Annotated in this window: 102 protein-coding genes (2 of these 102 cut by a window edge); 53 read left to right on the top strand and 49 right to left on the bottom strand. The window is 67.9% G+C overall.

Going from position 1 to position 114,169, the window contains the following annotated elements; translation table 11 throughout:
* The 4 genes in view from K9D25_RS00995 to K9D25_RS00980 are tightly spaced (at most 32 nt apart) and all read left to right on the top strand, a layout consistent with a single transcriptional unit that may run on beyond the window.
* Positions 1-1,076 carry the 3' portion of an aldehyde dehydrogenase family protein gene (locus K9D25_RS00995; protein ID WP_244378373.1) on the top strand. It extends 400 nt beyond the left edge of the window, so only the last 1,076 of its 1,476 coding nucleotides appear in the window; its start codon lies beyond the left edge, outside the window; its stop codon occupies positions 1,074-1,076.
* 4 nt (positions 1,077-1,080) lie between these two features.
* Positions 1,081-2,778 (top strand): GMC family oxidoreductase, encoded by a 1,698-nt coding sequence (locus tag K9D25_RS00990; protein ID WP_244378371.1) that lies wholly within the window; start codon positions 1,081-1,083, stop codon positions 2,776-2,778.
* A 14-nt stretch (positions 2,779-2,792) separates the two neighbouring features.
* Complete coding sequence (locus tag K9D25_RS00985; RefSeq protein WP_244378369.1) at positions 2,793-3,803, top strand: proline racemase family protein; 1,011 nt, start codon at positions 2,793-2,795, stop codon at positions 3,801-3,803.
* Positions 3,804-3,835: 32 nt separating this feature from the next.
* Positions 3,836-5,290, top strand: coding sequence for an NAD-dependent succinate-semialdehyde dehydrogenase (locus K9D25_RS00980; protein ID WP_244378368.1), 1,455 nt, complete (start codon positions 3,836-3,838; stop codon positions 5,288-5,290).
* Between the two features lie 46 nt (positions 5,291-5,336).
* Here K9D25_RS00980 and K9D25_RS00975 read toward each other — a convergent pair whose 3' ends face one another.
* The 8 genes from K9D25_RS00975 to K9D25_RS00940 all read right to left on the bottom strand — a co-directional run bounded on the left by K9D25_RS00975 (position 5,337) and on the right by K9D25_RS00940 (position 13,315).
* Positions 5,337-6,026 (bottom strand): YoaK family protein, encoded by a 690-nt coding sequence (locus K9D25_RS00975; protein ID WP_244378366.1) that lies wholly within the window; start codon positions 6,024-6,026, stop codon positions 5,337-5,339.
* Positions 6,027-6,142: 116 nt separating this feature from the next.
* The gene (locus K9D25_RS00970) at positions 6,143-7,246 is read right to left on the bottom strand and encodes an ABC transporter ATP-binding protein (RefSeq protein WP_244378364.1); all 1,104 of its coding nucleotides are present in this window, start codon (positions 7,244-7,246) and stop codon (positions 6,143-6,145) included.
* Between the two features lie 37 nt (positions 7,247-7,283).
* Positions 7,284-8,090 (bottom strand): ABC transporter permease, encoded by an 807-nt coding sequence (locus K9D25_RS00965; RefSeq protein WP_244378362.1) that lies wholly within the window; start codon positions 8,088-8,090, stop codon positions 7,284-7,286.
* A gap of 6 nt (positions 8,091-8,096) precedes the next feature.
* Positions 8,097-8,954, bottom strand: a complete 858-nt coding sequence (locus K9D25_RS00960; RefSeq protein ID WP_244378360.1) for an ABC transporter permease — start codon at positions 8,952-8,954, stop codon at positions 8,097-8,099.
* A 435-nt stretch (positions 8,955-9,389) separates the two neighbouring features.
* Positions 9,390-10,421 carry an ABC transporter substrate-binding protein gene (locus tag K9D25_RS00955; RefSeq protein ID WP_244378358.1) on the bottom strand — a complete coding sequence of 344 codons (1,032 nt, stop codon included), beginning with the start codon at positions 10,419-10,421 and terminating at the stop codon, positions 9,390-9,392.
* A 122-nt stretch (positions 10,422-10,543) separates the two neighbouring features.
* The gene (locus tag K9D25_RS00950) at positions 10,544-11,479 is read right to left on the bottom strand and encodes a 2-hydroxyacid dehydrogenase (RefSeq protein ID WP_244378356.1); all 936 of its coding nucleotides are present in this window, start codon (positions 11,477-11,479) and stop codon (positions 10,544-10,546) included.
* Positions 11,480-11,661: 182 nt separating this feature from the next.
* Positions 11,662-12,264 carry a HutD/Ves family protein gene (locus K9D25_RS00945; RefSeq protein ID WP_244378354.1) on the bottom strand — a complete coding sequence of 201 codons (603 nt, stop codon included), beginning with the start codon at positions 12,262-12,264 and terminating at the stop codon, positions 11,662-11,664.
* 106 nt (positions 12,265-12,370) lie between these two features.
* Positions 12,371-13,315: a LysR family transcriptional regulator gene (locus K9D25_RS00940; protein ID WP_244378352.1), complete on the bottom strand. Its 945-nt coding sequence runs from the start codon at positions 13,313-13,315 to the stop codon at positions 12,371-12,373.
* A gap of 89 nt (positions 13,316-13,404) precedes the next feature.
* Here K9D25_RS00940 and K9D25_RS00935 point away from each other — a divergent pair, with 89 nt between their 5' ends.
* The 7 genes from K9D25_RS00935 (at position 13,405) to K9D25_RS00905 (ending at position 18,253) form a co-directional block, all read left to right on the top strand.
* Positions 13,405-14,856: a 4-hydroxyphenylacetate 3-hydroxylase family protein gene (locus K9D25_RS00935; RefSeq protein ID WP_244378350.1), complete on the top strand. Its 1,452-nt coding sequence runs from the start codon at positions 13,405-13,407 to the stop codon at positions 14,854-14,856.
* A gap of 12 nt (positions 14,857-14,868) precedes the next feature.
* Positions 14,869-15,360, top strand: a complete 492-nt coding sequence (locus K9D25_RS00930; protein WP_244378349.1) for a flavin reductase family protein — start codon at positions 14,869-14,871, stop codon at positions 15,358-15,360.
* Positions 15,361-15,406: 46 nt separating this feature from the next.
* On the top strand, positions 15,407-15,829 hold the full coding sequence (locus K9D25_RS00925; RefSeq protein WP_244378347.1) for a RidA family protein: 423 nt from the start codon (positions 15,407-15,409) through the stop codon (positions 15,827-15,829).
* Positions 15,830-15,839: 10 nt separating this feature from the next.
* The gene (locus K9D25_RS00920; RefSeq protein WP_244378345.1) at positions 15,840-16,514 is read left to right on the top strand and encodes a DUF1028 domain-containing protein; all 675 of its coding nucleotides are present in this window, start codon (positions 15,840-15,842) and stop codon (positions 16,512-16,514) included.
* Positions 16,515-16,724: 210 nt separating this feature from the next.
* A complete protein-coding gene (locus tag K9D25_RS00915) occupies positions 16,725-17,150 on the top strand; it encodes a GlcG/HbpS family heme-binding protein (protein ID WP_244378343.1) in 426 nt (141 codons plus the stop codon).
* Positions 17,147-17,773 carry a glutathione S-transferase family protein gene (locus K9D25_RS00910; protein ID WP_244378341.1) on the top strand — a complete coding sequence of 209 codons (627 nt, stop codon included), beginning with the start codon at positions 17,147-17,149 and terminating at the stop codon, positions 17,771-17,773. Before K9D25_RS00915 ends, K9D25_RS00910 begins: the two co-directional genes overlap by 4 nt.
* 18 nt (positions 17,774-17,791) lie before the next feature.
* Entirely contained in the window at positions 17,792-18,253 is a 462-nt protein-coding gene (locus tag K9D25_RS00905; RefSeq protein WP_432207904.1) for a type II 3-dehydroquinate dehydratase, read from the top strand.
* Between the two features lie 24 nt (positions 18,254-18,277).
* On the opposite strand, the gene K9D25_RS00900 is transcribed toward K9D25_RS00905, so the two are convergent.
* Positions 18,278-19,309 (bottom strand): biotin-dependent carboxyltransferase family protein, encoded by a 1,032-nt coding sequence (locus K9D25_RS00900; RefSeq protein ID WP_244378337.1) that lies wholly within the window; start codon positions 19,307-19,309, stop codon positions 18,278-18,280.
* Positions 19,306-20,067 (bottom strand): 5-oxoprolinase subunit PxpB, encoded by a 762-nt coding sequence (gene pxpB, locus K9D25_RS00895; RefSeq protein WP_244378335.1) that lies wholly within the window; start codon positions 20,065-20,067, stop codon positions 19,306-19,308. Before pxpB ends, K9D25_RS00900 begins: the two co-directional genes overlap by 4 nt.
* Positions 20,068-20,149: 82 nt before the next feature.
* Between pxpB and K9D25_RS00890 the strand changes: the two genes are divergently transcribed.
* Positions 20,150-20,932: a LamB/YcsF family protein gene (locus K9D25_RS00890; RefSeq protein WP_244378333.1), complete on the top strand. Its 783-nt coding sequence runs from the start codon at positions 20,150-20,152 to the stop codon at positions 20,930-20,932.
* Positions 20,933-21,035: 103 nt separating this feature from the next.
* Here the strand turns inward: K9D25_RS00890 and K9D25_RS00885 are convergent, their stop codons facing one another.
* Both K9D25_RS00885 and K9D25_RS00880 read right to left on the bottom strand, forming a co-directional pair.
* On the bottom strand, positions 21,036-22,022 hold the full coding sequence (locus K9D25_RS00885) for a TerC family protein (protein ID WP_244378331.1): 987 nt from the start codon (positions 22,020-22,022) through the stop codon (positions 21,036-21,038).
* Positions 22,023-22,192: 170 nt separating this feature from the next.
* Positions 22,193-22,429 (bottom strand): hypothetical protein, encoded by a 237-nt coding sequence (locus K9D25_RS00880; protein ID WP_244378329.1) that lies wholly within the window; start codon positions 22,427-22,429, stop codon positions 22,193-22,195.
* A 94-nt stretch (positions 22,430-22,523) separates the two neighbouring features.
* On the opposite strand from K9D25_RS00880, the gene K9D25_RS00875 reads away from it, so the two are divergent.
* A complete protein-coding gene (locus K9D25_RS00875) occupies positions 22,524-23,444 on the top strand; it encodes a hydrogen peroxide-inducible genes activator (protein WP_244378328.1) in 921 nt (306 codons plus the stop codon).
* A 7-nt stretch (positions 23,445-23,451) separates the two neighbouring features.
* On the opposite strand, the gene K9D25_RS00870 is transcribed toward K9D25_RS00875, so the two are convergent.
* The 4 genes from K9D25_RS00870 to K9D25_RS00855 are packed head-to-tail and all read right to left on the bottom strand — an operon-like array spanning position 23,452 to position 26,970.
* Positions 23,452-24,291 (bottom strand): metal ABC transporter permease, encoded by an 840-nt coding sequence (locus tag K9D25_RS00870; protein WP_244378326.1) that lies wholly within the window; start codon positions 24,289-24,291, stop codon positions 23,452-23,454.
* Positions 24,288-25,154, bottom strand: a complete 867-nt coding sequence (locus tag K9D25_RS00865; RefSeq protein ID WP_279613769.1) for a metal ABC transporter permease — start codon at positions 25,152-25,154, stop codon at positions 24,288-24,290. Before K9D25_RS00865 ends, K9D25_RS00870 begins: the two co-directional genes overlap by 4 nt.
* Positions 25,151-26,038: a manganese/iron ABC transporter ATP-binding protein gene (locus K9D25_RS00860; RefSeq protein WP_244378325.1), complete on the bottom strand. Its 888-nt coding sequence runs from the start codon at positions 26,036-26,038 to the stop codon at positions 25,151-25,153. The genes K9D25_RS00865 and K9D25_RS00860 overlap by 4 nt, the downstream gene beginning before the upstream one ends.
* Positions 26,035-26,970, bottom strand: a complete 936-nt coding sequence (locus K9D25_RS00855) for a metal ABC transporter substrate-binding protein (RefSeq protein ID WP_244378324.1) — start codon at positions 26,968-26,970, stop codon at positions 26,035-26,037. Before K9D25_RS00855 ends, K9D25_RS00860 begins: the two co-directional genes overlap by 4 nt.
* 273 nt (positions 26,971-27,243) lie before the next feature.
* Here K9D25_RS00855 and K9D25_RS00850 point away from each other — a divergent pair, with 273 nt between their 5' ends.
* The 3 genes from K9D25_RS00850 to mdoH all read left to right on the top strand — a co-directional run bounded on the left by K9D25_RS00850 (position 27,244) and on the right by mdoH (position 31,348).
* Positions 27,244-27,498, top strand: a complete 255-nt coding sequence (locus tag K9D25_RS00850) for a DUF2188 domain-containing protein (protein WP_244378323.1) — start codon at positions 27,244-27,246, stop codon at positions 27,496-27,498.
* A gap of 170 nt (positions 27,499-27,668) precedes the next feature.
* Positions 27,669-29,198, top strand: a complete 1,530-nt coding sequence (locus K9D25_RS00845) for a glucan biosynthesis protein (RefSeq protein WP_244378322.1) — start codon at positions 27,669-27,671, stop codon at positions 29,196-29,198.
* A 20-nt stretch (positions 29,199-29,218) separates the two neighbouring features.
* Positions 29,219-31,348 (top strand): glucans biosynthesis glucosyltransferase MdoH, encoded by a 2,130-nt coding sequence (mdoH, locus tag K9D25_RS00840; protein WP_432207930.1) that lies wholly within the window; start codon positions 29,219-29,221, stop codon positions 31,346-31,348.
* Positions 31,349-31,355: 7 nt separating this feature from the next.
* On the opposite strand, the gene K9D25_RS00835 is transcribed toward mdoH, so the two are convergent.
* The 3 genes from K9D25_RS00835 to K9D25_RS00825 all read right to left on the bottom strand — a co-directional run bounded on the left by K9D25_RS00835 (position 31,356) and on the right by K9D25_RS00825 (position 32,681).
* A complete protein-coding gene (locus K9D25_RS00835) occupies positions 31,356-31,493 on the bottom strand; it encodes a hypothetical protein (protein WP_244378319.1) in 138 nt (45 codons plus the stop codon).
* Positions 31,494-31,556: 63 nt separating this feature from the next.
* Positions 31,557-31,799 (bottom strand): hypothetical protein, encoded by a 243-nt coding sequence (locus tag K9D25_RS00830; protein WP_244378317.1) that lies wholly within the window; start codon positions 31,797-31,799, stop codon positions 31,557-31,559.
* Positions 31,800-31,823: 24 nt separating this feature from the next.
* Entirely contained in the window at positions 31,824-32,681 is an 858-nt protein-coding gene (locus K9D25_RS00825; protein ID WP_244378316.1) for a glucose 1-dehydrogenase, read from the bottom strand.
* Between the two features lie 145 nt (positions 32,682-32,826).
* On the opposite strand from K9D25_RS00825, the gene K9D25_RS00820 reads away from it, so the two are divergent.
* From K9D25_RS00820 to K9D25_RS00800, 5 genes are all read left to right on the top strand, one after another.
* Positions 32,827-33,771, top strand: coding sequence for a DUF72 domain-containing protein (locus tag K9D25_RS00820; protein ID WP_244378315.1), 945 nt, complete (start codon positions 32,827-32,829; stop codon positions 33,769-33,771).
* A gap of 95 nt (positions 33,772-33,866) precedes the next feature.
* The gene (locus K9D25_RS00815) at positions 33,867-34,427 is read left to right on the top strand and encodes a type 1 glutamine amidotransferase domain-containing protein (RefSeq protein WP_244378314.1); all 561 of its coding nucleotides are present in this window, start codon (positions 33,867-33,869) and stop codon (positions 34,425-34,427) included.
* 129 nt (positions 34,428-34,556) lie between these two features.
* Complete coding sequence (locus K9D25_RS00810; RefSeq protein ID WP_244378313.1) at positions 34,557-35,444, top strand: Ku protein; 888 nt, start codon at positions 34,557-34,559, stop codon at positions 35,442-35,444.
* 5 nt (positions 35,445-35,449) lie between these two features.
* Positions 35,450-37,984: a DNA ligase D gene (gene ligD / locus K9D25_RS00805; protein ID WP_244378311.1), complete on the top strand. Its 2,535-nt coding sequence runs from the start codon at positions 35,450-35,452 to the stop codon at positions 37,982-37,984.
* Entirely contained in the window at positions 37,984-38,514 is a 531-nt protein-coding gene (locus K9D25_RS00800) for an MgtC/SapB family protein (RefSeq protein WP_244378309.1), read from the top strand. Before ligD ends, K9D25_RS00800 begins: the two co-directional genes overlap by 1 nt.
* A 3-nt stretch (positions 38,515-38,517) precedes the next feature.
* On the opposite strand, the gene K9D25_RS00795 is transcribed toward K9D25_RS00800, so the two are convergent.
* Positions 38,518-39,333, bottom strand: a complete 816-nt coding sequence (locus K9D25_RS00795; protein WP_244378308.1) for a Ku protein — start codon at positions 39,331-39,333, stop codon at positions 38,518-38,520.
* 132 nt (positions 39,334-39,465) lie between these two features.
* On the opposite strand from K9D25_RS00795, the gene K9D25_RS00790 reads away from it, so the two are divergent.
* The 7 genes from K9D25_RS00790 (at position 39,466) to K9D25_RS00760 (ending at position 45,117) form a co-directional block, all read left to right on the top strand.
* Positions 39,466-39,783 (top strand): hypothetical protein, encoded by a 318-nt coding sequence (locus K9D25_RS00790; protein WP_244378307.1) that lies wholly within the window; start codon positions 39,466-39,468, stop codon positions 39,781-39,783.
* Positions 39,784-39,957: 174 nt separating this feature from the next.
* Positions 39,958-42,087 carry a VTT domain-containing protein gene (locus K9D25_RS00785; RefSeq protein WP_244378305.1) on the top strand — a complete coding sequence of 710 codons (2,130 nt, stop codon included), beginning with the start codon at positions 39,958-39,960 and terminating at the stop codon, positions 42,085-42,087.
* The gene (locus K9D25_RS00780) at positions 42,084-42,878 is read left to right on the top strand and encodes an endonuclease/exonuclease/phosphatase family protein (RefSeq protein WP_244378303.1); all 795 of its coding nucleotides are present in this window, start codon (positions 42,084-42,086) and stop codon (positions 42,876-42,878) included. The genes K9D25_RS00785 and K9D25_RS00780 overlap by 4 nt, the downstream gene beginning before the upstream one ends.
* Positions 42,865-43,317 carry a DUF2934 domain-containing protein gene (locus K9D25_RS00775; protein ID WP_244378301.1) on the top strand — a complete coding sequence of 151 codons (453 nt, stop codon included), beginning with the start codon at positions 42,865-42,867 and terminating at the stop codon, positions 43,315-43,317. Before K9D25_RS00780 ends, K9D25_RS00775 begins: the two co-directional genes overlap by 14 nt.
* A 7-nt stretch (positions 43,318-43,324) precedes the next feature.
* Complete coding sequence (locus K9D25_RS00770; RefSeq protein ID WP_244378299.1) at positions 43,325-43,483, top strand: hypothetical protein; 159 nt, start codon at positions 43,325-43,327, stop codon at positions 43,481-43,483.
* Positions 43,480-43,686, top strand: coding sequence for a hypothetical protein (locus K9D25_RS00765; protein ID WP_244378297.1), 207 nt, complete (start codon positions 43,480-43,482; stop codon positions 43,684-43,686). Before K9D25_RS00770 ends, K9D25_RS00765 begins: the two co-directional genes overlap by 4 nt.
* Positions 43,687-43,755: 69 nt before the next feature.
* The gene (locus K9D25_RS00760; protein ID WP_244378296.1) at positions 43,756-45,117 is read left to right on the top strand and encodes an APC family permease; all 1,362 of its coding nucleotides are present in this window, start codon (positions 43,756-43,758) and stop codon (positions 45,115-45,117) included.
* 12 nt (positions 45,118-45,129) lie between these two features.
* Here the strand turns inward: K9D25_RS00760 and K9D25_RS00755 are convergent, their stop codons facing one another.
* The gene (locus K9D25_RS00755; protein ID WP_244378295.1) at positions 45,130-45,930 is read right to left on the bottom strand and encodes an alpha/beta fold hydrolase; all 801 of its coding nucleotides are present in this window, start codon (positions 45,928-45,930) and stop codon (positions 45,130-45,132) included.
* Between the two features lie 205 nt (positions 45,931-46,135).
* Here K9D25_RS00755 and K9D25_RS00750 point away from each other — a divergent pair, with 205 nt between their 5' ends.
* Positions 46,136-47,062 carry a glutaminase gene (locus K9D25_RS00750; RefSeq protein WP_244378293.1) on the top strand — a complete coding sequence of 309 codons (927 nt, stop codon included), beginning with the start codon at positions 46,136-46,138 and terminating at the stop codon, positions 47,060-47,062.
* Between the two features lie 118 nt (positions 47,063-47,180).
* Here the strand turns inward: K9D25_RS00750 and K9D25_RS00745 are convergent, their stop codons facing one another.
* Positions 47,181-47,366 carry a DUF2735 domain-containing protein gene (locus K9D25_RS00745; RefSeq protein WP_244378292.1) on the bottom strand — a complete coding sequence of 62 codons (186 nt, stop codon included), beginning with the start codon at positions 47,364-47,366 and terminating at the stop codon, positions 47,181-47,183.
* A 442-nt stretch (positions 47,367-47,808) separates the two neighbouring features.
* Here K9D25_RS00745 and K9D25_RS00740 point away from each other — a divergent pair, with 442 nt between their 5' ends.
* Positions 47,809-48,843 carry a glutamine synthetase beta-grasp domain-containing protein gene (locus K9D25_RS00740; protein WP_244378291.1) on the top strand — a complete coding sequence of 345 codons (1,035 nt, stop codon included), beginning with the start codon at positions 47,809-47,811 and terminating at the stop codon, positions 48,841-48,843.
* Between the two features lie 170 nt (positions 48,844-49,013).
* On the opposite strand, the gene K9D25_RS00735 is transcribed toward K9D25_RS00740, so the two are convergent.
* The 3 genes from K9D25_RS00735 to K9D25_RS00725 form a co-directional block, all read right to left on the bottom strand.
* On the bottom strand, positions 49,014-50,450 hold the full coding sequence (locus K9D25_RS00735) for a phospholipase D-like domain-containing protein (RefSeq protein ID WP_244378290.1): 1,437 nt from the start codon (positions 50,448-50,450) through the stop codon (positions 49,014-49,016).
* A 122-nt stretch (positions 50,451-50,572) separates the two neighbouring features.
* Entirely contained in the window at positions 50,573-53,002 is a 2,430-nt protein-coding gene (lon, locus tag K9D25_RS00730) for an endopeptidase La (RefSeq protein ID WP_244378288.1), read from the bottom strand.
* Positions 53,003-53,019: 17 nt separating this feature from the next.
* Entirely contained in the window at positions 53,020-53,439 is a 420-nt protein-coding gene (locus tag K9D25_RS00725) for an Hsp20/alpha crystallin family protein (protein WP_244378286.1), read from the bottom strand.
* Positions 53,440-53,503: 64 nt separating this feature from the next.
* Here K9D25_RS00725 and K9D25_RS00720 point away from each other — a divergent pair, with 64 nt between their 5' ends.
* Positions 53,504-54,550 (top strand): AEC family transporter, encoded by a 1,047-nt coding sequence (locus tag K9D25_RS00720; protein ID WP_244378284.1) that lies wholly within the window; start codon positions 53,504-53,506, stop codon positions 54,548-54,550.
* 18 nt (positions 54,551-54,568) lie between these two features.
* Here the strand turns inward: K9D25_RS00720 and K9D25_RS00715 are convergent, their stop codons facing one another.
* The gene (locus tag K9D25_RS00715) at positions 54,569-56,383 is read right to left on the bottom strand and encodes a heavy metal translocating P-type ATPase (RefSeq protein ID WP_432207929.1); all 1,815 of its coding nucleotides are present in this window, start codon (positions 56,381-56,383) and stop codon (positions 54,569-54,571) included.
* A gap of 405 nt (positions 56,384-56,788) precedes the next feature.
* Between K9D25_RS00715 and K9D25_RS00710 the strand changes: the two genes are divergently transcribed.
* Entirely contained in the window at positions 56,789-57,790 is a 1,002-nt protein-coding gene (locus tag K9D25_RS00710; RefSeq protein WP_244378283.1) for a DUF2778 domain-containing protein, read from the top strand.
* A gap of 206 nt (positions 57,791-57,996) precedes the next feature.
* On the opposite strand, the gene hisD is transcribed toward K9D25_RS00710, so the two are convergent.
* Positions 57,997-59,277 carry a histidinol dehydrogenase gene (gene hisD, locus K9D25_RS00705; RefSeq protein WP_244378281.1) on the bottom strand — a complete coding sequence of 427 codons (1,281 nt, stop codon included), beginning with the start codon at positions 59,275-59,277 and terminating at the stop codon, positions 57,997-57,999.
* Positions 59,278-59,399: 122 nt separating this feature from the next.
* Between hisD and K9D25_RS00700 the strand changes: the two genes are divergently transcribed.
* From K9D25_RS00700 to K9D25_RS00675, 6 genes are all read left to right on the top strand, one after another.
* Positions 59,400-59,948, top strand: a complete 549-nt coding sequence (locus tag K9D25_RS00700; RefSeq protein WP_244378279.1) for a cupin domain-containing protein — start codon at positions 59,400-59,402, stop codon at positions 59,946-59,948.
* A gap of 191 nt (positions 59,949-60,139) precedes the next feature.
* Positions 60,140-61,138 (top strand): ABC transporter substrate-binding protein, encoded by a 999-nt coding sequence (locus tag K9D25_RS00695; protein WP_244450758.1) that lies wholly within the window; start codon positions 60,140-60,142, stop codon positions 61,136-61,138.
* Between the two features lie 228 nt (positions 61,139-61,366).
* Complete coding sequence (locus K9D25_RS00690) at positions 61,367-62,452, top strand: ABC transporter ATP-binding protein (protein WP_244378278.1); 1,086 nt, start codon at positions 61,367-61,369, stop codon at positions 62,450-62,452.
* Positions 62,449-63,627: an ABC transporter permease gene (locus K9D25_RS00685; protein WP_244378277.1), complete on the top strand. Its 1,179-nt coding sequence runs from the start codon at positions 62,449-62,451 to the stop codon at positions 63,625-63,627. Before K9D25_RS00690 ends, K9D25_RS00685 begins: the two co-directional genes overlap by 4 nt.
* A gap of 2 nt (positions 63,628-63,629) precedes the next feature.
* Positions 63,630-64,448 (top strand): ABC transporter permease, encoded by an 819-nt coding sequence (locus tag K9D25_RS00680; RefSeq protein ID WP_244378275.1) that lies wholly within the window; start codon positions 63,630-63,632, stop codon positions 64,446-64,448.
* A gap of 244 nt (positions 64,449-64,692) precedes the next feature.
* A complete protein-coding gene (locus tag K9D25_RS00675) occupies positions 64,693-65,775 on the top strand; it encodes an alpha/beta fold hydrolase (protein ID WP_432207903.1) in 1,083 nt (360 codons plus the stop codon).
* A gap of 43 nt (positions 65,776-65,818) precedes the next feature.
* On the opposite strand, the gene K9D25_RS00670 is transcribed toward K9D25_RS00675, so the two are convergent.
* Positions 65,819-66,820, bottom strand: coding sequence for a LysR family transcriptional regulator (locus K9D25_RS00670; RefSeq protein ID WP_244378273.1), 1,002 nt, complete (start codon positions 66,818-66,820; stop codon positions 65,819-65,821).
* Between the two features lie 181 nt (positions 66,821-67,001).
* Between K9D25_RS00670 and K9D25_RS00665 the strand changes: the two genes are divergently transcribed.
* The 8 genes from K9D25_RS00665 to rpe all read left to right on the top strand — a co-directional run bounded on the left by K9D25_RS00665 (position 67,002) and on the right by rpe (position 76,296).
* A complete protein-coding gene (locus K9D25_RS00665; protein ID WP_244378270.1) occupies positions 67,002-68,027 on the top strand; it encodes a class 1 fructose-bisphosphatase in 1,026 nt (341 codons plus the stop codon).
* A 12-nt stretch (positions 68,028-68,039) separates the two neighbouring features.
* The gene (locus K9D25_RS00660) at positions 68,040-68,915 is read left to right on the top strand and encodes a phosphoribulokinase (protein WP_244378269.1); all 876 of its coding nucleotides are present in this window, start codon (positions 68,040-68,042) and stop codon (positions 68,913-68,915) included.
* Between the two features lie 14 nt (positions 68,916-68,929).
* The gene (gene tkt, locus K9D25_RS00655) at positions 68,930-70,951 is read left to right on the top strand and encodes a transketolase (RefSeq protein WP_244378267.1); all 2,022 of its coding nucleotides are present in this window, start codon (positions 68,930-68,932) and stop codon (positions 70,949-70,951) included.
* Between the two features lie 16 nt (positions 70,952-70,967).
* Positions 70,968-72,053 (top strand): class II fructose-bisphosphate aldolase, encoded by a 1,086-nt coding sequence (fba, locus tag K9D25_RS00650; protein WP_244378266.1) that lies wholly within the window; start codon positions 70,968-70,970, stop codon positions 72,051-72,053.
* Between the two features lie 80 nt (positions 72,054-72,133).
* Positions 72,134-73,603, top strand: coding sequence for a form I ribulose bisphosphate carboxylase large subunit (locus tag K9D25_RS00645; protein ID WP_244378264.1), 1,470 nt, complete (start codon positions 72,134-72,136; stop codon positions 73,601-73,603).
* A gap of 186 nt (positions 73,604-73,789) precedes the next feature.
* On the top strand, positions 73,790-74,209 hold the full coding sequence (locus K9D25_RS00640; RefSeq protein ID WP_244378262.1) for a ribulose bisphosphate carboxylase small subunit: 420 nt from the start codon (positions 73,790-73,792) through the stop codon (positions 74,207-74,209).
* 260 nt (positions 74,210-74,469) lie between these two features.
* Entirely contained in the window at positions 74,470-75,414 is a 945-nt protein-coding gene (cbbX, locus tag K9D25_RS00635; RefSeq protein ID WP_244378261.1) for a CbbX protein, read from the top strand.
* 201 nt (positions 75,415-75,615) lie between these two features.
* Positions 75,616-76,296 (top strand): ribulose-phosphate 3-epimerase, encoded by a 681-nt coding sequence (rpe, locus tag K9D25_RS00630; protein ID WP_244378259.1) that lies wholly within the window; start codon positions 75,616-75,618, stop codon positions 76,294-76,296.
* 23 nt (positions 76,297-76,319) lie between these two features.
* On the opposite strand, the gene K9D25_RS00625 is transcribed toward rpe, so the two are convergent.
* Positions 76,320-77,258, bottom strand: coding sequence for a hypothetical protein (locus K9D25_RS00625; RefSeq protein ID WP_244378256.1), 939 nt, complete (start codon positions 77,256-77,258; stop codon positions 76,320-76,322).
* A 163-nt stretch (positions 77,259-77,421) separates the two neighbouring features.
* Positions 77,422-78,090, bottom strand: a complete 669-nt coding sequence (locus tag K9D25_RS00620) for a DedA family protein (protein WP_244378254.1) — start codon at positions 78,088-78,090, stop codon at positions 77,422-77,424.
* A gap of 217 nt (positions 78,091-78,307) precedes the next feature.
* Between K9D25_RS00620 and K9D25_RS00615 the strand changes: the two genes are divergently transcribed.
* On the top strand, positions 78,308-80,677 hold the full coding sequence (locus tag K9D25_RS00615) for a mechanosensitive ion channel family protein (protein WP_244378252.1): 2,370 nt from the start codon (positions 78,308-78,310) through the stop codon (positions 80,675-80,677).
* Positions 80,678-80,683: 6 nt separating this feature from the next.
* Here the strand turns inward: K9D25_RS00615 and K9D25_RS00610 are convergent, their stop codons facing one another.
* Positions 80,684-81,862 carry an aminotransferase class V-fold PLP-dependent enzyme gene (locus tag K9D25_RS00610; RefSeq protein ID WP_244378247.1) on the bottom strand — a complete coding sequence of 393 codons (1,179 nt, stop codon included), beginning with the start codon at positions 81,860-81,862 and terminating at the stop codon, positions 80,684-80,686.
* Between the two features lie 270 nt (positions 81,863-82,132).
* Here K9D25_RS00610 and K9D25_RS00605 point away from each other — a divergent pair, with 270 nt between their 5' ends.
* Complete coding sequence (locus tag K9D25_RS00605; protein ID WP_244378245.1) at positions 82,133-83,113, top strand: HlyD family secretion protein; 981 nt, start codon at positions 82,133-82,135, stop codon at positions 83,111-83,113.
* Positions 83,114-83,116: 3 nt separating this feature from the next.
* Positions 83,117-84,160: an FUSC family protein gene (locus K9D25_RS00600; RefSeq protein WP_244378244.1), complete on the top strand. Its 1,044-nt coding sequence runs from the start codon at positions 83,117-83,119 to the stop codon at positions 84,158-84,160.
* Here K9D25_RS00600 and K9D25_RS00595 read toward each other — a convergent pair whose 3' ends face one another.
* From K9D25_RS00595 to K9D25_RS00580, 4 genes are all read right to left on the bottom strand, one after another.
* Positions 84,161-84,496, bottom strand: a complete 336-nt coding sequence (locus K9D25_RS00595; RefSeq protein ID WP_244378242.1) for a (2Fe-2S) ferredoxin domain-containing protein — start codon at positions 84,494-84,496, stop codon at positions 84,161-84,163. It abuts the gene before it with no gap.
* A gap of 145 nt (positions 84,497-84,641) precedes the next feature.
* On the bottom strand, positions 84,642-87,821 hold the full coding sequence (locus tag K9D25_RS00590) for an efflux RND transporter permease subunit (protein WP_244378241.1): 3,180 nt from the start codon (positions 87,819-87,821) through the stop codon (positions 84,642-84,644).
* Between the two features lie 39 nt (positions 87,822-87,860).
* Positions 87,861-89,180, bottom strand: a complete 1,320-nt coding sequence (locus K9D25_RS00585; RefSeq protein WP_244378239.1) for an efflux RND transporter periplasmic adaptor subunit — start codon at positions 89,178-89,180, stop codon at positions 87,861-87,863.
* 17 nt (positions 89,181-89,197) lie between these two features.
* Positions 89,198-90,022: an alpha/beta hydrolase gene (locus tag K9D25_RS00580; protein ID WP_244378237.1), complete on the bottom strand. Its 825-nt coding sequence runs from the start codon at positions 90,020-90,022 to the stop codon at positions 89,198-89,200.
* 153 nt (positions 90,023-90,175) lie between these two features.
* On the opposite strand from K9D25_RS00580, the gene K9D25_RS00575 reads away from it, so the two are divergent.
* Positions 90,176-91,126: a LysR family transcriptional regulator gene (locus K9D25_RS00575; protein WP_244378236.1), complete on the top strand. Its 951-nt coding sequence runs from the start codon at positions 90,176-90,178 to the stop codon at positions 91,124-91,126.
* 12 nt (positions 91,127-91,138) lie between these two features.
* Here the strand turns inward: K9D25_RS00575 and scpA are convergent, their stop codons facing one another.
* The 5 genes from scpA to K9D25_RS00550 form a co-directional block, all read right to left on the bottom strand.
* Positions 91,139-93,295 (bottom strand): methylmalonyl-CoA mutase, encoded by a 2,157-nt coding sequence (scpA, locus tag K9D25_RS00570; protein WP_244378234.1) that lies wholly within the window; start codon positions 93,293-93,295, stop codon positions 91,139-91,141.
* A 31-nt stretch (positions 93,296-93,326) separates the two neighbouring features.
* The gene (locus K9D25_RS00565; RefSeq protein WP_244378232.1) at positions 93,327-93,707 is read right to left on the bottom strand and encodes a hypothetical protein; all 381 of its coding nucleotides are present in this window, start codon (positions 93,705-93,707) and stop codon (positions 93,327-93,329) included.
* A gap of 60 nt (positions 93,708-93,767) precedes the next feature.
* Positions 93,768-95,633, bottom strand: a complete 1,866-nt coding sequence (locus K9D25_RS00560; protein ID WP_244378230.1) for a methylmalonyl-CoA mutase family protein — start codon at positions 95,631-95,633, stop codon at positions 93,768-93,770.
* A gap of 10 nt (positions 95,634-95,643) precedes the next feature.
* Complete coding sequence (locus K9D25_RS00555) at positions 95,644-97,659, bottom strand: acetyl-CoA carboxylase biotin carboxylase subunit (RefSeq protein WP_244378229.1); 2,016 nt, start codon at positions 97,657-97,659, stop codon at positions 95,644-95,646.
* A 143-nt stretch (positions 97,660-97,802) separates the two neighbouring features.
* A complete protein-coding gene (locus K9D25_RS00550) occupies positions 97,803-99,338 on the bottom strand; it encodes an acyl-CoA carboxylase subunit beta (RefSeq protein WP_244378227.1) in 1,536 nt (511 codons plus the stop codon).
* Positions 99,339-99,615: 277 nt separating this feature from the next.
* Here K9D25_RS00550 and K9D25_RS00545 point away from each other — a divergent pair, with 277 nt between their 5' ends.
* Positions 99,616-101,061, top strand: a complete 1,446-nt coding sequence (locus K9D25_RS00545) for a helix-turn-helix domain-containing protein (protein WP_244378226.1) — start codon at positions 99,616-99,618, stop codon at positions 101,059-101,061.
* Positions 101,062-101,131: 70 nt separating this feature from the next.
* Here the strand turns inward: K9D25_RS00545 and glnT are convergent, their stop codons facing one another.
* From glnT to K9D25_RS00520, 5 genes are all read right to left on the bottom strand, one after another.
* Positions 101,132-102,451: a type III glutamate--ammonia ligase gene (glnT, locus tag K9D25_RS00540; RefSeq protein ID WP_244378225.1), complete on the bottom strand. Its 1,320-nt coding sequence runs from the start codon at positions 102,449-102,451 to the stop codon at positions 101,132-101,134.
* A 200-nt stretch (positions 102,452-102,651) separates the two neighbouring features.
* Positions 102,652-103,989 carry an FMN-binding glutamate synthase family protein gene (locus K9D25_RS00535; protein ID WP_244378223.1) on the bottom strand — a complete coding sequence of 446 codons (1,338 nt, stop codon included), beginning with the start codon at positions 103,987-103,989 and terminating at the stop codon, positions 102,652-102,654.
* 7 nt (positions 103,990-103,996) lie between these two features.
* Positions 103,997-104,722, bottom strand: a complete 726-nt coding sequence (locus K9D25_RS00530) for a protein glxC (protein WP_244378221.1) — start codon at positions 104,720-104,722, stop codon at positions 103,997-103,999.
* Complete coding sequence (locus tag K9D25_RS00525; RefSeq protein ID WP_244378219.1) at positions 104,719-105,600, bottom strand: class II glutamine amidotransferase; 882 nt, start codon at positions 105,598-105,600, stop codon at positions 104,719-104,721. The genes K9D25_RS00530 and K9D25_RS00525 overlap by 4 nt, the downstream gene beginning before the upstream one ends.
* 139 nt (positions 105,601-105,739) lie before the next feature.
* Positions 105,740-106,375, bottom strand: coding sequence for a helix-turn-helix domain-containing protein (locus tag K9D25_RS00520; protein ID WP_244378218.1), 636 nt, complete (start codon positions 106,373-106,375; stop codon positions 105,740-105,742).
* 222 nt (positions 106,376-106,597) lie between these two features.
* On the opposite strand from K9D25_RS00520, the gene sthA reads away from it, so the two are divergent.
* Both sthA and K9D25_RS00510 read left to right on the top strand, forming a co-directional pair.
* Positions 106,598-107,992: a Si-specific NAD(P)(+) transhydrogenase gene (gene sthA, locus K9D25_RS00515; RefSeq protein WP_244378217.1), complete on the top strand. Its 1,395-nt coding sequence runs from the start codon at positions 106,598-106,600 to the stop codon at positions 107,990-107,992.
* Between the two features lie 168 nt (positions 107,993-108,160).
* Entirely contained in the window at positions 108,161-109,681 is a 1,521-nt protein-coding gene (locus K9D25_RS00510) for an FAD-binding oxidoreductase (protein ID WP_244378216.1), read from the top strand.
* Between the two features lie 21 nt (positions 109,682-109,702).
* Here K9D25_RS00510 and folD read toward each other — a convergent pair whose 3' ends face one another.
* The 4 genes from folD to K9D25_RS00490 all read right to left on the bottom strand — a co-directional run.
* Positions 109,703-110,572, bottom strand: coding sequence for a bifunctional methylenetetrahydrofolate dehydrogenase/methenyltetrahydrofolate cyclohydrolase FolD (gene folD, locus K9D25_RS00505; protein ID WP_244378214.1), 870 nt, complete (start codon positions 110,570-110,572; stop codon positions 109,703-109,705).
* Positions 110,573-110,582: 10 nt separating this feature from the next.
* A complete protein-coding gene (gene purU, locus K9D25_RS00500; RefSeq protein ID WP_244378212.1) occupies positions 110,583-111,452 on the bottom strand; it encodes a formyltetrahydrofolate deformylase in 870 nt (289 codons plus the stop codon).
* A gap of 193 nt (positions 111,453-111,645) precedes the next feature.
* A complete protein-coding gene (locus K9D25_RS00495; RefSeq protein ID WP_244378211.1) occupies positions 111,646-112,269 on the bottom strand; it encodes a sarcosine oxidase subunit gamma in 624 nt (207 codons plus the stop codon).
* Positions 112,262-114,169, bottom strand: partial view of a sarcosine oxidase subunit alpha family protein gene (locus K9D25_RS00490; RefSeq protein ID WP_244378210.1) — the 3' portion only. It continues 1,065 nt past the right edge of the window; only the last 1,908 of its 2,973 coding nucleotides appear in the window; its start codon lies beyond the right edge, outside the window; its stop codon occupies positions 112,262-112,264. The genes K9D25_RS00495 and K9D25_RS00490 overlap by 8 nt, the downstream gene beginning before the upstream one ends.

Raw genomic sequence — 114,169 nt, 5'->3', positions numbered from 1 at the left:
CGCTGATCGCCGGGGCGAACAGCGGCACCACCTTCCTCAAGCCCGAGCCCTATGGCGTCATCGCCTCCATCGCGCCGTTCAACTTCCCGGCGATCAACGCCATCTGGAAGTCCGCCCCGGCGCTGGTGACCGGCAATGCGGTGGTGCTGAAGCCTTCCGAACTCACGCCCTCCTCGGCGGTGATGATCGCCGAACTCGCCATCGAGGCGGGGCTGCCCGCCGGCCTGTTCAATGTGGTGCAGGGCGCGGGCGCCACCGGCTCGGCGCTGGTGCGCCATCCGCTCACGGGCAAGATCACCTTCACCGGCTCCTCCGCCACCGGCGCGCGGGTGATGGCGGATGCGGCGATGACCGGCACCAAGCCGCTCACCCTGGAACTCGGCGGCAAGACGCCCCAGCTTGTCATGGACGACGCGCATGATCTCGACGCGCTCGCCGCCACCATCGCCGGCGGGTTCCTCGCCAATGCCGGCCAGGTCTGCACCGCCGGCACGCGGTTGATCGCGCCGCGCCGGCTGCTGGACGAACTCACCGACAAGATCATCGGCCTCGCCCAGGCGCGCGTCGCCGGCCCCACCTGGGACACGCGCGCGAGCCTGCCGCCGATCATCAGCGAGATGCAGGCGGCGCGCATCGACCGCATGCTGGCCGAAACGGTGGCCGATGGTGCCACCGTGCTCACCGGCGGCCGGCGCTGCGCCAACATGAATTCGGGCGCCTATGTCGAGCCGACCGTGCTCGCCGGCGTGCCCGACACATCGGTCGGCTTCCGCGAGGAATTCTTCGGCCCGGTGCTGTCCGTCTACGCCTATGACGACGAGGACGAGGCGCTGGCGATGGCCAACCATCCCAGCTACGCGCTCGCCGCCAGCCTCTACACCACCAGCGCCGCCAAGGCGCTGGCGCTGCCCGCCCGCCTCAACGCCGGCACGGTCTGGGTCAACGGCCATGGCCGCCAGCCCGATTTCGCCACCCCGCAGGGCGGCTTCGCCGGCTCCGGCTTCGGCAAGGAAATGGGGCGCGCGGGGCTCGAAGGCTTCCTGCGCTTCAAGACCGTCTGGCTCAACCACGGCTGAAAAAATGTCCGAACACGCATATGACTACATCGTCGTCGGCGGCGGCGCGGCGGGTGCCGTGCTGGCGAGCCGGCTGTCGGAAGCCTCGAACCTCAAGGTCGCGCTGATCGAGGCCGGGCGCGACACGCCGCCGGGCGCGGAGCCGGCCGACACGCTCGATGCCTATCCGATCGTCGCCTATTTCAACCGGCTCTATCACTGGCAGAACCTGTCCATCCACCTCAACGACCCCAAGCCCGGCGCGGCGGGGCGGCGCTACGAGCAGGCGCGGGTGATGGGCGGAGGCACCTCGATCAACGGCCAGTTCGCCTTTCGCGGCGTGCCCTGGGACTATGAGCACTGGCGCGAGGACGGCGCCGAGGGCTGGGGCTGGGACGATGTGCTGCCCTATTTCCGCAAGCTGGAAACCGACCTCGACTATGGCGACAGCCAGCTGCATGGCAGCCACGGCCCGCTGCCGCTGCGCCGCATCCCGGAAAAGGACTGGTCGCCCTTCGCGAAAACCGTGGCGAAGGTGCTCGACAAGCAGGGTGTGGCCAATATCCGGGACCATAACGGCGTCTTCGACGACGGCTATTTCCCGATGACCATCAACAATGTGGATGGCCAGCGCGTCTCCACCGCCCGCGCCTATCTCACACGCGAGGTGCGCGCCCGGCCGAACCTGACGATCCTCGCCGAAACCGAGATGACGGAGCTGCTGTTCGAGGGAAGCCGCGTCACCGGGCTGAAGGCGCAGGGGCCGCAGGGGCCGCTCACCCTCAAAGCGCGCGAGGTGATCCTCTCCACCGGCGCGCTGCAGACACCGGCCCATCTCCTGCGCGCCGGCATCGGCCCGGCGGCGCATCTGAAGGAATTCGGCATCGCTGTGCGGGCGGACCGGCCCGGCGTCGGGCAGAACCTGCAGGACCACCCGATGGTGGCGTTCGCCGCCTATCTGCCGAAAGCCGCGCGCCTGCCGGCCAGCCAGCGCCGCCACATCCAGCTCGGCTATCGCTACTCGTCCGGCCTGCCGGAGACCACGCCGGGCGACATGTTCGTGCTGCCCTCTAACCGCGCCGCCTGGCACCCGCTCGGCCGGCGGCTGGCCTCGATCCTCGTCTGCGTCAACCGGCCCTATTCCACCGGTGAGGTGAAGCTGAACGGCCGCGACGCCGCGACCGCGCCCTTCGTCAATTTCCGCCAGCTCTCCGACGAGCGCGACCTCGCGCGGCTGGAGGACGGCATGCACCGGCTCTGGGGCATCGTCACCGATCCGGCGATGGACGGGGTGATCGAGAGCATCTTCCCCGCCACCTTCTCCGAGCGCGTGCGCAAGCTCGGCGCGGTCAGCCGCACCAACTGGTTCATGACGCTGATGGCCGCCGGCATCATGGGCACCGGCCCGCTGGCGCGCAAATTGATGATCGAGAACGTCATTACCCCCGGCCTCAAGGCGAAGGAGATGATGGCTGACCGCGAGGCGCTGCGCGCCTGGATCCGCGAGAATGCCTGCGGCAGCTGGCACGCCTCCGGCACCTGTCGCATCGGCCGCCCGGACGATCCGCGCGCCGTGGTCGACAGCGCCGCCCGTGTGATCGGCGTCGAGGGGCTGCGCGTGGTCGATGCTTCGATCATGCCGGCGGTCATCAGCGCCAACACCATGCTGACGACGATCATGGCCGGCGAGAAGATCGCCGACACCATCAAGTCCGGCCGCTAGGAGAGGGGCCTGCCATGACGATGAGGCGCTGGATCTCGACCATCGACAGCCACACGGCGGGCCACCCCACCCGCGTCGTCACCGGCGGCGTGCCGCCGCTCAAGGGCGACACGGTCGAGGCGCGGGCGGAGGATTTCCGCGCCCGCTTCGATAAGCTGCGCACCTTCCTGCTGCACGAGCCGCGCGGCCATGCGGCGATGGTCGGCGTTGTCATGACCGAGAGCACGCGCGCGGATTTCGGCGCCTTCTTCCTCGGCAGCTACAAATATCTTGAAATGTGCGGCCACGCGACGATCGGGCTCGCGGTGACGCTCGACCATATGGGGCTGATCGGCCCCTCCGACGCGCCGCACTCCTCCTTCACGTTGGAAGTGCCGGCCGGCATCATCACCGTGCATGTGCGCCGCGAACAGGGGCTGGTCGCGGCCGTCACCTTCGAGAACGTGCCGGCCCATGTCGCCGCCTGCAATGTGCTTGTCAGCGCCGCCGGCGTGAATGTCAGCGCCGATGTGGTGTGGGGCGGCAATTGGTACGGCCTCATCGCCGCCCGTGCCGCCGGGGTGGAGTTGGCGCCGTCCGGCGTCTCCCACGCCATGGCCGTGGGCGCCGCGCTGAAGGCGGCGCTGAATGAAGGCATCACAGAAGGCCGCGTGCCGGGCGTCGCCCGGCCGGTCGATTCCATCCTGTTCTACGAGACCGAAGCGGACGATCACGGGTTGGTCAGCCGCCAGCTGGTGGTGCTGGAATCCAACAAGTTCGACCGCTCGCCCTGCGGCACCGGCTCCTCCGCCCGGCTGGCGCAGATGGTGGCGCGCGGCGAGTTGCGCCTCGACCAGCCGATCCGCACCCGCAACATTCTCGGCGTCGATTTCACCGCCACCGCGCGTCCGGTCGACGGCCAACCGGGCGCCCAAAAGGCCGGCGCGATCTTGCCGCATATTGTCGGCCTCGCCCACATCACCGGCGAGCACCGCTTCGTGCTCGCGCAAGGCGACCCGCTGGCGGACGGCTTCCTCTGCCGCTGACGCCCCCTCATTCCGGCCCCCTGGAGACGATGATGACCGACCTTTCCACCTATGATGAAACCATCGAACTGCTGATCGACGGCACCTGGTGCCAGGGCTCCGAGGGCAAGAGCGAGGCGCTGGAAAACCCGGCGACCGGGGAGACGCTGGCCACCGTGCCGCACGCTTCCGACGCCGATCTCGCCCGCGCGCTCGACGCCGCGCAGCGCGGCTTCAAACTGTGGAAGGCGATGACCGCCCAGGCGCGCTACACGCTGATGATGAAGGCGGCCGATCTCATCGAGGCGCGCAAGGAGCGCATCGGCCGCCTCCTGACGCAGGAGAACGGCAAACCGCTCGGCGAAGCCGTGCCGGAGGTGCAGTTCGCCGCCGACGCCACCCGCTGGTACGCCGAGGAGGGCAAGCGTGCCTATGGCCGCATCGTCCCCGCCCGCATGGCCAATGTCCGCCAGATGGTGCTGAAGGAGCCGGTTGGCCCGGTCGTGGCATTTGCCGCGTGGAACTTCCCGTCCTCCAACGTCATCCGCAAGATCGCCGGCGCGCTCGGCGCGGGCTGCTCGATCATCATCAAGCCGGCGGAAGAGACCCCCGGCACGGCGGTCGCCATCGCCCGCTGCTTCCAGGAGGCCGGGCTGCCGGCGGGCGTGCTGAACATGGTGTTCGGCGCCCCGGCCCATGTGAGCCGCGTGCTGCTGGCCTCGCCCATCCCGAAGGCGGTGACGCTCACCGGCTCCACCGCCGTGGGCAAGGAACTCGCCCGGCTCTCCGCCGATACGCTCAAGCGCTGCACCATGGAACTGGGCGGCCATGCGCCGGTCATCGTCCATGGCGATGCCGATCTGGAGCTGGCCGCCCGCACGCTGGTGGCGTTCAAGTTCCGCAATGCCGGCCAGGTCTGCACCTCGCCGACGCGCTTCTTCATCCAGGAGCAGGTCTACCAGCCCTTCGTCGCCCGCTTCGTCGAGCTGGCCTCCGCGCTGAAGGTCGGCAACGGCCTCGATGCCGGCACCAATATGGGCCCGATGATTGGCCGCCGCCGTCTCGCGGCGATGGAGGAGCTGGTGAACGATGCCGTCGCCAAGGGCGCGAGCCTGAAGCTCGGCGGCACGCGCGTCGGCAATCAGGGCCACTTCTTCGCCCCGACGGTGCTCGCCGATGTGCCGGCCGATGCGGCGATCATGTCGACCGAGCCCTTCGGCCCCATCGCCCCGCTCACCTCCTTCTCCAGCTTTGATGAGGTGATCGAGCGGGCGAACGCGCTGCCCTATGGCCTCGCCTCCTTCGTCTTCACCCGTTCCGGCGCGCTGGCGGCCCGCACCGAGGAGGCGCTCGATGCCGGCCTCGTCGGCGTCAACCACATGGCGGTGTCGACGCCGGAGACGCCCTTCGGCGGTGTCAACGAATCCGGCTATGGCTCGGAAAGCGGCATCGAGGGGCTCGACGCCTTCCTGCGTACCAAGTTCGTCACCGAACTCGCGGCGCTCTGAGGCTCGGCTTTCGGGGCGGATCCTTCGCGGTCCGCCCCTCTCGCGCCTACGCTCCAGCCCCGGCTGGCGCCGCCGGGGGCGGCAGCACGTAGATCTCTACGACCGCCACCAGCGGCGGCACGAGGAAGCACCACACCCCGACCAGCAGATAGAGCGCCGCCGCCACCGCACAGCCGGCGACGAAGCTGGCGAGGAACAGGCCGAAGCGGCGCAGCCGCGTGCGCACCTGCCCGTGATCGGCGCCGGGATGCGGCTTCCAGACATGAGTCGCGTCGAGGAGGAGCTGGGTGATGGTGCCGGTCATCACGGTGGAAGGCGGCGCATCCGTGAGATGGGTGCGGTGCAGCGCGTTTTGCAGCGCCATGGCGCTCACCAGCGTCATGCCCATCATGATGGCGTTGGGCGTATCGGCCGCCAGCGGCGCGCCGAGCTGGATCGCCACCAGCGCCGCATGGGCGAGCAGAATGAGCTTCGCCGCCATCAGGATGCGGAAATCGTCATAACCGCGTGTCACCAGCCACCGGCTGACCAGCCGCGCGGCGATGACCACGACGCAGAACACCGGTACTGCGATGATCTTCGAGACCGAAGGCATGCGCCCCTCGGCGATGGCGGCGGCGAAGGTGACGAGATTGCCGGTCACATGCGCGGTGAACAGGCCGTGCAAGGTGACGAAACCGGCCGTGTCGACGAAGCCGGCATTGAAGCAGAGCAGGCCGGGAAGAGCGTATTTCATCGCGGAACCTCGCCGGAAGGAACGGACCCGGCAGGGCATAACCCAATACCCCGGCGAGGCAAGCCATCCTGCGCCCCGCCGCTTGCGTGGGCGTGGCGAGGGGGCAGCCCTCTCGCTCAGTGCGTGGCCAGCAGCACCGCCTCGCCGAGATCGAACACCAGCGCGATCGGCGCGCCGACGGGATGGGTGCCGACAATGTCGGCGCCGGTCACCCGGGTCTCGATCAGGCCGAGGCCGTCCATCTCCACCCGCGTGATGGTGTGCGACCCCTGATAGATGTGCGCCGCCACCACGCCGCGCAGGATGTTGGGGCCTTCCTCCCCCGGACGCGCCGGGCGCACATGCTCCGGCCGCAGGAAGGCACGCACATCAGACCCATGGGCGAAGTCCCAGTGCGGCTGTGCCGCCGCGCTCAACCGCCCCGCGCCCGGCAGCACCAGCGCCGCCTCAGCGCCCTCGCGCTCATAGCGGGCCACGGGCAGCGCGTTGATCTCGCCGATGAAGGAGGCGACGAAGCCATTGGCCGGCGTGCGGTAGAGTTCGACCGGCGCCGCCACCTGCTGCACCTCGCCGCGATTCATCACCACGATGCGGTCGGAAAGGCTCAGCGCCTCGCCCTGGTCATGGGTGACGAAGATGGTGGTGAGCCCGGTCTTGCGGTGCAGTTCCGACAGCTCGACCTGCATCTGCGCCCGCAGATTCTTGTCGAGCGCGGAGAGCGGCTCGTCGAGCAGCAGCACCTTGGGGCGGATGACGATGGCGCGGGCGAGCGCCACGCGCTGGCGCTGGCCGCCGGAGAGCTGGCTCACCCGCCGCTGCTCGAAGCCCTCCAGCTTCATCATCGCAATGGCGCGGCGCACCTCGGTCGCGATCTCCGCCTTCGGCAGTTTCCGCATGCGCAGGCCGAAGGCGATGTTGTCGAACACATTCATATGCGGGAACAGCGCATAGGACTGGAACACCATGCCGATATCGCGCCGGTAGGGCTCCACATCGGTGATGTCGACCCCATCGACCACGATCTTGCCGGCGGTGGGGGTGAGGAAGCCGGCGATCATGCCGAGCAAGGTCGACTTGCCGCAGCCGGAGGGGCCGAGCAGCGTCAGGAACTCGCCCTGGCCGATGGTCAGCGACACATCGGCGACGCCGACCGCGCTGCCGAATTCCTTGCGGACGCGGACCAGCTCGACGGCGGCGGGGGCGGGGTTTTGGGCGGTCATGGGCGTCGGCTCTCCGGCAGGCGGTCAGTGCGTGTCGTCAGTGCGTGTCGATCGCCAGCACCCGGCGCAGGCCGAAGGCCCGGTCGGCGATGAACATGATGAGGGTGGTGGTGATGATCAGCAGCGCCGAGATCGCCGACACGGTCGGGTCGGCATATTCGCGGATGTAGTTGTACATCGCCACCGGCAGGGTCTGGGTCCGGCTGCCCGTGACATAGAGCGAGGCGGTGAATTCGGTCAGCGAGAGCACGGCGGCGATCAGCCAGCCGCCCGCCATGCCGGGCAGCACCAGCGGCAGTTCGATCCGGGTCAGCACATGGAAGGGCGAGGCGCCGAGATTGGCCGCCGCGCGGGCGAGGTCCGGGTCGATGGCGCCGAGGCTGACATAGACCGCCCGCGTCACGAACGGCATCACCAGCACCATGTGCGCCAGCACGATCATCGTGTAGCCCTGCTGCAGCCCGAACGCCCCGCCGAGCAGCAGGAAGCCGAAGCCCAGGGTGAAATGCGGGATGATGAGCGGCGACCACAGCACCGCCTCCAGCACCCCGCGGCCGCGAAAGCTGTAGCGGTAGACCAGCCAGGCGAAGGCCGAGCCGACGATCAGCGCCAGAGTCGAGGCGAGCGAGGTGACGATCAGCCCGTTCTTGAACGCGCGCTGGAAGTCGGGATAGGTCAGCGCCTTCTCATACCAGGCGAAGGACACCCCCTCGGGCGGGAAGGCGAGGATCTCGGTCGGGTTGACCGAGGTCATCAGCACCACCAGCGTCGGCAGCGTCATATAGGTGAGGATGGCGACGACGAGGCTCCAGAAGCCGAATGAGCGCAGGCGTGTCACGGGCATTCTCCCTCAGCGCACCGCCAGCCGCTTTTCCAGCCGGCCGGTCAGGGATTTCATCAGCACGAGGTTGCCGAGCGCGGCGATCAGCGCGATCACGCTCAGCGTCGCGGCGAAGGGCAGGTTCAGCACCGAGAAACCCTGGAGATAGACGAGGTTGGAGATCATCAGAACCTTGCCGCCGCCGATAAGCTGCGGAGTGGAAAAGGCGCTCATCGTCCAGGCGAACACCACGACGAGGCCGGAGAGGATGCCCGGCAAGGTGAGCGGCAGGGTGATGCGCCAGAACACCGCGCCGGGGCTGGCGCCGAGATTGGCGGCGGCCTTCTCGCAGTCGCGGTCGACATGGCTGATGGCGGTGGCGAGCAGGATGATCATGACCGGCATGGAGAACTGCACCAGCGCCACCACCACGCCGAGCCGCGTGTACATGATCTGCAGCGGCAGATCGATCAGCGAGAGCTTGCGCAGCACGGAGTTGATGAAGCCGTCCGAGCCCAGCATCAGCATCCAGGAGAAGGTGCGCACGATCTCGCCGGTGAACAGCGGGGTGATGGAGAGCGACACCAGCAGCGAGCGCACCCAGTCGCGCTTGGCCCGCACCAGCGCATAGGCGACGGGGTAGCTCAGCAGCAGCGAGAAGATCGCGGTGAGCAGGCTGATGTAGAAGGTGTCGAGCAGCACCCACCAGTAGATCGGCCGGTTGATGCGGGTGAAGTTGTCCAGCGTCAGCCCGCCGACATTCAGCGAGCCGGGCACGAATTCGCGCACGCTGTATTGCAGCACCTCGAACAGCGCCGCCGCCAGGATCACCGCCGTCAGCACGGCGGGGGCGAGAAAGGTGAGGAAGAAGGGGCGGCGCTGGATCATGACTTTCTGCCGTCATCCCGGACGACGCGATGCGTCGATCCGGAGTCGTTTGAAACGGGTGTCGTCTGCGAAGTTCGTCATGCCTGGGCTTGACCCGGGCATGACAGTCTTGTTCGCCGGAAGTCGTGGGTGGCCGGGTCAAGCCCGGCCATGACGGTGTTAAGCTGGTGCCCGGCCCGCCCGAGGACGTCTCGCGGGCCAGAGCCGTTTCGGTTTATGCCGAAGAGTTTCTCCTGGGTCCCGGATCGCCGCTGCGCTGCGCGCAGCTTGTCCGGGAAACCCAGTGGCGGGCCGGCAGCGGAAACCGTGTCCCGGACCAGCTGAGGCGAAGCCGAAGCGCCGATCCGAGACCCAGCACAGGACTCTTCGACATCGGCCTCTTTTGACTCTCCGGCCGGATGACGGCGGGGGCATCGCCCGACGGGCTGCCCGGCCTCAGTGCATCATGTTCTCGGTGAACCACGCCTTCCACTGCGGCAGCAGGGTGGCGTAGGTCTTGTCCTCAAGCACGATGGTGCCCTTCTCGATCGCCTCCTGGCTGGTGAAGATGCCCGGCAGCTTGGCGATCTCCGGGTCGAGCTTGGCCTCAGCCGTCAGCGGCGAGCATTTGTGGAAGTTGCACAGCTGCGCCAGCATGGCGGGCTCCAGCGCGATGTTGAGGAACTGCAGCGCCAGCTCCTTCTTCTTCGAGCCGGCATTGATGCCCCACACATCGGTGCCGGCCACCGCGCCTTCCTTCGGCACGTCGATCTCGACCGGCATGCCGAGCTTTTCCAAATGATAGCCATTGATGTTGAGCAGCACCTGCACCGGGGTCTCGCCCGTGCGCATCAGGTTCTGGCTGGTGGCGTCCGACTGGTAGAAGGCCTTGATGTTCTTCTTCAGCTCCAGAAGCTTGGGCTTCACCTTGTCCCATTCTTCCGGCTTCACCCCGGCGAGGCGGGTGGCGGCGATGATGATGTGGCTGGGGTCGAAATCCGGCAGGCCGAGCTTGCCCACCATCTCCGGGCCCCACAAATCTTCCCAGCTGGTGATCTTGAAGCCCTTCGGCATCAGGTCGGTGCGGAAGGCGGGGGTGTAGACATAGACATAGTCCGCCACCGTGTAGTCCGAGCGCTTGGCCATCGGGTAGAGCTTGGCGGCGTTCGGGATCTTCGACCAGTCGAGCTTTTCCATCAGCCCGTCGGAATAATAGAGATAGCCGACATGGGCGGTGGTGTTGATCAGGTCGGATTCCGGGTTGTCGCGGGCGACCTTCGCCTTGGCGAGCCGGTCCAGCGTGCCGCCGGTGATGTACTCGACCTCGACGCCGGTCCGCTTGGTGAATTCCTTGCCGACGATCTCGACGCCGGCCTTCCAGTTGCCGCCCCAGGTGCTGACCACCAGCTTTTCCTGGGCCGATGCGGGAAGGGTGGCGCCGGCGGCCATGACGGCCAGGGCACCCAGTGCAATGCACAGCTTCTTCATGTTCCACCTCTGTGATTGGGGCGGCGGGCCGCCCGGATATTCTGGCCGCGCGCCTTCAGGCGGGCGCGCTTTGCGCAGTTTCGGGACGCGCGCGAGTGCCGCGCGCGAAAGTGTCGGCCGGTTCAGTAGCCGCGGCCGGGATCGACCTCGTGCAGCGGCGGCAGCCCGGCCCGCACGCGGCGTATGCTCTCGGCGACATCGCGCGCCGCCAGCGCCGGCACGGTGATGCTGGCCATGTGCGGGGTGATCAGAACGTTATCGAGGCTCCACAGCGGGTGCCCTTTGGGCAGCGGCTCGGTCTCGAACACGTCGAGCGTTGCTTCGCCCACCTGGCCCGAGCGCAGCGCCGCGATCAGCGCGGCCTCGTCCACCACGGCGCCACGCGAGGCGTTGATGAATTTCGCGCCCTTCGGCATCAGGGCGAATTCGGCCGCGCCGAGGAGGCCGCGCGACTCCGGTGTCAGCGGCAGCAGGCTGACGATGATCTCGTTCTCGCTAAGCACCCGCTCCAGCCCGTCGCGGCCGGTATGGGAGGCGACGCCGGGTATGTCCTTCGGCGAGCGCGACCAGCCGCTGACCGTGAAGCCCATGCTGGCCAGCGTGCGCGCCGCCGGCCCGCCGAGTTCGCCAAGGCCCAGCACCGCGACCTTGATCTCGGAGAGGGCGCGCGGGTGCACATACTCCCATTCGCCGCGCCTCGTGGCGCGCTCGAACACCGGTATGTCGCGGGCATAGCGGGTGACGGCGAAGACGACATAGCTCGTCATCATCGCCACCATGCCGGGATCGGACAGGCGGGAGAACTTTACCGGCACCAGATCGTCGCGGCGCACCAGCGCATCGACCCCGGCGCCGAGATTGGTCACGAGCTGGAGATTGGGAAAGCGGGCGAAAAAGCCCTTGGGCGGCAGCCAGGCCAGCGCATAGCGGATCTCGGCCGCGTCGCCGACCTCGGGGTCGACGCGGAAGTCGAGATCCGGCAGTTCGGCGGCAAGTGCCGCGCGCCAGGCCCCGGCATCGTCCACCGGGCTGTAGAACACCAGTGCATCCCGGCTCATCGCAGCGCCTGACGCAACGTCGCGACGCCATGGCCACGCATGGCCGGCCCATGCCGTCGGGCATGTTCCTGCTTCATCGATCCCGTCTCCGAAGGTCTTGTTGTTTTTTCCTGTCAGGAAATGGTGCGCTGCGGCGCTTGGATCGAAAAATACTTTTACCTGTTACATAACATAGGCAAAAACTATGCAGCCTCGCCCCGCGCCCCGGTGGGGGTGAGGAAGGCCACCACCGCCTCGCCGTTCGGCTCGCCGCTGACGCGCAAGGTCTGCGCCTCCCGCGCCAGCAGGGTCTCGCCCGGCCGCACCAGCACCGCGCCGGCGGCGTCGCCCACCTGCCAGGTCCCGGTGACCGCATAGAGCATCACCATGCCGCCCTCGGGCGCGGCGAGCAGCGGGCCGTTGCCGGCGGTGGCCGGCATCACCTGCGCATGCCAGCGCCCGCGCCGGGTCATCACATTCAGCACCTCGGCCGGCCCCTCGGCCAGCAGCGAGCGCGGCTGCAGCGCGCTGTCGAAATAGAACGGCTCCAGCCGCGCCAGCGCTCGCGTCTCCTGCGCGAAGGCGAGGGCGAGAGGGTTGGCGCTGAGCCGTGTGATGTGGCGGTCAATGCCGGGAAAGGCGGAGAACGGCCCTTCCTCGATGATGGGCGCCCGGCTGATGCGCACATCGAAATCCGCATGCGCCGCCCCGTCGGGCAGCAGCAGCACGTCCTCGGTGATGCCGCCGCCATTCTTCCACGGCACGCGCCGATACTCCGACGGTCCGATCACCCGCAACGCGCCCATGCCTCGCCCCTCCACTTCTCGCCCCAAGCTCTAGAGAGCCGTCGGCCCCGGAGGCAATCGGCGCGGGAAACAGTTTGCGGATGCACTGGATAGGCGGCGCCTATGGCTAGCGCACCGTCGCCCGCGGCGAGAGCGTGCCGGGGGCGAAGATGCCGCCGGGCGCGAACGCGTTCTTCAGATGGCGCGCGAACACTTCCACCGCCGGGCGCGGCGTCTGCCGGCGCAGGCGCAGGCTCACCAGCCGCACGGGGGGAAGGCGGTCGGTGAGCGGCACCGAGGCGACGCGCCCGCCATCATGGGTGATCTGGGTGCGCGGCAGCACGTTCTGGATGGTGTAGCCGCGCCCATGGCCGACGAGGCCGCGCGTCAACTCATAGGCGCGGGAGCGGAAGGCGATCTGCGGCTCCACGCCCACGGCGTGGAACAGGCCCATGAAATAGTCGCGCGAATGCGGCAGGTCGAGCAGGATGAACGGCTCGTCGCGCAGATCGGCGAGGCTGATCCGCTCGCGCTGCGCCAGCGGATGGTCCGGGTGCAGCACCGCATAGGGCGGCAATTCGGCCAAAGGTTCGGCCATCACCTCCTCCGGCCGGGCGAACTCATAGGACAGCGCCATCTCCGTGCGGCCGGAAATCACCGCGTCGAGGATCAATTGCTGGTCGCCCTCGTCGAGGCTCACCGTGATGCCGGGATGGGTGCCGGCGAAGGTCGAGAGCAGGCCAGGCATGAAATGGGTGGCGATGGTCCAGAAGCAGCCCACCGCGATCTCGCCGCGCACCTCGTCGGCCATGGCGCGGGCGTTCTGGCCGAAATCGCGCGCATGGTTCAGCAGCAGCCGCGCCTCGTTGATGATGCGGGTGCCGGCGATGGTGGTCGTCACGCCTTTTGCATGGTGGCGCACGAACACCTGCACGCCGTACTCCGCCTCGAACTGGGCGATGGCCGCCGAAATCGAGGGCTGCGAGACGTTCAAATGCCGCGCCGCCTCGGTCAGATTGCCGAAATCGGCCGTGGCCACGACGTAGCGCAGCGCGCGCAGCGAGATGTTCATCAGCTTTTTCTATGCCGAGAAATGAATCAAAATATTTTACCGATCTATGGGCCCAACGCAATATTTCCTCACAGGAAAAGGATGCTTCAATGATCCGCACAGGGCAGGACTATCGGCAGGGGCTTCAGGACGGTCGCGAAGTCTGGATGGACGGCGAGCGGGTGAAGGATGTCACCACCCACCCCGCCTTCAAGCCGATCGTGGATGTGCGTGCGCGCATGTACGACATGGCGCATGAGCCGGCCTATCAGGACCGCCTCACCTATGTCGAAGAGAACAAGCGCAACACCATCTTCTACAAGCCGCCGCGCGAGACCAAGGACTGGAACGACAAGGTCGAGGCCGTCGATCTCGTCATGAAGGACATTGGCGGCGTCGTCACCCGCGTCGGCGACGAGACCATCGGCGAAGTCTGGTCGCTGATCGACGGCCGCGACGTGCTGGCCGAGTTCGACCCGCGCTTCGCCGACAATGTCGACCGGCATGTGCAGAACATCTTCGACAACGACATCTTCCACATCTCCGCCAACACCGACCCCAAGGGCGACCGCTCCCTGCCGCCGCAGGAGCAGGACCCCGACATGATGGTGCATGTGGTCAAGGAGACCGATGCCGGCATTGTCATTCGCGGCGCCAAATACGAGACCGCCGCCGCCTATGCCGACCAGGCCTTCCTCAAGCCGACCGTCGGCGCCTGGACCAACGAGACGCTGTCCGACTATGCGGTGGGCGGCATCGTCTCGATGAGCGCGCCGGGCGTGAAGCAGATCTGCCGTTCCTCCTTCGCCGGCCGCACCAACCCGCAGGATTACCCGCTGGCCAACAAGTTCGACGAGGTCGAATCCCTCGTCATCTTCGACAATGTGCTGATCCCGTGGGAGAACGTGTTCTTCTACCGCCACACCAAGGCGGCGCAATACATCCGCGCCACGCTGCACCGTTACTCGGCGTTTCCGTACGTCCACCGCCTGCTCTATGTCGCCGACATGATGATCGGCGCGGCGATGTGGAACGCCAAGCAGACCGGCCTCGACAAGCTGCAATCGGTGCGGGAGAAGCTGGCCGATCTCGTCTGCTACCGCGAGGGCATCAACGCCCACCTCACCGCCTCCATCGCGCTGGCGGAGAAGAGCCCGGGCGGGCTGCTCATGCCCAACCAGTCGCTGCTCTATGCCGGCCGCGTGCATGGCTGCTCCAACCTGCCGGCAATGATGCACATCGCCCGCGAATTGTGCGGCGGCCAGATCTGCGTCACCCCCAACGCCGCCTCGTTCCACAATGCCGGCTCGGGCGACTGGCTGAAGAAGTTCTACACGCTGAACAAGCAGTGGGAATCGGAAGACCGCCGCAAGCTGCTGGCCTTCGCGCGCGACCTGCTGAACTCCGACTATGCCGGGCACCGGCTGACCTTCGTGCAGTTCGCTCAGGCCCCGCATTTCAACCACCTCAACGCCGTCTATAACGCCTTCGACTTCTCCGGCCCGCTGGATTTCGTCCGCAAGGCCGCCGGGCTGTCGGACAAGGTGACCGGCAAAAACTGAGGAGCGACGCCGATGCACGCCATCGACCCCGCCGCCTTTCGCCACGCCATGGGCCGCACCGCCGCGGGCGTGACCGTGGTGACGAGCGACGGGGCGCATGGCCGTGTCGGCGTCACCGTCTCCAGCCTGTCCTCGCTCTCGCTGGAACCGCCCTCGGTGCTGTTCTGCCTGCATCGCGACAGCCGCTGCCTGCCGGCATTGCTTGCCAATGGCGTGTTCGCGGCGAATATTCTTGCGCAGGGCCAGCAGCGCGTGGCCGACAGTTTCGCGGGGCTGGTGCCGGAACTGCGCGAGGACCGCTTCGGCGCGGGGGAGTGGGACGGCCTCGCCACCGGCGCGCCGCTGCTGCGCGGCGCCCTGTGCCGCTTCGACTGCCGGCTGGCCAATGTGTTCGAGCATGGCACCCACCGCATCGTCGCCGGTAATGTGGTGGCGATGGAAACCCACGCCGAGCATCCGCTGGTCTATTCCAACCGAAGCTACCGCCGGCTCGAAGTGGCGTGAGCGATGGACGCCTTCAGCCTTTTCCTCTCCAGCAAAGAGCCCCTTCATGCCGACGCATAAGCGCATCCGCCCCTTCAACACCAAGCAGACCTATCCCGAGCAGAAGCTGAACAACGACCTCTCCCAGGGGGTGGTGGCGCGGGGGACCATGGTGTTCCTGCGCGGGCAGGTGGCGCAGGACCTCGACACGCGCGAGAGCCTGCATGTCGGCGATGCCGGCGCGCAGACCGCCAAGGCGATGGCCAATATCAAGATGCTGCTGGAAGAGGCGGGCAGCGAGATGGGCCATATCTGCCGCATCGTCGTCTATCTCACCGATATCCGCTACCGCGAGGCGGTGTATCAGGAGATGGGCAAGTGGATGGAGGGCGTGTTCCCCTGTTCCACCGGCCTCGTCGTGCCGGCGCTGGCGCGGCCGGAATGGCTGGTCGAGATCGAGGTCACCGCCGTCATTCCCGACGCGGCGTGAGGGCGCGCTTATGACCTTCTCCCTCTCCGCCCGCTGCCCGCGCACCGGGCAGTTCGGCATCGCGGTGTCGTCTTCCTCCCCGGCGGTGGCGGCGCGCTGCGCCCATGCCCGCGCCGGGGTGGGGGCGGTGGCGACGCAGAACATCACCGACCCCACGCTGGGGCCGAAGGGGCTGGACCTCATGGCCTCCGGCCTCTCCGCGCCGGAAGCGCTGGCGCGGCTGAAGGCGGAGGGGGCGCATATCGACTACCGGCAGATCGCGCTCATTGATGCGCAGGGCCGCACCGCCGGCTTTTCCGGCGCGAAGACGCTCGGCACCCATCATATCGCCGAAGGCGCGGGCGTGGTGGCGGCCGGCAACCTTCTCTCATCAAAGCTTGTGCCGCAGGCGATGGTCGATGCCTTCACCGCCGCTTCGGGACCCCTCGGCGACCGGCTGGTCGCTGCCATGAAGGCGGCGCTGGCGGCCGGCGGCGAGGAGGGGCCGGTGCATTCGGTGGGCATGCTCATCGTCGACAAGGTGGCGTGGCCGGTGGCGGATTTGCGCGTCGACTGGCACGAGACCGATCCCATCGGCGCGCTGGCCGATCTGTGGGAACTGTGGAAGCCGCAGATGGACGCCTATGTCACCCGCGCGCTCGATCCCTCCACCGCGCCGTCCTATGGCGTGCCGGGGGATGAGTGAGGCGAGGGGAGAGCGCCTGGGGAGAGCGCCTGCGTGCTTCGAGGCGCGCGTGCGCGCGCACCTCAGCATGACGATTGTTGTTCAGCATCTTACCAAAGCGCGGCCTCGTCATGCTGAGGAGCGGGGCGTCGCCCCGCGTCTCGAAGCACGCAGTCGATCACCGCATTTCCTCTCCGACAGCCCCCCTCAAGCCAGCCCCCGCGAGGCCCCATGTCCGTCACCCGCCCGGCCCTGAAGCTCACCCATGACGGGGCGCTGAAAATGCTCGCCGCCGCCGTCGCCAAGGCGAGCGAAATGGGCGTGCCGCAGAACGTCAACATCGTCGACGAGGGCGGCAACCTTCTCGCCTTTGTGCGGATGGACGGCGCCAAGCTGCTCTCGCGCGAGACCTCGCTGTCCAAGGCGATCACCGCCGCCTCGCACCGCCAGCCTTCCTCGCGGCTGAATCCGGCCGACGAGATCAAGCTTTCGCTCGCCGCCGGCCAGCGTCTGACCAATCTGGAAGGCGGCCTGCCCATCATCATCGACGGCGTCTGCGTCGGCGGCATCGGGGTCGGCTCGGGCAAGGGGGCGGAGGATGTCGAAGTGGCGCGCGCCGCTTTGGCCGCCATTGGCGCGGAGGATCAGATTCCGTGAAACTGCTGCACGCCCCCACATCGCCCTTCGTGCGCAAGGTCATGGTCGTCGCGCTGGAAACCGGCCTCGCGGACCGGATCGAGATCGTCTTCAACGCCGCCAGCCCGCTCACGCGCGACCCGGCGCTGACCAGCCTCAACCCGCTCGGCAAGATTCCGGCGCTGGTGCTGGACGATGGCACGGTGCTCTATGACAGCGCGGTGATCTGCGAATATCTCGCCGACCTCGCCGGCGACAGCGCCATCTTCCCCACCGGCCCGGCGCGCTGGTCGGCGCTGACCCTGCAGGCGCTCGGCGACGGGTTGCTCGATGCCGCCGTCGGCAATCGCTATGAGAACGTCATGCGGCCGGAGGCGCTGCGCTGGCCGGAATGGTCGCGGGCGCAGATGGCGAAGATAACCGGCGCGCTCGATGCCATCGAGCAGTCTGTCCATACCGGCCTCATCGGACACACTGTCCACCACATCGGCCTCATCAGCCTCGGCTGCGCGCTCGGCTATCTCGACTTCCGCTATGCGAATTTGCAATGGAGGGAGGGTCGTCCGGCGGCGGCGGAGTGGTTCGCCGGCTTCGATGCGCGCCCCGCCATGGCCGCCACCCGCCCGCGCGAGCGCACGGCCTGACATCTTCTGGAAAAGGCGTTGACTATCATGAGCGTGCCACCCGTCCGCCTGTTCGTGCTCAATGGCGCCAACACCAATCTCTACGGCCTCGACCCCACCGGCCCCTATGGCGCGCTGACGCTGGAAGACATCGCGGAAGATTGCCGCGCGCGGGCGCAAGTGCTTGGCGGAACAGTCGATTTCCGCCAGTCGAACCATGAGGGCGTGCTGGTCGACTGGATCCAGGAGGCCCGGACGGCGGCGGATGGCATCGTCATCAATGCCGGCAGTCTCTCCTACACCTCCATCGCCCTGCTCGACGCGCTGTCAGCGGTAAAAAAGCCGGCTTTTCAAGTACATGTGAGCAACGTGTTCATGCGCGAGCCCTTCCGCCACCACGCCCCGCTGGCGGCGGCGGTGACGGGATGCATTGTCGGCCTCGGCCCGAGCGGCTATGGCGTCGCCGTGGAAGCGCTGATCGCGCATATCCGGCGGATATAACCCTTTAATATCAGTAGTATACGCCTATATTCCACTGACGGCGCCGGAGATCAGGTTGGCGCCATAGAGCGCCTCAAGGTCGAGAGCGGCCCCCTCGCGCACCGGCGCCATAGAGGCGATCAGCCGTTGCATCTCTACCTCTGCCGCTCGCCGCGCCGCTTCCGCCTCCACCACCGTCACCGCCTGAAAACGGAGCACCGCCCCCGGCATAAGCCGCCCGGCCAGCGGCAGGTCGGCAGAGATCACGGTGGCGATTTTGGCATAGCCGCCAATGGTTTGGTGGTCGGCCAGCAGCAGGATCGGCAGGCCCGAGCCCGGTACCTGAACGGCGCCGGTGACGATGCCATCGGACACGATATCGGCGCCGCCACGGAACGTCAGCGGCGTCCCGTCGAGCCGCATTCCCATCCGGTCCGCCTCGCGCGAGACGCGGTAGGGGGTACGGAAGAAAGCCTCCAGCGCCGCCTCGGTGAAGGCGTCCGCCTGCGGGCCGGGCACGGCGCGCAGCGTCACCTCGCCGTCAGTGGCAGGCGGGGAGGGAAGCGCGAGGCACGGGCCTAAGGCGCCGGCACTGCTTAGGTTCAGCCGGTCGCCCGCCGCCAGCGCGCGCCCTTCATGACCACCAAAGCCGCCCTTGAGATCGGTTGACCGTGCGCCGAGGACGGGCGGCACGTCGATCCCGCCGGCAAAGGCAAGCACCGCGCAGCTCGATCCGGCGAGCGCGCCGATCCGCACCCGCGCGCCCTCGGGCACATCGATCGCCCGCCACGCGCCGTAGCGCTGCGTTTCGCCGCCGATATTCACCTCAATCTCCGCCTGCGCGCCCGCCAGCGCCATCTGCAGAGGTCCGCCGAAGACCTCAAATGCCGGGCCGAGCAGGCGAATTTCCAGCGCTGCCGCCCCGGTCGCATTGCCCGCCAGCGCATTGGCGAGCCGCAGAGCCACGCTGTCGAGCGCGCCGCACACCGGCACGCCATAGGCCTGGAAACCGATGCGGCCGAGGTCCTGGACCGTGCTCTGCAGGCCAGGCTGGAGAATGCGCAGATGGCGGGTCACGTGGAAAGCCCTTCGGTCTCAGGAACATAGCTCCCCCGCGCCACCGCCTCTGCGATCACGGCATGGGCGCCGGCGTCCACCGGCACGAACCGCACCCGGTCGCCCGGCGCGAACAGGGTCGGCGGCACCCTGCCGTGGTCGAAGAAGCGCAGCGGCGTATGGCCGATGAGATGCCAGCCGCCCGGCGATTCCACGGGGTAGATGCCGGTCATGCGCTGGGCGATGGCGACCGAGCCCGCCGGCACACGCACACGCGGATTAATCCGCCGGGGCAGGTCGAGCGATGCCGGCAGCTCACCGAGATAGGCGAAGCCGGGCAGAAAGCCCTGTGCATAGACCCGGTAGAGCGTGCCGGCATGAAGGGCGATCACTTCCGCTTCGCTTAGCCCGGTCGCCGCCGCGACCTCGGCGAGGTCCGCCCCGCCCGCGCCGCCATAGAGCGCCGGTATCCGCCAGATGCGGCCTGCACCGGCGCTTGTCGCCGCGTCCAGCTCAAGCTCGCCAATAAGCTTTTGCAAAGTCTCCGCATTTGTCGTGAGCGGGTCGTAATGCACCAGCAGCGAGCGGAAGCTGGGTACGGTCTCCACCAGCCCTTCCGGCGGGGCGGCGGCCAAAAGCGCGGCGGTGCGGTGAACGAGGGCGTTGATCTCGGGGTCGATGCGCTCCCCGAACTCGACCGCGAAGGCGGTGTCGCCGGCCGGCAGGAAGCGCGCCCGCGCGCCCAGCCGCCGTGCCCTCATCGCCGTGCCGTCCCCCATCGCTGCCTCCGCCGCGTTCCGCCCTGAAAGGCTCTGTCGTATAAGGACTTCAACGCGCCGGCATCAGCCCTGTGGAGCTTCCGTGACAAAACGCATCAACATCAATGCCGATCTCGGCGAGGGCTACGGGCATTACGCCATCGGCAATGACGACGCGATCCTCGAGATCGTCAAGAGCGTGAACGTCGCCTGCGGTTTTCATGGCGGCGATGCAAGCATCATGCGCGATGTGTGCCTTAAGGCGAAGGCGAACGGCGTTTCCGTCGGCGCGCATCCCGGCTTCAACGACCTCTGGGGCTTCGGACGCCGGCAAATCCGCATGAGTGCGGACGATCTCGAATATCTCGTTGCCTATCAGCTTGGCGCTCTGGCCGGTATGGCGGCCTATGCGGGGATGAAGGTCACGCATGTGAAGCCGCATGGCGCGCTCAACAATATGTGCGCGGTGGAGCGGGATTATGCCCGCGCCGTCGCCCGCGCCATCAAGGTGGTCGACCCCTCGCTCTATTATCTCGCATTGTCCGGCACGGAGATGGAGCGGGCGGCGGTCGACATCGGCGTGCCGCTGGCGCGGGAGGCCTTCATCGACCGGCTTTACGAGGATGACGGCAATCTGCGCGCGCGCACCCATGCGGACGCAATGATCCGCGATCCCGCTGTCGCGGCGGCGCGTGCCGTGCGCATGGTGCTGGAGGGCGAGATCGTCTCGGTGAGCGGCAAGCGCATGCCGACCCGGTTCGATTCGCTGTGCCTGCACGGCGATGAGCCGTCCGCTCTCGCGGTAGCGAATGCTTGCTGCGAGGCCCTGCGTGCGGCCGGGATCGAACTAGTCACGCTGCCGGAGATGATGCAGGGCGAGCAATAGCCCGAATGGAAACGGAAAGGCCGGGCGCGGCGCCGCTGTGCGGCTTCCGGCCCGGCCCTGAAGGCGTCGGGAAAGGCCGGCGCGTGAGCGCCGGCCTTCCTCGCTAGTGCGCGCCAAGCGCGTTCTTGCGCGTCTTCCACAGCGAGAAGACGATGCCGCCGGCAATCATCGCGACCGTCACGCCGAGCGAGATCGCCGGGTCGAGCTTGCCGTAATAGTAGTTCCAGAAGATCTTGCCGCCGATAAACACCAGCACGAGCGCCAGAGCGTATTTGAGGTATTCGAAGCGGTGCACCATGGCGGCCAGGGCGAAGTAGAGAGCGCGCAGGCCGAGGATCGCCATGATGTTGGCGGTGAAGACGATGTAGGTATCGGTGGTGATGGCGAAGATCGCCGGCACCGAGTCGACCGCGAAGATCAGGTCGGCAATGTTGATGACCACCAGCGCCAGGAACAGCGGCGTCACCCAGAGAACCATCTTGCCCGTCACCGGGTGCGGCTGGCGCACGATGAAGCGCTGGCCGTGCAGCTGCGGGGTCACGCGCAGCACGCGGGAGAGCAGGCGCACCAGCGGGTTCTTGGAGATGTCCTGTTCGCCTTCCTTCACGATCAGCATCTTGATGCCGGTGCCGATGAGGAACGCGCCGAACAGCAGCAGCACCCAGTCATATTCCTGCACCAGCGCCGCACCGACGCCGATCATCAGGCCACGCAGCACGAGCACCGCAATGATACCCCAGACGAGGGCGCGGTACTGATAGATGCGGGGAATGGCGAAATAGCTGAAGATCAGCGAGATGACGAAGACATTGTCGATCGACAGCGCCTTTTCGATCGCATAGCCGGTGAAATACTGCATGCTGGCGTCGGCGCCGCGCGAGTACCACACCCAGCCGCCGAACAGCACGGCGACGGCGATATAGAACAGCGAGAGCCTGAGGCTTTCGGCAATGCCCAGTTCCTTCTCGCCCTTGTTCAGCACGCCGAGATCGAAGGCGAGCAGGATGAAGACGACGGCGAGGAAGCTCAGCCAGAGCCAGGCGGGCGTGCCGACAATGTCGGTGGTGATCAGCGCAATCAATGTGTCCATGGGGTCCTCGGTTCAGGCTCCACGGCGCGCGACGGCACGCCGGGCTGCGGCGCCCCGGGGGGCGACGCAACCCGTTCGTGCGGACATGCGGGGAGCATGGGTGGATTGAGGGCCGACATGGCGGCGGTGCCGTCAGAGGGACCCGGACCTCAGTTGGGGAAAGGGGAAGGTCAGCGCAGGCGCGGCAGGGCCAGATCGGTGAAACGCCCGGGGCGGCGCGTGGCCCGCACCTCCACTCTCTCGCGCCCTTCGCGGCGCAGATAGTCGATCTGGGCGAGAATCTGGCGCTTGATGCGCTTGAGCGCCATCAGGCGTTCGCCATCCGGCTTCTCCCGGCGGCGCTCCGCCGCGAGTTCGACATCGAGCAACTGGCTCCGGGTCGTCAACGACTTGAGGAACTGGTCCACGTCAACCTCCTTTCAACGTGGAGAAGATGGCGTGGACGCGATCATAGTTCCAATGCATAGTCTCAATAGTATCGATAGTCAGGAGCTATGAGGCGTGGCCTTCCGTCCCACCCATCGCCAGTTGGAGTATGCGGTGGCCCTTGCCGAGACCGGTCATTTCGGCGCGGCGGCGCGGCGCTGCCATGTCTCACAACCCACGCTTTCCGTGCAGATCGCCCAGCTGGAAGCGCAGCTCGGCACCCCGCTGTTCGACCGCACGCCCGGCCGGGTCCAGCCCACCGCCATCGGGATGCGGGTGATCGAGGCGGCGCGTTCCGTGCTGCTGACGCTGGACGACATCGTGGCGGTGGCGGCGAGCGGGGCGCGCAATCTCGGCGGGCTGATCCGGCTTGGCGTGGCGCCGACCTTCGGCCCCTATTTCCTGCCGCATCTGCTCTCCCCCCTGCACGCCCGTTTCCCCTCGCTGCAGATCTACATCAAGGAGGAGCGCCCGGCGGCGATCCTGCGCGAGGTGGTGTCGGGCGCGCTCGACTGCGGCTTGGGGCCGGCGCCGGATTCCGGTCACGCCGTCACCTTCCGCCGGCTGTGCCGCGAGAGCATTTTTCTCGGCGTGCCGAAGGACCATCCGCTCGCCGCCCTCGGCCATGTCGATCCGCAGGCGCTGCGCGGCGAGAGGCTCCTCACCCTCGGGCGCGGGCATCATCTGTTCGAGCGCACGCGCCAACTCGCGGCGGCCTGCGGCGCCGAAATGCGGGAGGATTATGAAGGCACCAGCCTCGACGCGCTGCGCCAGATGGTCCTGATGGGCATGGGCATGTCGCTGTTTCCCGAGCTCTACGCCCGCTCGGAATTCCGCATGGAGGACGACATCGCCCTGCTGACCCTTGATGGCTGGCCGGCCAGCCGGGAGATGGGCTATTTCTGGCGCGCCGGTAACGGACGGGCGGCACAGTTCGAGGAACTGGCGCGCGCGAGCGAAGCGACCTGCGCCACGCTCGGCCTCGGTTCCCGGTGAGCCCCTCTCAGCCGGCCTCGCCCGCCTCGATCCGGCGTGTCCTCAGCGAGGCGCGCAGCAGCGCGGCGATGAACACAATGCTCATCAGCAGCACGATGGTCGGCGCCGGGGCGCTGTCGAGGAAGAAGGAGAGATAGACGCCCAGCAGCGAGGCGATGACCGCCACCGCCAGCGCCGCCGCCAGCATGGCGCCGAAGGTGCGGGTCAGGAGAAAGGCGATGGCCCCCGGCGCGATCAGCATGGCGATGGCGAGGATCAGCCCGACGGCGGTGAGCGCGCCGACAATGGTGAGCGAGATCAGGCACAAAAGGCCGTAATGCAGCCACCCGACCGGCAGCCCGACGGCGCGCGCCTGCACGGGATCGAAGGCGTGCAGCAGGAAGTCGCGCCACTTCAGCGCGATTACGGCCGCCACCACGGCGGCCACCAGCGCGGTCTCGCCAATATCGCGCCAGGAAACGCCGAGCATGTCGCCGAACAGGATATGGTCGAGATGCACCTCGGACTGGATCTTCACATAGAGCACCAGACCGACGCCGAACATGCCGGAGAACACGATGCCCATCACCGTGTCCTGCTTGATGCGGCTATTGTCCTTGAGATAGCCGGTCGCCACCGCGCAGAACATGCCGGCGGCGAAGGCGCCGAGCGCCAGCGGCAGGCCGACGATATAGGCCAGCACCACACCGGGGAAAACGGCATGGGAAATGGCGTCGCCCATCAGCGACCAGCCCTTCAGCACCAGGAAGCAGGAAAGCAGCGCCATCGGCACCGCCACGAGCCCGGAGATGACGAGCGCGTTGACCATGAAGTCGAACTGGAACGGGGTGAGCAGCGTCTCGATCATGCCGACGCCTCCGACCTCAACGCTTCCGCCGCCCGCCGCCGCGCGGCCAGCATGCCGTGCTTGGGCGCGAAGACGAAGGCGATGAGAAAGACCGCCGTCTGCAGCACCACGATGATGCCGCCGGTGGCGCCGTCGAGGAAATAGCTGGCATAGGCGCCGAGAAAGCTGGTGCCGGCCCCGATGGCGACGGCGATCGCCAGCAGTCGGGGGAAACGGTCGGCCAGCAGATAGGCGGTGGCGCCGGGCGTGACGACGAGGCAAATGACGAGGAAGGCGCCCACCGTCTGCAGCGCGGCGACGGTGGATGCCGCCAGCAGGGTGAAGAACATTATCTTGAGCGCCGTGGGCTTGAGGCCGATGGAGCGCGCATGCGCCTCGTCGAAGAACACCGCCATCAGGTCGCGCCACTTCACCAACAGGATCGCCAGCGACAGCGTGCCGATGATCGCCAATTGCAGCGTGTCCTCCGGCGTGATGGTGAGGATGTTGCCGAGCACGATGGTCTGGATGTTCACCGAGGTCGGCGACAGCGAGACCATGAACAGGCCCAGCGCAAAGAAGGAGGAGAAGATCAGCCCGATGATGGCGTCCTCCCGCAGCTTGGTGCGCTGGTTGAGAAACAGCATCGCCGCCGCCGCCAGCCCGCCGGAGAAGAAGGCGCCGATGGCGAAGGGCAGGCCAAGCATATAGGCGCCGGCGACGCCGGGCACGATGGCGTGGGACAGCGCGTCGCCGATCAGCGACCAGCCCTTGAGCATGAGATAGCAGGAGAGGAAAGCGCAGACCGCGCCGACAAGGGCCGAGACCCACATGGCGTTGCGCATGTATTCGTAACCGAAGGGCTCCGCCAGCAGGGCGATCACGGGGCGTTCTCCCGCGTGCGGGGCGCGCATTCGCCCTTTTCGCCGTAAAACACCAGCGGACGCTCGTCGTCCGTCAGCACGGCGAGCTGGCGGCTGTCATCATCCGCGTGCAGTCCCGCGCCGCTCAGCACGAAATGGCGCAGCACGCCGCCGAAGGTCTTCTCCAGATTGGCCTCGGTGAAGATCTCGGCGGTCGGGCCAGAGGCGAGCACGGTGCCCTTCACCAGCACGGTGCGGTCGCAGAATTCCGGCACGCTGCCGAGATTATGGGTGGAAACGAGCATCACCCGCCCCTCGTCGCGCAGCGCGCGCAGCAGGGCGATGATCGCCTCCTCGGTCTTTACGTCGACCCCGGTGAAGGGTTCGTCGAGCAGGATCACCTTGGCGTCCTGCGCCAGTGCGCGGGCGAGGAAGACGCGCTTCTTCTGCCCGCCGGAGAGTTCGCCGATCTGCCGTTTGCGGAACTCGCTCATATTGACGCGGGCCAGAGCGTCCGTGACCGCCGCCCGGTCGGCGGCGCGGGGAATGCGCAGGAAGCCCATATGGCCGTAGCGGCCCATCATCACCACGTCTTCCACCAGCACGGGGAAGTTCCAGTCCACCTCTTCACTCTGCGGCACATAGGCGACGAGGTTACGCCTCAGCGCCTCGGCCACGCTGGCGCCGAGAATGCGGATCTCGCCCGAGGCGAGATGCACGAAGCCCATGATTGCCTTGAACAGGGTCGACTTGCCCGAGCCATTGACCCCGACCAGTGCGGTGATGGTGCCGGTGGGGATGGTGAAGCTGGCGTCGCGCAGGGCGGTGTGGCCGTTGCGATAGGTCACCGAGACGTGGCGGACGGCGAGCCCCTCGGCGGTCGAAGGGGTGAGCGGGGCATTCATTGCGACAACCCCTTGGCGAGGCCCTTTTCCAGCGTGCCCGTGGTGACGGTCAGCAGGTCGATATAGGTCGGCACAGGGCCGTCCGCCTCGCTCAGCGAGTCCACATAGAGCACGCCGCCATAGAGCGCGCCGGTCTCCCGCGCCACCTGCTGCGCCGGCTTGTCGGAAACGGTGCTTTCGCTGAACACGGCCGGAATCTTGTTGGCGCGCACGGCGTCGATCACCTTGCGAACCTGCTGCGGCGTGCCCTGTTGATCGGCGTTGATCGGCCAGAGATAAAGCTCCTTCAGCCCGAAATCCCGCGCGAGATAGGAGAAGGCGCCCTCGCTCGACACCATCCAGCGCTTGTCGGCGGGAATGGCGTCCAGCTCCGCGCGGATCGGCGCGACGGCGGCCTCGATCTTCGCCTTGTAGGCGCTCGCATTGGCCGCGTAGGTCGCGGCATTCGCGGGGTCGTATTTCATGAAGGCGTCGCGGATATTGTCGACATAGATCAGCGCATTGGTGGGTGACATCCAGGCATGGGGGTTCGGCTTGCCGCTATAGGGCCCCTGCGAGATGCTGATCGGATCGACGCCGGCGGAGACGACGACGCTCGGCACACCCTTGAGATTACGGAAGAACTTTTCGAACCAGAGTTCGAGGTTCAGCCCGTTCCAGAGGATCAGCTGGGCGCCCTGCGCGCGCTGTATGTCGCCGGGCGTGGGGGCATAGTTATGAATTTCAGCGCCCGGCTTGGTGATGGATTCCACCACCGCCGCGTCGCCCGCCACGTTGCGCGCCATGTCGGCGATGACGGTGAAGGTGGTCACCGCCTTGAATTTCGGCGCCGCCGGCGCGCTTTCCTGCGCCGTGAGGCCGGTCACACCGGAGGCAACGATACCGGCCACCGCAAGGCCGCGCAGAACCGCCCGTCTCGACCCGTGCCACATGCCTGTCTCCTCTTGCGAATGAGTTGCAAAATCATATTAGGGCGCGCATTGGGATTTGCAACTGCGAACGAGTTGCAGAAATGGGGTGTCCAGCGGACAAGGGCACCAGGATCGCGGCAGTGTGATTCCTGGTGACACGTTCTGGTGTCATGATCGCAGCGGGCCACATCATCGTTTGAAGTGGAACGATTGGCGGGGCCATTCGAGGAATGTAGGTCTGGAATGCCGGAACCGCGTGCCCGGCTGCTCGGTTAGTTCGCGGGAGGATCATCCATGAGCCATATTCGCTACGAGATCGTCGAGCATGACGGGGGCTGGGCCTACAAGCTCGGCGACGTCTTCTCTGAAACCCATCCCACCCATGACTCGGCCCTCGCCGCCGCCCGCGAGGCGGCGGCGCGCCAGTCGATTTCCGGCGAAACCCGGCCCATCGCCTATCAGGACCGCAGCGGGCGCTGGCATGAGGAGGTGGCGCAGGGCGGCGACCGCCCCGAGGTGAAGATCGAGGATCATCCCGCACGCTCCTGAGGCGTGTTCGCTGCGGCGGCCCCACCGGCGGGCTTGTTGAGGTCGCTTAGGACGACCCCGGCGGCAGGCCGCGTAAATCTGCCGCACCGCACAAATCCGGGAACCCTTGGCGCCGTTGGCACTTGTCCCCGCGGGAAGGGCGTGCCGCCCTATAACGCGCGAGGTCAGGCATGCATCGACGTCACCTGTTGCTGGGAATGGGGCTCCTGGCGCTGGCGCCGGTGCCGCTCAGCCGCCTTGGGATCAGCGAGGCATTCTCGGAAGAAGAGGATGACGGCGCGCCCTTCGATGCGCAGACCGTCCGGCAGCTGGCGCGCGACCTGGCGACGAAGCCCTATCAGCCCGCCGATGGCCGGCTGCCGCGGGCGCTCGACGCGCTCAGCTATGACGATTACCGCAACATCCGCTTCAACGTGGAGCGATCGCTGTGGCGCACGGAGAGCACGGGCTTTCAGGCCCAGCTCTTTCATCGGGGCTTTCTGTTCCGCGACCGCGTGGATGTGTACCAGGTGGCCGACGGCAAGGCGCATCGCATCGCCTATGATCCCGGCATGTTTCGCTTCGAGCATGGGGTTGCGCAGCCGCCGGACAGGACGGACCTCGGCTTCTCCGGCTTCCGCCTGCATGGCCCGATCAACCGGCCGGACTATTTCGACGAAATCGCCGCCTTCCAGGGCGCCAGCTATTTCCGCGCGGTCGGAAAGGGGCAGATTTACGGGTCCTCGGCCCGCGGGCTGGCGGTGAAGACCGGCGACGCCGGGGGGGAGGAGTTCCCCGCCTTCCGTGCCTTCTGGCTGGAGAGGCCGCGCGCCGGCGTCGACTCTCTCGTCGTCCACGCCATGCTCGACAGCCCGAGCGCGACCGCCGCCCACCGTTTTACCATCCGTCCCGGCGAGACGACTCTGATGTCGGTGGAGATGACGGTCTACCCGCGCGTCGACATTGATCAGGTCGGCATCGGCGCGCTCACCAGCATGTTCATGTTCGGTCCGAACGACCGGGCGGGCGTCGACGATTTCCGTCCCATGGTGTGCGACGCCAACGGCCTCGCCATCGTCACCGGCAGTGGCGAGCGGCTCTGGCGGCCGCTTTCCAATCCGCAGCGGCTGCAGATTTCCTCCTTCGCCGTGTCCGATCTCCGGGGCTTCGGCCTCATGCAGCGCCAGCGGTCTTTCTTCGACTATCAGGACCTTGAAGCCCGCTACGAACGCCGGCCGAGCGTCTGGGTCGAGCCGATCGGCGATTGGGGCGACGGTTCGGTGATGCTGATCGAGATACCCACACCTGAAGAGGTGCACGACAACATCGTCGCCTTCTGGCGCCCGCGCGAGCCGCTGCGCAAGGGGCGGGAATACAGCACCACCTATCGCGTGCACTGGGGCTGGTCCGGCCCGGATCGCTCCGATGTCGGCCGGTTCGTCGCCACCCGGGTCGGCGGCAATGGCGACCGGCGGCTGTTTGTGCTCGACGTGGTGGGCGACCAGGTGAAGGACCTGCCGAAGGAGAACCTCGCGGCACGGGTCACCGCTGGCAGCGGCGAGGTTCGCGATGTGGTGCTGCAACAAAATCCCGAAACCGGCGGCTGGCGCATCTCCTTCGTGCTGGAACCGCGCGGCGCCACATTGGCCGAACTGCGCGCTGATCTGCTGCGCGGCGAGGAACGCCTCGCCGAAACCTGGGTCTATCGGTGGACGGCGTGAGCCGGCCCGCCCCGCGCGCGATGGAGGGCGCGGCAGGCGCTGATCACTCCCCCGCCTTGCCGCCGGAATCGCCGCTGGCCATGCCCGTGCAACCGCTCGGGCGGGTGCCGGGTGCGTCGGCACCCGGGCCGCGCCCGGCGTCGCTTCTGTTCCGCCGCGCCTTCGTCATCAGCGGCACAGCGGCGTTGACCGTACTTGCGGCGAACGAAATGTATCGTGTGCTGGATGTCGGCGGCGTCACCCTGCTCGAATATCTCGTGCTCTGCCTGTTTGTGCTGCTGTTTGCCTGGATCGGCTTTGCCTTCACCAATGCGGTGCTTGGCCTATACGGCCTGCTGCGCGGCCCCGATGGAACGCTCGGTATCGCCACGGCGGGGCCACGGCCGGCCCTGAGCGCGCGCCATGCGCTGCTGCTGCCCGTTTACAACGAAGACCCGGGCCGTGTGCTGGCCGGGTTGGAAGCGACCTGTGAATCGCTCGACGCCACCGGGGCAGGGGCGCAGTTCGATGTGTTCATTCTCAGCGACACCACCGATCCCGATGTGTGGGTGGCCGAGGAGGCGGGCTTTCTACCATTGCGTGCCCGGTGGGGCCGCGCCGGCGGCCTGTTCTACCGCCGCCGTCCCCGCAACACCGGGCGCAAGGCCGGCAATATCGCGGAATGGGTGACCCGCTTCGGCGGTGCTTATGAGAGCTTCCTCATTCTCGACGCCGACAGCGTGATGACCGGCGACTGCATTGTGCGCCTGGCTGCGGCCATGGAGGCCAATCCCACCGCAGGCCTCATCCAGACACTTCCGGTCATTGTCGGCGGACGAACCCTCTTCGCCCGCCTGCAGCAATTCGCGGGGAGGCTCTATGGCCCCCTCATCGCCCAGGGGCTCGCCAGCTGGAGTGGGCCGGAGAGCAATTACTGGGGCCATAACGCCATGATCCGCACGCGCGCCTTTGCCGAAGGCGCGGGGCTGCCGGAACTCAAGGGTCCAAAGCCTTTCGGCGGCCATATCCTCAGCCATGATTTCATCGAGGCGGCGCTGATGCGCCGGCGCGGCTGGGGCATGCAAATGGTGCCCTGGCTGCAAGGCTCCTATGAGGAGGGGCCGCCGACGTTGACCGATCTCGCGGTGCGCGACCGGCGCTGGTGCCAGGGCAATCTCCAGCACATCGCCGTGCTGCCGGCGCGCGGGCTGCACCCGGTGAGCCGGCTGCACCTTCTTACCGGCATCGGCTCCTACCTCACCGCCCCGCTCTGGCTGGTGATGCTGCTGGCCGGGCTCGCCACAGCCCTGCAGGCGCGTTTCGTGCCGCCGGACTATTTCCCATCAGGCTTCTCGCTGTTTCCGGCGTGGCCGGCGCAGGATCCGGTGCGGGCCGTGCAGGTGTTCATCGGCACCATGGCGGTGCTGTTGCTGCCGAAGCTGTTCGCCTATGGCGCCCTGCTGGCCTCCCGTTTCCATCGTCGCGCCTTCGGCGGCGGGACACTCACGCTGGCGGGACTGCTGGCGGAAACACTCATCTCTGGCCTGCTCGCACCCGTGACGATGTTCACCCAGTCCATGGCCGTTGTCGGCATATTGGCCGGGCGCGACGGCGGCTGGCAGCCGCAGCGCCGCGATGATGACCACATCGACACCGCCTCGGTGGTGCGGTTCTTCCTGCCGCATACGCTGGCGGGATGGTTGCTTGGCGCTGCCGCGCTCAGCATCTCGCTGCCGCTGTTTCTCTGGATGGCCCCCGTCGTGCTCGGCCTCGCTCTCGCCATTCCGCTGGTGCTGTGGACCGGAAGCACCCGTGCGTCTCTGGCGGCTTTGTTCTGCACGCCTGAAGAGCGCGAGCCGCCGCCTGTGCTGCGGCGGGCGCGGGAGTTGCGGCAGGCTGCCAGGCTCGCCGCTCCCACGGAGGCCGTTGCCCGTCTCGCGACCGCGCCGGAGCTGCTGGCTTTCCACCGCGCCCAACTCACTGATGGCGAGAGGCGGCGTGGCGACTACACGCCGGAACGGCTTATCGCCGTGGCAAAGATCGCGGATGCGGAAAGCCTCGAAGCCGCGCTCGCCGCGCTTACCCCGCGCGAGAAAGCGGCGGGGCTCGGCGATTTCCACGCGCTCGATGCCCTGCTCGCGCTGACGCGCGACCCCGCAGGGCATTTGTGACGCCCGGCTAGAGCGGGCTCTTGCGGTCGACCTTCTCTTCGGGAAGTTCGATATCCTTCGCCTGCCGGCGGCGCTTCGACTGGTTCATTGCGTAGGCGAGGACGCCCAGCAGCAACAGGACGCCGATTCCGAACATGATCTCCATGGCAAACCCTTTCAATTAAGGTGAGGCGCGCCGGCGGGTCCGCGGGCGCGCCGCTCGTCAGTCTTAGGCCAGCGACGGGCGTCCCGTGTCCTCGACGCCAAGCATGCTGCCCTCCGCACCCGGCACCGTGATCGTCACGTCATAACCGTCGCGAATGGCGTTGGTAGCGGCGGCAACCGCCGCCTCGAAGGCGGCTTCCTTGCTGGCATAGGCCATTCCCGCCTCGCCGTCGGTCTCGACCCGCCACGCGCCCTCGCTGCCGCGCAACACATAGGTGGCGGAGCCGGTGGAACCTTGCGTGTGCATCGCGCTGTCCTCCTCGAATGTGTGTCAGATCATCGGCGCGCCGCCGGTCACCGCGATGGTGGCGCCGGAGACGTAGCTGGACAGCGGATCGGCCAGCATCACATAGGCGGTGGCGAGTTCCGCCGGCTGGCCCGGGCGCTTCATCGGCACCTGCTCGCCGAACTGCGCCACTTTCTCCGCCGGCATGGTGGCGGGGATAAGCGGGGTCCAGATCGGCCCGGGTGCCACCGCATTGGCGCGGATGCCCTTCTCCGCCAGCATCTGCGCGAGCCCGGCGGTGAAGTTCTGGATTGCGCCCTTGGTGGTGGCATAGGCCAACAGGCTGGGGTTCGGCTTGTCGGAATTGATCGACGCGGTGTTGATGATGGCGCTGCCGGGCTTCATGTGCGGCACCGCCGCCTTGGTGAGATAGAACATTGCGTGGATGTTGACCTTGAAGGTCAGGTCCCATTCCTCGTCGGGAATGTCGGTGATGTCGTCAAAGGTTGCCTGATGCGCGGCGTTGTTGACGAGGATGTCGACGCGGCCGAAAGCCTCGACCGCCTTGTCCACCAGCGCGCGGCAATGCTGGGCATGCTGGATGTCGCCCGGTACCAGCACCGCCTGCCGGCCCGCCTCGCGCACCAGCGCGGCCGTGGCCTCGGCGTCCTCGTGCTCGTCCAGATAGGAGATCAGCACATCGGCGCCTTCGCGGGCATAGGCGAGAGCGACGGCGCGGCCGATGCCGCTATCGGCGCCGGTGATAAGCGCCTTCATCCCCTCCAGCCGGCCGGAGCCCTTATAGCTCTCTTCGCCATGGTCGGGACGCGGCGACATGGCCTCGGTCCGCCCGGGCATGGGCTGCTGCTGTTCCCTAAACGGCGGGCGCGGGTGGTCGAGCATGGACGGCTCCTGTCGCTGTGATCGGTGATGGGTGGTTCGAGGGCCAACGAAGGCGGCGCGGGTTGGTTCCGAGCCGAGCGGCGGAACCGGGGGCGGGACCAGGGGTTTGGCAGGAGACGAAACAAACCCTTCAGAGCGGAGGCTCATGTCCGAGACAGGCGCGCCCGAAGAGCCCAGCACCGGGCAGTCCCGCCGTCGCGCGGCGATCCGCATCGGCGTCTCAGGCTGGACCTATGCCCCCTGGCGTGGCCATTTCTACCCCAAGGGCCTGACGCAGGCGCGCGAGCTTTCCTACGCGGCCCGCCAGTTCCCCACACTGGAGATCAACGGCACCTTCTATGGCCTCCAGCGTCCGGAGGTGTTTGAGCGGTGGGCACAGTCGACGCCGGACGCTTTCGTCTTCGCGGTGAAGGGTTCGCGCTTCATCACCCACACCAAGCGCCTGCGCGATGTGCGCCTACCGCTCGCGAACTTTCTCGCTTCCGGCCTGCTCAATCTTGGCGTGAAGATGGGGCCGCTGCTCTGGCAATTGCCACCGACGCTGCGCTTCGATCCCGCCCTGATCGGGGAATTCCTCGCCCTCCTGCCGAAGGACACCGAAGCCGCTGCCCGGCTTGCCGGCCAGCATGACGCGCGGGTCGACGGCCGCGCCGCCGTCGATATCGACTTCAGCCGCCCGCTGCGCCATGCGGTGGAAATCCGCCATGAGAGCTTTCGCACATCTGCCTTTGTCGATCTGCTGCGCGAACATGGTGTCGCTCTGGTCTGCGCCGACACGGTGAAGTGGCCTCGGCTGATGGATCTCACCGCCGACTTTGCCTATTGCCGCCTGCACGGATCGACCGAGCTCTACCGCTCGCGCTATCCCGACGACGAACTCGCGCTGTGGGCGCAGCGCATCGGCGCCTGGGCCGAGGGCAAGGAGATGCCGGACGGCGATTTCGCCGGTGCGCCGACGCTGGACCGCCGCCGCCGCGAGGTTTTCGTGTTCTTCGACAATACCGACAAGCGGCACGCGCCCGAGGATGCCCGTCGCCTCATGGAGATGCTGGACCTGCGCTGGGAGGCGGGCGAGGAGCCTGCGGGCTGAATGGGTCTCGTGGGAGCGCTCGGGAACCTCGCGGGGACGCGGACGTTCGCTCCCTGACGGGCCTGGGGGCGACGACACTGCAAGGAGATATTCCCATGGCGAAAATCGCCGAAGCGCGCATCCTCATCATTTCCGCCAACGGTTTCGAACAGTCGGAACTGATGGTACCGCGCGACGAATTGCGCGCCGCCGGCGCCCGAGTCGAGGTGGCAAGCCCGGACGGCAAGGCCATTCGCGGCTGGAAGGGCGAGGATTGGGGCGAAAGCGTCGATGCCGACACTGCGCTTGGTTCGGTGAAGCCGCAGGACTATGACGCGCTGGTCATTCCCGGCGGCCAGATCAACCCGGACCTCCTGCGCGTCAACAAGGAAGCGATGTCCATCGTTCGCGCCTTCCTCGACAGCGGCAAGGTGGTGGCCGCCATCTGCCACGGCCCGTGGCTGCTGGTGGAAGCCGACGCCGTGCGCGGGCGCACCGTGACCTCCTATGCCTCGATCCGCACCGATGTGAAGAATGCCGGCGGCAACTGGGTCGACCGCGAGGTGGCGGTGGACAAGGGCATCATCACCAGTCGCTCTCCGGCCGATCTGAAGGCCTTCGTCGCCAAGATCATCGAGGAGATCGGCGAGGGCCGGCACGAACGCAAGGTGGCGTGACCTTACCCCGAATGAGGTTCGACAGGCGGGCGCTGCGGCGCCCGCTTTGCTGTGCGCGGCCCGGGGAACGCGCAGGCGCACGCGGCGTTAGTCGCCAGGCACCGCACCCCTTTGGGCAGAGAGGCAGGCATGGCCGCGCGCGCGACATGGAAAGGTTATCTCCGGCTTGGCGAGCTGGTCTGCGGCGTCGGGCTCTACACGGCGGTGAGCGCCAGCGACCGGGTGAGCCTGCATATGGTCAACCGCAAGACCGGCAACCGCCTCTCCCGCCGCTTCGTCGATTCGGACACCGGCGAGGTGGTCGAGCGCGACGAGCAGGTAAAGGGTTATGAGGTGGATTCCGGCCATTTCGTCGTGCTGGAACCGGATGAGATCGCCGAAGTGACGCCGAAGGGCGACAAGGCGCTGACCATTGAGAGCTTCCTGCCCTGCCATGAGGTCGACGACCTCTATTTGGACCGCCCCTATTATCTGCGCCCGGTCGATGATGCCTCCGAAGCAAGCTTCGCGGTCATTCGCGAGGGGCTGCGGAAGAAGAAAGTCGCGGCGGTCGCCAGCGCTGTGCTGTTCCGCCGCCCGCGCAGCCTGCTGATCCGCGCCTATGACGAGGGCATCATCGCCACCACGCTGCATTATGACTACGAGGTGCGTTCGGCGGAGGAGGCGTTCGAGGACATCGCCGAGATCAAGATGGAGCCGGAAATGCTCGATCTCGCCCGCCACATCATCGACACCAAATCCGGCCGCTTCCAGCCCGAGACCTTCGACGACCGCTATGACGACGCGCTTGCCGAATTGGTCAAGGCCAAGATGGAAGGCCGCAAGATCGCCCCGCCGAAGAAGCCGGCGGCCAAGGTGGTGAGCCTGCTCGACGCGCTGCGCGAGAGCGCGGGGCTTTCGGGTGAGAAAGCCCCGGCGGGCAAGAAGAGTGGCACCGGAAAGGCCGGAGAAAAGGCGGCGCCGAAGAAGTCCGCCGCCCGCAAGAGCACCCGCACCCCCACCCGCAAGGCCGGGTGAGCGCCATGGCGCTGGAAGTCTACCGCCGCAAGCGCGACTTCACCCGCACGCAGGAGCCGCAGGGCAGCGAAAGCGCCGCTGCCGGCCATGCCTATCTCATCCAGAAACATGCCGCCCGGCGCCTGCATTACGACCTTCGGCTGGAATTGGACGGCGTGCTCAAGAGCTGGGCCGTTACCAAGGGGCCGAGCCTGGTGCCGGGCGAGAAGCGCCTCGCCGTGCATGTGGAAGACCATCCGCTCGACTATGGCAGCTTCGAGGGCACGATCCCCAAGGGCGAATATGGCGGCGGCACCGTCATGCTGTGGGATACCGGCAGCTGGGAGCCGATCGGCGATCCCGCGCGCGGCTACAACAAGGGTCATCTCGAATTCGCGCTGCACGGCGAGAAGCTCAGCGGCCGCTGGCATCTGGTGCGAATGGGCAAGCGCCGGGGCGAGAAGGCGGACAATTGGCTGCTCATCAAGGCTGAGGACGCGGCCGCCCGGCCCGAAGGCGCGCCGGATATTCTTGAGGAAAGGCCGGAGTCGGTGAAGACCGGCCGCAGCATGGACGCCATCGCCAAGGGCGAGACGGTCGCCGCCGACCCGCCCGCAGCGCCCGCGCCGACCAAGGCCAGGGCGGCGCGAACCCGGACGCCTGCAGCGAAAAAGGCGCCCGCTTCGCAACCTTTGCCCGCCTTCATCGAGCCGCAGCTGGCGACGCTGGTGTCCAAGGCGCCCGTGGGCAAGAGCTGGATCCACGAGATCAAGTTCGACGGCTATCGGCTGCAGGCGCGGATCGACAACAGCGCCAAGGGCAAGGGCCGGGTGAAGCTGCTCACGCGCTCCGGTCTCGACTGGACCCCGCGTTTCGGGCCGGCTCTGGTGGCGGCGCTGGAGACGTTGCCCGTGGAGGACGCGCTGATCGACGGCGAACTGGTGGTGGAGAACAGTGCCGGCGTGTCGAATTTCAGCCTGCTGCAGAAGGACCTCGCGGAAGGGTCCTCAGACCGTTTCATCTATTACGCCTTCGACCTCCTGCATCTCGACGGACGTGACCTCACTGGCGCACCGCTCCGGCGCCGCAAGGAGATGCTGGAACAATTGCTGGCCAAGGCCGGGGATGGTCTGCGCTACAGTGAGCATCTGGCGGAGGATGGCGATGCCATGCTGCGCCATGCTTGCCGGCTCAGCCTGGAAGGGCTGGTGTCAAAACGGGCGGACGCCCCCTATCGCCCCGGCCGCGGCAAGGAGTGGGTGAAGTCGAAATGCGCCTTCCGCCAGGAGTTCGTCATTGGCGGCTTCACGCCTTCCACGGCGCAGAAAAATGCCATCGGCTCGCTGGTGCTTGGCGTCTATCAGGCGGGCAACCTCACGTCCGTCGGCCGGGTCGGCACCGGCTTCTCGCGCGAACTGGCCCGCGATCTTCATGCCCGGCTGGCAAAGATTGCCCGCGACCGCAGCCCCTTCGGTAAGACGCTGACGGCGGAGGAACGGCGCGGCGTCACCTTCGTGGCACCCGAACTCGTCGCTGAAGTGGAGTTTCGCGGCTGGACCGGCGACCAGCATCTGCGCCACGCCGCTTTTCGTGGCTTGCGCGAGGATAAGCCGGCGCGCGAGATCGTCCGTGAGACCCCCGTGGAGGGCGAGGCCATGGCTGCGAAAAGCGACGCGCCGCGTTCGCGGGTGAAGCTGACCCATCCCGACCGCATCTACTGGCCGGCGGAGGGCATCACCAAGCAGGGCCTCGCCGACTATTACGCCGAGATCTGGCGCTTCATCGCCCCCTTCGTCGTCGCCCGGCCGCTGGCGTTGCTGCGCTGCCCGGACGGCATAGAGGGGCAGGCCTTCTTCCAGAAGCACTCCTGGCGCGGCATGAACAAGGCGATCAAGGTCACCAAGGACAAGGATGGCGAGGAGCTTCTGCATATTGACGACCTCGACGGGCTGATCGCCCTCGTTCAGTCCGGCGCGCTGGAAATCCACCCCTGGGGCGCGCCGCTTATCGACATCGAGCGGCCGGACCAGCTCATTTTCGACCTCGACCCCGGCGAGGCCGTGGGATGGGACGGCGTGGTGGCTGGTGCACGCGAAATCCGCGCCCGGCTGGAGGCGCAGGGCCTGCCGGCCTTCGTCAAGACCTCCGGCGGCAAGGGTCTACATGTGGTGGTTCCGCTGGAGCCGAAGGCTACCTGGGAGACCGCCAAGCCTTTCGCCAAGGCGCTGGCCGACGCGATGGCCGCCGACGATCCCGACCATTACATCGCCGTGGCCACCAAGGCCCGCCGCAAGGGGCGCATCTTCATAGACTACCTGCGCAACGGGCGCGGCGCCACGGCGGTAGCGGCCTATTGCCCGCGCGCGCGGCCCGGCGCCGGCGTTTCCATGCCGGTGGCGTGGGACGAACTCGACGCACTCACCGGCGGCGCGCAGTTCACCCTCACCGAGGCGCCGGCCCGGCTCGCCAATCTCGCTGCCGACCCCTGGGCGGATTTCCGCGCCGCTGCCGTACCTCTTCCCACCGCCCGCACCGGCAAGGGCCAGGGGAGGAAAGCCTGATGGAAAGGCTGCCGCAGGCGCTCTGGCTGACGCCGGAGGAGATCGAGAACCTGCTGCGGCTGATGGCAGCCGCCGCCTGCGGGATGATCGTCGGTATCAACCGCGATCTCCGCGGCAAGCCGACCGGGATGCGCACGCTCGGGCTGGTGGGGCTTGGGGCGGCGCTCATCTCGCTCTCTGCCCTTCAGGTGGAGGGGATGGAAGACCATCCCGACGCCACCAGCCGCGTGGTGCAGGGCATCGTTCAGGGCGTGATGACCGGAATCGGCTTTCTCGGCGCTGGCGTCGTGCTGCGCGACCGCACCCGGCTTGAAGTCCACGGCCTCACCACTGCCGCCGCTGTGTGGGTGACGGCGGCGCTCGGCGTCGCCTGCGCCATTGCCTCCTGGCATCTGGTGTTTCTGGCGCTGGCGACCACGATAGGGCTTCTCGTCACCATGCTGCCGCTGGAGCGGCTGGTGGAATCGCGCGGCCCGCCACCCCCACGCCGCGCACGCCCGCTCGAGGAAGACGACGAACCGCCGCGCTGAGGCTCAGCGCCCGCTCTTGCTGCCGGAGCCCCGCTCGGCGGCAAGGCTCTTTTTCAGCGCATCCATGATGTTGACGACATTGGTCGGCGTGTCTTCTTCGTCCGCTTCGGTGCGGCGGCGCCGCGCCGGGCGCTTTTTCTTCTTCGACGCGATCAACTGCTTGAGATTGTCCTGCAGCGGGTCATGCACCAGCGCGGAGTCCCAGTTTTGCGTGCGCTTGTCGATCAGCTTGCCTACCAGCGTGACGAGATCGCCGTCGGCCTTCTCGTCGATGTCGTCGAAATAGCCCTCCGGCCGGCGCAGCTCGTCGGAATAATGCAATGTCCATAGCACGATGCCCCGCCCGCGCGGCTCCAGCATGACGGGTCGTTCGCGCCGGTGCAGCACCACGCGCGACAGCCCTACCTTGCCGGTGGCGGCCATCGCCTCGCGGATAACGGCGAATGCCTCCTCGCCGACGGGATCGTCCGGCATCAGGAAATGCGGGGTATCGTACCAGATCCACTCCACCGTATCGGCGGGCACGAAGGTCGCGATGTCGATGGTGCGGTTGCTCTCCAGCGCCACGGAGTCGAGATCGTCATCGTCGAGAATGACATAGCGGCCCGGCTCGCGCTCATAGCCTCGCGCCTGGTCGTCTGATTCCACCGTTTTGCCGGTTTCGCCATCGACATATACCCCTTCCACCCGATTGCCGGTTGCCCGGTTCAGCGTGTGGAAGCGGATGCGCTCGGCCGCACTGGTGGCAGGGGCCAGCACCACCGGGCAGGTGACCAGCGAGAGCTTGAGATAGCCTTTCCACAGGCCGCGCGGCGCCACTGAACATCCCCCATGCGTGGTGTCTTCGCCAACAATCGCTGGGCCGCTCCGAGGTTCCGGCGGATGAACCGATGACCATACGGCGCGTTGAATCTCGCACGCCCACCCGTACACGGCGCGGAGGAGACGAATATGGCGGAGACCGAGCGCGTGCGCGGCGATATCGACGCGGGCCGGACCCACGACAAGGTGCCGTTTGCCGATCCGGCGGCGGCACCCCTCGGCACCGATGACGAGGCGGCCGGAGCGCCAGCCGGGCGTGAGCGCCGGGCCATGGCCGCGCAGCCAGCAGGCCCTTCCAGTGCTGGCGGCGGCACGGATGAACGCGGCCGGCCGTATGACGACAAGGGCACGACCGTGCCCGGCGTGTCCTTCGTCACTGCAGTCGTCGGTCTGCTGCTGGTGGTGGCGCTCGGTGCCGGCGTCTTCGCCGCCGTCATGATGGGCTGAGCCTTCTCCATCGGCCCGATCCTGCCTCGGCCTACCTCTCTTCCGGGAACCGCAGGGGCGCCTCCTCGGTTAGCGCAGGTCGTTAGCCCCCGAGAATGCGAGCCGATGTCCGTTAGCCAGAACCTGCGACAAGACATGCGCCAGGACCAAAGTCCCGAAGCGATGGAAAGCGCCATGGCCTCCCAGACCGTGCCGGAGGGGCCAACGCCGCCCAGACGCCAGGAGACCGGCCCGGTGCTGGAGGTCGGGCGTAATGTCTGGCGCGTCGAGCAGGCCGCGCGGGCCCGGGTGCTGGTCGACGGCGCCGCCTATTTCGGCGCGTTGCGGGCGGCCATGCTGGAGGCGCGCGAGACCATCCACATCGCCGGGTGGGACCTCGACAGCCGGATGAAGCTGGTCGGCGAAAGCGGGGTCGCCGAGGACGGGCTGCCGGAGACGTTGTCGGCGTTCCTTTCCGCTCTCGTCGCACGTAACCCGCGCCTGCGCATCCGCCTGCTGCTATGGGACTATTCGGTGATGTTCGCGCTGGAGCGCGAGCTTGCTCCTATTTTCTCTTTCCTGTGGGCGACGCCGAAACAGATCGAGCTGTGCCTCGATGACGAATTGCCGATTGGCGCCTCGCACCACCAGAAGATCGTGGTGATCGACGATTCCCTCGCCTTCTCCGGCGGGCTGGATATCACCGGCCATCGCTGGGACACGCCCGACCATACGCCGGGAGACACTCTACGGCGCGACCCGCAGGGCGCGCTCTACGAGCCGTTTCATGATGTGCAGATGGCAGTCGACGGCGAAGCCGCCGCCGCGCTTGGCGCGCTGTTCCGCGACCGCTGGCAGCGCGCCGCCTCGGAGCGGCTGAACCCGGCGCGGGCGCGCGGCGATCGCTGGCCGCAGGTCATGCCGGCCGATTTCACCGATGTCGCCATCGGCATCGCCCGCACCCTGCCGTCCTATGACGGCGCGCCGGGCGCGCGCGAGGTGGAGACCCTGCTGTTCGACATGATCGACAGCGCCGAGCGCACGATCTACGTCGAGAACCAGTTCATCACCTGCGAGCGCTTTACCGAGCGGCTGGTGGCACGGATGAAGGCGCAGCCCGAACTCGAGGCGCTGCTGGTCACGCCGAACATCTACCGCTCCTGGATCGAGCAGCAGGTGATGGGCGTGCCGCGTGAGCGGCTGCGGACGCGGCTGGAGCAGGAAGGGCTGGCGGAACGCGCGCGGCTGGTTTTTCCCCAGGTGAGTGTCGGCGAGGCGACGGTCGAGGTCTTTGTCCACGCCAAGATCCTCATCGTCGACGATCGCCTGCTGCGCATCGGCTCGGCCAATGTCTGCAACCGGTCCATGGGCTTCGACAGCGAATGCGACCTGGTGATCGAGGCCCGCGACGCCCGCGAGCGGCAAGGGGTGGCGGCGATCCGCGCCCGGCTGCTCGGCGAGCATATCGGCCACGCGCCGGAACAGGTGGAGGAAATCGTCGCACGCGAGGGGCTCGTCGCCGCCTCGCACCGGAGCGCGTGCGGAAGGCGCCTTGTGGACCTGCCCCCCGTCGCCGCCGATCTCGCTCTGCCACAGATCAGCGCGCTCGCCGACCCGCCGGAGCCGCTCTATGACGAGCGCGCGTCCGAAGGCGGCGCGCGGCGTAAATGGCCCATCGCCGCCGCCTTGGCCGGCCTCGCGGTGCTGGCGGCGCTGGTGATCGCCTGGGCCAATTCCCCCTTCTCGGAGCCCGACCGCATCATCTCCGCTCTCGACAATATGGCCGACCGGCCCTGGGGCGCCGCCATCGTCGTCGGCATCTATGTGCTGGGCGGGCTGGTGGTGTTCCCGGTCTCAGTGCTGATCGTCGCCACGGTTGCCGTCTATGGCGGCTGGACCGGCGCGCTGCTCGCCGGCCTCGGCGCCCTGGCGAGCGCGCTGGTGACCTTCCTGATCGGCCGGCAACTCGGCGCCGGCGTCGTCCGCCGCTTCATCGGGCCGCGCATCAACCGCATCCGGCGCGGCCTCGCCAAGCAGGGCATCCTCACGGTGGCGACGATGCGCATGGTACCGGCGGCGCCGTTCACCTTCATTAATCTCGTCGCCGGCGCGGCGGGGTTGCGGCTGGTGGATTTCGTGCTGGGCACGGCGCTCGGCCTGCTGCCCGGCCTCGTGGTGTTGAGTGCGCTCGGCCACCAGATCGTCGAAGTCATTTCCAACCCGACGCTGGGGCGGGTGGCGCTGCTCATCGGCTTCGTCGGGCTTTGGATCGCCTGCTCGCTCGGCCTGCAATTCCTCGTCGCCCGGCTGCGGAGGCCGGCGTGAAAGGGGCGCCGCCCGCGCGCCTGCGGCTGATGACCTGGAACATCCATGGCGGCGTCGGTCCGGACCGGCGCTTCGATCTCGACCGCATCGCGGCGCTGATCGGCCGCCACCAGCCGGATATTTTTGCCTTGCAGGAGGTCGATACGCGCGGGCGCGGAATCGCCTGCCTCGCGCCACTGGAAGGTCTCGGCATCGGCCATCTTGCGGAAGCGCGGACGATCGCCGTGCCCGACGGCCATTATGGCCATGTGCTCTATTCACGCTGGCCGACGCACGACACTGTGGTGCACGACCTCTCCGTCCGCCGCCGCGAGCCGCGCATGGCGATCGAAACCCGCATCGACACGCCGCAGGGGCTGCTGCGGGTGGTGGCGGTGCATCTCGGGCTCGCGCTCACCGAGCGCTGGCGGCAGGGGGCTCGGCTCGCCCGGCTCGCCCGCGAGGGCTGTGGCGCCCCCACGGTGATGATGGGCGATTTCAACGATTGGTTCGCCTTCCGGCCGGTGCGGCGCACACTGGCGCGGGTGCTGCCTGAGAGCACGACCCTCCGCAGCTTTCCCGCCTGCTGGCCGCTGCTGCGGCTTGACCGGCTCTATTGCAGCCGGCCGGGGATGCTGGCGCGCAGCTTCACCGACCCGCAGGCGCGGCACGCCTCCGACCATTTGCCGGTTATCGCCGATCTTGACCTAAGCCCGCGTCTCACCCCGCCACCTGCTTTCATACGGCCGGAACAGGCGTCGCGGCGGGGCGTTGACCTTGTGACACAGGGAGAACGCCATGAGCCTCAATGACGACGACATAAGAGCCCGCGCCCATCGGCTGTGGGAAGCCGATGGACGCCCGGACGGGCAATCCGACCATTACTGGTTTCTCGCCCGCGACATGCTGGTGGCCGAAGGGCGTGCCATGGGCGAGGGAGCGTCCGGCGCCTTCCGGCCTGTGGATGCGGCCGAAGCTCCGCCCGAGCCGACAGGCGCGGCCGACGGACGCCCGGCGCCGTCCGCCGAGGGCGGGATTGAGAGCGCGGAGCGCCCGCCCGTGCCGCTGTCGCCGGCGGCCGAACCCAATGTTGCCAGCGACCCCGGCCAAGGTGGCAACGCGCCGGTTAGCGAGATCGACTCCATTCGCCGCACGCTGGAAGTGCCGCCGAGCCGGCGCGGGTCCGCTGCCCCGGCCGACGACCGGGCGGGGGCGATGAGCGGCCTTGCCGGCAGCCGCAAGCGGCGCTGAGGGGGCCATGCGGAACTGGCTCGTTCAGTTGCTCGTCGATGTGGGCCTCGTGCGCCCGCGCGACGAAGTGGAGGGCAGCACCGCCGTGGAGCCGAACAAGACCGCCCCGCAGCCTGCGGCAACGCCCGAGAAGCCTGACGAACCCTTGGACAGGAGAACACCATGATCATTGCCGACCAGCACGATAAGGGCCCGGCGAAGCCGGGCGACCGCCGCGTCGAGAAGAAGGACCGCGCCCCGGACGAGGCCGGTCATGCGCGCAGCGCCAATCCGCAGCAGGACGACAAGGCGGGCGAGCGCGAGCGCAAGCCCGAGGGGCGCGATGCCCATTACACGCCTCCGGCCGCGTCGGACGAAGGCGCGCGATAAGACCAAATTTAGCCGTTGCCAGCTTTTTGCCCGTGCCGGATAAACCGGCGCGGGTAAAGGGATGCACCAATGGCGAAGACGGGCGGCGGGCTGCGGCGTGAACTCGGTCCCGTGGAAGCGGTGGGGCTGTCACTCTCCGTCATCGCGCCGACCATGGGCATGGCGCTCAACGTCACTCTGGCGGTCGGCGCCGCCGGCGTTGGCGCGCCGCTGGGTTTCGCGGTGGGTACGCTGGTGGTCGGCCTTGTCGGCCTGTCCTTCGTGTTCTTCGCCAGCCGGGTGACCAGCGCCGGCTCGGGCTATGCCTATATCGGCCAGACCTTCGGCCCGCGCGCCGGCTTCATCGCCGGCTGGTGCATGGTGCTGCTTTACATCGCTGGCGGCTCGGGCAGCGCGGCGCTGGTCGGCAATTTTCTCAGCGCGGCACTGGACGATCACGGCGTGCATCTTGGCAGTTGGTGGCTGCCGGTGGCGGTGGCCTCGCTGGTCGGGGGTACCTTGCTCGCGTGGCGGGACGTGCGTCTTGCCACGCGGGTGATGCTGACGCTGGAACTCTCCTCCATCGCCGTCATCATCTATCTCGGCCTGCGCATTCTCTCGGCGGTGCATGCGGAAGGCGGGCTGAGCCTCGCCCCGTTCCATCCCGACCCGACGGTCGGCTGGTGGGGCATCGGCTATGCCGTTGTGTTCGCCGTGCTGTCCTTCGCCGGCTTCGAGGCGGCGGCAACGCTGGCCGAGGAGGCGGGGCAACCGCGCCGCACCATTCCCATCGCTTTGGTCGGTTCGGTGGTGGCGGCGGGTCTGTTCTTCGTTTTCGCCTCCTATATCCAGGTCATCGGCTTCGGGCTCGACAACATGAAGGCGCTGGCGGCGAGCGAGGCGCCGCTGAACACGCTGGCGCTGAAATATGGCAACGTCCATATCGCGACCGCGCTCGACCTCGCGGCCTGCGTGTCGGCGGTGTCCTGCGTGCTCGGCACTCTTTCCGCGGGCGCCCGGATGCTGTTCGTGCTTGGCCGGGGCGGGCTGTCGCCGACGCTTGCCAAGGTGCATCCGATCTATGGCACGCCCTCGGTCGCGGTCGGCATCATCGCCTTCACGATGCTGGTGGGGCTGATCGCCTGGGCGCCGTTCATCGGCCCGGCAAGCTATTACGATAGCGTGGGCACCATCGGCGTGCTGGCGCTCATCGTCGCCTATCTCGGCGTCACGGCCGCGGCGGCGGTGCATGCGGTGCGCGCCGGTAGCCGTCTCTGGCTGGTACTCGGCGCGCTCGGAACGCTGGCCATGCTCTGGCCGCTGTATAATTCGGTCTATCCGGTGCCGTCCTTCCCGGACAATCTCTGGCCCTACATCGTCGCGCTGTGGATCGCGCTCGGCGGCGCGCTGATCCTGCTCAAGCCGGCAATCGGGCGGCAGAAGCTGGACTGACGCTCGGGGCCATCAGTTCGTCGCCTTGCCGAGTTCGGCCGCCGCATGTTCGATCACCGCCGCGACCTCGCGCGGGTGGGATTCATAGACGGAATGGCTGGCGCCGGGGATGGTGGTGATCGGCGCTCCCGCCCTTTCGTAGTAGAACCGCTCCAGCGCCGGGCTGATGATCTGATCGGCGCCCGCCACGATGCCCCAGCTCGGCTTGGACTGCCAGGCGGCGGCGGTCAGCGGGGTGCTGAACACGCTGGCAGCGGCCAGCACCTGGCCGCGCGCCTCGAATTCCGCCCGTGCCAGCGGCAGGTCGGGCGCGAACAGCTTGGGGAACAGCACGGGGTCGAGATAGGTGAAGCCATCCGGCGTCTTGGCGATGGCCCCGGCGGTCATCGCCAGCACGCTGGGCATGGTTTTGCCCAGCGCCGCCTCGTCCTCGCCGACGTCCGGCGCATGGGCGGCGACATAGACGAGCCCCGCGACCTTCGGGTGCACCCCCGCCTCGGTGATGATCGAGCCGCCATAGGAATGGCCGACCAGCAGCGTCGGCCCGTCCTGCAGGTCGAGCACGCGCCGGGTGGCGGCGACATCGTCGGCGAAGGAGGTTTCTGGCTCCTGCACCATGCTGACGTGGAAGCCGTCGGCGACGAGATGGTCATACACCGCCTTCCAGCCCGAGCCGTCGACCCAGGCGCCATGCACGAGCACGATGTTGCGGATCGGGGTTTTCGCCGTCTCGGCAGCGGCGGGGCCCAGGGCGAAAGCGAGGCTGAGAGCGCCGGCGAGCGCCAGCGCGGCACGATGGGAACGGCGGGGCACGGGCTTCACTCCCTTGGATGGGTGGCGGCGCCTCGGGCGCCGTGGACGGTTCATGTTCCATCCTGACCCGGATCGCCGCTCCGCGCTTTTCAGAACGCCGTCCCGCGCGCGGCTGGTCGGCACCCCGCTTGCACGGGCTGGCCTTTCCCCGCCTCGCCGCGCTAAAGGCGGGGGCCGATGCGACCAGCCAAGGTGACCGAAGCCCGTGCCCGATCTCGACAGCGTCGTCCGCGACATCGCCGATGAAATGCGCGCCCGTCCCGACCGGGGCGAGGTGGCGAGCTACATTCCCGAACTGGCGCGCGCCGACCCGCAGGCCTTCGGCATCGCGGTGGTCGATCACGAGGGGCGGGTCGTGACAGGGGGCGACGCGGAGGTGCCGTTCTCCATCCAGAGCGTGTCCAAGGTCTTCACTCTCACGCTGGCGCTTGGCAAGGTGGGCGACCGGCTGTGGCGGCGGGTGGGGCGCGAGCCCTCGGGCAGCGCCTTCAATTCCATCGTCCAGCTGGAAGCCGAGCACGGCATTCCGCGCAACCCGTTCATCAATGCCGGCGCCATCGCCGTGACCGATGTCATTCTCTCCGGCCACCAGCCGCGCGAGGCGTTGGGCGAGATCCTGCGCTTTCTCCAATTCCTCGCCGAGGACCCGACGATCGGCATCGACGAGGCGGTAGCGGCCTCCGAGCAGCGCACCGGCTTTCGCAACCGGGCGCTGGCCAACTACATGAAATCCTTCGGCGTGCTGGAGAACCCGGTCGACTTCACGCTCGGCGTCTATTTCCACCACTGCGCCATCACCATGAGCTGCCGCCAGCTGGCCATGGCGGGCCGCTTCCTCGCCCATAACGGGCGCAACCCAGCGACGGGCTTCAGCGTGGTGTCACCGGAGCGGGCGCGGCGCATCAACGCCATCATGCTCACCTGCGGGCACTATGATGGCTCGGGCGAGTTCGCCTATCGCGTTGGCCTGCCGGGCAAGAGCGGGGTGGGGGGCGGTATTCTGGCGGTGGCGCCGGGCAAGGCCTCGATCGCCGTGTGGTCGCCCGGGCTGGACGCCAGCGGCAATTCGCATCTCGGCCGCATCGCGCTGGAGCGGCTGACGCAGCGCATGGGCTGGTCGATCTTCGGCTAGGCGCGGGTCCGGACATGACAAGAGGGCCGGACGGTCAGTCGCGGCCCTCTTGGTAGGCACCTGGGTGATCAAACGCAAGGGGCATGGTCAACGTCCGAAGCGAACACACGGACGAGGCTCAGTTACTGCGCCCGCCGTCTTCCTTGATCGCCTCTTCATGATACCAGCTCCCGATGACGACACGGGGGGATACCTTCAGGGCTTCGGAAGACAGGGTGTCCGGACGACGGCCGGCGAGGCCGGCACGCCCGCCGACGGGGAAGGGCACAATCTGCGCGCTCTCGCGCTGAGTATTGGCATTCATGGCACGTTTCTCCTTTCCGGCTGCGCGTTCATGCGCCAGCCTTTCGTTTACATATAACAGCTTTTGCTCGGCGTTTGCGCAAGATGCACATTTTACAATCACAATGAGCTTAGAATATGTGCACCGCCGCGCGCGCCCGCAAGCCCTGCCGCTGTAACGGCGTCGGCCCATGGAAGGTTGCAGCCGCGGTTGCACTGCGGCATCCCGGCGCCGCCCGATCCGCCGCCGCAAGTGCCGCAGGATCAACGCAAATCGCGCCTCTTCACGTCTTCAGCCGGCTTCGTTTCGGCCTCATCGCCTCCCTCGCTGGCGGGTCCCGAGCGCCCGCTGCGGGTCAGTTGGCACAGCATATGCTTGTGTGAGGCTAGCCGTTGGCGGTCGCACGGCCGGCACAACGACCAGGGCAGTTCGCCGCCCGGTCTAAAGTGATGAGAGACACGCGATGACGAAGTACAAGCTCGAGTATATCTGGCTCGACGGTTACAAGCCGACACCGAACCTGCGTGGCAAGACGCAGATCAAGGAATTCGACCACTTCCCCTCGCTCGAGGAACTGCCCCTGTGGGGCTTCGACGGTTCGTCCACAGAGCAGGCCGAAGGCCGCAGCTCCGATTGCGTGCTGAAGCCGGTCGCCCTCTATCCCGACCCGGCCCGCAAGAACGGCGTTCTGGTCATGTGCGAAGTGATGATGCCCGATGGCGTTACCCCGCACCCGTCCAACGCCCGCGCCACCATTCTGGACGACGAAGGCGCCTGGTTCGGCTTTGAGCAGGAATACTTCTTCTACAAGGACGGCCGTCCGCTCGGCTTCCCCGAGCATGGCTATCCCGCGCCGCAGGGCCCGTACTACACCGGCGTCGGCTTCAAGAATGTCGGCGACATCGCCCGCGAGATCGTGGAAGAGCATCTTGAGCTCTGCCTCGAAGCCGGCATCAACCATGAAGGCATCAACGCGGAAGTCGCGAAGGGCCAGTGGGAATTCCAGATCTTCGGCAAGGGCTCCAAGAAGGCCGCTGACGAAGTGTGGATGGCCCGCTACCTGCTGCTCCGTCTGACCGAGAAGTACGGCGTGGACATCGAGTTCCACTGCAAGCCGCTCGGCGATACCGACTGGAACGGCTCGGGCATGCACTGCAACTTCTCCACCAAGTTCATGCGCGAAGTGGGCGGCAAGGCCTATTTCGAGGCGCTGATGGCGGCGTTCGAGAAGAACCTGCACGACCACATCAACGTCTATGGCCCGGACAACCACATGCGCCTCACCGGCAAGCATGAAACCGCGCCGTGGAACAAGTTCTCCTATGGCGTGGCCGATCGCGGCGCTTCCATCCGTGTGCCGCACTCCTTCGTCCGCAACGACTATAAGGGCTATCTGGAAGACCGCCGCCCGAACTCCCAGGGCGACCCCTACCAGATCGCTTCCCAGGTCCTGAAGACGATCTCGGAAGTCGACACCACCGCCGTTGCCGCTGCGTGAGGATGACGGCGGCGGGGTGTCCCCGCCGCCGGCCTCGGCTGAAACGCACATCCCGGGACGGGGCCACCCGTCTCCCTTAAGCCAGTCCCGTCGCCGGGGCTGGCTTTTGTTTTGGCGTACAGCGTTCCGCGCCCGCGCCGCGCGCGGAACGCCCCCGCGAGACGGGCCGCTCAAAGATAGGGCGAGGCGAGCCAGATGGCGCGGTTGCGCAGCCTCTTCAGGAACGGCCGTGCGGCAAGGGTGTCCAGCGTCTCGCGGCTGCCGGCCGCCGTCATGGCGCTAATCCGCGCCTCGATCTCGGCGGCGATGGCGGGATCGTAGAGTTCGAGGTCGAGCTCGAAATTCAGCCTCAGGCTGCGCGGATCGAGATTGGACGAGCCGACATAGGCCCAGCACCCGTCCACTGCCATCAGCTTGGAATGGTCGAACATTCCGCCCGCCCGCCACACCCTGCACTCGCCGGCCAGCACCTGGTCGAGCTGCGCCGTCATCGCATAGTCCACCAGCTTGAGATTATTGGCCGAGGGGATGACGACATCCACCTCCACCCCGCGCCGCCCGGCGACGGAAAGCGCGCCGATAAGTTGCTGGTCGGGCAGGAAATAGGGCGAGCACAGGCTCACCCGGCTCTGCGCCATGGTGAGCGCGCCCATGATCATGCTGTGGGCGCAGGCGAGGTTGCGGTCGGGGCCGGAGGGCACCACGCGCACCGCCACCGGGCCGCGCGGCTCGGAATGATCGCCTTCCGCCCAGGCCGGCCCGTCGAGATGTTCATCGGCGGTGAAGGCCCAGTCCTGCGTGAACACGGTGAGCAGTTGCTCCACCGCCGGCCCCTCGATGCGGAAATGCGTGTCGCGGGCGGGGTCGTCGCCGGCATGGGCGGTGGTGAACTGGGCGCGGATGTTCATGCCGCCGGTGAAGCCCAGCGTGCCGTCGACGATCAGCATCTTCCGGTGGCTGCGCAGATTGGCGTAGGGCAGGCGCAGGCCGATGAGGTTGCCCATGAACAGGTCGGTGACTACCCCGCCCGCCTTCAGCCGCCCGACGATGGAGGGGCGGGAATAGCGCGCGCCGATGGCGTCGATCAGCACCCGTACCGCCACGCCGCGCTTATGCGCCGCGATCAGCGCGTCGGCGAATTCGACGCCGACGGGGTCGTTATCGAAGATGTAGGTCGAGAGCGCGACATGGCGTTGCGCGCCACGTATGGCGGCGAGCATGGCGGGATAGGCGTCGTCGCCGCTGTCCAGCAGCGTCACCGCATTGCCCGTCGTCAGCGTGAAGCTGGAGACGCGGTCACCGAGCCGCTTCATCGCCGACAGGCTGGGCGAGAGGGCGATGGCGGCCGGCGGACGCTCATGCCGGCGGTGCTGTCGTTCCTGGCTGGCGCGACGGCGCCCCGCCGCGCTCTGGCGGATGCGATTGATGCCGGCGACGAGATAGAGGAAGGCGCCGATCAGCGGCGAGAGCAGGATGACGCCGACCCAGCCGATGGCGGCGCGCACATCGTCCTTGGTCATCGCCGCATGGATGGCGGCGACGACGCCCACCGTGCCGCTCGTGACCAGCACGACATGCGGCCAGTAGGTCGACCAGAAACTCTCCATGGCACCCATTGATCGGTTAAGGCAGCGCCGTCTCTAGCCGGTTTCCCCCGCAGCGTCATCTCTGGCCGGAGGAAGGGCCGCCCCGGAGGTTCCGGGACAGCCCGCTTCGTGTCGTTGCCGCGTCAGCTCGCGGCCTTGAGCGCCGGCGCGTCGCCCACTGGCGCGGGTTCCAGCGCGGCGGCGATGGCCTCGTCCACCCGCTCCAGCCAGACAAATTCGAGCCGGTCCCGCGCGTCCTGAGGAATATCCTCATAGTCGCGCCGGTTGCGGGCTGGGAGCATCACGCGGGTCAAGCCGGCCCGTGCCGCCGCCACCACCTTCTCCTTGATGCCGCCGACCGGCAGCACCAGCCCGCGCAAGGAAATTTCGCCGGTCATCGCCGTGTCCTTGCGCACCGTACGGCCGGTGAGCAGCGAGACGAGCGCGGTGAACATGGCGACGCCTGCGCTCGGCCCGTCCTTCGGCGTGGCGCCGGCCGGCACATGCACATGCACATCGCTGGTGGCGAACACACCGGGGTCGATGCCGAGCTCGACGGCGCGGCTCTTGACGAGGCTCCACGCCGCCTGCGCGCTTTCCTTCATCACCTCGCCGAGCTGGCCGGTGAGGATCAGCCCGCCGCGCCCGGGAATGCGCGTCGCCTCGATGAACAGGATGTCGCCGCCCACCGGGGTCCAGGCAAGGCCCGTGGCCACGCCCGGCACCGAGACGCGCAGCGCCACCTCATCCTCGAAGACCGGCGGCCCGAGCAGATCGGGCAGCGTGCCGACGCTGATCTTCGCCGTGGCGGCGGTGCCTTCCGCGATGTCGACGGCGACATGACGGATGGCGCGCCCGATCTCGCGCTCCAGATTGCGCACGCCGGCCTCGCGGGTATAGGCGCGGATCATGGCCTTGAGAGCCTCATCCTCGACCTCCACCTGCGCAGGCGTGACGCCATTGGCTTCCAGTTGCCGGCGCACGAGATAGCGGCGAGCGATCTGCAGCTTTTCCTGGTCGGTGTAGCCGGTGAGCTGGATGATCTCCATGCGGTCGCGCAGCGGGCCGGGGATGGTGTCGAGCATGTTCGCGGTGGCGATAAACACCACGCGCGACAGGTCGAACGGCACGCCGAGATAATTGTCGCGGAAGGTGCCGTTCTGCTCGGGGTCGAGCACTTCCAGCATCGCCGCCGACGGGTCGCCCTGGATGCCGGAGCCCATCTTGTCGATCTCGTCCAGCATCATCACGCAGTCGCGGGTGCCCGCCTTGCGGATGCCCTGGATGATGTTGCCCGGCAGGGCGCCGACATAGGTGCGGCGGTGGCCGCGGATCTCCGCCTCGTCATGCACGCCGCCGAGCGACACGCGGACGAATTTGCGGCCCATGGCGCGGGCGATGGACTGGCCGAGCGAGGTCTTGCCGACGCCCGGAGGGCCGGCAAAGCACAGGATCGGCGCCTTGCCGTTCGGCGCCAGCTTGCGCACGGCGAGATATTCGACGATGCGGCGCTTGATCTTGTCGAGGCCGAAATGGTCCTCGTCCAGCACCTTGCGCGCTTCAGCGATGTCGATCGGCGCCGCCTCCGGCAGTGTCCAGGGCAAGGCGATCAGCCAGTCGAGATAGGTGCGGATCATGCCATATTCGGCGCTGGCGTCCTGCATGCGGCGCAGCCGGCCCAGCTCCTTGCGGGCCATCTGCTCCACATCCTCCGGCATGCCGGCATCCGCGATCGCCTTTTCCAGATCGGCGATTTCCTGGCTGTTGCCGCCATCCTCGCCCAGCTGCTTCTGGATCGCCGCCATCTGCTCGCGCAGCAGCACCTCGCGCTGGCGTTCGTCCAGCGAGGCCTTGGTCTGCTTGCCGATTTCCTGCGACAGCCGCAGCACCTCGATGCGGTGGGCGAGCAGGCGCGAGATCTTGGTCATGCGCGCGGCGATGTCGACCGTCTCAAGAAACTCCTGCTTCTCGTCCGGCGAGATGTCGGCATAGGCGGCGATGAGGTCTGCGAGGCCGGTCGGCGAATTGGCGCCGCGCACGGCGGCCACCAGTTCGGCGGGGGCCTGCGGCAGCAACTCCATCACCTCATTGGCCTGGCCCTGCAGATGGACGAAGCGCGCTTCGATCTCGGAGGAGCGCTCCTCGCTCTCCTCGATCCGCGTCACGCGTGCGGTGAGGAAGGGCTTTTCACGCACGAACGCATCGACACGGAAGCGCTGCTCGCCCTGGCAGACGAGGTGATGCGTGCCGTCCGGCGCGGTGACGTAGCGCAGTATATTGGCGATGACGCCCATGCGGTGCAGATCGGTCGGGCCGGGCTCGTCGACACTGGCGTCGCGCTGCATGAGGATGCCGACCGGCCGCCCCTCGCGCACCGCCTGCTGCGCCGCGGCGATGGACGCCGGGCGCGCCACCGCCACCGGCATCACCACGCCGGGGAACAGCACGAGATTGCGCACCGGCAGCAGGATCAGCTGATCCTCCGGCACATTGGCGTTGGGAGTGTTGCCGCTGCCATTGCCGGTGTCGGCCATGCGGAGCGGGGAGAAATTACTGAAATCGGGGTATGTCATGCTGTGTCTCCCCCTCCTCAAACCTTGCGCAGCACGATGGCGAGGCAGCCATTGACGACGCGCGGGTGGTTGACCTCATAGCGGCCGGGCGGCAGAGCCAGCTGGCGCTCGAACCGGCCCTGGGGCAGCTCCATGCGGTGAATGGTGGCGTTGTGCAGCTCCGGCGGCAGGATGCGCGCGCCGGCGATGGTGAGTACGCCGTTCTGGATCGAGACCGTCATGCGGTCGGGGTCGACGCCGGGAAGGGCGGCAAGCACCAAGAGTTCGTGATCGGTCTCCAGCATGTCGACCGGCGGCTCCCAACACGGCGCGCGATGGCGCGCCGGCGCCTCGGCACGGGCGACCGGCTGGAACATCTGCCGGTGCAGGCGGTCGGCGCGGTTGAGCATTTCGACCGCGTCTGACCACATCCACAGGCGGGGGTCAGTTTTCTTCATGGGGTTCTCCTGGGGCGGTCCCCTTTTCCCTTTCAGGTAGGGCCCGGCCAGGGCTCATATAGTGATGCCGTTCGGCAACACCAGTGAGCGGCCCGATGTGCAGGCGGCGATCTCGAAAATCGCCCGCGTGACGGCCCGCGCGATTTCCGGCAATCCTGACCACGCTACCGCCGGAAGCGGCGGGCCGGGGAAGGTGCCGGGAATGTCGGAAATACTGCTGATCGTGCTGTGCCTTGCCATCGGCGTGCTGCTACGCCTGTCCGGCCGCCTGCCGGAGAGCGCGACCAAGGTGCTCGGTGGCTGGGTGATCAACGTCGCCCTGCCGGCGGCGGCGCTCAACAGCGTGCAGGGGGTGACGCTGCACCCGGACTGGTGGCTGGCGGCGGCAACGCCCTGGCTTGGCGTGCTCGCCTCCATCGCGATTCTGGTGCCGATCTGCCGCTGGCTCGGCTGGTCGCGCCAGCGCACCGGCGCGATCCTGCTTGTGGCCGGCTGGGGCAACACCTCCTTTGTCGGCCTGCCGATGATCGCTGCGTTCGCCGGCAGCCAATGGCTGGGGCTCGGCATCGTCATCGATCTGTTCGGCACCTATCTCGCCGTCTCGACGCTGGGGCTCGCGGTCGCCACGGTGGCGATCTCCGGTCGGCTCGACCTCGCCGTGGTGGCGCGCCGCATCGCGACCTTTCCGCCCTTCTATGCCGTGCTCATCGCCTTTGCGACCAACCATATCGCCCGGCCGGAATGGCTGGCGCAGCTCATCGAAATCCTCGCCAACACGCTCACCCCCATCGCGCTGGCGGCGGTGGGCTTCGCGCTGCGGCTCGACCGGCTGGCCGGCCGCACCGGGCCGGTGGCGCTCGGCCTGTGCCACCGGCTCATCGTGGCGCCGGCGCTGCTCGTCGGCTTCTATCTCGCGCTCGGCCAGGCGGGCGATCCCGTCGCCAAGGTGGCGATGCTGGAAATGGCGATGCCGCCCATGCTCGGCGCCAGCATCATCGCCATGGACCATGATCTGGAGCCGGACCTTGTGGCGCTGCTGATCGGGCTCGGCGTGCCGCTGTCGCTGCTCACCGCCTGGGGCTGGTGGACGCTCATCGCGCCGCTGACCTGAATCGGTTTGTCAGGCGGCTCAGCGCAGGGCCCGCAGCGCGTTGAGGATCACCGCCACGTCGATCGCCTCTTGCAGCAGCGCCCCCTCCACCGGTGCCAGCAGGCCGAAGGCGGCGGCGATCATGCCAAGCGTCGAGAGGCCGATGCCGGCGACGACGCTTTGCAGCGCGATGGCGCGGGAGCGGCGGGCGATGCGCATGGCGTCGATCAGCCGGTCCAGCCGGTCCACGAGAATGACGATGCCGGCCGCTTCCGAGGAGGCGCCGCCCGCCGAGACCCCGCCGCCCATGGCGACGCCGATATCGGCGGCGGCCAGCGCCGGGGCGTCGTTGACCCCGTCGCCGATCATCATGACCGGGCCATTGGGATGCTCGGCGGCCACGGCGGCGGCCTTGTCCTGCGGCGTCATGTTGCTCAGCACCGCATCGAAGCCGAGACCGGCGGCGATGGCCTCGGCGCGCGCCGTCTCATCGCCGGTGGCGAGGATGAGACGGGTGACGCCGAGTTCGCGCAGGGCGCCGATCACGGCCTGCGCCTCTTCCCGCACCGCATCGGCCAGCAGCAGCGCACCGGCGAGCGCGCCGTCGATGGCCACCGCGACCACCACCGTGCCCGGCCGCGCCGTCCATTCCGCCCGCGCGGCGGCGATGTCCGTATCGATGGCGGCGGTCAGTTGCGCGATGACGAAATCCCAGCCGCCGACCGCCACGTCGCGGCCGTCGACGCGGCCGGTGAGGCCCGCGCCCGGTTCTTCGCTGACCTGGTGCGGCGAAGGGAGGGTGAGGTCACGCTCGCCCGCCGCCTCCACCAGCGCGCCGGCCACCACATGGGCGGAGGCCTGGTCGAGCGCGGCGGCGATGCGGAGCACCTCCTCCGGCGCCAGCCCTTCGCGTGCGGCGATGGCGACCAGTCGGGGGCGCCCGCCGGTGAGCGTGCCTGTCTTGTCGATGAGCACGGTGCGCAGCGCCGCCAGCCGCTCCAGCGCGCCGCCCTCCTTCACCAGCACGCCGCGCCCGGCACAGCGCGAGATGCCCGAGATGATCGCCACCGGCACGGCGAGGATGAGCGGGCAGGGCGTTGCGATGACCAGCACCGCCAGCAGCCGCACGGGATCGCCGCTGAACGCCCAGGCGGCGCCGGCGATGGCCAGTGTCAGCGCGAGGAAGCCCAGCGCATAGCGGTCGGCGAGCCGCACCATCGGCGCCCGTGAGCGTTGCGCGGTCTCCACCAGCCGGACGATGCCAGCATAGGTGCTGTTCGCCGCCGCCTGGCGGGCGAGGAGGTCGAAGGCGTCCCCGGCATTGGTCGAACCGCTCATGATGGGCGCACCGCGCGCATGGCGCACCGGCAGCGGCTCGCCGGTGAGCGCGGACTGGTCGAGAATCGCCTGCGGGCTTTCCACCGTGCCGTCGACCGGGACAACCTCCCCCCGCCGCACCAGCAGCCGGTCGCCGGGCCGCAGCGCCTCCAGCGGCACCTCGGTGAGCCGGCCCTCCTCATAGCGCGCGGCGCTGCGCGGCAGACGGGAGAGCAGGGCGCTCATTTCCCGGGCCGCCCGGCGCTGGGCGAAAGCTTCCAGCGCCTCGCCGCCGGTGAACATCAGCGCCACGATGGCGCCGGCGAGGTTCTCGCCGAACAGCAGGGCGGTGCCCATGGCGAGGGCGGCGATGAGATCGAGCCCGAATTCGCCCCGCTTCAGGCTGGAAAGGATGTGGAAGACCAGCAGCGCCAGCACCAGCGCCGTCGCCCCCGCCCAAAGCCGCTGCGCCAGAATGTCCCATCCGCTGGCGAAGGCGAGCCCTCCGCCAGTGAGCGCCAGCAGCAGCCCCGGCAGCAGCAGGCGGCGCAGGGGGGCGAGGCGGGATGCAAGGCCGGCGACAGCGGAGGCGTGCACAAGGACACCACGGGTTCGGCGCCGGGACGATCCGCCGCCTATCCTGTCTTTAATAGTTCTAAACAGGGAGGGTGGCCATCAGCAGAATGACGATTTTGCGGGCGGAAGCGCCCCTTCCGCCCGCTTCTTCTCCTTGCCGCCGCGCGGGCCGCATCGGTGTCCTGGCCGGGTTGTCGTGACGTCATTAATGAAATATTACCTAAACTTGGCTAGGAACGAATTGGCTTGGGGGCCACCGGCGAGCCAGGGCTTGGGCGCCGGTGCCGTGTGCAACCGAAGGCTGACGCCGGGCGTGGACGATCTGCGGGTCGTGCGCGAACGTTCGTCATCTGTATAGAGATGTCTATGCGGCTAGTTGGCTCGTTCCTTATCGGCTCGGCGGGGTTTGTTGGCGTGGCGGTCGCCGTCGCGTGGATTTCCAACACCGCGATTCCGACCCCGGCCGATGCCGCGCGGGTCGACCCTCCGCTGATGGCCAGCTCCGTCGCGCCGAAGTCCGACAGCGTGGTGGTGGACGAGCCCTCGCCGCCGCCGACCTACACGGTCAACGATATCCGCAATTTCCGCGCTGCCGGGGTGTTCGAGCCGCCGACCCACTGGCTGTTCGATCCCGCGCCGATGGTCGCGCGCCCGGCCGCCGTCGCTGCCGCTCCGGACGAGGTGGTGCCGCCGATGGAGACGGTGAGCACTGTGCCGCTGCCTATGGCCAATCCACTGTTCGCCGGCCGCGTCATGTCCGGCGACGAGCCCGAGGACACGCTGACCCTCGCCCCGCGTCCCCCGCGCAAGCCGGCGATGGGCACCGAGGTCGCGGCGCTTCCCCCGCCGATGGAGGAAGACCTGGCCCCCGAGCCGGAGGCGCCCGCCGCCACCGAGGCGCCGAAGGACGGGCTGCGCTACCCCACGCGCGAGGACAAGTTCGCGATTTACGATATCCGCGCCAAGAAGCTCTATCTGCCCAATGGCAAGAAGCTTGAGGCGCATTCCGGCTATGGCGACAAGTTCGACGACCCGCGCTACGTGCATGTGAAGATGGTCGGCCCCACGCCGCCGAACCGCTACAAGCTGCGCATGCGCGAGGCGCTGTTTCACGGCACCGAAGCGGTGCGGATGACGCCGGTGGGCGACGGCAAGATGTATGGCCGCAACGGCTTCCTGCTCCACCCCTATCTGCTCGGCCCGCGCGGCGACTCCAATGGCTGCATCTCGCTCGCCGATTACGATTCCTTCCTCGTGTCCTTCAAGAAGGGCGAGATCGAGGAAGTCGTGGTGGTCGAGGCGATGCCGAAATCGGCCGAACCCGCCAATCCCTTGCTGTCCTGGCTCACCGGCGGCAAGCGGGACTGAGCGCGGCAGCGACCGTGCTTTGCGCCGACGGCCGATGCGCCTGGGCGCAGCTTTCACGACGTTCCCTATTCAGCATGGCTCTAATCGTCGAAACCCCCATGGCCGCGTCCGGCCATGGGGGTTTTGTCGTCAGATGTAAGGGTTCGAGACGCGCCCCCGTCCGAACCGGGGCTCGGGGGACGGGGGCACGCTCGACCTGCCGCCGCTCAGCCCTGAAGGCGGAAGGCGGCGGCGCGGCGGTGACCTTCGAGCCCTTCGCTGGCGCTCTGGCGCACGGCCGGCGGGGCGACGGCGGCGACGCCGCGCGCATCCAGCCATTGATGGGTGCAGATCTTGACGAAGGAGCCGACCCACAGCCCGCCCGTGTAGCGCCCGGCGCCCATGGTCGGGAGGGTGTGGTTGGTGCCGCAGCACTTGTCGGAATAAACGACGCTCGCCAGCGTCCCGATGAACAGCGAGCCGTAATTGCGCAGCTTGGCGGCGGTGGCGTGCGGGTCGGCGGTGTGAACCTGCAGATGCTCGGCGGCGATGTGGTCGGAATAGGCGATCATCGCCTCTTCGCTGTCGCAGACGACGATCTCGCCGAAATCCTCCCAGGCCTTGCCCGCGACCGGCGCGGTGGAAAGCGTCTTCAGCTGCTTCTCCACCTCGACCAGCGTCGCCTCGGCGAGCGCGCGGCTGGTGGTGATGAGGCCGACGCGGGTGCGCACGTCATGCTCGGCCTGCGCCAGGAGGTCGGTGGCGATCATCTCGGCGTCGCCGGTCTCGTCGGCGACGATGAAGATCTCGCTGGGGCCGGCCAGTTGGTCGATGCCGACCGGGCCGAACACCTGCCGCTTGGCCTCGTTCACATAGGCATTGCCGGGGCCGACCACCTTGTCGACGGCGGGAATGGTCTCGGTGCCGAAGGCCATGGCGGCGATGGCCTGCGCGCCGCCGACGCGGAAGATGCGGTCGGCGCCGGAAAGGTGGCAGCCGGCGATCATGGCGGGGTGGGCGGTCGGCGGCAGGCAGGCGATCACCTCATCGCAGCCGGCGACCTTGGCCGGCACCAGCGTCATGATCGGCGCGGAGAGCAGCGGGTAGCGCCCGCCGGGGACATAGGCGCCGACGCGCTCGATCGGGATGACGCGGTGGCCGAGATGCAGGCCCGGCAGGGCCTCGACTTCCAGCGGCAGGATGGTGGCGAGCTGCGCCTGGGCGAAGGCCCGCACCCGCTCGATCGCGAATTCGGTATCGGCGCGGGTCTGCGGGTCGAGCGCCGCCAGCGCGGCCGCGCGCTCTTCCGCGCTCACCTCGATGGCGGTCACGTCGCTCTTGTCGAACAGCTTGGAATAGTGCCGCACCGCCTCGTCGCCACGGGTGCGCACCGCGTCCAGCACCTCCTTGACGGTGGCGGCGATCTCGTTGGTGTCGCGGCCGTCATCCGGGCGCGGCGCCTTGAGCGGGTGAATCTGGTCGCGGAGAGAGGAGCTGAGCGCGGACATGGCGATTTCCTGTGAGGACGGGCGCGATGGTGAGGCCCGCCGGTGCCGTCGGCAATTGGCGACCGTCGGGCTGTCTATTATATTCTCCACCTGCTGAAGGATTGCGCGCCGAAGGGGGCCCCATGCCGCATATCGGACCTGGTATTCGCGAGCTGCGCCGCCGCCGCAATCTCGGCATACGCCGTCTCGCCTTGCGCTCCGGCGTCTCGCATTCCTCGATCTCGCTGATCGAACGCGACCGCATCAGCCCCTCCATCGACACGCTCGCCGCCATATTGGAGGCGCTGGGGACGACGCTGGTGGGCTTCTTCTCCGAACTGCAGCAGATGTCGTCCTACTCGCCCTTCTACGAGGCGTCGGAACTGCCGGAAGTCGGGAGCGGCGAAGCGATTTCCTACCGGGTTATCGGCATCAACCACCCCAATCGGCAGATCCTGGTGCTGCACGAGACCTATGCCGTCGGTGCCGACACGGGAGAGGCCTTCTCCCACACGGCGCAGGAAGCGGGAATGATCATCCGCGGCGCGGTGGAGGTAACAGTGGAAAGCAATTCCAAGGTGCTGCGCGCCGGCGACGCCTATTATTTCGACAGCAAGCTGCCGCACCGCTTCCGCAATGTCGCGGACGAGCCGAGCGAGATTGTCAGCGCCATCAATCCGCCCACATACTAGGCGCCGCGCCGCCTGCAAATACGGCAGGCGTGGTTATTATATTAACCGGATTACCCCCAAGGGGGCCGGCCATTCTATTACCCATGGCGGCCGCGTGCTTTGCTGCGGCACCAGCGACAACAGGGGGAACTTCCATGAAGGCCACTTCCACTCTTCTGCGGATCGGCGGTGCCGGCCTCGCGCTCGGCCTGATGATGGCCGGCGGCACGGCCTCGGCGCGCGATCTCACCGTCGTGTCCTGGGGCGGCAACTACCAGGACGCCCAGAAGAAGATCTATTTCGAGCCCTTCTCGAAGAAGATCGGCAAGCCCGTGCTCGACGAGAGCTGGGACGGCGGCATCGGCGTCATCGCCGCCAAGGTGAAGGCCGGCGTGCCGAACTGGGACGTGGTTCAGGTCGAGACCGAGGAACTCGAACTCGGCTGCGCCGACGGCTTCTACGAGAAGATCGACTGGTCGAAGCTCGGCGGCAAGGACAAGTTCCTCCCCGCCGCAGTGAGCGATTGCGGCGTCGGCGCCATCGTGTGGTCGACCATGCTCAGCTACGACGCCAACCGGCTGAAGACCCCGCCGACCTCCTGGGCCGACTTCTGGGACGTGCAGAAGTTCCCCGGCAAGCGCGGCTTCCGCCGGGGCCCGAAATACTCGCTCGAATTCGCCCTGATGGCCGACGGCGTGAAGCCGGAAGAGGTCTACAAGGTGCTCGGTACGCCGGAAGGCGTCGACCGCGCGTTCAAGAAGCTGGACGAGCTGAAGCCCCACATCGTGTGGTGGGAAGCCGGCGCCCAGCCGCTCTCCCTGCTCGCCTCGGGCGAAGTGGTGATGTCCACTGCGTATAACGGCCGTCTCGCCGGCATCAACAAGACCGAAGGCAAGAACTTCCAGGGCGTGTGGCCGGGCAGCATCTACGCCATCGACAGCTGGGTCATCCTCAAGGACAGCCCGAACGCCAAGGAAGCGATGGACTTCATCGCTTTCGCCAGCGAGCCGGCTAACCAGTCGAAGCTTCCCGACTACATCGCCTATGGCCTCCCCAACAAGGAAGCCGCCGCGATGGTGCCGGCCGCGCTGCAGAAGGACCTGCCGACCACGCAGGCCAACCTCACCGGCGCCATCGCGCTGGACGGCGCCTTCTGGGTCGACAATGTCGAAGAGCTGACCAAGCGCTTCAACGCCTGGCTGGCTAAGTAATCGGCACAGCGGGTCAGCGGGCGTCGCCGCTCGGCGCCGCCTGCTCACGGCTTCCCGGGCCGCGCCCTTCCTACGGCGCGGCCCGGTCACTTCTCCCCCAGCTTTTGACCGGCGATGGCGGGACGGTGCCCGCCCGGGCCGAAAGGCGGGGACGGGACGGGCCCGCGCTTGGAGCGGGCGGCGCGTCCGGGTAACGTCAGGGCCAAGGCCATCACTCGGAGATTGCGGTTGGCGCCCTTCATTCATTTCGACCAGGTCACCAAGTCCTTCGGCACGCTGAAGGTGGTCGACAAGCTCGACCTCGAAGTCGCCAAGGGCGAGTTCGTCAGCCTGCTCGGGCCTTCCGGCTCCGGCAAGACCACGCTCCTGATGATGCTGGCCGGATTCGAGCAGCCCACCCATGGCGCCATCTGGCTCGACGGCACCCGTATCGAGAGCCTGCCCTCGCATAAGCGCAATATGGGCGTGGTGTTCCAGAACTACGCGCTTTTCCCGCATATGACGGTGGCGGAGAATGTCGCCTTTCCGCTCGCCATGCGCGGCGTGGGCAAGGCGGAAGCGGCGGCGCGGGTGACGCGGGCGCTCGATATGGTGCGCCTCGGCCATCTCAAGGACCGTCGCCCGGCCCAGCTTTCCGGCGGCCAGCAGCAGCGCGTCGCGCTGACCCGCGCGCTGGTGTTCGAGCCGACCGTGGTGCTGATGGACGAGCCGCTCGGCGCGCTCGACAAGCAGTTGCGCGAGCACATGCAGCTCGAACTGCGCGACCTGCACCGCACGCTCGGCCTCACCGTGATCTTCGTCACCCACGACCAGTCCGAAGCGCTCACCATGTCGGACCGCATCGCCGTGTTCAATCATGGCCGCATCGAGCAGCTCGACACGCCGGAGGGTATTTATGACCGCCCGCGAACCCGCTTCGTCGCCGAATTCATCGGCGAGACCAACCTGTTCGAGGGCGTGGTGAAGACGGTCGCCGACGGCGTCGCCGAGGTGACGATCGCCGAGGGCGTGACGCTGCGCGCGACCCAGCTCGGGCCGGTCGAGGTCGGCGCGCCGATCCTCGCCTCGGTGCGGCCGGAGCGGCTGCATCTGCAGGACCAGCCGGGAACGGGCAATGTCATCCCCGTCACCGTCACCGACAATGTCTATCAGGGCGACCATCTGCGCACCCATCTCGCCGGCCCGGGGATCGAACTCGTCGGCAAGGTGCAGCGGCGCGTGCCGGTGGGCCCGGTGGGCAGCACGGCCTTCGCGTGTTTCGAACCGTCCGAATGCACGCTGATCGCGCCGGATGCGGCGGGGCGCGCCGCATGAGCGGGTCCTCCACACGCGGCCGCCTCTCCGCGCTCCTTCTCGTAGCGCCGCTGTTCCTGTTTCTCGCGGCGTTCTTCGTCTGGCCGCTGGTGATGATGATCTCCGTCTCCGTCACCGACGGCACGGTGCGGCAGGTGATGCCGGAAACCGCCGAGGTGATCGGCGACTGGGACGGCACCGGCCTTCCGCCGCCGGAGGTGCAGCAGGCGCTTGTCGACGATCTGCGCGCGCCGAGCGAGCAGATGGCCTTCGGCGACGCGGTGCGCCGGCTCAACAGCGAGGTGTCGGGCTTCCGCACCCTCCTGAGCCGCACCGCCAGCGCCGTGCGCGATGCGCCGCCCGGCCAGCCCGTGGACCTCGCGGCGGTCGATCCGCGCTGGGGCGAGGGGCGCTACTGGCAGGCGCTGCAGCGGGCAATGCCGAACTATACCGACCGCAACCTGCTGGCCGCCGTCGATCTCAAGCGCGACACCGAGGGCAGCATCACCGCCGACGCCTCGGCCAACCGCGTCATCATGCTGCGCACCTTCACCATCGCCGCGCTGGTGACGGTGCTGTGCGCGCTGATCGGCCTGCCCTATGCGATGATCGCCGCCGCCGCCACGGGGTGGGTGCGCAATGTGATGCTGCTCGCCGTGCTGCTGCCGCTGTGGACCTCGCTGCTGGTGCGCACCGCTTCCTGGGTGATCCTTCTGCAGAATGAAGGGCTGATCAACAAGGCGCTGATCGCCATCGGCATCGTCGACCAGCCCTTGCAACTCATCTTCAACCGCACCGGCGTGGTCATCGCCATGACCCATGTGCTGCTGCCCTTCATGGTGCTGCCGATCTATTCCGTGCTGCTCGGCATTCCGCGCAATCTGATGCCGGCGGCCTCCTCGCTCGGGGCGAACCGGCTGCGGGCGTTCTGGCATGTGCTGCTGCCGATGGCGCTGCCCGGCGTCGCCTCCGGCGCGCTGCTCGTGTTCATGGTGGCGCTGGGCTACTACATCACCCCGGCGCTGGTCGGCGGGGCGGAGGACCAGATGATTTCCTCCGTCATCGCCTTCTTCGCCACAGGGACTGCCAATTGGGGCATGGCGGGCGCGCTCGGGCTGATCCTTCTGGTGACGACGACGGCGCTCTATCTCGTCTATGGCCGGCTGTCGCGCTCGCCCAATATGGTGGGGGCCTGACCATGTCGGCACAGCCTCCCGCCCTGCGCGCCGGGCAGATCGTCTTCGGCGCCGCCGTCGTGTTCTTCCTGGTGGCGCCGATCATCGCCATCCTGCCGCTGGCGTTCAATTCCAGCGTGTTCCTCAACTACCCCATGGAGAGCGTCTCCTCGCGCTGGTTCGTGGAATTGCAGACCAGCGAGACCTGGCGGCGCGCCATTGTTAACAGCCTCATCATCGGCTGCGGCGCCACGGCGCTGTCGACGGTGATCGGCACGCTGGCCGCGCTCGGCCTGCGCCATGCGCGCCTGCCCTTCGCCGATCTGCTGCGGGTGATGTTCCTGCTGCCCATGGTGGTGCCGGCGGTTGTGCTGGGTGTGGGGATGCAGATCCTCTACACCCGCCTCGGCCTTGCCAGCACCTATCTCGGCGTCATCGTCGCCCATGCGGTGCTGTGCGTGCCCTTCGTCATCGTCAGCGTCTCCGCCTCGCTCGGCGGCATTGACGGCTCGATCGAGCGGGCGGCGAGCAGCCTCGGCGCCAATCCGGCGACCGTGTTCCGGCGCATCACCCTGCCGCTCGCCCTGCCGGGCGTGGTGTCGGGGGCGGTGTTCGCCTTCGCTACCTCGCTGGACGAGGTGGTGATCACGCTGTTCGTCGCCGGCCCCAACCAGCGCACGCTGGCCCGGCAGATGTTCGCCAGCATCCGCGAGAATGTGAGCCCGACGATTGCGGCGGCGGCGTTCCTGCTCATCATCGGCACGCTGTGCCTTGCCGGGCTCGCCGGGCTGCTGCGCTGGCGCCAGAGCCGGCTCGCCAAGGCCGTGCCCGACGGCGCTTAGGGTCTTATTGTCACGCGGGCGCTCGCCTGCTCGACGAGCCGCGTTCTCTATTTCGTTTTCTTTCACCTGTGTCGCCAACACTTTCGCTTCTTGCGAATTGGGGCGAGAAAGCGAAAAATGATGTCGGCGTCCCGCCTCCAGGACCCGCAGCCGCGCCAACGGCCGGGTCGCCAGAAAGCCAGAGGGGGCCGTCGATCAGAACCGGGCAGCACGCCCGGCGTCATAGGGAAGAAACGGAGTTCGCATGTCGATGATGATGCGCGGATTGCGAGGGTTGGCGATTGCCGCCACGATCGCGATCACTTCAGTCGCCACCGCCTTCGCGGCCGATTACCCCGCCCCTAAGCAGGGCGTGTGGGTCGCCAAGGATTTCAAGTTCCACACCGGCGAGGTGCTGCCCGACCTCAAGCTCGGCTACACCACCATTGGCGAGCCCAGTGGCGAGCCGGTGCTCATCCTGCACGGCACCACGGGCTCGGCCGCCTCAATGCTGACGCCGGCCTTTGCCGGCGAACTTTTCGGCCCGGGCCAGCCGCTGGATGCCAGCCGCTACTATGTGATCCTCACCGATTCCATCGGTGCGGGCACGTCGGCCAAACCCTCTGACGGCCTGCGCGCCAAATTCCCGCGCTACAATTACGATGACATGGTCCGCGCCCAATACGACCTCGTCACCCAGGGGCTGGGCGTCAAGCATTTGCGGATGATCATCGGCTACTCCATGGGCGGCATGCACGCCTGGCTGTGGAGTTCCAAATACCCCGACATGATGGACATCGTCGTGCCCATGGCCTCGCAGCCAACCGAGATGGCCAGCCGCAACTGGATGATGCGCCGCATGATCATCGACGCCGTGCGCAACGATCCCGACTGGAAGGGCGGCGACTATACCGAGCAGCCCAAGGCGGTGCAGGTGGCGAATGTCTTTTTCGGTATCGCCACCAATGGCGGCGACATCGCCCTGCAGAATATGGCGCCGACCCGGGAGAAGGCGGATGCGCTTCTCGACAGTCGCCTGAAGGCGCCGCTCACCGTGGATGCCAACGACTTCCTCTACCAATGGGATGCCTCGCGCGACTACAACGCCGCGCCTGGCCTCGATCAGGTGAAAGCTACCGTGCTCGCCATCAATTCCGCCGATGACGAGCGCAACCCGCCCGAAACCGGCATCATGGACCGTGAGATCAAGCGGGTGAAGAACGGCCGGGTGCTGCTCATCCCCGCCAGCGCCGACACGCGCGGCCATGCCACTTTGGCCATGGCGAAGTTCTACGCCAAGGATATCGCCGCGCTTCTCGCCTCGGCGCCACGGGCCGGCAATCCGTAGGGGGTGCAGCCCCGACGTCGCAGGTTTGGGCAAGTGGCGGGGCTTAGTCCCCCTTGTGCGGCGGGGCTTCCTGGAGTTCCGCCGCCTTGCCTCGCTCCGCTTCCAGCGCGGCACGAGCCTCGGCGACGCCGGGCAGGTGTAGGGTGTCCGGCAGGAATTCTGGCCCGCGCCGGGCGAGGAATTCGGTCAGCGCCGCTGCGGGCGGGGTGAGGCGCTTGGCCGAGCGCTTGACCACGAACCATTGCCGCACCTCCGGCAGCCCCTCGACATCGAGCACGGCGAGCCGCCCGTCCGCCACCTCGGCGGCGATGGTGTGGGCGGAGATGAAGGCGAGGCCGAGGCCCGCCATCACCGCCTGCTTGATGGTCTCGTTGGAATCGATCTCCATGCCGATGCGCGGGTCGAGTCCCCATTGCTGGAAGAAGCGCTCCATCAGCCCGCGCGTGCCCGAGCCGGGTTCGCGCGACATGAAGGTGGCGTTGGCGATGGCGGAAGGGGCGATGCGCCGGCCGAGCAGGGGATGGTCCGCCGGGGCGATCAGCACATGCGGGTGGTCGCCGATCAGCGTCTTGTCGACTTCGATGTCGAGCGGCGGCCGCCCCATGATGGCAACATCGATCGCGTCCGCCCGCAGGCCGGCGATGATCGCCTCGCGGTTGCCGACCGAGATCACCACGTCGATGCCGGGATGGGCCCGGGTGAAGGCGCCGAGCGCCGCCGGCACGAAATACTTCGCCGTCGACACCAGCCCCACCGACACCCGCCCCGAACGCAGCCCCTTCATAGCGTCCAGCGCGGCGCCGCAATCGGCCAGCGCCTGTTCGATGCGGGCGGTGGCGAGCAGGATCTCGCGGCCGGCGGCGCTGGGCTGAAAGCGGTCGCCCGCGCGGTCGAGCAGCGGCAAGCCGAGATAATGCTCGAGCAGCTGCACCTGCATCGTCACCGCCGGCGGGGTGACATTCAGCTTCTTCGCCGCCCCGGTCACGCTGCCGGTTTCGACGATGGCGGCGACGGCGCGCAGCTGCTTCAGCGTGGCATTACGCATAAACCATTACACTTCAGATAAATTGAACCTAAAGGTCAATTTATTCGAATTTCCTTACGCCGGCAAATCAGGCAGTCTGATCTCAACAAAAGGCGTCCGCCGCTTCGGGTCCCCGCCCGAAGGCTTCCGGAAACGACACGCCAAAGGGCTCAAGCCCACAAGAACATAACTGGGGAACGCCATGACACGCCCGACATTGCAGGGCCACCTCGAGGGGTGGTCGCAGGCCGACGCCTTGCGTCGCGACATTGCCAGCGCCGTGATCGCGCTGGCTGACGCCGGCCGCCAGATTTCCGAGCTTCTCGCCGCCGGTCCGCTGGCGGGGGCGCTCGCCAACGTGCGCGGCTATCACGCCGATGGCGACAGCCAGAAGGAACTGGACGTCATCACCGACGATCTGGTCCGCGAGGCCCTTTCGGAGGCGCCGGTCGCGCTGTTCGGCTCCGAGGAGGCCGATGCCGCGGTGCCGCTCAATCCCGCCGGCACGCTCGCGGTTGCGGTCGATCCGCTGGACGGCTCGTCCAATATCGACACCAACGCCACGGTCGGGACGATCTTCTCCATCCTGCCCTTCATCGGCAGCGATTCGCTGCTGCAGACGGGCCGGGCGCAACTCGCCGCCGGCTTCCTGCTCTACGGGCCGCAGACCGCGCTGGTGCTCACCGTTGGTGACGGGACGCAGATCTTCATCCTTGATCGTGCCAGCGGCGCGTTCCTGCTGGCCGAACCGCGGGCGCTGGTGCTGCCGGAAACGGCCGAATACGCCATCAACGCTTCCAATCTGCGTCACTGGGACGTGGCGATCCGCTGCTATATCGAGGATTGCCTGGCCGGCGCCGATGGCCCGCGCGGCAAGGATTTCAACACGCGCTGGGTCGCCTCCATGGTGGCTGATGTCTATCGCATCCTGGTGCGCGGCGGGGTCTATCTCTATCCGGGCGACGCCCGCCGCGGATACGGCCATGGCCGGCTGCGGCTGGTCTATGAGGCCAACCCGGTCGCGTTCCTGATGGAACAGGCGCAGGGCTCCGCCACCGACGGCCGGCTGCCGATCCTCGACATCGTGCCCGAGCATCTGCACCAGCGCGTGCCGCTGGTGTTCGGCTCGCGCGCGGAGGTCGAGCGCATCGCCCGCTATCACCGCGACGCCGCCGCCATGCCGGAGCGCTCGCCCCTGTTCGGCCGTCGCGGCCTGCTGCGCGCCTGACGGAGAGGACCCATGTCGATCCATCACCCCATCATCTCCGTCACCGGCTCCTCCGGCGCGGGCACCACTTCGGTGCGGCGCATCTTCGAGCAGATCTTCCGCCGCGAGGACGTGACCGCCGCCTATATCGAGGGCGACGCCTATCACCGCTACGACCGCGCCGAGATGAAGCGCGTCATGGCCGAGGAGGCCTCACGCGGTAACCACCACTACAGCCATTTCGGGCCGGATTCGAACCTGTTCGAGGAGCTGGAGGAGACGTTCCGCTCTTATGCCCACACCGGCACCGGCAAGTTCCGCCACTATGTCCATGACGACAAGGAAGCGGCCGAATATGGCGGCGCGCCGGGCACCTTCACCGCCTGGGAGCCGATCCCCACTCCCACCGATCTGCTCTTTTACGAAGGGCTGCACGGGGCGGTTGTCAGCGGCAATATCGATGTTGCCCGCTATGCCGACCTGAAGATCGGCGTCGTGCCGGTGATCAATCTCGAATGGATCCAGAAGATCCACCGCGACCGTTCGCATCGCGGCTATTCCACCGAGGCGGTGACCGACACCATCCTGCGCCGCATGCCGGACTATGTGAACTACATCTGCCCGCAGTTCACCCACACCGACATCAACTTCCAGCGCGTGCCGACGGTCGATACCTCGAACCCGTTCATCGCCCGCTGGATTCCCACCGCCGACGAATCCATCGTCGTGATCCGCTTCAAGAGCCCGCGCGGGATCGATTTTCCCTACCTGCTCTCGATGATCCAGGGCTCCTGGATGAGCCGCGCCAATTCCATCGTGATCCCCGGCGGCAAGCTCGACATCGCGATGCAGCTTATCCTCACGCCGATGATCCTCAACCTCGTCGAGAAGAAGCGGCGCGCCGCGTGAACCGGGAGGACAGCATGTTGACCAGCCATTCTGAAGCCCTGCGTCCGCCTCAGGACCCGGCCGATATCCCGCATGACGACATGGCCAATGCGCTGCGCGCGCTCGCCATGGACGCGGTGGAAAAGGCCAAGTCCGGCCATCCCGGCATGCCCATGGGCATGGCGGATGTCACCACCGCCCTGTTCTCCCGCTTCGTGACGCTGGACCCCAGCCGTCCCGACTGGCCGGACCGCGACCGCTTCATTCTCTCCGCGGGTCACGGTTCGATGCTGCTCTACGCGCTCAACCATCTGCTTGGCTATGCCGACATGGGTACGGAGCAGCTCAAGAGCTTCCGCCAGCTCGGCGCCGTCACCGCCGGCCATCCCGAGCATGGGCACACGCTCGGCGTCGAGACCACCACCGGCCCGCTGGGGCAGGGGCTCACCACCGCCGTCGGCATGGCGCTGGCCGAGCGCATGCTCAATGCCCGCTTCGGCGACGATCTCGTCGATCACCGCACCTGGGTCATCGCCGGCGATGGCTGCCTGATGGAAGGCATCAGCCACGAGGCCATCGACCTCGCGGGCCACCTCAAGCTCGCCAAGCTCACCGTGCTGTGGGACGACAACGGCATCTCCATCGACGGCAGCACGGCGCTCTCTACCTCCACCGACCAGCTCGCCCGCTTCGCCGCCTCCGGCTGGAAGGTGCTGCGGGTCGACGGCCACGCCCATCACGCGCTCATCGACGCCATCGCCGAGGCGCGGACGAGCGACCGGCCGGTGTTGATCGCCTGCCGCACCACCATCGGCTATGGCGCCCCGACCAAGGCCGGCACCGAGGCCGTGCATGGCGCCCCGCTCGGCGCCGCCGAGATCGACGGTGCCCGCGAGGCGCTCGGCTGGAACTACCCGCCCTTCGAGGTGCCGGAGGGTGTGCGCGCTTCCTTCGCCGCCATCGCCCGGCGCGGCCGCGAGGCGCGCGAGGCGTGGGAGAAGCGGCTTTCCGCCTCCGGCCGCCGCGCCGATTTCGAGGCGGCGATGGAAGGCGACCTGCCGGCCGATTTCGACGAGAAGCTCGCCGCCTACAAGCGCGAACTCTCGCAGACCGCGCCGAAGGTGGCGACGCGCAAGGCCTCCGAGATGGCGCTCGGCGTCATCAATCGCGCCACCGATCTCACCATTGGCGGCTCGGCCGATCTCACCCATTCCAACCTGACCGTCACCAAGGGCATGGAGTCGGTGACCCCCGGCAATTATGCCGGCCGCTACATCCATTACGGCATTCGCGAACATGCCATGGCGGCGGTCATGAACGGCCTCGCCCTGCATCGCGGCAGCATTCCCTATGGCGGCACCTTCATGGTGTTCTCCGACTACGCCCGGGGCGGCATGCGGCTTTCGGCGCTGATGGGCCAGCGTGTCGTCTATGTGCTGACCCACGACTCCATCGGCCTTGGCGAGGATGGGCCGACGCACCAGCCCATCGAGCATTTCGCCATGCTGCGGGCGACGCCGAACCTCTATGTGTTCCGCCCCGCCGATGCGGTGGAGACGCTGGAAGCCTGGCAGCTCGCTCTGCACGCGGAGGGCACGCCCTCGGTGCTGGCACTGTCCCGGCAGAACCTGCCAACCTTCCGCACCGAGCATTCGGAGGAGAACCTCGTCGGCTACGGCGCCTATGTCGCCCGCAAGCCCAGGCGCCGGCGCGACGTGACGCTGCTCGCCACCGGTTCGGAGGTCGAGATCGCCTTCAAGGGGGCGGACCTTCTGGCGGAGCGCGGCGTCGATGCTGCCGTCGTCTCCATGCCGTGCTGGGAACTGTTCGAGCGCCAGAGCCATGAATACCGCCGCGCCGTGCTCGGCACCGCCCCGCGCGTCGCCATCGAGGCGGCCGCCCGGCTCGGCTGGGATCGCTGGATCGGCGAGCGCGGACGCTTCATCGGCATGGAGGGCTTCGGCGCCTCCGGCCCGGCGGCCGATCTTTACCGCCATTTCAACATCACCCCGGAGGCGGTGGTCGACGCGACCTGCGACCTCCTGACCTGCGCCTGAGCCAGAGGAAGAGCCAATGGCCCGCATCACCCTTCGACAGCTTCTCGACCACGCCGCCGAGCACAGTTACGGCGTGCCGGCCTTCAACATCAACAATATGGAGCAGGGCATCGCGATCATGGAGGCGGCGCAGGCCGTCGACGCCCCTGTCATCATGCAGGCCAGCCGCGGCGCCCGCTCCTATGCCGGCGACATCATGCTCTCGCGCATGATCGACGCCCTGACCGAGATGTATCCCGCCATCCCGATCTGCATGCATCAGGACCACGGGAACAACGAGGCGACCTGCCTCTCCGCCATCCAGCACGGCTTCACCTCCGTGATGATGGACGGCTCGCTCAAGGAGGATGCCAAGACCCCGGCGGATTACGATTACAACGTCGCCATCACCCGCCGCGTGGTCGACGCCGCCCATTGGGTCGGCGCCTCGGTGGAAGGCGAACTCGGCGTGCTGGGCTCGCTGGAGCATGGCGCCGGCGAGCAGGAGGACGGCCACGGCGCGGAAGGGCAGCTCAGCCACGACCAGCTGCTGACCGATCCCGACCAGGCGGTGGATTTCGTCGCCCGCACCAAGGTCGACGCCCTCGCCATCGCCATGGGCACCTCGCACGGCGCCTACAAGTTCTCGCGCCAGCCGGACGGCGAGATCCTCGCCATGAACATCATCGAGGAAATCCATCGCCGTCTGCCCAATGTGCATCTGGTCATGCACGGCTCCTCCTCGGTGCCGCAGGCGCTGCAGGACCTGTTCAACGCGTCAGGCGGCGAGATGCCCCAGACCTGGGGCGTGCCGGTGGAGGAGATCGTACGCGGCATCCGGCACGGGGTGCGCAAGGTCAATATCGACACCGATTGCCGCCTCGCCATGACCGCCCAGTTCCGCAAGGTGGCGCAGGGCAACAAGGCCGAGTTCGACCCGCGCAAATTCCTTAAACCCGCCATGGATGCGATGCGCGACCTCTGCCGCGCGCGGTTCGAGGAATTCGGTACGGCCGGCCACGCCTCGCAGATCAAGGTGCTGCCGCTGGCCGCCATGGCCAAGCGCTACGCCTCCGGCAGCCTCGATCCGGTGATCGGCGGCGCCCGAGTGGCGGCGGAGTAACGCCCTCCAAGGGGCCCAACAGGACATCAAGGCGCGCGCCCACCGCGCGGCGCCGACGGGAACGCACAGGGAGAAGATCGATGAACGCGATCGACAAGACCAAGCCCGCCGAGGAGAAGCGCAGCCGCTACAGCGCCGGCGTGATGGAATACCGCAAGATGGGCTACTGGCAGCCCGACTACGAGCCCAAGGACACGGACGTGATCGCCGTGTTCCGCATCACCCCGCAGGATGGCGTCGACGAGATCGAGGCCTCGGCGGCGGTGGCCGGCGAAAGCTCCACCGCCACCTGGACCGTGGTGTGGACCGACCGCCTGACCGCCTGCGATAAGTACCGCGCCAAGTGCTACCGGGTCGACCCGGTGCCGAACGCGCCGGGCTCCTGGTTCGCCTACATCGCCTACGACCTCGACCTGTTCGAGCCGGGCTCCATCGCCAACCTCTCCGCCTCGATCATCGGCAATGTGTTCGGCTTCAAGCCGCTCAAGGCGCTGCGCCTTGAGGACATGCGCCTGCCGGTCGCCTATGTGAAGACCTTCGACGGCCCCGCTACCGGCATCGTGGTGGAGCGTGAGCGGCTCGACAAGTTCGGCCGGCCGCTGCTCGGCGCCACGGTGAAGCCCAAGCTCGGCCTGTCCGGCCGCAATTACGGCCGGGTGGTCTATGAGGCGCTGAAGGGCGGGCTCGACTTCACCAAGGACGACGAGAACATCAACTCGCAGCCCTTCATGCATTGGCGCGACCGCTTCCTCTACTGCATGGAGGCGGTGAACAAGGCGCAGGCGGGTACGGGCGAGGTGAAGGGCACCTATCTCAACGTCACCGCCGCCACCATGGAAGACATGTATGAGCGCGCCGAGTTCGCCAAGAGCCTCGGCTCCTCCATCGTCATGATCGACCTGATCATCGGCTATACCGCGATCCAGTCCATGGCGAAGTGGGCGCGGCGCAACGACATGATCCTGCACCTGCACCGCGCCGGCCACTCCACCTATACGCGGCAGAAGAGCCACGGCGTCTCCTTCCGCGTCATCACCAAGTGGATGCGCCTCGCCGGCGTCGACCACATCCATGCCGGCACGGTGGTGGGCAAGCTGGAAGGCGACCCCCACACGACCAAGGGCTATTACGACCTCTGCCGCGAGGATTTCGTGCCGCAGAACCTCGCCCATGGCATCTTCTTCGATCAGGACTGGGCCTCGACCCGCAAGCTGATGCCCGTCGCCTCGGGCGGCATCCATGCCGGCCAGATGCACCAGCTCATCGACCTGCTCGGCGAGGATGTGGTGCTGCAGTTCGGCGGCGGCACCATAGGCCATCCCATGGGCATCCAGGCCGGCGCGACCGCCAACCGCGTGGCGCTGGAAGCGATGATCCTCGCCCGCAACGAGGGCCGCGACCTGCTCAATGAGGGGCCGGAGATCCTGAAGGACGCCGCGCGCCACTGCCTGCCGCTGAAGCAGGCGCTGGAGACGTGGAAGGACGTGACCTTCAACTACAGCTCCACCGACACGCCCGACTTCGTGCCGCAGGCCACTGCGGCGGAGTGACGAGGCCGTGTCCCGGACGCCTGAAGCGCGAGCGGAAGGCGATCCGGGACCCAGCGCAAGAACCCGCCGAAGGCACCACCGCTTTTGGCCGAAAGGCCTTTGACGCTTCGCGAATTTTCTCCTGGGCCCCGGTTCGGCACGGCGCTGCGCGCCGCTTGTCCGGGGCACGCAAACGAGGACACCACCATGCGCCTGACCCAGGGAGCCTTCTCCTTCCTGCCCGATCTCACCGACGAGCAGATCACCCGCCAAGTCCAGTACTGCATCGACAAGGGTTGGGCGGTGAACATCGAGTTCACCGACGACCCGCACCCGCGCAACACCTATTGGGAATTGTGGGGCCAGCCGATGTTCGACGTGCCGGACGCCGCCGGCGTGATGTTCGAGCTGAACGAATGCCGCAAGGTCTATGGCGGCCGGCAGTACATCCGCCTCAGCGCCTTTGACGCTACTCATACGTGGGAGTCGCTGCGCCTTTCCTTCATCACCGACCGTCCTGCTGAAGAGCCCGGCTTCGCGCTGGAGCGCCAGGAAATCGACGGAAGGTCGATCCGCTACACGACGCGCGCCTATGCGGCCAATCGCCCGGAGGGCGCGCGCTACTGATCCGTCGGCTCCCCACTACTCCCCCGACGGAGAACCGCGGTCGTCCGGTTTCCTCCCCGGCCGCGAGGGACCGATGTCGGAATGCCGCGCCCGGCATCGGTCCCCTTTTTCATTCCGAACATCCTTCGAGGCCCGGCTCCGCCGGGCACCTCAGATGACGCCGTTTCGAAAATTCTCTCTGAGCCACGTCATCCCCAGGGTGCGAGCGTCCGCGAGCCTCGAAGGGATGGCGCCAGAAGACGCCGGCAGGAGCAACGCCCATGGATGCCGTGATCGACGACCCGACACTCGCCGCCGAGGCCGCGCCGAAGGCCCCCGACTCCATCGACCTGCGCGCCGAATTCGCCTCCAGCGGCCTCGCCGATGTGTTCGACCAGCTCGACCGCGAACTGGTGGGGTTGGTGCCGGTGAAGCGCCGCCTGCGCGAGATCGGCGCGCTGCTGCTCGTCGACACCGCCCGTCGCCGCTTCGGGCTGGAGGCGGTGAGTCCGACCCTGCATATGAGCTTCACCGGCAATCCCGGCACGGGAAAGACCACGGTGGCTCTGCGGATGGCGGAAATCCTTCACAAGCTCGGCTATGTCCGCAAGGGTCACCTCGTCACCGTGACGCGCGACGATCTCGTCGGCCAGTACATTGGTCACACCGCGCCGAAGACGAAGGAAATCCTCAAAAAGGCAATGGGCGGCGTGCTGTTCATCGACGAAGCTTATTACCTCTACCGCCCCGAAAACGAGCGTGATTACGGGCAGGAGGCGATCGAAATCCTGCTGCAGGTGATGGAGAACCAGCGCGACGATCTCGTCGTCATCCTCGCCGGCTATGCTGACCGGATGGAGCGCTTCTTCACCGCCAATCCCGGCTTCCGCTCGCGCGTCGCGCACCATGTCGACTTCCCCGACTATTCCGCCGGCGAGCTCGACGCCATTGGCGGGCGCATTCTCGACACCATGAACTACCGCATGAGCCGCGAGGCGGAGGAGGCGTTTCGCCGCTATATCGAGCTGCGCATGCAGCAGCCACATTTCGCCAATGGCCGCTCGATCCGCAACGCGCTGGATCGCGCCCGGCTGCGTCAGGCCAACCGGCTGTTCAATTCCGACCGGCCGGTGACGGCGGACGACCTCGTCACCCTCGCCGCCGAGGACATTCTCGCCAGCCGGGTTTTTTCCGGCGGCATCGACAGCTACCCGCCGCTGCGGTGAGCGTCGACTGAACGTCATGGCCGGGCTGCCCTGATATCTCCCTCTCCCCCTGGGGGAGAGGTGGCCCGCGAAGCGGGTCGGTGAGGGGGCAGTAGGATTGTGGAGCAGTCAACACCCCTCACCCCAACCCTCTCCCCAATGGGGAGAGGGAGCGAAACGGTTCAGCGCCGTGACGGCAGATACACGCCAGGAGACAACCCCATGGTTCTCATCGCCCCTTCCATGCTCGCCTCCGACTTCGCGCGCTTCGGCGAAGAGGTGCGCGATGTCGCCAGCGCCGGCGCCGACTGGATCCATCTCGACGTGATGGACGGGCATTTCGTGCCCAACATCACCTTCGGGCCGGATGTCATCAAGGCGATGCGCCCGCACACCGACAAGGTCTTCGACGTGCATCTGATGATCGAGCCGGTGGAGCCCTATATCGAGGCCTTCGCCAAGGCGGGCGCGGATATCATCACCGTGCAGGCGGAGGCGACGCATCATCTCGACCGCTGCCTCCAGCTCATCCGCTCGCTCGGCAAGAAGGCCGGGGTGGCGCTGAACCCGGCGACGCATGAGAGCGTGGTCGCCTATGTGCTGGACAAGGTGGACCTCATCCTGCCGATGACCGTCAATCCCGGCTTCGGCGGCCAGGCCTTCATTGCCGATGTGCTGCCGAAGATCTACCGGCTGCGGGCGATGATCGGCGAGCGGCCGATCCATCTCGAAGTCGATGGCGGGGTGACGCCGGAAACCGCCGCGCTCTGCGCCGCCGCGGGGGCGAATGTGCTGGTGGCCGGCTCAGCGGTGTTCAAGGGCGGCCGCGATGCCTATGCCGCCAACATCGCCGCCATCCGCGAGGCCGGGCGCACCGCCCGGCGTGGGCGCGCCGCCGCCTGAGCGGGGCGCGACCGCGCGCGCCTTCAGTTGAAGGCGTCTTCCGTGAGATTAAGGATCAGAACCTGCCGCGCGCTGTCCGGAATGGACGGCGAGGCGCGCAGCTCGACCCCGAGCGCGGGGCGGCGCTTCTGGATGATCTCCGCCACGTCACTGGCCATGTCGGCGCTGCCGGCATGGAAGGAAAGCGTGTTGCTGGTGGTCTGCACCACGCCGGTGTCAGACACAACGACGTCGAAGCCGGCGGCCTTCAGCGGAGCGGTGAAGGCGTCGACCCGCGCCTTGGGCACGGTGTTGATCGGCGCGAAGATGCGCACCGTATAGCCCGCTCCCGGCTGCGCCGCCGCCGCCGGAGCGGGCGGGGTCGCCGCAGGCGCATTCTGGGCCGGAGTCGGCGTGGTGCCGGCCAGAGGCACCAGCGGATCGGTCGGCGCGGAGGTTGCGGGGCCGGGTGTCGCGGGTGAAGGCGTGGCGGGCGAGGGTGCGGCCGATGCCGGTGCGGCGGGGGCCGTCGCGCTTGCGGCGGGCGGGGTCGCCGGCGCGGCGGCCTGCGGCACTTCCAGCGCTGCGAGACGTTCGGAGAGCATGGCTTCAGCCCCGCGCAGCGTGACCACCTCGTCGCGCAGGCTCAACACCTGCGCCGCGAGAAACGCGACACCGGCGAGCAGCAGCACCAGCACCAGCCCGAACAGAATCGGCAGCACCGGGGGCAGGGCGCGCGGGGCGGGGGCCTCGGCGCGCTTGGTCTCCAGTTCCAGCCGGCGCATCTGCAGCTTTAGCTGCTCGATGCCGAGCCAGCGCTGGAACGCCACCGGGTCCTGCGGCGGGCCCTTGGCGCGGTTGGGTGAGGCGGCGGGGGCAGGAACTCCCGGGGCAGGGGCTGCCGGAGCACGCGGGGCGGCGCCGGTCTCTTCGCCGGCGCGGGCCCGCACGGGGCCGATGGAGGGCTCAAGCTTGTCGATCATTCCGCGTTCCCGTCCGCCCATGGCCAGGTTTTTCGCTCCGGGGCCGCCGCACGAACGGTGCGGCGCTCCGTAGGCTTGCTCCGGCCATAGTAGCGCAAGGCTTGGGGCGGGCGGACGAATACTTACGAAATGGTTAAGACGACCTCCGCGCCGAAGGCTCGGCTTAGCCCGCCGGTACCCCGCTAGGCCGGCGCCTCGTGCGCGGCCGCTTGGCGATGCGCCCCTTGATCACCCGCAGCACCACCACAGTGGCGATCAGCATGACGAGGGTGATGCCCACCATCATGACGAGCCATTCGCCCTGGCTGTGGCCGCCCATTTCGCTGGCGCTCTTCCCGGCCAGCCAGCCCGGGGCGAGCATGACCGGCGCCCAGACGATGGCCGAGGAGACATTGGCGAGCTGAAACCGGCGCTGATCCATCCGCATCATGCCGGCGACCAGCGGCATGGTGGCCCGCACCGGCCCGAAGAAGCGGCCGACAAACACGGAGGCGAAGCCGAAGCGGCGGAAGAACAGCCGCGCCTGCGCCACCTGCTCGCGGTAGCGCAGCAGCGGCCGGCGATGCACCACGCGCGGCCCGAGCCAGCGCCCGAGCCAGTAGGAGACGACATCGCCGAGAACCGCGCCGGCAATGGCGGCAGCGATGACCGGAAGCGGGGATACGATACCCGTTCCCACAAGCCCGCCAATGGCGAGCATCAGTGCGGTGGCGGGGATGAGAATGCCAACGAGGACCAGCGATTCGCCGAAGGCGATGAGGCCGATAACCAGCGGGATCAGATAGTCGTGGCCGCTCAGAAACGCGACCACCTCGGCGGATAAAGCTTCCATAGCCTCTCACTGACGCAAGGTAACGGCCCCAATGTGCGGATGAAGGTGACGGGAGCAAGGCGGGGCGACATTGCGCCGCTGCGTGGGAGGCAAGATCGCAGCGGCGGAACCTTTCACGGCGCCGGGCGTTAGATGAGCCGCACCCGCCATTCCGGCTCCCTCACCTCGGCGTGCTCCCGGCCTCACCGCCGAAGAGCCGCGAACGACGGAAGGCCTCATGCCGCTGCGTGCTTTCAGCCGCCTGCTCCTCGCCCTCTCCCTTCTCCTCACCCCGCTCCTCGCCGGCCCGCTGGCGGCCCAGACCGCCGGTGCCTCCACCGCCGTCGGGGCCCCGCCCGCCGCCTCCCCGGTGCCGGAGGGCCGCACCAGCGATCTCAGGGCGCTGCTCGATACGCTGAGCGACGAGGCCGCCCGCGCCCGTTTCCTCGCGCAGCTGCGGGCGCTTGTGGACAGTGAGGCCGGCGCGGCGACAGCACCGGCGGCCGTCGAGGAGCCTGCCCCCGGCCGCGACGACTGGCTTTCCGGCGCCACCCAGTCTCTCGGCGCCTTCTCAGGCTCGGTGCTCTCGCTGGTTGGCGAGATCGAGCAATTGCCGGCGCAGGCGGAGCAGCTGTTCAGCGACCTCTCGGATCCGCTGGTACTGGAGCGCGTCGGCTGGGCGGTGACGATGATCATCGCCGTGCTCGCCGCCGCCCTGCTGGCGGAATACATCGCCAAGCGCCTGCTCGCCGGGCTGAGGCGGGCGATCGAGGCCCGGCCGACGCGCGGCCTGTTCATGCGCGCGTTGCTGCTGGCGCTGCGTACGCTCATCGACATCGTGCCCATCGCCGCCTTCGCGGCGGCGGCCTTTGGTGTGCTGGCGCTGGTGGAGCTGAATTTCATCGTCCGCCTCGCCGTCGTTACCGTGATCAACGCCAATGTTCTGGCGCGGCTTATCCTGGTCGGCGCGCGGGCGGCGCTGACGCCGGACGCGCCGCAGATGCGTCTGTTTCCGCTCGACCACGAGAGTGCGGCCTATGGCTATCTCTGGGTCCGCCGCTTCACCTATACGCTGGTCTACGGCCATTTTCTGCTGCGCGCCGCCTGGGTGCTGGGCCTCGCTCTGCCCACCTACCGCTTCTTCGGCAATCTGCTCGGCCTGTTCGTCGCCGGCATGGCCGTGGTGTTCGTGCTGCAGATAAGGGGCGGGGTGGCGCGGCGGCTGCGGCGGCTCGGCGCGCGCGAGAGCCGGATGGCGCGGCTGCGCAACGCCGTCGCCGATTTCTGGCACGTCCTCGCCATCGCCTATGTCATCGCCGGTTTTATGGTGTGGACGCTCGATGTCGATGGCGGTTTTGCCTTCCTCGCCCGCGCCACGCTGCTCTCGCTGCTCACCCTCGCCCTGGCGTCGCTCGTCATCGCGCTGATGCTGCGGGCCTTCGAGCGGGTGTTCAAGCTCAATGCCGAGATGCGCACCCGCTACCCCTTGCTGGAGGCGCGCGCCAACCGCTATCTGCCAGCGCTGCGCAGCGCCATGCAGGGGTTGGTGATGCTGGTCGCGGCGCTGGTGCTGCTGGAAATCTGGGGCGCGCGCCCGTTCGAGCGGCTCGCCTCGGAGGCCGGGCGGCTGGCGGTGGGGCGGCTCATCTCCATCGGCGTGGTGGTGCTGGTCGGCCTCGTGCTGTGGGAAATCTCCACCGCCTTCGCCGAGCGGCTGCGGGCGGCCAACCCCAATTCCACCCGGCTGAAGACGCTGCTGCCGTTTCTGCAGAACGCTTTCCGCGTGGTGCTGCTCACCATTGGCAGCCTGATCCTGCTGTCGGAGATCGGCATCAACATCGCGCCGCTGCTGGCCGGCGCCGGCGTGCTGGGCCTTGCCATCGGCTTCGGGGCGCAGACGCTGGTGAAGGATGTGATCACCGGCGTCTTCATCCTGATGGAGGACACCATCTCCGTGGGTGATGTGGTCGAGGTCGGCGCCCATGCCGGGCTGGTGGAGAAGATCACCATCCGTACCGTCCATATGCGCGACTTCGACGGCAATGTGCACTCCATCCCCTTCGGCGAGGTGCAGACGGTCAAGAACATGTCGAAGGACTTCGCCTATGCGGTGGTCGATGTGCGCATCGCCTATCGCGAGAGCATCGATGAGGCGCTGGCGCTGATGGCGGAAGTCGCGGCCGATATGGCGGCGACCGGACCGCTGGCGGAAACCATCATCGAGCCGTTCGAGGTGGTCGGCGTCGAGGCGCTGGACCCCTCGCACATTCAGCTGCGCGGCCGCTTCAAGACCCGTCCGCTCGGCCAGTGGAATGTGCGGCGCGAGTTCTACCGCCGCATCAAGGCCGCCTTCGATGTGCGCGGCATCGAGATGCCTTATCCGCATCAGACAGTCTATCTCGGCACCGACAAGAAGGGCATGGCCCCGCCGCTGCGGGTGGTGAACCAGAACGCGGAGCAACTCGCCCCGCCCGTGCGCTCACGTCGCGCCGCCGCGCGCGCTGCCAGCACCCCGGGCCCGGTGATCGAGGAGCACCCCGGCGCACGCGAACGCAGCGAGGAGGATGAGGAGCCGGTGCTGCCGGCCATCGAGGAGCGGAGGCATTAGAGCGGCTTAGGACACCTGCGCGCTCACGACCGACACCAGACGATCGACTTCGTCTTCGGTGTTGTAGTAGTGCGGAGACGCTCGCACGAGCGGAGGAAGCCCGCGGGCTTTCGCGTCCAGAAGCGTGCTGGAGGGCGAGGAGACGCTCACATTGATGCCCGCAAGGGCGAGCTTCTGCTGCACGCCTGCCGCGTCGCGGTTCTTGACCGAGAACGTCACGATGGCCGCCGGATCGCGCCCGAGATCGTGCACCGTGACAGCGGACAAGGCCCGCAGGCCGTCGCGCAAGCGCGCGGACAGAGCGCGGCAGCGCGCCTCGATCCGATCGAGACCGATCTCCAGCGCATAGTCCACGGCACGGCCGAGACCCATCCTCGCCGCATAATTGTTCTCCCAGGTCTCGAAGCGGCGTGCGTCCGGACGCAGTTCGTAGCGGTCCGGGGCGACCCATGGCGCCGCGAAATGGTCCAGCATCGGCGGCTCCAGGCGACGCATCAGATCCCGCCTCATGTAGAGAAAGCCGGTGCCGCGCGGTCCGCGCAGGAATTTGCGGCCCGTTGCGGTCAACACGTCGCAGCCGAGTTGATCGACGCGCGTCGGCATCTGCCCGACCGCCTGGCATGCATCGAGCAGATAGGTCACGCCGTGCCGGCGCGCGATCTCACCCACTGCGGCCGCAGGATTGCGCAGGCCGCCATTCGTCGGCACCCAGGTGATGGCGATCAGCCTGACGCGACCGTCGATCATGCGTTCGAGGGCTTCAGGGTCGAGCATGCCGTCCCCGTCGTCGGGAACGACCTCGATCACCGCCCCGGTTCGCTTGGCGACCTGAAGAAACGCGACGTAATTCGCGGCATATTCCGCCCGCGCCGTGAGGATACGGTCCCCGGGCTGGAAGGGGATGGCGTAGAAGGCCAGTTGCCACGCGACCGTCGCGTTCTCGGCCAGCGCGATCTCTTCCCGCTCGGCCCCGAGCAAACGCGCCACACTGTCATAGACGCCGTCGAGCGTCTGGGCTGCCTCGCTGGCGGCTTCGTACCCCCCGATCTCGGCTTCGCGGCGAAGGTGGCCGATGACGGCATCGAGCACGGGCTGCGGCATCAGCCCGGCGCCGGCATTGTTGAGGTGGACGCGGTGAGCCACCCCGGGCGTCTCCGACCTGAACATTGCGACATCGAAGGCCATGTCTCTCATCTCACCTCTCCGCCCAGCCGGACGCCGCGCATATGGCGTCGATGCCTACCACAGTCAGCGGGATTGTGATTGCGCGGCCAGCGCGAGCCGGCGGCCGGTCGACCCCGCTCCCAGCCCCAAGCCGCATTAGGGGCGGACCCTCGGTCCTGCGTTTGCGTAAACGCCGCCCGGCGGTAACGGGGGAGGATTGAGCGGGCGCGGCAAAGCCGCGATGATGCGCCGCGCCGGCCCCGGGCCGGAATCCGTGGAGCCGCGCCTTTCATGCTGAGCCGTCTTATTCGCCACCCCGTATCGCTGATCATTGGGGTGATTCTCGGCTTGTTCGCGGCTTATGAGACCAGCGTGCGCTTCCTCGCCTATACCGGCGATGCCTATGTGATGAGCGACATCATCGTGCTCTCCGCCCAGGTGGAGGGGCCGGTGTCGCGGCTGGCGGTGCAGAACAACCAGAGCGTCACCGCCGACCAGCTGCTGTTCGAGATCGAGCGCACGCCCTATACCCTGAAGCTGCAGGAAACGCAGGCAGCGCTGGCCACCGCCCGCGCCAATCTCGAACTGGCTCAGGACGAGGTGAACGCGGCCAAGGCCGCCGTCATCTCCGCGCAGGCGGTGCAGACCAATGCCGAAGACCAGCTGACGCGCATCAAGACCCTGGAGAAGGAGGGCTATTCGCCCGAGGCGACGCTCGATGTCGCCACCCGCGATGTCGCCACCGCGAACGCGAATGTGACGGCCGCCGGGGCGCAGCTCGCGGTGGCGGCGCGGCGCGTGTCGGTGGCGCAGGCCGCCATCGAATCCGCCGCCGCCGCGGTGGCGAAGGCGCAGTACGATCTCTCCAAAACCATGATCAACGCCCCCGATGCCGGCCGCGTCGCGCCCTTCGTCACCCGCGTGGGCGATTATCTTCGCCCGGGCAGCGAGGTGATGGCGATCGTCACCGACAAGCGCCGCCGGGTGGTGGCGAATGTGAGCGAGCGCCATCTCGCCCGCATCCGGGTTGGCCAGCGGGCGCTGCTGACGCTGGGTTCAGACCCGTGGGTGCTGCATTGGGGACGGGTCAGCGGCATTGCCGGCGGCGTCGCCCGCTCGCCCGACAACCCACAGGTCATTCCCTATGTCGAGCCGACCACGGACTGGGTGCGGCTGCCCCGGCGCTTTCCCATCGAGGTAACGCTGGACGCCTGGCCCGAGGGGCTCGGACTGTTCAACGGCGCCGACGCCCGCGTGCTGATCTGGTTCTGAGCCATGGCAGAGGGCGGCGGCGGGATCAGCGATATTGACCGGCAGGCCTTCGCCACCGCCACCGGCGTGGTGGCGGCCGTCTATATCGCCCTGCTGATGGGGCTGGACGAGCCCTATTGGGCCGCGCTCAGCGTGATGATCATCGCCAATGTCGACCGCGACGCCCTGTTCACCAAGGGTGTGCTGCGGGTGCTCGGCACCTTCATCGGGGTGATTGGCGGCTACTATATCGGCCAGTGGGCGGAGGGTTACAACCTCATGCAGCTGGCGCTGGTGACCATCGCCGCAGCGGTGGGCACCTATGGCCGCCAGCGTAGCGCCTATGGCTATGCCTGGTTCTATGGCGGGCTCACCTTCGCGCTGGTCATGCTCTACACCATGACCCAGCCGGCGCAGCTTTACGGCTTCGCGCATTACCGCTGCTTCGAGATCGTCATCGGCGTGGTGTGCGGCACGCTGTCGAGCTGGGCGCTGGGGCCGCGGGCGGGCGAGCTGCATGCGCGGCTGAAGGCGCAGGCGGCGGCTACCACCGCGCTCAATGCCGAGCGCCAGTCATTCATCGCCGGGCTCGGCGCCTTCACAATCATCATCGTCTGGTCGCTGTTCGATCTGCCGCAACTGCCGCAGGTGCTGATTTCCAGCCTCATCGTCGTCGACAGCGACCCGCTGGCGACGCGCCATCGCGGTTTCCAGCGCATTCTGGGCTGCATTCTCGGCGGGGCCGCGGCGCTGGTCATCATCCTGATCGACGCGGTGCATGTGTGGTGGTGGGCGTCGATGCTGTTTCTCGGCGTGTTCTCCTTCGCCCGCATCCACCTGGGCAAATCCAGCCAGGCCTATATCGGCACCCAATGCGCCATCGCCTATCTGGTAACACTGGTCAGCGCCTCGCCGCCCGACAGCCTCGCTCCGCCGATCGAGCGGCTGGTCGGCATCGTCATCGGGGTGAGCCTGATGACCGTGCTGGTCTGGGCGTTCAACCCGCCGACCAAGGCGGATGCGTCGTCGCAGGCGCCTCCGGACACGCCCGCGAACAAACCGGCCTGATCAGTCCTCGTCGCGCCTCGGGGCGATGTCGTCCAGCAGCGCGTCGAGATCGGTCCCACGCGCAACGCTGAGCCAGCGCCCGGGCCTGCGGGCGGGAATGACGATGACGGCGTTCTTCGGGCAGATGTCGAGGCAGGGCACCTCGATGACCGCTACCCCTGCGCCCTTGCGGCGCGGCTTCTTCATCGGCTTGCCGCCCTCGCGCTCGGCGATGGCGGCACGCAGCGCCTTGGGCAGGGTCTCGTCAGAATCGGGGCCGAAGCCGCCATCGAGCTTCTTCGCGCATTTGCGGCAGACGAGGACCACATCGGTCCAGTCGGCTTTGATCGGCTTCATGCGCGCGAGCATCCTGGCGGCGGGGGGCTCTATGTGCCATCGCCCGCCGCGCCTGTCGAACGAGACCGGCCGGAAGAACCGCGCTCCCTTGCGTCGAGGGGGCAACCGACGCGTAGGATGCGGCCTTCCGGCCGGGTAGCAAGGCTCACTCGGCCGCAAGCGGCGCGATATGGGCCTCGCCGTGCTGCCGCAGCGGGCGGTTGCCCGCCAGGCGCCGCAGTAGCACGTAGAAGACGGGCGTGAGGAACAGCCCGAAGAAGGTGACGCCGATCATGCCGGCGAACACGGCGATGCCCATGGCATGGCGCATCTCGGCGCCGGCGCCGGTGGAGAGAACCAGCGGCAGCACGCCCATGATGAAGGCGAAGGAGGTCATGAGGATCGGCCGCAGGCGCAGGCGGCTGGCCTCGATCGCCGCCTCCACCGGGTTGCGGCCCATGAATTCCAGCTCGCGGGCGAATTCGACGATCAGGATCGCGTTCTTCGCCGACAGGCCGACCAGCACGACGAGGCCGATCTGGGTGAAGATGTTGTTGTCGCCTCCGCCCAGCCACACGCCATAGAGCGCTGCCAGCAGGCCCATAGGTACGATCAGGATGATCGCGATGGGTAGCGTCAGGCTTTCATATTGCGCCGCCAGCACCAGGAAGACGAGCAGCAGGGCGAGCGGGAAGACGATGAGCGAGGAATCGCCGGCGAGAATCTCCTGATAGGTGAGATCGGTCCATTCATAGTCGAAGCCCGGTGGAAGCACCTCGGCGGCGATCCGCATCGCCGCTTCCTGCGCCTGGCCGGAGGAATAGCCGGGCGCGGGGGAGGCGTTGAAGTCGGCGGTGAGGAAGCCGTTATAGCGCTGGGCGCGCTCCGGCCCGGCAGTGGTCTCCACCGTCAGCAGCGCCGAGAGCGGGATCATCTCGCCCGAGAGCGAGCGCACCTTCAGCTTGCCGATGTCCTCCGGCCGGGCGCGGAACGGCGCGTCGGCCTGCGCCCGCACCGAGTAGGTGCGGCCGAACTTGTTGAAGTCGTTCACATAGAGCGAGCCGAGATAGACCTGCAGCGTCTCGAACACCGATTGGATCGGCACGCCGAGCTGGCGGGCCTTGGTGCGGTCCACATTGGTGAAGATCTGCGGCACGTTGATCTGGTAGGTGGTGAACTGCCCGGTGAGTTCCGGCGCCGCCATGGCCTTGGCCATGAAGGCGTTGGTGACCTCGTTCAGCGCCTCGTAGCCGCGGCCGGCGCGGTCTTCGATCTGCATCTTGAAGCCGCCGACCACGCCGAGGCCCTGCACCGGCGGGGGCGGGAACATGGCGATGAAGGCGCCCTTGATCACCCCGTATTTCTGGTTCAGCGCCCCGGCGATGGCGCCGGCGGAGAGTTCCGGGCTCGTGCGCTCCTCGAACGGGTCGAGCACCGAGAACACGATGCCGGCGTTCGACGAGTTGGAGAAGCCGGCGATGGACAGGCCGGGGAAGGCGACCGCGCTGGACACGCCGGGCTGGGCCAGCGTGATCTCGGTCATCTGCCGGATCACCTCTTCCGTGCGGTCGAGCGTGGCGCCGTCGGGCAGCTGGGCGAAGCCGACGAGATACTGCTTGTCCTGCGCCGGCACGAAGCCCGGAGGCACCGCCTGGAACAGCCACCAGGTGGCGCCCAGCATCACGGCGTAGAACACCATGACGAGGCTTTTCACCTTCAGCGTGCCGCGCACGCCGCCGCCATAGCCGCGCGAGCCGCGCGCGAACACCCAGTTGAAGCCGCGGAAGAACCAGCCGAACAGGAAGTTGATGACGCGCTGGAGCGCGTCCGGCGGGGTGTCGTGGCCGCGCAGCAGCAGCGCCGCCAGCGCCGGCGACAAAGTGAGCGAGTTGATCGCCGAGATCACCGTCGAAATGGCGATGGTGAGCGCGAACTGGCGGTAGAACTGGCCCGACAGGCCGGTGATGAAGGCGAGTGGCACGAACACCGCCACCAGCACTAGCGCGATGGCGATGATGGGGCCGGACACCTCGCTCATCGCCTGATAGGCGGCGGCACGCGGCGTCAGCCCGTTCTCGATGTTGCGCTCGACATTCTCCACCACGACGATGGCGTCGTCGACGACGATGCCGATGGCCAGCACCAGCCCGAACAGGCTCAGCGCGTTGATGGAGAAGCCGAACAGATACATCACCGCGAAGGTGCCGACGATCGAGACCGGCACGGCGAGCAGCGGGATGATCGAGGCGCGCCAGGTCTGCAGGAACACCACGACGACGATGACGACCAGCGCCACCGCTTCGAACAGCGTGTGCACCACGGCGTCGATGGAGGCGTCGACGAAGCGGGTGGTGTCGTAGACGATGTCGAAGTCGACGCCTTCCGGCATCGTCTTCTTCACTTCCGCCATGGTGGCGCGGACATTTTCGGCGATTTCCAGCGCGTTGGATCCCGGCGCCTGGAACACGCCGAGGCCGACCGCCTGCTTGTTGTCGAGCAGCGAGCGCAGCGCATAATCGGCGGCGCCGAGTTCGAGCCGGGCGACGTCACGCAGCCGTACCACCTGCCCGTTGGCGCCGGTCTTCACGACGATGTCGCCAAACTCTTCCTCGGTCTCCAGACGGCCCTGGGCGTTGATGGTGAGCTGCAGGTCGACGCCTTCCAGCGCCGGCGAGGCGCCGACGATACCGGCGGCGGCCTGCACGTTCTGGGCGCGGATCTCGTTGACCACATCGCCGGCGGAGAGGCCGTGCTCGGCGATCTTCTGCGGGTCGAGCCAGACGCGCATGGAGTAGTCGCCGCCGCCGAAGATGTCGATCTGGCCGACGCCGCCGATACGGGCCAGCCGGTCCTTCACGTTCAGCACCGCGTAATTGCGCAGATAGGTGATGTCGTAGCGGTCATTGGGCGAGATGAGGTGCACGACCATGAGGAAGGTCGGCGAACTCTTGGCGGTGGTGATGCCGAGCGCGCGCACCTCTTCCGGCAGGCGCGGCTCGGCCTGGCCGACGCGGTTCTGCACCAGCTGCGTTGCCTTGTCCGGGTCGGTGCCGAGCTTGAAGGTGACGGTGAGCGTCATCACGCCGTCCGTCGTCGCCTGCGAGGACATGTAGAGCATGTCCTCGACGCCGTTGATGGCTTCCTCGATTGGCGTTGCCACGGTGGCGGCGATGACCTTCGGGCTGGCACCGGGATAGGTGGCGCGGACGATGACCTGCGGCGGCACGACTTCCGGATATTCCGAAATCGGCATCACCCGCAGGGCCAGCAGCCCCGCGAGGAAGATCAGGACGGAGAGGACGCCGGCGAAAATCGGCCGGTCGATGAAGAATTTGGACAGATTCATAGCGTCCTCCCCCAAGGAGGCAGAGCGTCGGGGCTGAAATCAGCGCGCGGCGACGGCGGTGTTCGGGTCCGTCGCGGCGGCGGCGGAAGCGGATTCCATGGGCACGATCTCCGGCGCGACCACCGCGCCGGGGCGCACGCGCTGCAGGCCGTTGACGACGATACGCTCGCCCTCCTTCAGCCCGTCGGTGATGACGCGCAGCCCGTCCGAGGGCGGGCCGAGCGTCACCTTGCGCCAGACGGCCTTGTTGTCGTCGCCGACCACGAAGACGAACTTCTTGTCCTGGTCGGTGCCGATGGCGCGTTCATTCACCGCCAGCGCCGGCTGGGTCTTGGCGCGGCCCATCTTTACCCGCGCGAACTGGCCCGGCACGAGCCGGCCATCGGCATTGTCGAACACGGCGCGCAGGCGGAACGTGCCGGTCGAGGCATCGACCTGGTTGTCGACGAGCTGGAGATGGCCGCGTACCGGTCGGCTGGCGGTGGTGGCGGTGGTGATCTCGACCGGGATCTGGTCGATCTCGGTCAGCGCGACATCATGCTCGCCGACCGAGGCCAGCGCCTCGGCGACCGTGTTCTCGTCGGCATCGAAGCTGACATAGATCGGGTTGATGGAGACGAGGCTGGTGAGCACCGGCGAGGAGGCGCCGGCGGCGACGAGATTGCCGACCGTCACCTCGATCCGCCCGACGCGGCCATCGACCGGCGCGCGCACCTCGGTATAGCCCAGATCGAGCTTGGCGCTCTGCACGGCGGCATCGGCCGCGCGCAGATTCGCTTCCGCCTCGCGGAAGGCATTGGTGCGCTGGTCGAGATCACGCACCGAGACGGTGCGGTTGTCGACCAGCTGCTTGCCGCGTTCCAGCTCGCTGCGGGTGAGCTCGACACGGGCGGCGGCCGCCTCGCGCAACGCTTCCGCGCGGGTCAGCGCGGCCTGGAACGGCGCGGGGTCGATGGTCACCAGCAGGTCGCCTTCCTTCACCAGCGCGCCTTCGCGGAAATGGATCTTCTCCACCGCCCCGGCGACGCGCGGGCGCACCTCCACCACCTCCACCGCGCGCAGGCGGCCGGAGAACTCGTCCCACTTCATGGTCTCGCGCGTCTTCAGCACCGCGACCTCCACCGGCATGGCCGGCGGGGCGGCGGCTTCCGCCGGGGCGGGATCGGTCGCGAGCGCGGTCGAGCTCGGCCAGGCGACGAAGACGGCACCGCCGGTGGCGATGAGGGCGAGGGTCAGCGCCAGCCCCGCCTCACGCCAGCCCTTGGCACGGCGCGGACGCGGGGCGGGTGCATCGTGGGCGATGACGGCGTGTGCGATCGGTGTCGGGGCGGCATCGGTGCCGAAGCGGTTGTCACTCATGACCTGTCTCCCGGGCCTCAGGCCCGAATGGTGCGAAGCGGTGCGGCGGAATTCTCCGCCAGAAAGGTGCTGAACAGGCCGCGCAGGACCGTCTCCCATGCCGGGGCGGCCTCGATGGCGGCGTCGATGCTCTGGTTCGAACAGTTGGTGCCTTCGAGCAGATGGCTTTCCACCGCCACCCCGCCCGCGCGCAGACGCTCGGCATAGGCGAGGCTCTCGTCGCGGATCGGGCAGTCGGCGGAGGTGACGATCAGCGCCGGAGCGAGCCCGCCCAGCCGGCGCGAGCCGAGCGGGGCGGCATAGGGATGGGCGGCGCGGTCGGCGCTGCCGAGATAGAGGTGCCAGCCATCCGCCCATTTGCAGCCCGACGCCCCCGCCGAGGCGGCGTGGATCGAGCCGGAGCACAGGCTGGGGTCGACCATGGGCGAGATCAGGATCTGCCCGGCCAGCGGCGGGGCCTGCTGGTCGCGGGCCATCAGGCTGAGGGCGGTGGCAAGATTTGCCCCGGCTTCCTCGCCGGCGACGAACAGCCGCGCGCCGCGCCCCGCCCATTTCCCCCGCTCGGCATAAAGCCGGCCCAGCGCCTTGAAGGAGAGGTTGAGCGCCGCCGGGAAGGGGTGTTCCGGCGCCAGCGGATAGTCGATGGAGACCACGACCGCGCCGGCCTCCGCCATGATGCGGCAGAGATGCGCGCTGCAGTCGAGATCGCCGTCGACAAAGCAGCCGCCATGCAGATGCAGCACCAGCGGCGCGGGACGCAGCGGCACGGCGGGACGGTAGACGCGCGCGGCCAGCGCCTCCCCGTCCATATCCAGCTTTGCCTCGGTCCACGCTGCGGTCATGGCGCCCACTACCGGGAGGAAGCCTTCGCTCCCACCCCGATTCCAACGGTTGTTGCTGTTGCAGTGCGGCGAAAACTAGACCTGCATCGGGCTCGAAAAAATAGCCGATTGGCGATAACATTATTTACATATGGAAATAATCACACGGTAGCCATGGACCAGATCGCCGCGATGCGGGCCTTTGTCCGGGTGGTGGAAGCCGGCACGTTCAGCCGTGCCGCCGACCTGCTCGACATGCCGAAACCCACCGTGACCAAGCATATCCAGCAGCTTGAGGCGCATCTGCGCACCAAGCTGCTCAACCGCTCGACCCGCCGCGTCGCCGTGACCCCCGACGGCGCCGCCTATTATGAGCGCGCGGTGGCGCTGCTCTCCGATCTCGATGAGCTCGATGGCTCGATGACCCGCTCGCAGGCGAGCCCGGCCGGGCGGCTGCGGGTGGATGTGCCGTCCTCGCTGGCGCTCTACGCTCTCATCCCGGCGCTGCCGGATTTCTTCGCCCGCTATCCCGACATCCAGCTCGATCTCGGCGTCACCGACCGTCCGGTGGACCTGCTCGCCGAGAATGTCGATTGCGCCATTCGCGGCGGCGATCTCAGCGACCCGACGCTGATCGCCCGCCGCGTCGGTGCCTTGACGCTGATGCACTACGCCTCGCCCGCCTATATCGCTCGCCACGGCCTGCCGGAGCACCCGCGCGACCTCGCAAACGGGCACCGCGTCATCGGCTATTTCAGCGCCCGCACCGGGCGGCCGATGGTGTTCGACATGGTGCGCGGTGAGGAAAGCTATGAGCTGCGCGTGCCGCATGTGCTGGCGACCAACGATTCCACCGCCTATCTCGCCGCCGGCCTCGCCGGCCTCGGCATTACGCAGACGATTGATGCGATGGTGGGGCCCTATCTCGACACCGGCGCATTGGTGCGCGTGCTGCCGGAATGGCAGGCGGGCCCCATCGTGTTGCATGTGGTCTATTCGCCGAACCGGCATCTGAGCAGCCGGCTGCGCGTCTTCGTCGACTGGGTGGCGGAACTGTTCGGCTCCGGCGGCGCCTACCGCCCCGCCGGGCCGGCGCTGCATCTGCCGGTGCGGGCGCCGGGGTGAGGGCGGCGGCCTCTATTCCGCCGCGTCCTTCGCATGACCGAGACGGGCGGCGAGTGTGTCGACCAGTTCGCCGGCGGCCTCGGCGATCACCGTGCCGGGCGGGTAGATCGCCTCGGCGCCAGCGGCGCGCACGGCGTCGTAATCCTGCGGCGGCACCACGCCGCCCACCACCACCATGATGTCCGGCCGCCCCTGTGCGGCCAGCGCCGCCTTCACCTGCGGCACCAGAGTAAGGTGTCCGGCGGCGAGCGAGGAAATGCCGATCACATGCACGTCGTTCTCCACCGCCTGCCGGGCGGCTTCCTCGGGCGTGGCGAAGAGCGGGCCGATATCGACATCGAATCCGAGATCGGCGAAGGCGGAGGCGATCACCTTCTGCCCGCGGTCATGTCCGTCCTGCCCGACCTTGGCGACGAGGAGGCGCGGGCGCCGGCCTTCCTCGTGCTCGAACGCCTCGACGCGCGCCCGCACCTGCGCGACCCTGTCGCCCATCGCTCCCGCCTCCCGCCGGTAGACGCCGGAAACCGCGCGGATTTCCGCCCGGTGCCGGCCGAAGACGCGCTCCAGCGCGTCGGAGATTTCGCCCACCGTCGCCTTGGCGCGGGCGGCGTCGATGGCGAGGGCAAGCAGATTGGCGCCGCCGCGCGCGCCGTTCTCCAGCGCGGCCAGCGTCTGCGCCACCGCCTGCGGATCGCGCTCAGCCTTCAGCCGCGCCAGCTTGTCGAGCTGCGCCGCGCGCACAGCCGAGTTGTCGACCTTGAGCACGTCGATCGGCATTTCCCGCGCGGGGCGGTACTTGTTGACGCCGACCACGGTCTGGGCGCCAGAGTCGATCCGCGCCTGGGTGGTGGCAGCGGCTTCCTCGATGCGTAGCTTGGGGATGCCGGCCTCGATTGCCTTCGCCATGCCGCCGAGCGCTTCCACCTCGGCGATGTGGCCGAGCGCCTTGTGTGCCAGATCGGCGGTCAGCCTTTCCACGAAGAACGAGCCGCCCCACGGGTCGATGGCCCGCGTGGTCCCGCTTTCCTGCTGTAGCAGTATTTGCGTGTTGCGGGCGATGCGGGCGGAGAAGTCGGTCGGCAGAGCCAGCGCCTCGTCCAGCGCGTTGGTGTGCAGCGACTGGGTGTGCCCCTGCGTCGCCGCCATCGCCTCCACCATGGTGCGCATGACGTTGTTGAACACGTCCTGCGCCGTCAGGCTCCAGCCCGAGGTCTGCGAATGGGTGCGCAGCGGCAGCGACTTGGGGTTCTGCGCGCCGAGATCCTTCATCAGCTTCGCCCAGATCAGCCGGGCGGCGCGCAGCTTCGCCACCTCCATGAAGAAGTTCATGCCGATGGCCCAGAAGAAGGACAGGCGTGGCGCGAAGGCGTCGATGGGCAGTCCCGCCGCCACCCCGGCGCGCACATAATCGACGCCGTCTGCCAGCGTATAGGCGAGTTCGAGGTCCTGCGTCGCTCCCGCCTCCTGCATGTGGTAGCCGGAGATCGAGATCGAGTTGAAGCGCGGCATCTCCTTGGAGGTGAAGGCGAAAATGTCGGAGATGATCCGCATGGAGGGACCGGGCGGGTAGATATAGGTGTTGCGGACCATGAACTCCTTGAGGATGTCGTTCTGGATGGTCCCGGAGAGCTGCGCCGGCTTAACGCCCTGCTCCTCCGCCGCCACGACATAGAGCGCGAGGATCGGCAGCACCGCCCCGTTCATGGTCATGGACACGCTCATCTGGTCCAGCGGGATGCCGGAGAACAGGGTGCGCATGTCGTAAATCGAGTCGATCGCCACCCCCGCCATGCCGACATCGCCGGCGACGCGCGGATGGTCGGAATCATAGCCGCGATGGGTGGCGAGATCGAAGGCGACCGACAAGCCCTTCTGCCCGGCCGCGAGGTTGCGCCGATAGAAGGCGTTGGAATCCTCGGCCGTGGAGAAGCCGGCATATTGCCGGATGGTCCAGGGCTGGGTGGCATACATGCTGGGGTAGGGGCCACGCAGGAAAGGCGCGATGCCGGGATAGCTGTCGATGGCGCCGAGCCCGGCAATGTCGGCGGGCCCATAAAGCGGCTTCACCACCAGCCCTTCCGGCGTCGTCCAGTCGGCGGCATCGACCGACGGCGCGGGCGGCTGCGGCGCCTGCCAGTCCCGAGCGGCGAAATCCGGGATGCGGCTCATCAAACGCCCTCCCGGTGAGAGGGGCTGACGCCTAGGCCCGGCGCGCCACGAAGGAGCCGCTGCAGTTCTTCGCCGCCGATTGCCATTTGCCGGTGGCCACATCGCCGCGCACCATGCCGCGCGCGGAGAGCGTCTCCTCGCCCCGCACCACGCGGATGTCGATCCGCCCCAGCGGGCTGACCGAACCGCTGGCATCCACAGCCCACAGGCCGGCATAGCTGATCTGGCCGTCTTCCACCGACAGGCGGAACTCCAGCCGCTTGTCGCACGGCCCGGACACCGGCTCGGCCGACACCTCCCAGATGCCGTCGTGCAGGCTCAGTTCCTGCGCCGTCGCCGGCACTGCCAGCAGTGCCCCGCACAGCGCCGCGCCGCAGGTGGCGCGACGCCACCCGTGATCCAGCGTTTTCATGGTCTGTCCCTAGGTTGATGGCAGCATGAGAGCTACCCCTGGGGCAACGGATGGCCGGGCTCATGGTTCCCTCCTGCGGCCAAGGCCGAGCCGGGCCTGGGCGTCGTCGAGAAAGGCGACGAGGTCGAGGCCCGCAGCTAGATAGGCGTCGACGCCGGCGGCGCGCTGCGCCGCCTCGTCCTCGCCGGGCCTGCCGGCGAGATAGACGGTAACGGCCCCGGCTTCCTTCAGCGCCCGCGCCGCCTCGACCGCGCGCTCGGCATAGGTCGCGTCGGAACCGCACAGGCAGGCGAGCCGGGCGCCCGACGCCCGGAACGCGGCGACCAGCGTCTGTAGGTCGGTGAAGCCGTCATTACCGGAGGCGGCAATGCCGCCCGCCTCGAAGGCGGCGCGGGCAAAGCCCGTGCGGGCGGCGATATCCGCCGGCGTGCCGAGGCCGGCGAGAAACACCGACGCCTTGGTCGCGGCGGCGCGCGCCCGCAGCCGCTCGAACGGTTCGGAAAGCCGCTCGCCCACCAGCGGCTCGCACAGAAGCGCGCCCTCGGCAGGCGCGGCGGCGGGGTGGGGGCGGGCAGGGGCGAGAACGCTCGGCACGCCTTCCGTGAGCAGTGGAAATTCCGAGGTGCCGGTGATCGGCAGCCGCCGGGTGGCCACCTCCCGCGCCCGCGCCTGCCGCGCCGCCGCCACGCGCCGCTGCCAGGCGCCGGAGGTAAGCGCTTCCACCATGCCGCCCTCGCGCTCGATGGCGCGAAAAAGCTCCCACGCCGCCGCCGCCAGCTTTTCGGTGCGTTCCTCGATGGCGCCGGCGCCAGCGGAAGGGTCGGCAACGCGGTGGACGTTGGCTTCCTCCATGAGGATGATCTGGGTGTTGCGCGCCAGCCGCCGCGCATCCGCGTCCGGCAAGCCCAGAGCCTGGGTGAAGGGCAGCACGGTCACGCTGTCTGCCCCGCCCACACCAGCGGCGAAGGCGGCGAGGGTGCCGCGGAGCAGGTTCACCTGCGCATCGTGCCGGGTCAGCGCGCGCCAGGCGGTTTCCATGTGGATCGCCACCGGCGAGGGGGCGAGCCTGCACGCCTCCAGCACCGCCTGCCACAGCAGGCGGAAGGCTCTTGGCTTGGCCTGCGTGCCGAGCTGGTCGACATCGGCAACCAGTGTCACCTCGATCAGCCGCGCCGCCGCATCGAGCGGCAGGCCCGCCGCCTCCAGCGCCCGCAGATAGGCGGTGGCGGTGGCGAGCGTGGCGGCGAGTTCCTGCGCATCGGTGGCGCCGGCCGCATGGTGAACGCGCCCATCCGCCCGCACCATCGGCGCGGTGAGGCCGCGCCCGTGCAGCGCGGTGACGGTCTGGCCGAGCCGGGCGGCCAGCGCCTCCCACTCGATGGGCGCGGCACCGAGCGCGGCGAAGTCGCCGATGGGGTCGAGCCCAAAGCGCAGGTCGAGCGCCGCCGGGTCGGCCTTTTCATAGAGCCGGGCCAGAGCGAGGGCGATGTCGCGGCCCTGATAGGCGCCGGCCTCCACCCGCAGCGTCGCCATCTCCGGCAGAAGGCCGTCCAGCGCCGCCACCACCTCCTCATGCCGCAGGCTCAGCCCGAAGCCGGCGGCGGAGGGTGCGGAGGCAAAGACCAGCGCGACGCCATCGGCGCCGCCGTCGAGATCGGCCAGCATCTGCGCATTGGCGCTGGCGGCGTCGTCATGGTCGATGCGGGCGATCACCTTCCACGGTGCCCCCGCCAGGCGGCCGGCGATGGGCGCGGCCTCGCGCCGCCGCTCCGGGAGCGCGTCGAGGCCGTAGCCATCCGCCGTGCGCGTCACCATGCGCTTGTCGTAAGGCGCGCCCTTCAGCACCCCGTCGACCAAGGCGAGCCAGTCCGCGCGCGTGGCGGGCGGGAAGCTGTCGAGACCGAGATCGAGCGGGCGCGGGTCCATCGGCCTCTCCTCAGGCGAAATCGAGGATGACGGCGTCCACCGCCAGGCTGTCGCCGGCCTTGGCGTGGATCTTGGCCACGGTAGCGTCGCGCTCGGCGCGCAGCACATTCTCCATCTTCATCGCTTCCACGATAGCCAGCGTCTCGCCGGCCTTCACCTCCTGCCCCTCGCTGACCGCGACCGAGACGACGAGGCCCGGCATCGGGCAGAGCAGGTGCTTGCCGCTGCCGGCCTGATCCTTCACCGGCATCAGCGCGGCGAGTTCCGCCTCGCGCCTGGTATAGACGAGCGCCTCCACCGCGATGCCGCGATGGGCCAGCGCCACGCCGTTGAGGCGCGGGCGCACCTGCACGGCCACCGCCTCTTCGTCGAACACGCCGTTCCACACCGGCTCACCCGGCTGCCAGCCCGAGCGCAGCTCATGGGTGGAGACCGGCCGGCCAGCCTCATCGAGGAAGCTGACGATAAAGCCACCCGCCGCCCGGTCCACCTCGCAGGCCAGCATCAGGTCGCCGAGGCGCACCACGCGCTGATGTTCGAACACCACCGGCCGCCCGGCGAGCTGGCCGGAAATCTTGCGCTTCCTTGCATTGCCGACATTGTCGATCACCGCCGCCACCGCTGCGAGCCGGCGGGCCAGCGCCGCGCTCGGCGTGGTGGCGTGGAAGCCGTCGGGGTACTCCTCGGCGATGAAGCCGGTGGAAAGCCGCCCCGCCCGCCAGCGCTCATGCGTCATCAACGCGGAGAGGAAGGGGATATTGTGCTGGATGCCGTCAATGGCGAAGGCGTCGAGCGCGTCCGCCTGCGCCTCGATCGCCTGCGCGCGCGTCGGGGCGTGGGTGATCAGCTTGGCGATCATCGGGTCGTAATAGAGCGAGATTTCCCCGCCTTCATAGACACCCGTGTCGTTGCGCACGGTGACGCCGTCATTCACCCCCTCCGCCGGCGGGCGATAGCGGGTGAGGCGCCCGATGGAGGGCAGGAAGCCGCGATAGGGGTCCTCGGCATAGACGCGGCTTTCCACCGCCCAGCCGTTCAGCTTCACGTCCTCCTGACGAAGCGCGAGCGGTTCGCCCGCAGCGACGCGGATCATCTGCTCGACGAGATCGATGCCGGTGACGAGTTCCGTCACCGGGTGCTCCACCTGCAGGCGGGTGTTCATTTCGAGGAAATAGAACGACTTGTCCTGCCCGGCGACGAATTCCACCGTGCCGGCGCTGTCATAGTTCACCGCCTTGGCGAGGGCCACGGCCTGCTCGCCCATCTTCCGGCGTGTCGCCTCGTCCAGCAGCGGCGAGGGCGCTTCTTCGACCACCTTCTGGTTGCGGCGCTGGATCGAGCATTCGCGCTCGCCGAGATAGATGACATTGCCGTGCTTGTCGCCGAGCACCTGAATTTCGATATGGCGCGGTTGGACGATGAACTTCTCGACGAACACCCGGTCGTCGCCGAAGGAGGACTTCGCTTCCGAGCGGGCGCGGTCGAACCCTTCCTGCACCTCGTCGCGCGAATGGGCGATGCGCATGCCCTTGCCGCCGCCGCCGGCCGAGGCCTTGATCATGACGGGATAGCCGATCTCGTCGGCGATGCGGGCCGCGTGCGCCGCGTCCTCGATCACGCCGAGATAGCCCGGCACGGTGGAAACACCCGCCGCCGCCGCCGCCTTCTTCGATTCGATCTTGTCGCCCATCGCCTCGATCGCCCCCGGATTGGGGCCGATGAAGACGAGGCCGGCTTCCTTTAGCGCGCTCGCGAAGCTCGCGCGCTCGGAGAGAAAGCCATAGCCGGGGTGGATCGCCTCGGCCCCGGTCTGCTTCGCCGCGGCGATGATCTTCTCCGCATCGAGATAGGACTGCGCCGCCGGAGCGGGGCCGATGTGCACCGCCTCATCCGCCATCGCCACATGCAGCGCGTCGCGGTCGGCGTCGGAATAGACCGCGACGGTCTTGATGCCCATGCGCCGGGCAGTCTTGATGACCCGGCAGGCGATCTCGCCACGGTTGGCGATGAGGATCTTGGAGAACATTGTTCTCGGGCCTTTACTTCACCTCTCCCCGTCGGGGAGAGGTCGGCGCGAGGCGCCGGGTGAGGGGAAGGCGGCTTCGGGAGTTCGAGGCTGGTCGCCCCTCACCCCAACCCTCTCCCCGACGGGGAGAGGGAGAAAGGTCGCTACAACGGCAGATTATCGTGCTTCTTCAGCGGCGCTTCGATCTTCTTCGAGGCGAGCATGGCCAGCGCCCGCGCGATGCGCTTGCGGGTGGCGCGCGGCGGTATCACCTCGTCAATATAGCCGCGCTCGGCCGCGACAAACGGCGAGAGGAAGCGCTGCTCATATTCCTTGGTGCGCGCCGCGATCTTCTCGGGGTCGTCGATATCGGCGCGGAAGATGATCTCCACCGCCCCCTTGGCGCCCATGACGGCGATCTGCGCGGTCGGCCAGGCATAGTTCACGTCACCGCCGATGTGCTTGGAGGCCATCACGTCATAGGCGCCGCCAAAGGCCTTGCGGGTGATCACGGTGACCAGCGGCACGGTGGCCTGCGAATACGCGAACAGCAGCTTGGCGCCGTGCTTGATCAGCCCGCCATATTCCTGCGCCGTGCCGGGCAGGAAGCCGGGCACGTCGACGAAGGTGACGATCGGAATCTCGAACGCATCGCAGAAGCGCACGAAACGCGCCGCCTTGCGCGAGGCATCCGCGTCCAGCACGCCGGCCAGCACCATCGGCTGGTTGGCGACGAAGCCGACCGTGCGCCCTTCGATGCGGCCGAAGCCGGTGAGGATGTTCTTGGCGAACCCTTCCTGGATCTCGAAGAAATCGCCCTCGTCGGCGACCTTCCCGATCAGCTCCTTCATGTCGTAGGGCTTGTTCGGATTGTCCGGCACCAGTGTGTCGAGCGAGGGGTCGAGCCGCTCGCCATTGTCGAAGCTCGGCCACACCGGCACGCCGGAACGGTTGCAGGCGGGAAGGAAGTCGATCAGCCGGCGCATCTGCAGCAGGCATTCGACATCATTGGCGAAGGCGCCATCGGCCACCGAGGACTTTGTCGTGTGCACCTTGGCGCCGCCGAGTTCTTCCGCCGTGACCGTCTCATTGGTGACGGTCTTCACCACCTCCGGCCCGGTGACGAACATGTAGCTCGTGTCGCGCACCATGAAGATGAAGTCGGTCATGGCGGGGGAATAGACATCGCCGCCGGCGCAGGGGCCCATGATGACCGAGATCTGCGGAATGACGCCGGAGGCGGTGACGTTGCGCTTGAACACCTCGCCATAGCCGCCGAGCGCCGCCACGCCTTCCTGGATGCGCGCGCCGCCGGCATCGAACAGGCCGATGATCGGCGCCCGCACCTTCAGCGCCATGTCCTGGATCTTGGTGATCTTGGCCGCATGTGCCTCCGAGAGCGAACCGCCGAACACGGTGAAGTCCTTGGCGAAGACGAACACCTTGCGTCCGTTCACCGTGCCCCAGCCGGTGACGACGCCGTCGCCGGGGATCTTCTCGGCCTTGTCCATGCCGAAATCGCTGCAGCGGTGCTGCACGAAGGTGTCGAATTCCTCGAAGGAGCCGGTGTCGAGCAGAAGCTCCAGCCGCTCGCGCGCGGTGAGCTTGCCGCGATTGTGCTGGGCGGCGACGCGCTTCTCGCCCCCGCCGGCCCGCGCCCCGGCGCGGCGCTGTTCCAGTTCGTCGAGAATGGGCTTCATGGCGCTCTCCCCAGCCGGCATGCGGACCGTTGCAACGGTTCTAGGCGCTTGCGGCGGAAAACATAAGCTGTGAAAATGCGGATCGTGAAGTTGTAAAATTTTCACAAAATCGACGGTTCTATGCCGCTGCCTCTCGCGCCGTCATCCTGAGGTGCGAGCATAGCGAGCCTCGAAGGATGTTGGTCCGGGCGCAGGTGAGCGGCCATCCTTCGAGGCTGGCCTCTGGCCAGCACCTCAGGATGACGATGCCCTGTAAATGGTTCTGCCGGAGGCGATCATGTCCCGAAAAGTCTTCGCCGGCCATGCGGTGCGCCATGTGCGCGAGCGGCTGGGGCTGACCCAGATGGACTTCGCCCGGCGCCTGTCGCTCTCGCCGAGCTACATCAACCAGATCGAGAGCAACCAGCGCCCCGTCACCGCCGCCGTGCTGCTGGCCATCAGCCGGGTGTTCGATCTCGACATCACTCGCTTCGGTGCCGACGATCTCGACCGCGTGGTCGCTGACCTGCGCGAGGCGCTGGCCGATCCGGTGTTTCGCGGCATCGAGCCGAGCCTGCAGGACCTGAAGAACGCCACCACCCACGCGCCCGCCTTCGCCCATGCCTTCCTGCGCCTGCACGGGGCGCTGCGCCGGCTGGAGGAGCGGCGCGCCGCGCAGGAGGATGCGCTTGTCTCGGTGGCGCGCGAGGTCGACGGGGCGGCGCCGGACGAGGCGCGGAACCTCGCGCCCTATGAGGAAGTGCGCGACCATTTCCACTACATCGACAATTATGTCGACGGGCTCGACCGCGCCGGCGAAGAGCGCAACGCCGCGCTCGACCTGTTCGGCCGCGACGATGCGGTGGGCGTGCTGGCGGCGCATCTGCGCCAGCGCCACGACATCACGGTGGAAATGGCGCCCGCCACCCGGCTCGACGCGCCGCTTCTCGCCTATGACCGCCACCGCCGGGTGGCCACATTGGCGCGCACGCTCGACCCCGCGAGCCGCGCCTTCCGCCTCGCGGCCTTTCTCGCCCGTTTCGAGCAGAGCGAGCTGATCGACCAGCATGTACAGGAAGCGGGCTTCCGCAGCCCCACGGCACGCGACGTGTGCCGGCTGTCGCTGCAGAACTATTTCGCCGGCGCGCTCCTGCTGCCCTATCGCCGTTTCGCCCGGCTGGCGCGGGAGACGCGGCACGATCTCGACCGGCTGGCCGCCCTCACCGGGGCGAGCCTCGAACAGGTATGCCACCGCCTCTCGACGCTGCAGCGGCCGGGCGAGAAGGGAGTGCCGTTTTATTTCCTGAAAGTCGACCGCGCCGGCAATGTCATCAAGCGGCACAGCGCCACCCGCTTTCAGTTCGCCCGCTATGGTGGCGCCTGCCCGGTGTGGAACGTGCACGAGGCCTTCGAGCAGCCGGCCCGCACGCTGGTGCAGTTGGGCGAGATGCCGGACGGGGCGCGCTATCTGTGCCTCGCGCGCGGCACCTCCAAGCCGGCGCTGCGCCATGGCGCGCGCGAGCGCCGCTTCGCGCTGGGCATTGGTTGCGAGATTTCCCATGCCGGCGAGCTCGTCCATGCCGACGGGCTGGACCTGAAGGCGGCCGCTCCCGCGCCGCTCGGCGTCAATTGCCGCATCTGCCCGCGCACCGCCTGCCCCGAGCGCGCTTTCCCCCCGCTCGACCGCGCCATCGTGCTCGATCCCGACCGGCGCGACGTGGTGCCGTTCTCGGTCAGGGAGTGAGGGGGGCGATCCGGATATGGCCGGCCGTTGCTCCCTCTCCCCGAGGGGAGAGGGAAAGCTCTGGCCCCCCTCAGATATCCAGCGTGTTGTCGCGCTCCCACTGGGTGAGGTGGCGCGAATAGGCGTTCCATTCCTCGTGCTTGAGCTTGGCATAGCCGTCCACCAGCGGCGCGCCCAGCGCGCTGCGCAGCACGTTCGACTTTTCCAGTGCGCGGATGGCGTCGAGCAGGTTCAGCGGCAGCTTCTTGGCGCCCTTCACCTTGTGCCCGTCCGTGTACATGTTGATGTCGAGCCGCTTGCCCGGGTCGCGCTGGTTCTGGATGCCGTCGAGCCCGGCGGCCAGCACGGCGGCGGGGGCGAGATAGGGGTTGGCGGCGCCGTCCGGTAGGCGCAACTCCAGCCGGCCCGCATCGGGAATGCGGATCATATGGGTGCGGTTATTGCCGGTATAGGTGACGGTGTTCGGCGCCCAGGTGGCGCCGGAAACGGTGCGCGGGGCGTTGATGCGCTTGTAGGAATTCACCGTCGGGTTGGTGAAGGCGCACAGCGCGTCGGCCGAATGGATCAGTCCGCCAATGAAGCCGTAGCCGAGGGCGGAAAGGCCGAGCTCGCCCTTCTCGTCCTCGAACAGGTTGGCCCCCTCTGGGCTCCACAGCGAGGTGTGCATGTGGCAACCCGAGCCGGTGAGGTCGATGAACGGCTTGGGCATGAAGGTGGCGCGCAGCCCGTGCTTTTCGGCGATGGAGCGGGCCATGAACTTGAAGAACACGTGCCGGTCCGCGGTGATGAGCGCGTCGGCGAAATCCCAGTTCATCTCGAACTGGCCGTTGGCGTCCTCATGGTCGTTCTGGTAGGGGCGCCAGCCGAGCGTGAGCATGCTGTCGCAGATTTCCTTGATCACCTCGTAGCGGCGCATCAGGGCGGACTGGTCGTAGCAGGGCTTGGTGGCGTTGTCGGCGGCGTCGGAAATCTTGCTGCCATCGGCATTGGTGAGGAAGAATTCGCACTCCACCCCGGTCTTCATGACATAGCCGAGGCTTTCAGCGCCGAGCATGGTGGATTTCAGCACGTTGCGCGGCGCCTGCGCCACGAGTTCGTCGTTCATCACGAGGTCGGAGGCGAGCCAGCCGACTTCCGGCTTCCACGGCAGCTGGACCAGGCTGGAGGCGTCGGGAACGGCGAACAGGTCGGCATCGGCCGGGCTCATGTCGAGCCAGGTGGCGAAACCGGCGAAGCCCGCTCCGGCCTTCTGCATGCCGCTGATGGCGCTGGCGGGCACGAGCTTGGCCCGGAGCGCGCCGAACAGGTCGACATAGGAGATCAGGAAATAGGTGATGCCGAGCTCTTTGGCGGCATGTTTCAGATCGGCTTGGGCAAGATCAGTGGCCATGGTGCTATCCGGTTTCGCTGTTCCCCGGCCCGTTCGGGCTCGTTGGTGAATGCATTTTCAGGGCCGTTCCTTGCCCTTCGTCCCACCGTTCCGTCATCCCGGAACGGCCGTCAGGCCGTGTCCGGGATCGCGAAACAATCAGGCACGCGATCCCGGCTCTGCGGCTACGCCTCCGGCCGGGATGACGGCTGCCAGACCCCTCAGAAACCGCCGTTGCGGCCCGGTATCCAGTCGGTGCCGGCCAGCGGCACATTGGCCATGGCGGCGGCCTCGATGGTCAGCGCGACGAGGTCTTCCGGCTCCAGATTGTGCACATGGCTCTTGCCGCAGGCGCGGGCGATGGTCTGGCACTCCAGCGTCAGCACGGCGAGATAATTGGCGAGGCGCCGACCGGCCGCCACCGGGTCGAGCCGCTTCATCAGCTCGGGATCCTGCGTGGTGATGCCGGCGGGATCTCGGCCCTCATGCCAGTCGTCATAGGCGCCGGGACGGGTGCCGAGCGCTTCGTACTCGGCAGCCCAGTGCGGGTCGTTGTCGCCCAGCGCCACGAGGGCCGCCGTGCCGATCGCCACCGCATCGGCGCCGAGCGCCAGCGCCTTGGCCACGTCCGCCCCGTTGCGGATGCCGCCGGAGACGACGAGCTGCACCTTGCGGTGCATGCCGAGGTCCTGCAGCGCCTTCACCGCCTGCCGCACGGCGGCGAGTGTCGGAATGCCGACATGTTCGATGAAGATTTCCTGCGTCGCCGCGGTGCCGCCCTGCATGCCGTCGACCACCACCACATCGGCGCCGGACTTCACGGCGAGGGCCGTGTCGTAATAGGGGCGGGCGGCGCCGACCTTCACATAGATCGGCTTTTCCCAATCGGTGATCTCGCGCAGCTCCTCGATCTTGATCTCAAGATCGTCCGGCCCGGTCCAGTCCGGGTGACGGCAGGCGGAGCGCTGGTCGATGCCGACGGGCAGGGTGCGCATGGCGGCGACGCGCTCGGTGATCTTCTGGCCGAGCAGCATGCCGCCGCCGCCGGGCTTGGCGCCCTGGCCGACCACAACCTCGATGGCATCAGCGCGCTTGAGGTCGTCCGGGTTCATGCCGTAGCGCGAGGGCAGGTACTGGTAGACGAGCTGGGTGGAATGCCCGCGCTCCTCATTGGTCATGCCGCCGTCGCCTGTCGTGGTGGAGGTGCCCATGGCGGACGCCCCGCGCCCCAGCGCTTCCTTGGCATTGGCCGAGAGCGAGCCGAAGCTCATGCCGGCAATGGTGATCGGGATTTTCAGCTCGATCGGCTTCTTGGCGAAGCGGGTGCCGAGCACGACCTCGGTGGAGCACTTCTCGCGGTAGCCTTCCAGCGGGTAGCGCGACATGGAGGCGCCGAGGAACAGCAGGTCGTCGAAATGCGGTACCTTGCGCTTCGCGCCGCCGCCACGAATGTCGTAGATGCCGGTCGCCGCCGCGCGGCGGATTTCCGAAAGCGTGTAGTCGTCGAAGGTGGCGGAAGAGCGCGGCGTGGTGCGCGGGGTGTGGCTGTGGTCGGTCATCGCGCCCTCAGTAGCTCGACACGTTGTCGACGTGGAAATGGTAGAGCGTGCGGGCCGAGCCGTAGCGGCGGAATTCCGCGATATCGACCTCGCCGAGGATGCCGGCCGCCTTGAGCTTCTCGGCCAGCAGCGCCTTGTGCTCCTCGCGCATCTCCTTCTCGATGCAGTCGGCACCGAGCGAGGCGACGGAGCCGCGCACGAACAGCTTGGCCTCATAGAGAGAGTCGCCCAGCGCCTCGCCGGCATCGCCCAGCACGGTGAGGGTGCCGGCCTGCGCCATGAACGCGCTCATATGGCCGACCGAGCCCTTCACCACGATGTCGATGCCCTTCATCGAGATGCCGCAGCGGGCGGAGGCGTTGCCGTCGATGATCAGCAGCCCGCCATGGGCGGTGGCGCCAGCGGCCTGGCTGGCGTCGCCCTTCACATGGACAAAGCCGCTCATCATGTTCTCGGCGACGCCGACGCCGGCATTGCCGTGCACGATGACGCGCGCCTGCTTGTTCATGCCGGCGCAGTAATAGCCGACCGGCCCGTCGATCTCGACCGTGACCGGCACATCGAGCCCGGCGGCGATGGCGTGGCGGCCGGCGGGATGGGCGATCTTCCACAGAGTCTGATTGGTGTCGGGCGCCAGCTTGTGCAGCGCGCCGTTCAAGTCGCGCAGCGGGGTGGTGGCGAGGTCGACGAGGGTTTCGCCCTCGGCGGTGGCAGGCTTCAGCGAGAAGTTCATGCGGCGCGATCCCAGAAATAGACCTTGGCCGGCTCCGGCTCGAACACCCGCGCGGTCTCGATGCCCGGCAGGCCGGCCAGCGCCCGGTATTCGGAGGCGAAGGCGACATAATCGTCGGTTTCCGCCATGACGGCGGGCTTGCAGGCGATGGGGTCGCGCAGCACGCCGAAGCCGCTCTCCGTGCCGACGACGAAGGTGTAGAAGCCGTCGAGGTCGCCCAGCGAATGCTCCAGCGCCTCGCCCAGCGTATCGCCCCCACGCATGCGGTAGGTGAGGTAGGCGGCGGCGACCTCGCTGTCGTTCTCCGTCGTCACCGGCAGCCCCTCGCGGGCGAGCAGGCGGCGCACGCCGGCATGGTTGGACAGCGAGCCATTGTGCACCAGGCACTGGTCCGGCCCGGTGGAGAAGGGATGGGCGCCGTCCGTGGTCACGGCGCTTTCCGTCGCCATGCGGGTGTGGCCGATGGCGTGGGTGCCGCTCATCTCTTCCAGCTTGAAGCGCTTCGCCACATCGGCGGGCAGACCGACTTCCTTGTACAGTTCCATGCGGGTGCCGGCCCCCACCACGCGCAGCTCGGGCGCGAGGCGGGCGAGTGCGGCGCGGACGCTCGCTTCCTCCGCCACCGGCACGTTCAGCACGCCATGGGTGTCGCGGGGAAGGATGGGATGGCCGAGCTTCTCGCCGAGCGCGGCGAAATCGGTGCCGGCGGGGCCGCGCAGCGTCAGCTTCACGAAGCCCGGCGTGCCACCGCCATAAACCGCGAATCCGGCCGAATCCGGCCCCCGGTCGCACATGATGTCGAGCATCTGCGAAAGCAGAGCGCCGAGTTCCGGCTCCAGCTTCGGCTGCTTCAGGAACAGGCCGACAATGCCGCACATGGCTTGAGAACTCCTGCAGGCAAGGGAAGGGCAAGGGCCATGAGGCCGTGCCTCCTCTTGTAGGAGCGGTGCGGGCGGGCGTCAATCCGAGTGAATATAATTTTCTTCTGAGGAAAAATCGCGGGGTCCGGCTCCGGCCTCAACGCTCGCTCTCGCGCGGATACATGATGATGGAGAGGTAGCGCATCGGCTGTACCAGCAGCTCCTCCGGCCCATGGCTGGCGGCGCTGTCGAACAGCAGCGAGTCGCCGGGCTTGAGGTGATAGGTGCGGTCGCCATGGCGGTAGATCACCTCGCCGGAGAGCATGTGGATGAACTCCACCCCGGCATGGCGGAAGCCCGTATAGGGCACCGCTTCCTCGCTCAGCGTGATCAGATAGGGCTCCACCCCGACTTCGCCGCCGAGCGCATGGCCGAGCAGCTCATATTCATGCCCCACCTTGGTGCCGCGCCGCTCGATCCGCACCCCGCCCCCGGCCGGCACGAAGGAACAGTCGCGCTTCTCCTCGAAACTGGTGAACAGGGTGGAGATCGGCACGTTGAGCACGGTGGAAATCGACTGGAGCGTTGCCAGCGAGGGCGAGATCAGCCCGTTCTCGATCTTCGAGAGCATGCCGACCGAGATGCCGGCGGCACTGGCGAGATCGGAGACGGTGAGGTCGAGATCCCTGCGGATCGCCCGCACCTGATGGCCGAGCGCCTGTTCCAGCGTGCGCTCGCGCGCCACCGGCGCGCCCGAGCCGGTGGTCAGCTCCTCGACCGGTGCCTCGGCCATCATTGCGCGCGTTTTGCGCCGTCCATCCGTCACGCGAACGTTCCCCTTCATTTCCCTTGGGCGATGGGACGCGGTTTGCCGGCAAAAGCAAGCCCCCCGACAGGCTCGCCGGGCAAGATCACTCGGCAAAGCGCCTGCCCGGCACTGTCATGGAGCCTTGGCATTCATCGTGCATCGAAGGGCGTGCCCCTACCTCGTTGCCACAGGACGGTTCGTCGCGCCATGTACGATTTCGACATGATTGTCATTGGCAGCGGCCCCTCCGGCCGTCGCGCCGCCGTCCAGTCGGCCAAGATCGGCAAGTCGGTACTGGTCATCGAGAAGGGGCGCCGCGTCGGCGGCGTCTCCGTTCACACCGGCACCATCCCGTCCAAGACCTTGCGCGAAACCGTGCTCAACCTCTCCGGCTGGCGCGAGCGCGGCTTTTATGGCCGCTCCTACCGGGTGAAGCAGGATATCGGCGCGGGCGATCTGATGGCGCGGCTGCACAAGACGCTGGACCATGAGGTCGAGGTTCTCGAACACCAGTTCGCCCGCAACGCGGTGAAGACCGCGCGCGGCGAGGCGCGTTTTGTCGACCCGCACACCATCGAAATCACCGGGGAGGGCGGCGAGGTCGACACCGTCACCGGCGCGCATGTGCTGATCGCGGTCGGCACCCGCCCGTTCCGGCCGGATTATGTCCCGTTCAACGGCATGAGCGTGTTCGACAGCGACGAGATCGTCGACCTGCCGCGCCTGCCGCGCAGCCTCGCCGTCATCGGCGCCGGCGTCATCGGGGTGGAATATGCCTCGATCTTCAGCGCCCTCGACGTGTCGGTGACGCTGATCGAGCCGCGCTCGACCTTTCTCGACTTCATCGACAAGGAACTGATCGAGGAATTCACCCACGAACTGCGCGACCGCAATGTCGGGCTGCGGCTCGGCGCCGCCGTCAGTTCCATCACGCTGGACGCGCGCGAGCGGCCGGTGTGCAAGCTGGCGGACGGGCGCACCGTGCAGTCCGACATGCTGCTCTTCGCCGCCGGCCGCGTCGGCGCCACCGACCGGCTGAATCTGGACGCCGCCGGCCTCAGCGTCGATCATCGCGGGCGCATCACCGTCGAGCCGAAGACGCTGCAGACCGCCGTGCCGCACATCTATGCGGCGGGCGATGTCATCGGCTTTCCCAGCCTCGCCTCCACCTCGATGGAGCAGGGCCGCGTCGCCGCCTGCCACGCCTTCGGGCTGGAGCCGCCGCCCCCGCCCGAATTCTTCCCCTATGGCATCTACGCCGTTCCGGAAATCTCCACCGTCGGCATGAGCGAGGAGGAGGTGCGCAAGCGGGAGATTCCTTATGAATGCGGCATCGCCCGCTTCCGCGAGACCTCGCGCGGCCACATCATGGGGCTGAACAGCGGAATGATGAAGATGATCTTCTCGGTGAAGACGCGCCGTCTGCTCGGCGTCCACATTGTCGGCGAGGGCGCCACCGAGCTGATCCACATCGGCCAGGCGGTGCTTAACCTCAAGGGCACGATCGACTATTTCATCGAGAACACGTTCAACTATCCCACCCTGGCCGAGGCCTACAAGATCGCCGGTCTGGATGCCTGGAACCGCATGACCCGGGTGTGAGCGCCGCCTCCGGGCGTCGTTTCTTGGTCACAATCACTAATTGATAAGTACAACCCTGAGATTTGTTTCCGTCCCCTTCACAAGTCCCCGGCAATATGGGACGCATGGGTAAAAGGCGCGGGCCGCTTTGCGCAAGGCCCCGCAGCCGCGCCTCGGGGGAGCGACCAGATGAACGCAGCACCACGGCTGAACCGCCGCAGTCTTCTCCTTGGCACGGCGGCCAGCGCCGCGCTGGCCGGCTTCGCGCCACTGCGGGCGCAAGAAGCGCCGACCACGGCACCGGCTCCGGCACCGACCCCCGCGCCCGTCCCGCCGGTGGATCGCTGGCAGGCGCTAGCCCGCCTCACCGATGGCGCGCTGCTGCGCCCCTCCGATGCCGGCTTCGCCTCCGAGGCGCTGCCCAATAATCTGCGCTTCCGCCATGTCCGGCCCGAAGGCATCGTGCGCTGCCGCACCCCGCAGATGATCGGCGATGTGCTGAGCTGGTGCCAGGATTACGAAGTGCCCTTCGCCCTGCGCGGTGGCGGCCATTCCTATGCCGGCTTCTCCACCACCCATGGCCTGCTGATCGACATGGCGGCGATGAACACCATCGCCTATGACCCCGCCACCGGGCGGGCCAAGGTCGGCGCCGGCGCGATCAACCAGCCGATCTATGACGCGCTGCGCCAGTCCGGGCGGATGATGACGCATGGCCGCTGCCCCACGGTCGGCGTCGCCGGCTTCGTGCTTGGCGGCGGCATCGGCTTCAACATGCGCCGGCTCGGCCTCGCCTCCGACAGTCTCGTCGCCTCCGAGATCGTCACCGCCGATGGCCGGGTGCGCAGCCTTTCCGCCAGCGAGGAGCCGGACCTGTTCTGGGCGATACGGGGCGGGGGCGGCGGCAATTTCGGCGTGAGCACCTCCTTCACCTTCGACACCGTGCCGGCCGACCGCCAGCTCACCGCCTTCCGCATCGTCTGGCGCCAGAACACGCGGAAGGTCGCCGGCGCCCTGTTCGCCGCCCTCGACGACGCGCCGGTGACGCTCGGCACCCGTATCAGCCTCGCCGGCGTCACGCCCAAACTTCACGCCGGCGGGCGGCAGGTGGCGATCACTCTGCTCGGCCAGTTCGCCGGCGACCGCCAGGGGCTGGAAAAGCTGCTGCAGCCGGTGATGGCGGTCGCCGCGCCCGAACTGACCGATATCCGCGAGCTGCCCTATTGGGACGCGCAGGCCTTCCTGATGGAGCCCGGCGCTCCGGCCTGGTACCGCGAGCGCTCGGCCTTTCTCGATACCGCGCCGTCCGACGCCTTTCTCGACAAGGCGTTCGACCATCTCGTGCGCTGGCCCGGCACCGGCGCGCATGGCGACCTGTTCTTCTTTCAGACCGGCGGGCGCATCAACGAGACCGCGCCGGCGGCGAGCGCCTTCGTGCATCGCGCCAGCCGGTGGCTGTCCGTGGTCGGGGTGAGTTGGAGCGAGGACGACACGGTGCGACCGGAGATCGTGCGCGCCGCCAAGGAATGGCAGGACGGGCTCTATCACACAGTTGACCAGGCCGGCGGGCACGGGGCTTTCGTCAATTTCCCCGACGCTTCGCTCGCCGAATGGCGCGCCCGCTATTACGGCGCCAACCTGCCGCGCCTCGCCGCCATCAAGGCGGCGGTAGATCCCGGCAATCTGTTCAGCTTCCCGCAGGCGATCTGACGGGCCGGCAGCGCCGCCGCGTCACGCCAGCTGGCGCCGCGCGGCGGTGAGGGTGTTCGCCAGCAGACAGGCGATGGTCATCGGCCCGACGCCGCCCGGCACCGGAGTGATGGCCCCGGCGATGCCCTGCGCCTCCGCGAACGCCACATCGCCGACCAGCCGGCCCTTGCCGTCCGCGCCGGTGATGCGGTTGATGCCGACATCGATCACCGTCGCGCCGGGCTTGATCCAGTCGCCGCGGATCATCTCCGGCCGCCCCACCGCGCCGATGAGGATATCGGCGCGCCGGCACACGGCCGGCAGGTCGCGCGTGCGCGAATGGGCGACGGTGACCGTGCAGTCCTCGCGCAGCAGCAGCTGGGCGAGTGGCTTGCCGACGATGTTGGAGCGCCCGACCACCACCGCTTCCAGCCCGGCGAGGCTGCCAAGCGTGTCTTTCAACAGCATCACGCAGCCCAGCGGCGTGCAGGGCACCAGCGCGTCGAGCCCCACCGCCAGCCGGCCGGCATTCACCACATGGAAGCCGTCGACATCCTTGGCCGGGTCGATGGTGGCGAGCACCGCCTGCGCGTCGATAGGCGGGGGCAAGGGCAACTGCACGAGAATGCCGTGCACGGCAGGGTCGGCGTTGAGCGCCCGCACCAGCGCCAGCACCTCGCCCTGCGAGGTGTCGGCCGGCAGCTTGTGCTCGATCGAGGCCATGCCGGCCTCCAGCGTCTGCTTGCCCTTGTTGCGGACATAGACCGCGCTGGCGGGGTCCTCGCCCACCAGCACCACGGCGAGGCCGGGCGTTACGCCGGTCTCCTTGATGAAGGCGGCGACCTCGTCCTTCAGCCGGGCGCGCATCGCCTCGGCAAAGGCCTTGCCGTCGATCAGCCGGGTCTCGACCATGAAAGCCTCCTCAGTCGCGGAACACGACCGTCTTGTGCCCGTTCACCAGCACGCGGTCGTCGAGATGCCAGGCCAGCGCGCGGGCGAGCACGCGGCGCTCGATGTCGCGGCCCTTGCGCACGAGGTCCTCGGCCGAGTCCTGATGGCTGATGCGCTCCACATCCTGCTCGATGATCGGCCCCTCATCGAGGTCGGAGGTGACATAGTGCGCCGTGGCGCCGATCAGCTTCACCCCGCGCGCATGCGCCTGGTGATAGGGCTTGGCGCCCTTGAAGCCGGGCAGGAAGGAGTGGTGGATGTTGATGCAGCGACCCGACAGCTTGGCCGACAGCCCATCCGACAGAACCTGCATGTAGCGCGCCAGCACCGCCACTTCCGCGCCGGAGGACTGGAACAGTTCCCACAGCTGGGCTTCCTGCTCCATCTTGGTCGATTTGGTGATGGGCAGATAGTGGAAAGGAATGTCCGCGAAATCGAGATGCGCATAGGTCTCGCGCGGGTAGTTGGCGGCGATGGCGACGATGTCCATGGGAATCTCGCCGATGCGCCAGCGATAGAGCAGGTCGGCAAGGCAATGGTCGAATTTCGAGACCAGCAGCATCACCTTCGGCTTGCGGCCCTTGGGGCGCATGCGCCAGTCCAGCGCGAACTTGGCCGCCACCGCCTCGAAATCGCTCTTCAGCGCCTCCAGCGGACCCGCGCCGCCGGCGCGGTCGAACATCACCCGCATGAAGAAGCGACCGCTTTCCGTGTCGTCGAACTGCTGCGCTTCGAGGATGTTGCCGCCCTGCTCGAACAGGAAGCCGGCGACGCCGGCGACGATGCCGGGCCGGTCGGGGCAGGAGAGGGTCAGGACATAGGGATCGCGGGTATCGGTCATGTCAGGTCTCGTCGAAACGCCGGTCGCGGCGTCGGTGATGCGCGCGCCGACAGGCTTCTAGAGCAATTCCCGCAAAAGTGCCTAGCGGTTTCGCGATAGGAATTGCGTGCGATCAGAGCGTTAGAGAGGTTCCATTCGCCGGAACGGCTCTGGCTGAGAGCGGGCGAAGGGCAAAGCGCGCGGCGCGCCGCCGTCAACCTCGTCCCGCCGCTCCGTTCTCCAGAGCGAGGCCGAATTCCGCCCCGCTGGCGACGAGAAAGCGGGTGAAGCTGGCCTCCAAGCTGCGCGCCACGAGGAGGCGCCAGCCGGTCTCGTTCACCCGCCATAGCGTCACGCCGATATGGGCGATCACCGTGGTGGCGGCCTCGCCGGGGCGGAACACGCGCGGGTCGAGGTCGATCAGCGCCCCCTTGGCAAGCAGATCGGGCACCTTCTCGCCGGTGAGGTCGAAGGCGATCGTGGCGTCGCTCTGCTCCGTCACGGCCGCCTCAAAGCCGAGCAGAGCGCGCAGCGTGCCTTCGAGGTCCGGCTCTATGGTCGACAGTACGAGGAAGCGCCCCGGCCCGGTGCCGATCACGGTAGAGGCGGCCCCGATCGCCGCGCCGGGCCGGTCGGCTGTCTCGACCCCGAAGGCACGCCCCAGCCGGGTGGCGACGCTGGCGGCAAAGCCGTTGCGGGCGACGACGAGGGCAATGAAGGGCGCGTCCGTCGCGGTGACGGTGACGCCGGGTTCACCCGCCGCGCCATAGCGGCCGGAGGGCGGCACGCGGTCGAAGGGAAGGCCCGCGAGGGGATCGTGAGACGAAAGCTCAGCCACGAAGACGCACTCCTTCCGGATCGATGAAGCCGGGCGCGCAGATTTCGACCTCGATTTCCTCGCCACGCACCGGGTCATAGGCGCGCACCCGCTCGCCGAGGCGTTCCGGCCCGCGCCGGATCAGGCCGAGGCCGATCCAGTGCCCCAGATGCGGGGAATAGGCGACCGAGGTCATGTAGCCCTGGTCGTTTGCCATCGTGGGCGCGGCGCCGAGGGGGAGGAAATGCGCCCCCGCCCGCAGCCGGCGCGCGCGGTCCACCGGCTTGAAGCCGACGAAGCACGGCCGCTCCGGGTCGGTCAGGCCCGGCCGGGCGGCCATCACGCGGCCGATATAGTCCTTCTTGGTCGAGGCCATGCGGCCGAAGCCGAGATCGCCGGCCGTGGTCTGGCCGGAAAGCTCGTTGCCGGAGACATGGCCCTTCTCGATCCGCATCACCCCCAGCGCCTCGATGCCATAGGGCGTGATGCCGAATTCCTCGCCCGCCGCCATCAGCGCCTTGGCCAGCGCCGCGCCATGACGGGCGGGCACGGCGATCTCATAGCCAAGCTCGCCGGAGAAGGAGAGGCGGAACAGCCGCGCCTTCACCCCGCCCATCACCGTGCCCTCGATCGCGCCCATGAAGGGCAGCGCGGCGTTGGACACATCGCCATCCGCCACCCGTGCCAGCACGTCCCGCGCGCGCGGCCCGGCGAGGGCGATCTGCGCCCATTGCTCGGAGACGGAGGCGAGCGCCACGTCGAGTTCCGGCCACAGCACCTGCAGGCAGAATTCGAGATGCTGGAACACCTTGGCCGCATTGGCCGTGGTGGTGGTCATCACGTAACGCTCGGGCGACAGGCGTGCGGTGGTGCCGTCATCCATCACCATGCCGTCCTCGCGCAGCATGACGCCATAACGCGCCTTGCCGACGGCGAGCGCCGCGAAGCCGTTGATGTAGACGCGGTCGAGGAAGGCGCCGACATCCGCTCCCTGCAGATCGATCTTGCCGAAGGTCGAGACATCGATCATCCCGACGCCCGCGCGCACCGCCTTCACCTCGCGCGAGACCGTCTCCAGCCAGTCCTTCTCGCCTTTGCGCGGAAAATACTGCGCCCGCAGCCACGCACCGGTCTCAATGAACACCGCGCCCTGTTCGCGCGCCCATTCATGCGTCGGGGTGAGGCGGACGGGGCGGAAATCCTTGCCCCGATGGTGTCCCGCCAGCGCGCCGAGCGAGACCGGCGTATAGGGCGGGCGGAAGATCGTCGTGCCGGTCTCGGGGATCGAGGCGCCGGTGAGGCGCGCCATGATCGCGAGGCCGGTGACGTTGGAGGTCCGCCCCTGGTCGGTCGCCATGCCCAGCGTGGTGTAGCGCTTGAGCAGTTCGACGGAGCGGAAGCCTTCCCTGTGGGCGATGCCGACATCCTTGGCGGTGACATCGTTCTGCAGGTCGACAAAGGCCGCGCCCTGCGAGCCTTCCACATGCCAGAACGGGGCGAGGGCGAAGGGGGCGTCCGCCACCTCGGGCACGTCGAGCGCCGGCACGGTGAAGCCGAGCGCCTGCGCCGCTTCGGCACCCTTCGCCGCGCCGTCCGTGAGGCAGGCGCCGAGGCCGAACACGCCCCGCGCCGCACCGGCCACGGCGAGCCCGGGCGGGCAGGTGCCCGGCACGAAGGCGGCGATGGCGTCGTCCCACACCGGCTTGCCGCCATGGTGGCAGGTAAGATGCACGGCGGGCGACCAGCCGCCGGAGACGGCGAGCGTGTCGGCGGCGATCCGCTCGGTGCCCGACGCGGTGGCGACGGTGAGTCCGGTGAGCGTCTTGCCAGCCGTGGCAATCACCTGAGCGCCGGTCAGCACGCGAATGCCCTCGGCCCGCGCGGCCGCGACAAGGGCGGGGGCGACCTCGGCGCGCACATC

Origin of the sequence: Ancylobacter polymorphus, assembly GCF_022836935.1 — a bacterium.
Taxonomy (GTDB): domain Bacteria; phylum Pseudomonadota; class Alphaproteobacteria; order Rhizobiales; family Xanthobacteraceae; genus Ancylobacter; species Ancylobacter polymorphus_A.
This window is presented reverse-complemented; position numbering and strand designations above follow the sequence as displayed.

Bases quoted from the DNA above. Each gene is read 5' to 3' on its own strand.
- K9D25_RS00620 (WP_244378254.1), bottom strand. From the start codon at position 78,090: ATGGAAGCTTTATCCGCCGAGGTGGTCGCGTTTCTGAGCGGCCACGAC.
- K9D25_RS00870 (WP_244378326.1), bottom strand. From the start codon at position 24,291: ATGATCGAGACGCTGCTCACCCCGTTCCAGTTCGACTTCATGGTCAAC.
- K9D25_RS00685 (WP_244378277.1), top strand. From the start codon at position 62,449: ATGAGCGGGTCCTCCACACGCGGCCGCCTCTCCGCGCTCCTTCTCGTA.
- K9D25_RS00830 (WP_244378317.1), bottom strand. From the start codon at position 31,799: ATGCACACGCAAGGTTCCACCGGCTCCGCCACCTATGTGTTGCGCGGC.
- K9D25_RS00860 (WP_244378325.1), bottom strand. From the start codon at position 26,038: ATGAATGCCCCGCTCACCCCTTCGACCGCCGAGGGGCTCGCCGTCCGC.
- K9D25_RS00725 (WP_244378286.1), bottom strand. From the start codon at position 53,439: ATGAAGAAAACTGACCCCCGCCTGTGGATGTGGTCAGACGCGGTCGAA.
- K9D25_RS00935 (WP_244378350.1), top strand. From the start codon at position 13,405: ATGATCCGCACAGGGCAGGACTATCGGCAGGGGCTTCAGGACGGTCGC.
- K9D25_RS00940 (WP_244378352.1), bottom strand. From the start codon at position 13,315: ATGAACATCTCGCTGCGCGCGCTGCGCTACGTCGTGGCCACGGCCGAT.
- K9D25_RS00550 (WP_244378227.1), bottom strand. From the start codon at position 99,338: ATGAAGCCCATTCTCGACGAACTGGAACAGCGCCGCGCCGGGGCGCGG.
- K9D25_RS00520 (WP_244378218.1), bottom strand. From the start codon at position 106,375: ATGGCCGAGGCACCGGTCGAGGAGCTGACCACCGGCTCGGGCGCGCCG.
- K9D25_RS00950 (WP_244378356.1), bottom strand. From the start codon at position 11,479: ATGAGCCGGGATGCACTGGTGTTCTACAGCCCGGTGGACGATGCCGGG.
- hisD (WP_244378281.1), bottom strand. From the start codon at position 59,277: ATGTCCGCGCTCAGCTCCTCTCTCCGCGACCAGATTCACCCGCTCAAG.
- K9D25_RS00915 (WP_244378343.1), top strand. From the start codon at position 16,725: ATGTCCGTCACCCGCCCGGCCCTGAAGCTCACCCATGACGGGGCGCTG.
- K9D25_RS00825 (WP_244378316.1), bottom strand. From the start codon at position 32,681: ATGCTCGACCACCCGCGCCCGCCGTTTAGGGAACAGCAGCAGCCCATG.
- rpe (WP_244378259.1), top strand. From the start codon at position 75,616: ATGGTTCTCATCGCCCCTTCCATGCTCGCCTCCGACTTCGCGCGCTTC.
- K9D25_RS00775 (WP_244378301.1), top strand. From the start codon at position 42,865: ATGAGCCTCAATGACGACGACATAAGAGCCCGCGCCCATCGGCTGTGG.
- K9D25_RS00710 (WP_244378283.1), top strand. From the start codon at position 56,789: ATGCGGCTAGTTGGCTCGTTCCTTATCGGCTCGGCGGGGTTTGTTGGC.
- K9D25_RS00965 (WP_244378362.1), bottom strand. From the start codon at position 8,090: ATGCCCGTGACACGCCTGCGCTCATTCGGCTTCTGGAGCCTCGTCGTC.
- K9D25_RS00535 (WP_244378223.1), bottom strand. From the start codon at position 103,989: ATGACCGACCACAGCCACACCCCGCGCACCACGCCGCGCTCTTCCGCC.
- K9D25_RS00680 (WP_244378275.1), top strand. From the start codon at position 63,630: ATGTCGGCACAGCCTCCCGCCCTGCGCGCCGGGCAGATCGTCTTCGGC.
- K9D25_RS00665 (WP_244378270.1), top strand. From the start codon at position 67,002: ATGACACGCCCGACATTGCAGGGCCACCTCGAGGGGTGGTCGCAGGCC.
- K9D25_RS00765 (WP_244378297.1), top strand. From the start codon at position 43,480: ATGATCATTGCCGACCAGCACGATAAGGGCCCGGCGAAGCCGGGCGAC.
- K9D25_RS00930 (WP_244378349.1), top strand. From the start codon at position 14,869: ATGCACGCCATCGACCCCGCCGCCTTTCGCCACGCCATGGGCCGCACC.
- K9D25_RS00615 (WP_244378252.1), top strand. From the start codon at position 78,308: ATGCCGCTGCGTGCTTTCAGCCGCCTGCTCCTCGCCCTCTCCCTTCTC.
- K9D25_RS00590 (WP_244378241.1), bottom strand. From the start codon at position 87,821: ATGAATCTGTCCAAATTCTTCATCGACCGGCCGATTTTCGCCGGCGTC.
- K9D25_RS00580 (WP_244378237.1), bottom strand. From the start codon at position 90,022: ATGACCGCAGCGTGGACCGAGGCAAAGCTGGATATGGACGGGGAGGCG.
- K9D25_RS00790 (WP_244378307.1), top strand. From the start codon at position 39,466: ATGGCGGAGACCGAGCGCGTGCGCGGCGATATCGACGCGGGCCGGACC.
- sthA (WP_244378217.1), top strand. From the start codon at position 106,598: ATGTACGATTTCGACATGATTGTCATTGGCAGCGGCCCCTCCGGCCGT.
- K9D25_RS00845 (WP_244378322.1), top strand. From the start codon at position 27,669: ATGCATCGACGTCACCTGTTGCTGGGAATGGGGCTCCTGGCGCTGGCG.
- tkt (WP_244378267.1), top strand. From the start codon at position 68,930: ATGTTGACCAGCCATTCTGAAGCCCTGCGTCCGCCTCAGGACCCGGCC.
- K9D25_RS00885 (WP_244378331.1), bottom strand. From the start codon at position 22,022: ATGGACACATTGATTGCGCTGATCACCACCGACATTGTCGGCACGCCC.
- K9D25_RS00595 (WP_244378242.1), bottom strand. From the start codon at position 84,496: ATGAAGCCGATCAAAGCCGACTGGACCGATGTGGTCCTCGTCTGCCGC.
- K9D25_RS00700 (WP_244378279.1), top strand. From the start codon at position 59,400: ATGCCGCATATCGGACCTGGTATTCGCGAGCTGCGCCGCCGCCGCAAT.
- K9D25_RS00645 (WP_244378264.1), top strand. From the start codon at position 72,134: ATGAACGCGATCGACAAGACCAAGCCCGCCGAGGAGAAGCGCAGCCGC.
- K9D25_RS00975 (WP_244378366.1), bottom strand. From the start codon at position 6,026: ATGAAATACGCTCTTCCCGGCCTGCTCTGCTTCAATGCCGGCTTCGTC.
- K9D25_RS00525 (WP_244378219.1), bottom strand. From the start codon at position 105,600: ATGTGCGGCATTGTCGGCCTGTTCCTGAAGCAGCCGAAGCTGGAGCCG.
- K9D25_RS00920 (WP_244378345.1), top strand. From the start codon at position 15,840: ATGACCTTCTCCCTCTCCGCCCGCTGCCCGCGCACCGGGCAGTTCGGC.
- K9D25_RS00770 (WP_244378299.1), top strand. From the start codon at position 43,325: ATGCGGAACTGGCTCGTTCAGTTGCTCGTCGATGTGGGCCTCGTGCGC.
- K9D25_RS00760 (WP_244378296.1), top strand. From the start codon at position 43,756: ATGGCGAAGACGGGCGGCGGGCTGCGGCGTGAACTCGGTCCCGTGGAA.
- K9D25_RS00980 (WP_244378368.1), top strand. From the start codon at position 3,836: ATGACCGACCTTTCCACCTATGATGAAACCATCGAACTGCTGATCGAC.
- K9D25_RS00990 (WP_244378371.1), top strand. From the start codon at position 1,081: ATGTCCGAACACGCATATGACTACATCGTCGTCGGCGGCGGCGCGGCG.
- K9D25_RS00820 (WP_244378315.1), top strand. From the start codon at position 32,827: ATGTCCGAGACAGGCGCGCCCGAAGAGCCCAGCACCGGGCAGTCCCGC.
- K9D25_RS00660 (WP_244378269.1), top strand. From the start codon at position 68,040: ATGTCGATCCATCACCCCATCATCTCCGTCACCGGCTCCTCCGGCGCG.
- K9D25_RS00735 (WP_244378290.1), bottom strand. From the start codon at position 50,450: ATGGAGAGTTTCTGGTCGACCTACTGGCCGCATGTCGTGCTGGTCACG.
- K9D25_RS00585 (WP_244378239.1), bottom strand. From the start codon at position 89,180: ATGAGTGACAACCGCTTCGGCACCGATGCCGCCCCGACACCGATCGCA.
- K9D25_RS00720 (WP_244378284.1), top strand. From the start codon at position 53,504: ATGCCGTTCGGCAACACCAGTGAGCGGCCCGATGTGCAGGCGGCGATC.
- cbbX (WP_244378261.1), top strand. From the start codon at position 74,470: ATGGATGCCGTGATCGACGACCCGACACTCGCCGCCGAGGCCGCGCCG.
- K9D25_RS00600 (WP_244378244.1), top strand. From the start codon at position 83,117: ATGGCAGAGGGCGGCGGCGGGATCAGCGATATTGACCGGCAGGCCTTC.
- K9D25_RS00800 (WP_244378309.1), top strand. From the start codon at position 37,984: ATGGAAAGGCTGCCGCAGGCGCTCTGGCTGACGCCGGAGGAGATCGAG.
- K9D25_RS00695 (WP_244450758.1), top strand. From the start codon at position 60,140: ATGATGGCCGGCGGCACGGCCTCGGCGCGCGATCTCACCGTCGTGTCC.
- K9D25_RS00970 (WP_244378364.1), bottom strand. From the start codon at position 7,246: ATGACCGCCCAAAACCCCGCCCCCGCCGCCGTCGAGCTGGTCCGCGTC.
- K9D25_RS00555 (WP_244378229.1), bottom strand. From the start codon at position 97,659: ATGTTCTCCAAGATCCTCATCGCCAACCGTGGCGAGATCGCCTGCCGG.
- K9D25_RS00640 (WP_244378262.1), top strand. From the start codon at position 73,790: ATGCGCCTGACCCAGGGAGCCTTCTCCTTCCTGCCCGATCTCACCGAC.
- glnT (WP_244378225.1), bottom strand. From the start codon at position 102,451: ATGGCCACTGATCTTGCCCAAGCCGATCTGAAACATGCCGCCAAAGAG.
- K9D25_RS00530 (WP_244378221.1), bottom strand. From the start codon at position 104,722: ATGAACTTCTCGCTGAAGCCTGCCACCGCCGAGGGCGAAACCCTCGTC.
- ligD (WP_244378311.1), top strand. From the start codon at position 35,450: ATGGCGCTGGAAGTCTACCGCCGCAAGCGCGACTTCACCCGCACGCAG.
- K9D25_RS00850 (WP_244378323.1), top strand. From the start codon at position 27,244: ATGAGCCATATTCGCTACGAGATCGTCGAGCATGACGGGGGCTGGGCC.
- K9D25_RS00955 (WP_244378358.1), bottom strand. From the start codon at position 10,421: ATGAAGAAGCTGTGCATTGCACTGGGTGCCCTGGCCGTCATGGCCGCC.
- K9D25_RS00855 (WP_244378324.1), bottom strand. From the start codon at position 26,970: ATGTGGCACGGGTCGAGACGGGCGGTTCTGCGCGGCCTTGCGGTGGCC.
- K9D25_RS00670 (WP_244378273.1), bottom strand. From the start codon at position 66,820: ATGCGTAATGCCACGCTGAAGCAGCTGCGCGCCGTCGCCGCCATCGTC.
- K9D25_RS00565 (WP_244378232.1), bottom strand. From the start codon at position 93,707: ATGAAAACGCTGGATCACGGGTGGCGTCGCGCCACCTGCGGCGCGGCG.
- purU (WP_244378212.1), bottom strand. From the start codon at position 111,452: ATGACCGATACCCGCGATCCCTATGTCCTGACCCTCTCCTGCCCCGAC.
- lon (WP_244378288.1), bottom strand. From the start codon at position 53,002: ATGACATACCCCGATTTCAGTAATTTCTCCCCGCTCCGCATGGCCGAC.
- K9D25_RS00960 (WP_244378360.1), bottom strand. From the start codon at position 8,954: ATGATCCAGCGCCGCCCCTTCTTCCTCACCTTTCTCGCCCCCGCCGTG.
- K9D25_RS00745 (WP_244378292.1), bottom strand. From the start codon at position 47,366: ATGAATGCCAATACTCAGCGCGAGAGCGCGCAGATTGTGCCCTTCCCC.
- K9D25_RS00575 (WP_244378236.1), top strand. From the start codon at position 90,176: ATGGACCAGATCGCCGCGATGCGGGCCTTTGTCCGGGTGGTGGAAGCC.
- K9D25_RS00740 (WP_244378291.1), top strand. From the start codon at position 47,809: ATGACGAAGTACAAGCTCGAGTATATCTGGCTCGACGGTTACAAGCCG.
- K9D25_RS00560 (WP_244378230.1), bottom strand. From the start codon at position 95,633: ATGGACCCGCGCCCGCTCGATCTCGGTCTCGACAGCTTCCCGCCCGCC.
- K9D25_RS00815 (WP_244378314.1), top strand. From the start codon at position 33,867: ATGGCGAAAATCGCCGAAGCGCGCATCCTCATCATTTCCGCCAACGGT.
- folD (WP_244378214.1), bottom strand. From the start codon at position 110,572: ATGGTCGAGACCCGGCTGATCGACGGCAAGGCCTTTGCCGAGGCGATG.
- scpA (WP_244378234.1), bottom strand. From the start codon at position 93,295: ATGAGCCGCATCCCGGATTTCGCCGCTCGGGACTGGCAGGCGCCGCAG.
- pxpB (WP_244378335.1), bottom strand. From the start codon at position 20,067: ATGGGGGACGGCACGGCGATGAGGGCACGGCGGCTGGGCGCGCGGGCG.
- K9D25_RS00925 (WP_244378347.1), top strand. From the start codon at position 15,407: ATGCCGACGCATAAGCGCATCCGCCCCTTCAACACCAAGCAGACCTAT.
- K9D25_RS00675 (WP_432207903.1), top strand. From the start codon at position 64,693: ATGTCGATGATGATGCGCGGATTGCGAGGGTTGGCGATTGCCGCCACG.
- K9D25_RS00835 (WP_244378319.1), bottom strand. From the start codon at position 31,493: ATGGAGATCATGTTCGGAATCGGCGTCCTGTTGCTGCTGGGCGTCCTC.
- fba (WP_244378266.1), top strand. From the start codon at position 70,968: ATGGCCCGCATCACCCTTCGACAGCTTCTCGACCACGCCGCCGAGCAC.
- mdoH (WP_432207930.1), top strand. From the start codon at position 29,219: ATGGAGGGCGCGGCAGGCGCTGATCACTCCCCCGCCTTGCCGCCGGAA.
- K9D25_RS00945 (WP_244378354.1), bottom strand. From the start codon at position 12,264: ATGGGCGCGTTGCGGGTGATCGGACCGTCGGAGTATCGGCGCGTGCCG.
- K9D25_RS00625 (WP_244378256.1), bottom strand. From the start codon at position 77,258: ATGATCGACAAGCTTGAGCCCTCCATCGGCCCCGTGCGGGCCCGCGCC.
- K9D25_RS00545 (WP_244378226.1), top strand. From the start codon at position 99,616: ATGTCCCGAAAAGTCTTCGCCGGCCATGCGGTGCGCCATGTGCGCGAG.
- K9D25_RS00610 (WP_244378247.1), bottom strand. From the start codon at position 81,862: ATGGCCTTCGATGTCGCAATGTTCAGGTCGGAGACGCCCGGGGTGGCT.
- K9D25_RS00510 (WP_244378216.1), top strand. From the start codon at position 108,161: ATGAACGCAGCACCACGGCTGAACCGCCGCAGTCTTCTCCTTGGCACG.
- K9D25_RS00605 (WP_244378245.1), top strand. From the start codon at position 82,133: ATGCTGAGCCGTCTTATTCGCCACCCCGTATCGCTGATCATTGGGGTG.
- K9D25_RS00785 (WP_244378305.1), top strand. From the start codon at position 39,958: ATGGCCTCCCAGACCGTGCCGGAGGGGCCAACGCCGCCCAGACGCCAG.
- K9D25_RS00810 (WP_244378313.1), top strand. From the start codon at position 34,557: ATGGCCGCGCGCGCGACATGGAAAGGTTATCTCCGGCTTGGCGAGCTG.
- K9D25_RS00985 (WP_244378369.1), top strand. From the start codon at position 2,793: ATGACGATGAGGCGCTGGATCTCGACCATCGACAGCCACACGGCGGGC.